At 50.9% G+C, this 115,343-nt stretch carries 100 protein-coding genes and 1 pseudogene (2 of these 101 cut by a window edge); 51 read left to right on the forward strand and 50 right to left on the reverse strand.

What is annotated here, in order from left to right:
- A protein-coding gene (locus ACN0YH_RS11960; protein ID WP_417379794.1) for a hypothetical protein crosses the window boundary here: on the reverse strand, window positions 1-3,812 show its 5' portion. The gene continues 13 nt to the left of window position 1, outside the view; the window shows 3,812 of its 3,825 coding nt (coding positions 1-3,812); its start codon is at window positions 3,810-3,812; its stop codon lies beyond the left edge, outside the window.
- A 297-nt stretch (window positions 3,813-4,109) separates the two neighbouring features.
- Between ACN0YH_RS11960 and ACN0YH_RS11965 the strand changes: the two genes are divergently transcribed.
- Window positions 4,110-4,715, forward strand: coding sequence for a nitroreductase family protein (locus ACN0YH_RS11965; RefSeq protein ID WP_417379795.1), 606 nt, complete (start codon window positions 4,110-4,112; stop codon window positions 4,713-4,715).
- Window positions 4,716-4,804: 89 nt separating this feature from the next.
- Window positions 4,805-6,076 carry an Nramp family divalent metal transporter gene (locus tag ACN0YH_RS11970; protein ID WP_417379796.1) on the forward strand — a complete coding sequence of 424 codons (1,272 nt, stop codon included), beginning with the start codon at window positions 4,805-4,807 and terminating at the stop codon, window positions 6,074-6,076.
- Window positions 6,077-6,106: 30 nt separating this feature from the next.
- On the opposite strand, the pseudogene ACN0YH_RS11975 reads toward ACN0YH_RS11970, so the two are convergent.
- From ACN0YH_RS11975 to ACN0YH_RS11990, 4 genes and pseudogenes are all read right to left on the reverse strand, one after another.
- Window positions 6,107-7,729: pseudogene (locus ACN0YH_RS11975) on the reverse strand (glycosyl hydrolase).
- A 164-nt stretch (window positions 7,730-7,893) separates the two neighbouring features.
- Entirely contained in the window at window positions 7,894-9,159 is a 1,266-nt protein-coding gene (locus tag ACN0YH_RS11980; protein WP_417379797.1) for a glycosyltransferase family 2 protein, read from the reverse strand.
- A gap of 321 nt (window positions 9,160-9,480) precedes the next feature.
- Complete coding sequence (locus ACN0YH_RS11985; RefSeq protein WP_417379798.1) at window positions 9,481-9,792, reverse strand: hypothetical protein; 312 nt, start codon at window positions 9,790-9,792, stop codon at window positions 9,481-9,483.
- Between the two features lie 521 nt (window positions 9,793-10,313).
- The gene (locus ACN0YH_RS11990; protein WP_417379799.1) at window positions 10,314-12,116 is read right to left on the reverse strand and encodes a PQQ-binding-like beta-propeller repeat protein; all 1,803 of its coding nucleotides are present in this window, start codon (window positions 12,114-12,116) and stop codon (window positions 10,314-10,316) included.
- A 351-nt stretch (window positions 12,117-12,467) separates the two neighbouring features.
- Between ACN0YH_RS11990 and ACN0YH_RS11995 the strand changes: the two genes are divergently transcribed.
- From ACN0YH_RS11995 to ACN0YH_RS12005, 3 genes are all read left to right on the forward strand, one after another.
- Window positions 12,468-12,881, forward strand: a complete 414-nt coding sequence (locus ACN0YH_RS11995; RefSeq protein WP_417379800.1) for a hypothetical protein — start codon at window positions 12,468-12,470, stop codon at window positions 12,879-12,881.
- A gap of 149 nt (window positions 12,882-13,030) precedes the next feature.
- Window positions 13,031-13,651: a hypothetical protein gene (locus ACN0YH_RS12000; RefSeq protein WP_417379801.1), complete on the forward strand. Its 621-nt coding sequence runs from the start codon at window positions 13,031-13,033 to the stop codon at window positions 13,649-13,651.
- Window positions 13,652-13,794: 143 nt separating this feature from the next.
- A complete protein-coding gene (locus ACN0YH_RS12005; protein WP_417379802.1) occupies window positions 13,795-14,562 on the forward strand; it encodes an HpcH/HpaI aldolase family protein in 768 nt (255 codons plus the stop codon).
- A gap of 146 nt (window positions 14,563-14,708) precedes the next feature.
- On the opposite strand, the gene ACN0YH_RS12010 is transcribed toward ACN0YH_RS12005, so the two are convergent.
- Both ACN0YH_RS12010 and ACN0YH_RS12015 read right to left on the reverse strand, forming a co-directional pair.
- Window positions 14,709-16,256, reverse strand: coding sequence for a neutral/alkaline non-lysosomal ceramidase N-terminal domain-containing protein (locus tag ACN0YH_RS12010; RefSeq protein WP_417379803.1), 1,548 nt, complete (start codon window positions 16,254-16,256; stop codon window positions 14,709-14,711).
- Between the two features lie 48 nt (window positions 16,257-16,304).
- Entirely contained in the window at window positions 16,305-17,141 is an 837-nt protein-coding gene (locus ACN0YH_RS12015; protein ID WP_417379804.1) for an SGNH/GDSL hydrolase family protein, read from the reverse strand.
- A gap of 626 nt (window positions 17,142-17,767) precedes the next feature.
- On the opposite strand from ACN0YH_RS12015, the gene ACN0YH_RS12020 reads away from it, so the two are divergent.
- A complete protein-coding gene (locus tag ACN0YH_RS12020) occupies window positions 17,768-18,238 on the forward strand; it encodes a hypothetical protein (RefSeq protein ID WP_417379805.1) in 471 nt (156 codons plus the stop codon).
- Window positions 18,239-18,839: 601 nt separating this feature from the next.
- Here the strand turns inward: ACN0YH_RS12020 and ACN0YH_RS12025 are convergent.
- The 3 genes from ACN0YH_RS12025 to ACN0YH_RS12035 form a co-directional block, all read right to left on the reverse strand.
- A complete protein-coding gene (locus tag ACN0YH_RS12025) occupies window positions 18,840-20,291 on the reverse strand; it encodes a HEAT repeat domain-containing protein (RefSeq protein WP_417379806.1) in 1,452 nt (483 codons plus the stop codon).
- Between the two features lie 129 nt (window positions 20,292-20,420).
- On the reverse strand, window positions 20,421-20,861 hold the full coding sequence (locus ACN0YH_RS12030; protein ID WP_417379807.1) for a DUF4275 family protein: 441 nt from the start codon (window positions 20,859-20,861) through the stop codon (window positions 20,421-20,423).
- Between the two features lie 50 nt (window positions 20,862-20,911).
- Complete coding sequence (locus ACN0YH_RS12035) at window positions 20,912-21,637, reverse strand: metallopeptidase (RefSeq protein WP_417379808.1); 726 nt, start codon at window positions 21,635-21,637, stop codon at window positions 20,912-20,914.
- A 156-nt stretch (window positions 21,638-21,793) separates the two neighbouring features.
- On the opposite strand from ACN0YH_RS12035, the gene ACN0YH_RS12040 reads away from it, so the two are divergent.
- Complete coding sequence (locus ACN0YH_RS12040) at window positions 21,794-22,807, forward strand: alpha/beta hydrolase (protein WP_417379809.1); 1,014 nt, start codon at window positions 21,794-21,796, stop codon at window positions 22,805-22,807.
- Between the two features lie 23 nt (window positions 22,808-22,830).
- On the opposite strand, the gene ACN0YH_RS12045 is transcribed toward ACN0YH_RS12040, so the two are convergent.
- Window positions 22,831-23,826 carry an AraC family transcriptional regulator gene (locus tag ACN0YH_RS12045; protein ID WP_417379810.1) on the reverse strand — a complete coding sequence of 332 codons (996 nt, stop codon included), beginning with the start codon at window positions 23,824-23,826 and terminating at the stop codon, window positions 22,831-22,833.
- Between the two features lie 530 nt (window positions 23,827-24,356).
- Between ACN0YH_RS12045 and ACN0YH_RS12050 the strand changes: the two genes are divergently transcribed.
- The 5 genes from ACN0YH_RS12050 (at window position 24,357) to ACN0YH_RS12070 (ending at window position 29,438) form a co-directional block, all read left to right on the forward strand.
- Window positions 24,357-25,337 (forward strand): DUF1559 domain-containing protein, encoded by a 981-nt coding sequence (locus ACN0YH_RS12050; RefSeq protein ID WP_417379811.1) that lies wholly within the window; start codon window positions 24,357-24,359, stop codon window positions 25,335-25,337.
- Window positions 25,338-25,456: 119 nt separating this feature from the next.
- Entirely contained in the window at window positions 25,457-25,900 is a 444-nt protein-coding gene (locus ACN0YH_RS12055) for a hypothetical protein (protein WP_417379812.1), read from the forward strand.
- A 172-nt stretch (window positions 25,901-26,072) separates the two neighbouring features.
- Window positions 26,073-27,620 (forward strand): hypothetical protein, encoded by a 1,548-nt coding sequence (locus ACN0YH_RS12060; protein ID WP_417379813.1) that lies wholly within the window; start codon window positions 26,073-26,075, stop codon window positions 27,618-27,620.
- Between the two features lie 361 nt (window positions 27,621-27,981).
- Complete coding sequence (locus ACN0YH_RS12065) at window positions 27,982-29,010, forward strand: hypothetical protein (RefSeq protein WP_417379814.1); 1,029 nt, start codon at window positions 27,982-27,984, stop codon at window positions 29,008-29,010.
- Window positions 29,010-29,438: a DUF1573 domain-containing protein gene (locus ACN0YH_RS12070; RefSeq protein ID WP_417379815.1), complete on the forward strand. Its 429-nt coding sequence runs from the start codon at window positions 29,010-29,012 to the stop codon at window positions 29,436-29,438. Before ACN0YH_RS12065 ends, ACN0YH_RS12070 begins: the two co-directional genes overlap by 1 nt.
- 260 nt (window positions 29,439-29,698) lie before the next feature.
- On the opposite strand, the gene ACN0YH_RS12075 is transcribed toward ACN0YH_RS12070, so the two are convergent.
- The 4 genes from ACN0YH_RS12075 to ACN0YH_RS12090 form a co-directional block, all read right to left on the reverse strand.
- Window positions 29,699-31,390, reverse strand: coding sequence for a PPC domain-containing protein (locus ACN0YH_RS12075; protein WP_417379816.1), 1,692 nt, complete (start codon window positions 31,388-31,390; stop codon window positions 29,699-29,701).
- A 34-nt stretch (window positions 31,391-31,424) separates the two neighbouring features.
- A complete protein-coding gene (locus ACN0YH_RS12080) occupies window positions 31,425-32,762 on the reverse strand; it encodes a DUF1501 domain-containing protein (RefSeq protein ID WP_417379817.1) in 1,338 nt (445 codons plus the stop codon).
- 54 nt (window positions 32,763-32,816) lie between these two features.
- Complete coding sequence (locus ACN0YH_RS12085; RefSeq protein WP_417379818.1) at window positions 32,817-35,273, reverse strand: DUF1549 domain-containing protein; 2,457 nt, start codon at window positions 35,271-35,273, stop codon at window positions 32,817-32,819.
- Between the two features lie 310 nt (window positions 35,274-35,583).
- On the reverse strand, window positions 35,584-36,126 hold the full coding sequence (locus tag ACN0YH_RS12090; protein ID WP_417379819.1) for a 5' nucleotidase, NT5C type: 543 nt from the start codon (window positions 36,124-36,126) through the stop codon (window positions 35,584-35,586).
- A 124-nt stretch (window positions 36,127-36,250) separates the two neighbouring features.
- Here ACN0YH_RS12090 and ACN0YH_RS12095 point away from each other — a divergent pair, with 124 nt between their 5' ends.
- Genes ACN0YH_RS12095 through ACN0YH_RS12105 form a run of 3 tightly spaced genes read left to right on the forward strand, consistent with a single transcriptional unit; the run spans window position 36,251 to window position 39,297 of the window.
- Window positions 36,251-37,087, forward strand: a complete 837-nt coding sequence (locus ACN0YH_RS12095; RefSeq protein WP_417379820.1) for a Rieske 2Fe-2S domain-containing protein — start codon at window positions 36,251-36,253, stop codon at window positions 37,085-37,087.
- Window positions 37,088-37,146: 59 nt separating this feature from the next.
- Window positions 37,147-38,484 (forward strand): dipeptidase, encoded by a 1,338-nt coding sequence (locus ACN0YH_RS12100; protein ID WP_417379821.1) that lies wholly within the window; start codon window positions 37,147-37,149, stop codon window positions 38,482-38,484.
- A gap of 39 nt (window positions 38,485-38,523) precedes the next feature.
- The gene (locus tag ACN0YH_RS12105; RefSeq protein ID WP_417379822.1) at window positions 38,524-39,297 is read left to right on the forward strand and encodes an NAD-dependent epimerase/dehydratase family protein; all 774 of its coding nucleotides are present in this window, start codon (window positions 38,524-38,526) and stop codon (window positions 39,295-39,297) included.
- Between the two features lie 115 nt (window positions 39,298-39,412).
- On the opposite strand, the gene ACN0YH_RS12110 is transcribed toward ACN0YH_RS12105, so the two are convergent.
- From ACN0YH_RS12110 to ACN0YH_RS12130, 5 genes are all read right to left on the reverse strand, one after another.
- On the reverse strand, window positions 39,413-40,342 hold the full coding sequence (locus tag ACN0YH_RS12110) for a leucine-rich repeat domain-containing protein (RefSeq protein WP_417379823.1): 930 nt from the start codon (window positions 40,340-40,342) through the stop codon (window positions 39,413-39,415).
- A gap of 294 nt (window positions 40,343-40,636) precedes the next feature.
- The gene (locus tag ACN0YH_RS12115) at window positions 40,637-41,371 is read right to left on the reverse strand and encodes a hypothetical protein (protein WP_417379824.1); all 735 of its coding nucleotides are present in this window, start codon (window positions 41,369-41,371) and stop codon (window positions 40,637-40,639) included.
- 218 nt (window positions 41,372-41,589) lie between these two features.
- Window positions 41,590-42,888 (reverse strand): hypothetical protein, encoded by a 1,299-nt coding sequence (locus tag ACN0YH_RS12120; protein ID WP_417379825.1) that lies wholly within the window; start codon window positions 42,886-42,888, stop codon window positions 41,590-41,592.
- Window positions 42,860-43,387, reverse strand: a complete 528-nt coding sequence (locus ACN0YH_RS12125; RefSeq protein WP_417379826.1) for an anti-sigma factor family protein — start codon at window positions 43,385-43,387, stop codon at window positions 42,860-42,862. Before ACN0YH_RS12125 ends, ACN0YH_RS12120 begins: the two co-directional genes overlap by 29 nt.
- 31 nt (window positions 43,388-43,418) lie before the next feature.
- Complete coding sequence (locus ACN0YH_RS12130; protein WP_417379827.1) at window positions 43,419-44,036, reverse strand: RNA polymerase sigma factor; 618 nt, start codon at window positions 44,034-44,036, stop codon at window positions 43,419-43,421.
- Between the two features lie 330 nt (window positions 44,037-44,366).
- Between ACN0YH_RS12130 and eboE the strand changes: the two genes are divergently transcribed.
- The gene (gene eboE / locus ACN0YH_RS12135; RefSeq protein WP_417379828.1) at window positions 44,367-45,533 is read left to right on the forward strand and encodes a metabolite traffic protein EboE; all 1,167 of its coding nucleotides are present in this window, start codon (window positions 44,367-44,369) and stop codon (window positions 45,531-45,533) included.
- A 16-nt stretch (window positions 45,534-45,549) separates the two neighbouring features.
- The gene (locus ACN0YH_RS12140) at window positions 45,550-46,650 is read left to right on the forward strand and encodes an XdhC family protein (protein ID WP_417379829.1); all 1,101 of its coding nucleotides are present in this window, start codon (window positions 45,550-45,552) and stop codon (window positions 46,648-46,650) included.
- A gap of 27 nt (window positions 46,651-46,677) precedes the next feature.
- Here the strand turns inward: ACN0YH_RS12140 and ACN0YH_RS12145 are convergent, their stop codons facing one another.
- Window positions 46,678-47,037, reverse strand: a complete 360-nt coding sequence (locus tag ACN0YH_RS12145) for a co-chaperone GroES (protein WP_197995601.1) — start codon at window positions 47,035-47,037, stop codon at window positions 46,678-46,680.
- A gap of 535 nt (window positions 47,038-47,572) precedes the next feature.
- On the opposite strand from ACN0YH_RS12145, the gene ACN0YH_RS12150 reads away from it, so the two are divergent.
- Window positions 47,573-47,998 (forward strand): ferritin-like domain-containing protein, encoded by a 426-nt coding sequence (locus ACN0YH_RS12150; protein WP_417379830.1) that lies wholly within the window; start codon window positions 47,573-47,575, stop codon window positions 47,996-47,998.
- A gap of 70 nt (window positions 47,999-48,068) precedes the next feature.
- Here ACN0YH_RS12150 and ACN0YH_RS12155 read toward each other — a convergent pair whose 3' ends face one another.
- The 3 genes from ACN0YH_RS12155 to ACN0YH_RS12165 all read right to left on the reverse strand — a co-directional run bounded on the left by ACN0YH_RS12155 (window position 48,069) and on the right by ACN0YH_RS12165 (window position 52,197).
- Window positions 48,069-49,280 carry a cofactor-independent phosphoglycerate mutase gene (locus ACN0YH_RS12155; RefSeq protein WP_417379831.1) on the reverse strand — a complete coding sequence of 404 codons (1,212 nt, stop codon included), beginning with the start codon at window positions 49,278-49,280 and terminating at the stop codon, window positions 48,069-48,071.
- A gap of 166 nt (window positions 49,281-49,446) precedes the next feature.
- The gene (locus tag ACN0YH_RS12160; RefSeq protein WP_417379832.1) at window positions 49,447-50,811 is read right to left on the reverse strand and encodes a hypothetical protein; all 1,365 of its coding nucleotides are present in this window, start codon (window positions 50,809-50,811) and stop codon (window positions 49,447-49,449) included.
- A 213-nt stretch (window positions 50,812-51,024) separates the two neighbouring features.
- A complete protein-coding gene (locus ACN0YH_RS12165) occupies window positions 51,025-52,197 on the reverse strand; it encodes an isocitrate/isopropylmalate dehydrogenase family protein (protein ID WP_417379833.1) in 1,173 nt (390 codons plus the stop codon).
- 311 nt (window positions 52,198-52,508) lie between these two features.
- Here ACN0YH_RS12165 and ACN0YH_RS12170 point away from each other — a divergent pair, with 311 nt between their 5' ends.
- The 6 genes from ACN0YH_RS12170 to ACN0YH_RS12195 all read left to right on the forward strand — a co-directional run bounded on the left by ACN0YH_RS12170 (window position 52,509) and on the right by ACN0YH_RS12195 (window position 59,634).
- Window positions 52,509-52,826, forward strand: coding sequence for a DUF962 domain-containing protein (locus ACN0YH_RS12170; protein WP_417379834.1), 318 nt, complete (start codon window positions 52,509-52,511; stop codon window positions 52,824-52,826).
- Between the two features lie 193 nt (window positions 52,827-53,019).
- Window positions 53,020-55,323, forward strand: a complete 2,304-nt coding sequence (locus ACN0YH_RS12175) for a TolC family protein (RefSeq protein WP_417379835.1) — start codon at window positions 53,020-53,022, stop codon at window positions 55,321-55,323.
- A gap of 348 nt (window positions 55,324-55,671) precedes the next feature.
- On the forward strand, window positions 55,672-56,661 hold the full coding sequence (locus ACN0YH_RS12180) for a helix-turn-helix transcriptional regulator (RefSeq protein WP_417379836.1): 990 nt from the start codon (window positions 55,672-55,674) through the stop codon (window positions 56,659-56,661).
- A 502-nt stretch (window positions 56,662-57,163) separates the two neighbouring features.
- The gene (gene hisI, locus ACN0YH_RS12185) at window positions 57,164-57,649 is read left to right on the forward strand and encodes a phosphoribosyl-AMP cyclohydrolase (RefSeq protein ID WP_417379837.1); all 486 of its coding nucleotides are present in this window, start codon (window positions 57,164-57,166) and stop codon (window positions 57,647-57,649) included.
- A gap of 26 nt (window positions 57,650-57,675) precedes the next feature.
- Complete coding sequence (locus ACN0YH_RS12190; protein ID WP_417379838.1) at window positions 57,676-59,079, forward strand: hypothetical protein; 1,404 nt, start codon at window positions 57,676-57,678, stop codon at window positions 59,077-59,079.
- 54 nt (window positions 59,080-59,133) lie between these two features.
- A complete protein-coding gene (locus tag ACN0YH_RS12195) occupies window positions 59,134-59,634 on the forward strand; it encodes a 6-pyruvoyl trahydropterin synthase family protein (protein WP_417379839.1) in 501 nt (166 codons plus the stop codon).
- A gap of 98 nt (window positions 59,635-59,732) precedes the next feature.
- Here ACN0YH_RS12195 and rpsR read toward each other — a convergent pair whose 3' ends face one another.
- The 3 genes from rpsR to ACN0YH_RS12210 form a co-directional block, all read right to left on the reverse strand.
- Complete coding sequence (gene rpsR / locus ACN0YH_RS12200; protein WP_044236819.1) at window positions 59,733-60,014, reverse strand: 30S ribosomal protein S18; 282 nt, start codon at window positions 60,012-60,014, stop codon at window positions 59,733-59,735.
- 119 nt (window positions 60,015-60,133) lie between these two features.
- Complete coding sequence (rpsN, locus tag ACN0YH_RS12205; RefSeq protein WP_417379840.1) at window positions 60,134-60,403, reverse strand: 30S ribosomal protein S14; 270 nt, start codon at window positions 60,401-60,403, stop codon at window positions 60,134-60,136.
- A 164-nt stretch (window positions 60,404-60,567) separates the two neighbouring features.
- Window positions 60,568-61,374, reverse strand: a complete 807-nt coding sequence (locus ACN0YH_RS12210; protein WP_417379841.1) for an SDR family NAD(P)-dependent oxidoreductase — start codon at window positions 61,372-61,374, stop codon at window positions 60,568-60,570.
- A gap of 209 nt (window positions 61,375-61,583) precedes the next feature.
- On the opposite strand from ACN0YH_RS12210, the gene ACN0YH_RS12215 reads away from it, so the two are divergent.
- Window positions 61,584-62,282: an NAD(P)H-hydrate epimerase gene (locus tag ACN0YH_RS12215; RefSeq protein WP_417379842.1), complete on the forward strand. Its 699-nt coding sequence runs from the start codon at window positions 61,584-61,586 to the stop codon at window positions 62,280-62,282.
- 70 nt (window positions 62,283-62,352) lie between these two features.
- On the opposite strand, the gene ACN0YH_RS12220 is transcribed toward ACN0YH_RS12215, so the two are convergent.
- Complete coding sequence (locus ACN0YH_RS12220; RefSeq protein WP_417379843.1) at window positions 62,353-62,478, reverse strand: hypothetical protein; 126 nt, start codon at window positions 62,476-62,478, stop codon at window positions 62,353-62,355.
- Here ACN0YH_RS12220 and ACN0YH_RS12225 point away from each other — a divergent pair.
- The 3 genes from ACN0YH_RS12225 to scpB all read left to right on the forward strand — a co-directional run bounded on the left by ACN0YH_RS12225 (window position 62,477) and on the right by scpB (window position 64,690).
- Window positions 62,477-63,232: a Crp/Fnr family transcriptional regulator gene (locus tag ACN0YH_RS12225; protein ID WP_417379844.1), complete on the forward strand. Its 756-nt coding sequence runs from the start codon at window positions 62,477-62,479 to the stop codon at window positions 63,230-63,232. The genes ACN0YH_RS12220 and ACN0YH_RS12225 overlap by 2 nt on opposite strands.
- 158 nt (window positions 63,233-63,390) lie before the next feature.
- Complete coding sequence (locus ACN0YH_RS12230) at window positions 63,391-63,858, forward strand: anti-sigma factor family protein (protein WP_417379845.1); 468 nt, start codon at window positions 63,391-63,393, stop codon at window positions 63,856-63,858.
- A 76-nt stretch (window positions 63,859-63,934) separates the two neighbouring features.
- On the forward strand, window positions 63,935-64,690 hold the full coding sequence (scpB, locus tag ACN0YH_RS12235) for an SMC-Scp complex subunit ScpB (protein WP_417379846.1): 756 nt from the start codon (window positions 63,935-63,937) through the stop codon (window positions 64,688-64,690).
- Between the two features lie 45 nt (window positions 64,691-64,735).
- On the opposite strand, the gene ACN0YH_RS12240 is transcribed toward scpB, so the two are convergent.
- From ACN0YH_RS12240 to aroE, 10 genes are all read right to left on the reverse strand, one after another.
- Window positions 64,736-65,617 (reverse strand): hypothetical protein, encoded by an 882-nt coding sequence (locus tag ACN0YH_RS12240; RefSeq protein WP_417379847.1) that lies wholly within the window; start codon window positions 65,615-65,617, stop codon window positions 64,736-64,738.
- Window positions 65,614-66,450, reverse strand: coding sequence for a hypothetical protein (locus ACN0YH_RS12245; RefSeq protein ID WP_417379848.1), 837 nt, complete (start codon window positions 66,448-66,450; stop codon window positions 65,614-65,616). Before ACN0YH_RS12245 ends, ACN0YH_RS12240 begins: the two co-directional genes overlap by 4 nt.
- 282 nt (window positions 66,451-66,732) lie before the next feature.
- Window positions 66,733-67,227: a GNAT family N-acetyltransferase gene (locus tag ACN0YH_RS12250; RefSeq protein ID WP_417379849.1), complete on the reverse strand. Its 495-nt coding sequence runs from the start codon at window positions 67,225-67,227 to the stop codon at window positions 66,733-66,735.
- 123 nt (window positions 67,228-67,350) lie between these two features.
- A complete protein-coding gene (locus ACN0YH_RS12255; protein ID WP_417379850.1) occupies window positions 67,351-67,599 on the reverse strand; it encodes a hypothetical protein in 249 nt (82 codons plus the stop codon).
- A 39-nt stretch (window positions 67,600-67,638) separates the two neighbouring features.
- Window positions 67,639-68,106, reverse strand: a complete 468-nt coding sequence (locus ACN0YH_RS12260) for a hypothetical protein (protein ID WP_417379851.1) — start codon at window positions 68,104-68,106, stop codon at window positions 67,639-67,641.
- 64 nt (window positions 68,107-68,170) lie between these two features.
- Entirely contained in the window at window positions 68,171-68,461 is a 291-nt protein-coding gene (locus tag ACN0YH_RS12265; RefSeq protein WP_417379852.1) for a hypothetical protein, read from the reverse strand.
- Window positions 68,462-68,523: 62 nt separating this feature from the next.
- Entirely contained in the window at window positions 68,524-68,964 is a 441-nt protein-coding gene (locus tag ACN0YH_RS12270; RefSeq protein WP_417379853.1) for an NUDIX hydrolase, read from the reverse strand.
- A gap of 211 nt (window positions 68,965-69,175) precedes the next feature.
- On the reverse strand, window positions 69,176-69,532 hold the full coding sequence (locus ACN0YH_RS12275) for a hypothetical protein (protein WP_417379854.1): 357 nt from the start codon (window positions 69,530-69,532) through the stop codon (window positions 69,176-69,178).
- A 1,020-nt stretch (window positions 69,533-70,552) separates the two neighbouring features.
- The gene (locus tag ACN0YH_RS12280) at window positions 70,553-70,990 is read right to left on the reverse strand and encodes an SMI1/KNR4 family protein (RefSeq protein WP_417379855.1); all 438 of its coding nucleotides are present in this window, start codon (window positions 70,988-70,990) and stop codon (window positions 70,553-70,555) included.
- 332 nt (window positions 70,991-71,322) lie between these two features.
- On the reverse strand, window positions 71,323-72,180 hold the full coding sequence (gene aroE / locus ACN0YH_RS12285) for a shikimate dehydrogenase (protein ID WP_417379856.1): 858 nt from the start codon (window positions 72,178-72,180) through the stop codon (window positions 71,323-71,325).
- Window positions 72,181-72,399: 219 nt separating this feature from the next.
- On the opposite strand from aroE, the gene ACN0YH_RS12290 reads away from it, so the two are divergent.
- Window positions 72,400-73,599 carry a tetratricopeptide repeat protein gene (locus ACN0YH_RS12290; RefSeq protein ID WP_417379857.1) on the forward strand — a complete coding sequence of 400 codons (1,200 nt, stop codon included), beginning with the start codon at window positions 72,400-72,402 and terminating at the stop codon, window positions 73,597-73,599.
- Between the two features lie 21 nt (window positions 73,600-73,620).
- Here ACN0YH_RS12290 and metF read toward each other — a convergent pair whose 3' ends face one another.
- Window positions 73,621-74,514, reverse strand: coding sequence for a methylenetetrahydrofolate reductase [NAD(P)H] (gene metF / locus ACN0YH_RS12295; protein WP_417379858.1), 894 nt, complete (start codon window positions 74,512-74,514; stop codon window positions 73,621-73,623).
- A 457-nt stretch (window positions 74,515-74,971) separates the two neighbouring features.
- Between metF and ahcY the strand changes: the two genes are divergently transcribed.
- Window positions 74,972-76,303 (forward strand): adenosylhomocysteinase, encoded by a 1,332-nt coding sequence (gene ahcY, locus ACN0YH_RS12300; RefSeq protein WP_417379859.1) that lies wholly within the window; start codon window positions 74,972-74,974, stop codon window positions 76,301-76,303.
- 197 nt (window positions 76,304-76,500) lie between these two features.
- Complete coding sequence (locus ACN0YH_RS12305; RefSeq protein ID WP_417379860.1) at window positions 76,501-77,532, forward strand: TIM barrel protein; 1,032 nt, start codon at window positions 76,501-76,503, stop codon at window positions 77,530-77,532.
- A 77-nt stretch (window positions 77,533-77,609) separates the two neighbouring features.
- Here ACN0YH_RS12305 and ACN0YH_RS12310 read toward each other — a convergent pair whose 3' ends face one another.
- From ACN0YH_RS12310 to ACN0YH_RS12320, 3 genes are all read right to left on the reverse strand, one after another.
- Window positions 77,610-78,656: a fatty acid desaturase family protein gene (locus ACN0YH_RS12310; protein WP_417379861.1), complete on the reverse strand. Its 1,047-nt coding sequence runs from the start codon at window positions 78,654-78,656 to the stop codon at window positions 77,610-77,612.
- A gap of 322 nt (window positions 78,657-78,978) precedes the next feature.
- Complete coding sequence (locus tag ACN0YH_RS12315) at window positions 78,979-80,463, reverse strand: sulfatase (protein WP_417379862.1); 1,485 nt, start codon at window positions 80,461-80,463, stop codon at window positions 78,979-78,981.
- 224 nt (window positions 80,464-80,687) lie between these two features.
- Window positions 80,688-80,921, reverse strand: coding sequence for a SlyX family protein (locus tag ACN0YH_RS12320; RefSeq protein WP_417379863.1), 234 nt, complete (start codon window positions 80,919-80,921; stop codon window positions 80,688-80,690).
- A 673-nt stretch (window positions 80,922-81,594) separates the two neighbouring features.
- Between ACN0YH_RS12320 and ACN0YH_RS12325 the strand changes: the two genes are divergently transcribed.
- Together ACN0YH_RS12325 and ACN0YH_RS12330 are read left to right on the forward strand one after the other, a co-directional pair.
- Complete coding sequence (locus tag ACN0YH_RS12325; protein ID WP_417379864.1) at window positions 81,595-83,061, forward strand: serine/threonine protein kinase; 1,467 nt, start codon at window positions 81,595-81,597, stop codon at window positions 83,059-83,061.
- Window positions 83,062-83,372: 311 nt separating this feature from the next.
- Window positions 83,373-84,896, forward strand: coding sequence for an alpha/beta hydrolase-fold protein (locus tag ACN0YH_RS12330; protein WP_417379865.1), 1,524 nt, complete (start codon window positions 83,373-83,375; stop codon window positions 84,894-84,896).
- 115 nt (window positions 84,897-85,011) lie between these two features.
- Here the strand turns inward: ACN0YH_RS12330 and ACN0YH_RS12335 are convergent, their stop codons facing one another.
- The 7 genes from ACN0YH_RS12335 to ACN0YH_RS12365 all read right to left on the reverse strand — a co-directional run bounded on the left by ACN0YH_RS12335 (window position 85,012) and on the right by ACN0YH_RS12365 (window position 94,050).
- Window positions 85,012-86,052, reverse strand: coding sequence for a ThiF family adenylyltransferase (locus ACN0YH_RS12335; protein ID WP_417379866.1), 1,041 nt, complete (start codon window positions 86,050-86,052; stop codon window positions 85,012-85,014).
- Window positions 86,053-86,226: 174 nt separating this feature from the next.
- Entirely contained in the window at window positions 86,227-87,396 is a 1,170-nt protein-coding gene (locus ACN0YH_RS12340) for a hypothetical protein (protein WP_417379867.1), read from the reverse strand.
- A gap of 276 nt (window positions 87,397-87,672) precedes the next feature.
- The gene (locus tag ACN0YH_RS12345) at window positions 87,673-88,389 is read right to left on the reverse strand and encodes an FKBP-type peptidyl-prolyl cis-trans isomerase (protein ID WP_417379868.1); all 717 of its coding nucleotides are present in this window, start codon (window positions 88,387-88,389) and stop codon (window positions 87,673-87,675) included.
- 258 nt (window positions 88,390-88,647) lie between these two features.
- Window positions 88,648-89,880, reverse strand: a complete 1,233-nt coding sequence (locus tag ACN0YH_RS12350) for an LL-diaminopimelate aminotransferase (RefSeq protein WP_417379869.1) — start codon at window positions 89,878-89,880, stop codon at window positions 88,648-88,650.
- Between the two features lie 155 nt (window positions 89,881-90,035).
- On the reverse strand, window positions 90,036-91,373 hold the full coding sequence (locus ACN0YH_RS12355) for a hypothetical protein (protein ID WP_417379870.1): 1,338 nt from the start codon (window positions 91,371-91,373) through the stop codon (window positions 90,036-90,038).
- A 98-nt stretch (window positions 91,374-91,471) separates the two neighbouring features.
- The gene (locus ACN0YH_RS12360; protein ID WP_417379871.1) at window positions 91,472-92,548 is read right to left on the reverse strand and encodes a YgfZ/GcvT domain-containing protein; all 1,077 of its coding nucleotides are present in this window, start codon (window positions 92,546-92,548) and stop codon (window positions 91,472-91,474) included.
- Between the two features lie 302 nt (window positions 92,549-92,850).
- Window positions 92,851-94,050: a protein-L-isoaspartate(D-aspartate) O-methyltransferase gene (locus ACN0YH_RS12365; RefSeq protein ID WP_417380084.1), complete on the reverse strand. Its 1,200-nt coding sequence runs from the start codon at window positions 94,048-94,050 to the stop codon at window positions 92,851-92,853.
- Window positions 94,051-94,249: 199 nt separating this feature from the next.
- Between ACN0YH_RS12365 and ACN0YH_RS12370 the strand changes: the two genes are divergently transcribed.
- The 18 genes from ACN0YH_RS12370 to ACN0YH_RS12455 all read left to right on the forward strand — a co-directional run bounded on the left by ACN0YH_RS12370 (window position 94,250) and on the right by ACN0YH_RS12455 (window position 114,632).
- Entirely contained in the window at window positions 94,250-95,110 is an 861-nt protein-coding gene (locus ACN0YH_RS12370) for a HEAT repeat domain-containing protein (RefSeq protein ID WP_417379872.1), read from the forward strand.
- Window positions 95,111-95,555: 445 nt separating this feature from the next.
- On the forward strand, window positions 95,556-96,158 hold the full coding sequence (locus tag ACN0YH_RS12375) for a type IV pilus modification PilV family protein (RefSeq protein WP_417379873.1): 603 nt from the start codon (window positions 95,556-95,558) through the stop codon (window positions 96,156-96,158).
- Window positions 96,139-97,068: a PulJ/GspJ family protein gene (locus ACN0YH_RS12380; protein WP_417379874.1), complete on the forward strand. Its 930-nt coding sequence runs from the start codon at window positions 96,139-96,141 to the stop codon at window positions 97,066-97,068. The genes ACN0YH_RS12375 and ACN0YH_RS12380 overlap by 20 nt, the downstream gene beginning before the upstream one ends.
- Window positions 97,052-99,019, forward strand: a complete 1,968-nt coding sequence (locus ACN0YH_RS12385; RefSeq protein ID WP_417379875.1) for a hypothetical protein — start codon at window positions 97,052-97,054, stop codon at window positions 99,017-99,019. Before ACN0YH_RS12380 ends, ACN0YH_RS12385 begins: the two co-directional genes overlap by 17 nt.
- Window positions 99,020-99,037: 18 nt before the next feature.
- Entirely contained in the window at window positions 99,038-99,664 is a 627-nt protein-coding gene (locus tag ACN0YH_RS12390) for a pilus assembly FimT family protein (RefSeq protein WP_417379876.1), read from the forward strand.
- Window positions 99,665-99,701: 37 nt separating this feature from the next.
- Complete coding sequence (gene pilM / locus ACN0YH_RS12395) at window positions 99,702-100,772, forward strand: pilus assembly protein PilM (RefSeq protein ID WP_417379877.1); 1,071 nt, start codon at window positions 99,702-99,704, stop codon at window positions 100,770-100,772.
- Window positions 100,773-100,870: 98 nt separating this feature from the next.
- The gene (locus tag ACN0YH_RS12400; protein ID WP_417379878.1) at window positions 100,871-101,614 is read left to right on the forward strand and encodes a PilN domain-containing protein; all 744 of its coding nucleotides are present in this window, start codon (window positions 100,871-100,873) and stop codon (window positions 101,612-101,614) included.
- Complete coding sequence (locus tag ACN0YH_RS12405) at window positions 101,607-102,215, forward strand: type 4a pilus biogenesis protein PilO (protein ID WP_417379879.1); 609 nt, start codon at window positions 101,607-101,609, stop codon at window positions 102,213-102,215. Before ACN0YH_RS12400 ends, ACN0YH_RS12405 begins: the two co-directional genes overlap by 8 nt.
- 168 nt (window positions 102,216-102,383) lie before the next feature.
- On the forward strand, window positions 102,384-102,980 hold the full coding sequence (locus ACN0YH_RS12410) for a hypothetical protein (protein ID WP_417379880.1): 597 nt from the start codon (window positions 102,384-102,386) through the stop codon (window positions 102,978-102,980).
- A 59-nt stretch (window positions 102,981-103,039) separates the two neighbouring features.
- Window positions 103,040-105,400, forward strand: coding sequence for a hypothetical protein (locus tag ACN0YH_RS12415; protein WP_417379881.1), 2,361 nt, complete (start codon window positions 103,040-103,042; stop codon window positions 105,398-105,400).
- A gap of 2 nt (window positions 105,401-105,402) precedes the next feature.
- A complete protein-coding gene (locus tag ACN0YH_RS12420) occupies window positions 105,403-106,482 on the forward strand; it encodes a tetratricopeptide repeat protein (RefSeq protein ID WP_417379882.1) in 1,080 nt (359 codons plus the stop codon).
- 161 nt (window positions 106,483-106,643) lie between these two features.
- On the forward strand, window positions 106,644-108,158 hold the full coding sequence (locus tag ACN0YH_RS12425) for a sensor histidine kinase (protein ID WP_417379883.1): 1,515 nt from the start codon (window positions 106,644-106,646) through the stop codon (window positions 108,156-108,158).
- A gap of 58 nt (window positions 108,159-108,216) precedes the next feature.
- Window positions 108,217-108,606, forward strand: coding sequence for a response regulator (locus ACN0YH_RS12430; RefSeq protein ID WP_417379884.1), 390 nt, complete (start codon window positions 108,217-108,219; stop codon window positions 108,604-108,606).
- A gap of 39 nt (window positions 108,607-108,645) precedes the next feature.
- Window positions 108,646-110,157: a GGDEF domain-containing protein gene (locus ACN0YH_RS12435; protein ID WP_417379885.1), complete on the forward strand. Its 1,512-nt coding sequence runs from the start codon at window positions 108,646-108,648 to the stop codon at window positions 110,155-110,157.
- A 10-nt stretch (window positions 110,158-110,167) separates the two neighbouring features.
- Window positions 110,168-110,503 (forward strand): STAS domain-containing protein, encoded by a 336-nt coding sequence (locus ACN0YH_RS12440; RefSeq protein ID WP_417379886.1) that lies wholly within the window; start codon window positions 110,168-110,170, stop codon window positions 110,501-110,503.
- An 18-nt stretch (window positions 110,504-110,521) separates the two neighbouring features.
- On the forward strand, window positions 110,522-112,270 hold the full coding sequence (locus ACN0YH_RS12445) for a GspE/PulE family protein (protein WP_417379887.1): 1,749 nt from the start codon (window positions 110,522-110,524) through the stop codon (window positions 112,268-112,270).
- Between the two features lie 58 nt (window positions 112,271-112,328).
- The gene (locus tag ACN0YH_RS12450) at window positions 112,329-113,399 is read left to right on the forward strand and encodes a type IV pilus twitching motility protein PilT (RefSeq protein ID WP_417379888.1); all 1,071 of its coding nucleotides are present in this window, start codon (window positions 112,329-112,331) and stop codon (window positions 113,397-113,399) included.
- 27 nt (window positions 113,400-113,426) lie between these two features.
- Window positions 113,427-114,632 (forward strand): type II secretion system F family protein, encoded by a 1,206-nt coding sequence (locus ACN0YH_RS12455; RefSeq protein ID WP_417379889.1) that lies wholly within the window; start codon window positions 113,427-113,429, stop codon window positions 114,630-114,632.
- Window positions 114,633-114,665: 33 nt separating this feature from the next.
- Here ACN0YH_RS12455 and ACN0YH_RS12460 read toward each other — a convergent pair whose 3' ends face one another.
- A protein-coding gene (locus ACN0YH_RS12460; protein ID WP_417379890.1) for an AI-2E family transporter crosses the window boundary here: on the reverse strand, window positions 114,666-115,343 show its 3' portion. Its footprint extends 654 nt past the window's final position; the window shows 678 of its 1,332 coding nt (coding positions 655-1,332); its start codon lies off the right edge, out of view; its stop codon occupies window positions 114,666-114,668.

The raw sequence follows: 115,343 nt of genomic DNA on the forward strand, positions 1-115,343 counted from the left end.
TTGCGTTTCAGTTTGTCCAGCCGTTTCTGTTCGCGACGTTCTTCACGTTCCTTGCGACGTGCATCGCGTTCTTTCTGGATTCGCTCCATTTCTTCCGGCGTTCGTTCAGGAAACAGACTTTGAATCTGTGATCCCACGCCACTGCCCAGCACAGCGTCGAGCGCGTTGACCCCCATCTGCTTGGCATAATTGCCTACCTGGCTCATGTCGACTTTGGGTTTCTTCAAGGTCCCTCTAATCGGCAGTCGTAGCGGCTTGCTGATGAGCGCCTTCACAAACGGCTTGTCGCTCTCTTCCGAAATGAGGTTGCTGAACCCGACTTCCGCAATCAGATCCAGCGATTCATCCAGGCCTACCGAACCTGTCGTGCGAATCGTTATTCCCTTCATCTGCACTTCGAATGGAGAATGAAAAACCCGACCATCAACCATATGATAATGCAACGCCTGGTTCTGCACCTGTAGAAAGACGGAGTCCTCACTGATCAACCTGCTGGTTCGATTAATATTCACAATAGAAAGTACCTGGTTGATTTTTTCCGATAACGCATCAAACAGCGGCCCCGGTTTGACCTTAGTGGATTTGACGAGCAGCGTCCCCTTTGCTTCGCCGAGTTCCGGTTGATCAATGGGAATGATCGCGTATTCCTGGCTCAGTGAAAACTGCCCCTGAATATTCGTGCTGTTCGCCAGCATTGGTGCGACGTATTTCAGCGAGTTACGTGTCATCTCGGGAGTGAATTGAAAATTATCAATCACATCCCCTTTCGCAAAGACCAGCGCCGCCGGCTTCACATCCAACCGCACGATCGGCGCGATCCGCAAACGTCCGCCACTCACCTGTAGATCGAGAGGTGTGATATGAATCTGGCCATCCTTAATGGTCGCCTCGATATTTGTCTTCCCACTGGTCAATCCACGGATATTCGCTTTTTCCCAGCCAAACCCGGCTTCACCAGTCAACTCATTATATTGATCAGTGGGCACGAACAGCGGTCGCGTATTGGGATATAAGGGACGCGGCTGCGCGTTCAGAACCATCTCGCGCGCCTGATCGTTCGCTGTACTGCCCAGCGGCCCGTTCAAAGTGAAGGGGCGTGTCTCCCGACCAACGATCTCGACATCCGGCCCCAGTTTGCTGCGGAGCAGGGGGGTCAGGCTTTCCCAGTCGTAGGTGACTTCTCCCGCCAGTCTGACCTGTTTACGGGTCGACAGCTCTTTGATTTCCCCTTTAGCAGTCAGGTCCAGCATCTCCGATTGAATCGACATCTGGTTCAACGTGAGCGAGTCTTCTTTCAAATCCTGCAGTGTATCCCCTTCCACGCGAATTTCGGGTTCCTGCCAGCTGATGGCCCAGCCGGTATTCCGCTGACTGGGGACGATTTTCTTTCCGGCAGCCACTGGCTCACGTACGGGAGCTTCAATCGCAAAATCTGAAATCGTCGCCCTCCAGTTCGCCAGTCGCGAAACTTCGGTTACGACTACGTTCGCCTGTCCTTGAATCGTCCCATAATATTTCTGCTCGGGTGGCTCTGCCGGATTCTGGAACCAGAGCGAAAGCGCATGCAGGTCGCCATTCAGCGACAGTGATCCGACAAAGGAAGGCGTGTGAACTTCAGCGTTAGGAAGTTGTATTTCCAGTTTTTCTCCGTTCACCGCAACCGCGGTTCCACGATAAGTCAGCTTGGATGCTTTGAGCGTCTTCTGCTTCCCGTCCCAGCTTCCCGACGTTTTCAATTCTGCCCGAGGTTCACTGACCCACAGGTCAGGTGTCTGAATCCGGACATTTGTCAGATCCAGCGTGGTATTATCGTGTACGAAATATTGATCGCCAATCGAAATCGAAGAAGCAAACTTGACATCTCCTGCCAGCTGCAGATCCTGCTTCGCCAGTGGCCTGACCCGGTCTCCCCAGGAAGCCAGTTTGCCCTGCAGTTGAATTTTGAAAGGCAACAGCTGCTGGCGGGCCTCTGCTTTCGGCTGACGATCAATGGTGGTCGGCGATTCCAGTTTTGCCTGAAATGTATCCTTACCGGCAATCAATGACACAATGAACCGCTCCACATGTATCTTTTGTTCGTCCGTTTTCCCGGCACCTTCCACGGTCAGTTCCAATTGCGGTTCCTGCCAGCCCCGTCGATCAGGCATTGCCAGTTGCAGCTGATCGAAATTCAAAAAGGACGTTGTCGCCCAGGACTCTCCGGTCACTTTAAAGTCGACCTCGCCCTTCATCCTGCCTTTTAAAGCCACCGCCTGCAGGTCGACAAACTGATCCAACCGTTGTGAAAGCCGATCCAGGTCGGCTTCCAGTTGAATTTTCAAATCGCGGGCATTGCCACTTCCTGTCAGTTTCAGAAAATCAGATTCACACTTCAGCGAGCGGATATCAAAGGAATCAGGCCGCCTGACAATCTGCATCAATAAAGAGACCGGCTGCTGCCAGCGAATTGCCTGCCCGTTGTTACGGCCTGTCAGATCAGATGTTTTCAAGTCGATGATCCATGTCGAGTCCCGGTTCTGTTCCGGCTGCTGCGGATCAAAGTTGGACACTTGGAAGTTGACCGTCCCCGAGGTAATCTGCATGCCCGGTTTCAAATGCATGGTTTCCGGCAACTGTTTCGCGGTCTCTGCCAAATCCAGATCGCCCGACAGTTTCAATTGAGAATTCAACAAACCCGCCAGTTTTTCCTGTTTGCTTTCATCCTTCAGATCGTCCCAGTTCAGCTTGCCTTGCAATGTGACTTTACCTAACTGTGACTCGGCCCCGGCTTCTTTGAAATACAATACGCCATCCGCGGCCATCAGGTCGATGTTGCCCCTGGCGTAATCGGTTGAGATTTCATCATTCCCCAGCAGTTCCGGTGCGCCAAATACGAGTGGTGCTGCTTCCCAGTTTCCTTTGACGGCGAACCGTGGGGCTTCTTTCGTTCCCGACCACTTGACTTCCATCTCGGAATTGGAAATCCCATCCAGGTACGCACCCGGGGAGACTGCGCTGACCAGGGGCATCAACTGTTTCAAATCGAAAAAACTGGTTTTGAATTTCAGTGATCCCGACCGTGAAGCGTCTGGCTCGCCCGACTTGACCGCGCTGACCAGAAATTCGATTTCCGCGGGATTCTTCACCTCTGCATTTTCCGCGACCGGCTCTTTCCAGCTGCCTGCAACCTTCACCGGATCAGTGCGCAGTTCGGGACGTGTCACGGTAATGTTCATGCCCGTCAGGTAGGGTGTGGACTCGTCCGTAGCATTCACGACATTCATGTTGAGATCAGATAGATGCAGGGTCAGTGACTGCTGCGATCCGGTTTTGGGTTCTTCCTTCGCGTCGGGATCACCCTGGGGATTTTCTTTGGTCCCTTTATTGATGATGGCGGTCAACAGATCCTGATTGGCGAGCCCCTGTTCGTTCACATAAGTCAGAGTCGTCACGTGGTTCACATTCACATCGCCGACACGCTTGCGGTCTTTCGCCAGTTCCCACAATGTTTTTTTCGTTTGAATCTGCGCGATGCGGACAACATCCCGACCTTCGAAATCTTCCAACGCGACATTCTGAAACGTCACCGGCGCTCCCCAGTGGAGCGTGACTTTGCCCGTGCGGATTTCACCGGGGTAGTCTTTAAGAATGCGGGGCAGAATCGAATCTTTCAGCGAGGTGCGCGAAACGATCTGCGGGGCAAACCAGAGCAGCACACAGAATCCGATGACCAGTACCAGAAAAATGCGACCCATTGAACCGCGCTGGTTTTTCTGATCTTTCGTCGAACTACTCTCTGTCGATTTCGATTTGACTGTTTCTGACTGGGACATGACTGATCCTGTATTTGAGTCCGTTGTGCAGGATGAACCCGATGCCGGGCATTCGTGATGATCATCCGTGTCTACTGTTCGGCTGCCCGCTGTGGTAACTATATGGGGATTTTCAGGCAGCGACAATGTTCGAACCGGAAAGATTCCCGCTTACCGTTTGGGATATTCGTTAAAAACAGGCGATTTCCTGATTTGGATTTCCGCGAAACAGTGTTATTCATCGGGGTGACTGCCTATGATAGAAACAGAAACTGTATAATATATTTCTGTGTGTTTATTTGATATAAGTGAATGAGAATGGAAACCTTAAAAGCAATTGAAGCAAGACGTTCTGTCAAATCATACGACCCCGATCATCAAATGACCGACGCGGAAGTCAATCAGCTGCTCTCCTACACACTGCTCTCCCCCACAGCCTTTAATATTCAACACTGGCGATTTGTCGTGGTCAAAGATCGGGAGCTGCGGCAGAAAATCCGCGAGGCCTCCTGGAATCAGGCCCAGGTGACCGATGCCTCACTGCTGGTCGTCATCTGTGCTGATCTCAAAGCCTGGGAAAAAGAGCCTGGACGCTACTGGCAGAATGCCCCCGAACCAGTCCAGCAGGCACTGGTCCCCATGATCCTGAACTATTATAAAGATAACCCGGAAGCCGAACGGGACGAAGCCCAACGCTCCTGTGGCATGGCCGCTCAAACCATGATGCTCGTCGCTAAAGACATGGGCTACGATACCTGCCCGATGGACGGTTTCGACTTCAAAAAAGTCGCCGAGCTGATCAATCTGCCCGAAAATTATCTGATCTCCCTGTTCGTCGTGGTCGGAAAACCAATTCGGCCCGCCAATGAACGGGGAGGACAGTTACCCCACGAAGAGGTTGTCATTTACGATCGTTTTGAATAAAAACCATCGCGGAACCCTCATTTTCCGGCCTCGTTTTGTTAAGATACTGCCATTACTAACTTATATTTAGAAAATACGGTATCTCATCCATGAACGATCAACCGCCAAGCAATTTCTTCAAGCGTATTCTCTCCAGCCTCGGTCCCGCCATCATTACCGCGTCAGTGGTACTGGGACCAGGCAGTATTCTGTCTGCTTCCAAAATTGGCCATACCTACGCCTACCAGATGAGCTGGGTCCTGGTGATTGCGGTCATCATGATGATCGCCATGACGGCACTGTCAGCCCGACTCGGTATTCAGCTTAAAGGGACAATCTGTGATGAACTGGCGGAACGCGCGGGGAGACCGGTTGCTGCTGCGACCGGGGTCATCCTGTTCTTAATCGCCGCCTGTTTTCAATTCAGTAACAACCTCGGCGTGCTGGCGGCAGTCGAACCATTCATGAAAGAAGGCAACGATTATTCTCTTGCCATCATCATCGGCATGAATGCCTTCATCATTCTGGCTCTCTACGGTTTCAAACACCTGTATGGACTGATTGAAAAATTGATGAAGCTGCTGGTCGCCATCATGATCATCGCTTTTGCCATCAACCTGTTTCAGGTCAAACCGGACTGGCTGAAAGCAATCGCAGGACTCATCCCGTCTCTGCCCGAGCAGGCTGCCAACGGCGCCGGTATGAAAGAAGTCATGACCCCCATTGTGGCGATGTATGCTACCACATTCTCCGTCGCGGGTGCTTTTTATCAGTCTTACCTGGTACGTCAAAAAGGCTGGACCCGGGAAAACCTGAAACAGGGCCTCATCGATTCCACACTTGGCATCAGTATGCTGGGACTGATTACGTTAATGGTACTGATCACCGCCGCCAAAGTACTATACCAGAATCCAGACGTTGAAACATTGACCTCCGTCTCGGATGTCGCCACCAGCCTTGAACCCGGTTTTGGTAAATCGGCAATGGTGATTTTCTCACTGGGAATTTTTGCCGGTGCCTTCAGTTCGTTCCTGGTCAATGCCATGATTGGCGGTTCGATCCTGGCCGATGGTTTCGGACTGGGTGGCTATATCGATCAGAAATGGCCCAAACTGTTTACCGTGTTCGCTCTCATGGTCGGGATGGCAGTGGCTATTTATACCAAAACCATGGGACAGAAACCGGTAGGGCTGATCATCTTCGCACAGTCTCTAACGGTACTGGGTATCCCGATGCTGGCAATTGCCATGCTCTGGCTGGCCACCCGCGCTGATATGAAAGGTGAGAACGCCATCCCCGCCTGGATGAAAATCCTTGGGTTCATTGGTTTGATCACCTCCGTTCTGCTGGCGATCCGCACGGCCGTTAATTTGCTCAGCTGATCAGAGAGAGTCGCTGGCCTGACTGTTCGCTCACGTTCCAGCTTCTTCCTCCGGGCTGTTTTTTCGCCAGCCGGTGGTCAGATGCTCGTCCGTTTGAGTCGGCGGCTTGAGTCGGTGCACTTCCAGTTGGTTAATCTGCAGTGTCGCGGTCTCGACATAGAAACCCAGCATCCCACTGGTAAAGGTGGAGTTCGCCAGCGAGAGCACGATACCCCCATTCACACTCAACTCGTGATAACTGCCGAATGATATCATTTGGATCTCGACGTCATCTGGATCTTTGACCCGCCAGGAACCATCCTGCAGCGACTCAAACTGCATCATGTTTTCGCCGGACTTCTCTTCGCCCGTCCTCCAGGAACGAAATTGGGCAATCCCTTTCAACAGATCCAGCGACAGGTAATACCCGTCATACGATTCCGCGTCGATGCGAATCAGGATGCCACACTTTCCGTCTCCCTGCATTGTAAAATGACACCGCAGACGAAAACAGCTCACTTCTTCATTGAAGACAAAGCCCTGGTAACCAGCCTAGCTCACTACCTTCAGTGACCCATCGTTGACACGAAAAAACGATTCTTCATGAGTCCCTTTTAACACGTGCAGACGGTGTGAGTCGAGTCGATCAATCACGCGTTCGTGAATCCCTTCGAACGTTCTAGTGCGTAACTGTCCGTTGGGAAGACGCTCCAGACGCTTGGGAGGAGGCAGCAGATTATTCGTAGTGCGGTCATGAGAGGAACTGGTATAAAAATTCCAGAGCAGCATCCCCTGGTCATCGCGGCAGATGCGACCCGCATAATTACCCTGCGCCAGCAGGACATTGTCATAATAGTTCCGCCACGGCTTTTCCAGACACTCTGTATGCCAGTAACGGATTTTCGCATCTTCCCGCAAGCTGCCGATCAGGTAATAGTCGCCGTCAATCCGAAACAGATTGGGAACTTCAATGTCGTCATAAATCATCGGCGCATGCAGCGGCGGTAAAGCCTGAAACTGATTGGGCGCGACCTCTTCCATCAACCCCACACAACCGCGTCGCACCAGCGGCCCTTCTTTAACACGGGCCGCCATCAACAGCCAGCTGTGATCCCCTTCATGAAAATAAAACGGATCACGAAAGCTCACCCAGTTCCGTTCGTTGTCCGGCGATGCTTCGTAATATTCTTCTGCCGGCTCCAGCGGAAAACAACTGTCCGGATTCTGCTTCGCTTTGATATTCGTGGCCACCATTGACTGGAGCTTCGCACGGATTTCCAGAATATGCTGCGGATCATGCATGCCACGCCGATCCTCCCAGTCCACATCCGCTTTTTCCCAGTAGTACAGGTCATCACTGAATGCCAGACCAATCCGCTGGACTTTACCCTGATCGCGACGCGAGATCCCCGTATAGAACATCCGCCAGCGACCCGACTCATGCGGGTCAGGTGTCACGTGCATTGTCCACAACATCAGATCGTCCCAGCCGCCGGGATCACCGATGAACAACGCATTATCAACCCGCCGCCAGTTCAATGCATTGTCACTGATCGCATGCGCGATGAAGTCATGGTTGGGGAGCACCAGGTGAAACAGGTGGTACAGCCCGTCATGGTACACCACATCCACATCACCAATACTTTTACGGCTCCAGGTCGATTCGGAAAACATATCTGAACTTTTTGAAATGCTGACGGGAAGGTGATTGAATGTTAAAATCGGTATTTCAACAGGGACTGGCGGTGATTTCCATGCGCTACGTAAAAACCAACCTCAGTCCATCTTACTGACTTCCCGCTGATGATCAACCCGTGTTGCGGGCCACCATGTTTGCCTCAAATCGAAACGTTTTCCAATTCGGCTCTGACACTCATCGGCGCCGGTTTCTGGTACGGCTCATAATGATTGATATAGACCTCGAACGGTGCAGGCACATAATAGATCACACCGCGCCAGTTAATCGTGCGCGTGCGGATCGCGGCAATCAGACAACCACAGAACAGGTAAGGCATCAGCCACAGATAACCCAGCGTCTTTAAAGGATGGCGACGGAACTGACCGCCCCGGGAGCGCACGAGTTGCTCAATGTGTGATCCCAGGCGATAAATCGAAAACGCCACCGCAGCGCCCGCAAAGACCATAACACCTGTGACCAGTCCGGCTGCCAGCTGCTGTCCCTGATGCAGAAACAGCAGCCCCAGCCCGACCAGTACTGTCTGGGCGAGCGCCGAAACAAATCCTAGTGTAGCAATGAACCAGAAATGGGAATGATAAAAACGTGCATTGACCATCTGGCGGGAAATGAATTGCAGACTGGAATCCAATGCAATGGATTCGGCATTGAGCATTGTCGCTGCTGGTGAGAAAACCAGTTTCTGATTCAACTGATCGGCAATCGATTTCAGACCCGTGTCATCCCACATCATTTTCGACAGAGTATTGGTTAACCGTGGATCTTGAAACATCGAACGGCTCAACGCAATTGAGCCACCCCAGGCAATGTCCATCGACAGCATCTGCAACACCGCAGCCGCATTCCAGGCGTGCCGTACCAGCGTTCCTGCATTGGTCGATTGGGGGGCATACCAGCGGATCCCCGATGCGATCCCGACCTCTGCATCATGCAAAGGCGCCACCAGATCACGCAACCAGCGACGATGGGGAAGCACGTCGGCATCCAGCCAGGCCACCACTTCCACGTCGGCGGAGACACTTTGAATCGCCTGAACCAGAGATGCATTTTTCAGACCACAGCCGACCAGCCGTTGATGGCGAATACTGACCTCACAATGGGGATGGGGATGGGGATGTCTGCGTAGATATTGTCTTACAAAACCCAGCGCCGGATCACTGACATGGTCGACAACGATCTTCACCCGATAATCCGGATAATCCTGATTCAACAGTCCATCCAGGCAGTGTATCAGAAAGGGATCATTCCCCCGTAAAGGCAGGATGACGGTCGCGACTGGCGTGTAGTCTTCGTCAGTGTTCTGATTCAACACACCGCGGTACAGGCGAGCTGCCCGAGAACCCCAGTAGAGGTAAAGCGTACCAAAAACGACCAAACAGAAAGAACAAAATGATGCCAGTAGATACATAGGACCACCTCAATTGATACAAGGATCACTTGGGATACAGCCCGTCGGGTCGTAAACATCCTGTCTCAATCAACGGTAACTCACTGTTCAGCCGTCATGTTAATCTGGGGTATATATGAGATCAATCAAAATCTCATAAAGTTTCCTATTCTGGCCATTTTGACATGTCTGCAGACAGAAAGCCGCAGTTTTCTTCTGGTTTGCAGTCTTACCACAAGTCCACTGGCTGAAGAATTTACCTGCGACTTTACACAGTTGAGTGGGAACCCCGGTCGCAGTCATTCTCGTCCTGCTCGGCTCATGCATCTGGTACCAGCAGCGTTAGTCGGTCACCGTTGCTTCCAATTCGCTTGTCTTTTTCTTTGACGTGACCTGATCCAACTTCTTTTGAATGCCGCCTCCCAACTGCTGATAGAGTAACACTCTGTTCTTGTTCTGCAGAGAATTGATCAGTCGTTGTATTTGCTTCCGAAGCTGTTTCGATTCGGCTGACCGCCCGGCCTCTTCAGCAGCCTGCATTGCTTCAATCTGCTGATAGGCGGCCCGTTTGACCAATGGCACCACCAGCAACATTTCTTCCTGTCCCTGGGTGCGTCCTGAACGGGACAGATTTGAGAATTGGGCCTCACTCATTTTGAGCGTCATGAGAGAGGAGTCATGGAGACATATTTCGATGTCTTCCGCCGCCAGCAAAGCGCTGGCTTGATCTAGAGCGCATCACATTTAACCATAGCGTCTCTCAATCTATTATACTCGGTCCAAATGGCCCTGGAGACGCTACAGTAAAACTAGACACAGTCTAGTTGACTTGACTTTTGCAGTGCAAACGCCGCATCAAAGGGACCGGGATCGCTTGCCTGCTGACAGCCCAGAGGTAGCAGGACCAGCAAACCCAACACAGCAATACTTGAACGCAGAGCAAGTTTAATAATAGGATCGTTTCCTCAAACTGAGATAGATCAGCATGGTAAGTCATCCTCAGGAATTCTTACATCAGGCTGTATTCTATCAGAAACGCATCCACTGGCCGAAAGGATCATTCTTTTTTTAGATGATTGGGTCACCTGAAACATGCTCGTAAATACAGCGTTTTAAAACTGGACTCGATTCTGGCTCCGTTTCCACTTGTCTGACCGGCAACTGCATCGTCAGTTTTACTCCACAACCGGCAACCGATAAGAGGCCGCCTCGACGGAATTTCGCACGTATAATCGATCACCGATCAGCACCGGATGATTCCAGGTTTTACCATCCAGCGCCTGGAAAGTCGCCAGTTCCTCATGGCCCGCCGGATCTGCTTTGAGCAGGACCACAGCCCCCTCTTCGCCGATCACCAGCAGATGTCCGGAATCTTTCACCAGCAGCACTTGCCCTTTTCCGTAACGGCCCCCCTTCCATTTACGCTTCCCGTCTTTGAGGTCGAAGCAGGTAAAGATCGCACCGTCAAAGCCGTAAGCATGCCCATCATAAATCACATAGTCATTAAAGTCTGGTTTCAAACCTGTGACTGTCCAGACCTCCTCCGCCGTCCAGTCCCCGTCTTTGTTCGTGACATGAATTTTCTGCATCCCTTTGCCCATGCCGGTCGCGATCAGAATTTCATCCTCTCCCGCCAGTTGAGGCTGGAGCACACGCTGTCCATCGATGGTGCAATCGTAACTCAGCAGAATTTTTCCATCCGCAGGATTCAGCAGATTCAGCTCCTTGTTTGTCAGCATCGCAATCACGGGTTGTCCGGCAATGGTCAACAAGGCGGGAGAGCTGTAAGAGTGATCGCCGGCGGGAGCCGACCATTTCAAATCGCCCGTTTCCGTACCGAAGGCCAGCAGTCCTTTGTCACCTTTTCCCCCCGCATGCACTATGACCGTGCCATCAACCACCAGCGGAGAAGAACTGAAACCCCAGATCGGCGGTTCCCGGTCCGCCACCTTGCGAATATCCTGCTGCCAGACGATCTCACCCGTCGCGGGGTCCAGTCGCAGCACATGTCCGCTGGCACCCATCACATACAGGCCGCCGTCCGCCAGTGTCGGAGTCGCCCGCGGTCCCGGTCCGCCCAGTGCATCATAAAAACGGGTCTTCACTTCCTGGGTCCAGAGTTCTGCGCCTGTCTCGGCATCGTAGCAGACAATCAGTTCCTCCTCGCCCCGCTGTTCCTGGGTGAACAGCAACTGCCCCGCTACCACAAACGAAGACCAGCCAGGCCCGACCGATTTCTTCCACAAAGGAGTTCCTACATCCGCGTTCCAGTCCGCATCCAGCGACACCCCGGTCAGCACACTGTCACGTAACGCACCTCGAAACCCGGGCCATTCAGGTTCCGCCAGCGCTGATTCCAACTCTGCCGCCGTCAGCGCACTCGGATCTGCAGGTGCCGCATCTGCTTTGGACAGCATCTGCTCTTCCACGGTCGGCGTCCACCGCCACGCCAGTGCCATATTATAGTCGCCCCACATCCCTTCCGCCCGGAGCAACAGCGAAAAGCAAAAACCGAGCACCGAACAGGCGACGATAAAGACGGTCCGCTTCGCAGAACGCACACGAGATACCAACAGCGCAGCAATCCCGAACAGCCCCATTCCCATCGGTCCGGTAATCAGCATCACGCCCGGCCCCTTCATTGTGGGGTCAATCAATGCCAGCGTAGCGCCTCCCGCCAGCAAAGTAGTGACCAGCCCGCTCAATTTCTCTTTCCACGTCGCCCGACTGGCCAGTACCCACCAGACCAGAATCAGCCCGCCACAGACCAGCGGCCCGAACACGGCGAGCATGATCGGCAACACCGAATCCGAGTCCATCCATTGAGGTGCCATCCGCGTCACCACCATACCAATCAGCAACAGAATCGGCGGCCAGATACGCAATGGCTTCAATTCGCTGACCGTCGAGGTTTCTTCACGGGCAGCAGGTTCTACGGGAGGATTCGATTCGGTTTCCGGTTGATTGGTATCAGTCATGACAAACCCTGATGGGAGAAAATTAAAGGGACGACTCACATTCCACATTGTCGGGCATCCCGTGCTGAGCAGAATATCTGTGTTCTGTAACTTTAACCAGTCGCACCGCGGTGTCAAATGCTCAAACCGTGATGTGAATCAGGTCTCCTGATTCGATTTACAGCTGCGCTGTATTCACTATCGCCTGCTGCCGCGCAATCAACGGGAAATCTTTCAGATTCATCTGTTCTTAACCTGACGAAGATATCAAATTGCATATGTGATCCACACAATGGTACAACAGACAGCAGAAACCTGCCTGAAAAAACTGCGCTCTCAGGCCATCTCAAATACCGTGAAAGCAAACTGACGATGGATGATTCGCACTTTCTCAACGCATTCGAGAATTGCACACTCCCGTTCGCCGACTGGACGCATCACGCTCACCTCCGCGTAGCTTACCTCTACGCTTCACAATTTGATCTACCAACAGCGACCGACAAAATGCGGGCCGGCATCAAAGCCTACAACAAAGCCACCAATACACCGGAAGAACTCGAACGCGGCTACCACGAAACCATCACCGTCGCCTTCATGCATCTGGTCACCGCCGCCCTGCAGCAGTCGGAACCATTTCCCAATTCAGAAGCTTTCTGCGAAGCCTGGGCAGCGACCCTCAATAAACCGGTACTCCTCAAGTATTTCAGCAAAGACCGCGTCATCTCCCTGGAAGCAAAACAGACGTTCGTGGAACCCGACCTGCAACCACTGCCTGTGATAAACTGAATGAAATTTATTTCACTCTTTCGAGTTCACTGGTTAGAATGATATCGGCTTCTTTTAATATACGACTCAATCGAAGTCAGTTTAGGTCACGCCACATGTGATTGTCAGAAGATCCGCAGACAACTCCTGGAAATAATTGGATTCACTCAATGTGCATGGACTCCGAATCGATACCTGATGTACTTTCCTTCTGGCTCTGGTTTGAAAACAATCTGTCGCGGCTGAACGATTTTGAAGATCATCAGGCAGAGCTGCTGGAAGAACTCAATGAGCGACTACAGGAAGTGGATGAGGGACTGGCATTTGAAATTTCCAGGCTGAATTCGGAGGGAATTCGTGACCTGGTCATCAGCGCCGATGGGATGAAAGAGACATTTCCTACAGTGCTGGCACTGATTGAAAGTTCCCCCGACCTGCCCGAATGGACGTTTACCCCGTTTCGCCAGCGGGTCGATGTCTCAGAGTTCGGCCTGCGGTTTGGTGACAGAGAACTGAGAGCCAGCGACTTCTATTTCTGGCTGCAGACCGAGGACGGAGCCATCGATCTGATTGTCTATGTCCCCGGCCTGACCGAAGAGAACCGTGAAGAATTGATGGGCGCAGGCTTCATCCTGCTGGACATGACACTGGGCGAATTCGACGTCACTTTGAATCTGCGCTACATCGATTTTCAGCCCCTCCCCGAAAATCCGGAAGCCGACGACCTGCTGCCACTCACCGCATTACCACCCGAGTTTGACGAGCTCTTGAATGCTTTGAATGAAGAATAAGCTGGAATTCCGACATTTGGGGCACACCCCACCATTTCTCCAAATCAGACGGTTTTTCTTTACTTCCAGCTCCCCACCCGGCATCATGGAATCAACGACTTTGGTGAAATCACTCCTGTCCCCCCGAATGAAGTGAGGCTGCTATGCTGGTGAAAAAGTTGAAAGACAAACTGATCAAAGGCGAAACCGTTTATGGTTCGCTGTTTCAGTATTCCGTCGTGCCAGCGATGGTGGAATCGATTCCCGAAAACTCGCTCGACTTTGTGATCGTCACTCCTGAACATACGACGCTCGATCTCGCGGAGTTCCTCCCCCTGCGATATGCATTGAATTCCAAAGGCATCGCCTGCCTGGCCCGTACCCACAGTCGCGACGCTGCGGACGTCGCCCGCGTCTGTGATACCTTTGATGGCGTGGTCGTTCCCTACGTCGAAGAATACGAACAGGCCCAGCAGCTCGCAGCCGCCGCCGTCTATCGACCACTCAAAGGCATCGTGCTCGATGAAGTCCTCAAGACCGGAAAATTCGTCAATCAGAAAACCGCCGACTACATTGAGAAACGTAACGAGAACACACTCTTCATTCCCATGATCGAATCCGTGCCCGGCATCCAGAACCTGGAAAAGATCTGTTCGATTCCCGGCGTACACGCGGTCTTCGTCGGCCCCGGCGATCTGACCACCAACATGGGAATCCCCGGCGAATACGACAACCCCGATCTGATCGCCGCCATCCAGAAAGTCATCGACATCGCCAATCAGCAGCATGTCGCCGCGGGCTGCTGGTTTGGCACTACAAAGCAAGCCGTCCGCACCATCAGACAGGGTGCTCGCCTGGTCGTCTACGCCAACGATGGACTCATGCTGAAACACGCCATGCAAACCGCCTATAGCGAACTCCGCAAAGGGTAAACGGACACAAGACAAAGCCAGTGAATGAGCCCGGAGCACGTTCGAGCTCACCCATTAGCTTAATCCCAAATTGTACATTTAAAAATGGGTGCTACCGAATGAAATTCAGTACGAGCGCAGCGAGCAGGAGGTCGCAGCTGACTCAATCAATCCTTCTGCTTAATCTTCCGCCCCCGATTCACCCGATTGTTATTATCCGCCTGCGCTTTCTCTATCGCAGTCCGCTGTTGTTTATTGTAAAAATCGTCTGCCAACGGTTTACGCTGCTGACCTGAGATATGCTCCAGCATGCCCAGCAGCGTTCCCACAATCTGAGGTTCTGCATAAACCTCCAGACCAGCGGTTCGGGCCGGCCACGTCGTATAACCTCCCAGGTAATGCTGTTCTGGCGGAGGAATATAGCCGGCAGCGCCGTTCGCCAGGCTCATATTGAACGTATAACGGAACGGACTCTGTGCTTTGAGCTTCAATCCGGTAATCCCGTAGACTTCATTGGGAATCGCCGTAATCGCCAGATCGCCGATACAGATCACCTGCAGAATCAACTCTTCCACCGGATGTGTCTCCATCCACAGCGCCTGCTCGGCGTAGACTTCCGGTCGGCTCTTGGGACGCCTGTCTCCCCGTTTCGCATTGATCGCCTCCGCCCAGGCCAGTCGCTCAGGAAACGGCAGACGGCGATTCAACACAATCGTTGCCTGCGCCATTTCCAACTGGGGAGTGCCGCTGCCATAGTTGATTTTCTGATAGGCGTTCAAAGCAATCTCCGCCAGCTCACCCGTATACTGGTCAATGTTATAATCGCTGCGTCGCGGTTTGGAATAATCCATCCACTGCAGATCACCCGACGTTCCCTGTGACATGGCCGCCACGAACGCCCTTTTAGAATCACCAGTTTTCCCGATCTTCTCTTCCATCAGCTGACAGAATTTCCCGTAGTAATCCGCAGAGAATCCGCCCCGCGCTCCGAAGTAATGCATCGAATAATTCGCCAGCAGACCCAACGGGCGTTTGCCATCGGCTGACTGAATACTCAACAGCGACAGCCCCGTATCAGCAGGTCCCGCAGGACCGATGTAATCGGGATTCTGATAACCGGGGTGCATCATCGCACGCACCGTTTTATCCCCGAAAGGATCTTCTCCCGGCTTATCAGGCTGTCTCAACCAGCGTCGGCAGTACGTGTGTTCGGGCGCATCGACGGACGTGTAACCGATCCGCGCCGGTTCCAGATTCGCATACGCGTTTGCAATTCCTTCGGCCAGTTTGGGAGGCAGAAAGCGTTCATAGGTCGGATCACTGTTCGTCCCCAGGCAGAGATTCATCACACTCGGCGCGGTATGCGTATGGGTCGAAGAGATCAGAATTCGGTCAACGGGAATACCCGTTTTACGACGGGCAAGAAGCTTCGCCCGATCACAGATATCACGAGGAATCATGCAGGAATCCACGACGACAATCGCGACGGTCGTCTCTCCCGACTGCAGCACAAAACAGCGGGCATACAGACGGTCCAGCACTTTGCTCTGATTGATTTCCAGAAATTGGCCATTCTGCAGAGCCGGTAACTTCTCTGGCGTGATATCAATCGCAGCCACACCCGCAGAGATGGCACAAAATCCGTCTGCAGGTAGAACACACAGAACCAATATCATGCTCAACACGAACGACAGCATCAGTGAAAAACATCGCATGGGCACACACTCTCCAGTCAGTTGATAGTAGCGAATTGTCGCAGTTCCTTACTGTTTCTGTTCGGTCTTCGCCTGTTTCGCCCGCAGTAACTTTGCCATATAAGCAGCCGTCTCATCAGCGATCACATTATATCCCGCCAGGTTCGGATGACGGTCACTATACCAGCCGGGCAGGTCGCCAAGAACCGGATCCAGCTCGTTTGCCATCACCACCACACTGCCACCGATCACAAATGGCTTCACCAGGGCATGATATTTTTCCGGAACCTTCGACAGCGGATAACGCCGATAGGTGAGCATGTTCTGCCCCTTTTTCAGCTCCTCTGCATAGCGGGGATAGATGTCGAAGACCTCCAGGTTCTCTTTCTTCGCAACGTCAAACACCAGATCATTGATGACTTTACTGTCCGCTTCATTCGCGAATGGAATCACCGTCATTGGAATCAGCACGGCATCAGGATGATCTTTTCGCAGCCGCGCCAGCAGTTGATGAAAGTCTTTGGGAAAATTCTCCGTGAAGTTCTCGCGTCGTGCCCGGTCGTTCAAACCGTATCGGATAAAAATGTAATCCAGGCCCGGCAGTTTGGCAGCGGCACGATCATAGCGTTTTGAATCAAACAGGCGCTTGATATATTCGCCGCTCAAACTCGAATTGATCACATGACAGGCCGGCAGATCACCTTCTGCTGCCAGCAGTTGTTCCAGCACCTGTTCCAGATGCGGACCTTTCGGCTTCAGCTTACGTGGAATACTGCCTTCCGTTGTGCTGTCGCCAAGTAACAGGATCTGTACCTTCCCCTCATGCTCCGCATTCACGGCTGCGGGAACAGACAGGATCAAAATCACAGTCATTAAAACAAATAGAGGAAGTCGTCGTAACATCATCAGAGAAGTCCTGTAGGTAAGTTGATGGAAGCAGGTGGGGTCGTAATCGGTAAGCAGCTGAACTGGGCAGCCTCGTCTTCATTATGGGGTACTCACGCAGCAAGTGCAATTTACAAACCGCTTGATTTGAGCAGCCTGTATTCACGTTTACTGCAATGTCGCTCGGGTGAATTGGATTGAGTCTAATTGATAATACGTCCGAAAACCAGCTGTCAGACGCGCACTGCTCAATCGATGTTCCTGCAAATATTGAACTTGACCGCTGCGCGCCGCCGGCGATAAACGCTGTTTTGTGTCGCGCGCGTGCCCAGTTTACAGTGCACTGAAACACGTGCCAGTTGTTCTTGATCTTCACTGCAAAACCGCCTGTTTTTTCCAGATCTTCACTGCCTGAAACAGCACCCGTTCCCGATGTATGCCTGCGGGTCGCCGCACATCGTAAAACTTCGTCTCGGAACCGCCCTGGCACCGCAACAGATCGGGCCCCTATCAGCACAGTTCGCCACCCCGTTTGCTTGTGAACCCTGTTGACAGCGTCGTGCCCTTCGCGAAGATCAGACGTACTCGGGATGCCAGACTTCATCCCTGTTATCAGAAACGAGTCATTACAGAAAGCATTTTGAAACATGACCGACTCTCCTCCCGAACCGCGTGTCCGCACCAGTCGCCAGAAATCAGAACAGATTGTACGACTGATTAAAAAAATGATTGGTCGTGGCTCCTATATATCCGAAATCAAAACCGTGATTGCTGAAGAATTCGCGCTCAGCCGCCGTTCTGTAGAACGTTACATTACCCGTGCCCGCCGCGAGATGCTGGATGAAGTAGAACAGAACCTGGAACAGCACCGCGCCGATTCTCTCTACTTTTATCGCTCGGTGATCGACAGCCCCAAATCCACCGAACGGGACCGCCTCCGCGCCCGCGAACGCATTGATCGCCTGCTGGGACTCGATACCAAAGCGACTCCCCGCAAAAAGGCCTGGCTCCGCAAACTCACCCCGGAAGTCATCCGCAACATGTCCAATGAAGAACTCGAAGCCACCCGCCAGCGCGTCATCATAGAACGCGAACAGGCACCCGACCAATATTATTGAAAGACACCAGCACCACCAGTTGAACATCCTGCACCACTGAAGATTAAACGCTGTTTTAATCATGTGTCACTGATTAACTGTAAAACATTCGAAATCAGCCGCAGCACGTTAGCCGCGGTTCGGGCAATTCAATTACTACCACGAAAAACACGAAACCGCACGAAAATCAAAAATAAGGGGTGGTACCGAATTTCATTCGGTACGAGCGCAGCGAGCAGGAAACTGTCAGAAAAAGCGAACTCTCCAGTAACAGGAAACCAACCCAAAAAGAATAGTGAAACAGTTCCGCACATGATCGTTACCAGAGTCAGACGTTTATCCTTCGTGCGCACACTTTCACTGACAGTTTCCTGTTGTCTCCGACAACCCCGGATTCCATCCGGGGTCACCCCAGGTTCTGACGACTCTCCTGTCAGACGCTTTCTATTGTTATACTATATGCCAGTCACCCAGAGCAATCGCCGCGATTTTTACGAATACAGCGACAGTTCGCGATCGATCTGCTGAATCAACGTCGCGGGTAGCTGCGACTGATATTGGGCCAGCATGATTGTTTTTAAAAAGTTCATTGCTCCATGGACACCTTCGCTGCATTCCAAGCTCACTCATTTTTGAAATCCGGCAGGACGACATTCCGCAGCGGCACGATTCGCTCGCGTAATTCATCCATCTCCCACTTCAGATAGATCGGAAGACTTTGAATATTTACTTCTTCAACGGTCATCCATTCGTTTGATTCCCGCTGAAATGGATGTCGAGCCTGCCACTCCAAAACAATCTGATGTGCTTGGCTGCATTGCGTTTCAAGCAGAGCGGCGCGGCACTCGGCTGTTTGATCGGACTCATCAGACTCACTGAAAGCATCCAGCAACTCCTGACGACTCCAGGGCTGATCTATCAAAGCCAGAACAGCTGCTGCTATCATCCGATTATTGGGAATTTTGGAGCGTAATGCAGCACGAAATAACTTCAACGCCTGCGAAGGCCGATACTTCAGAGCCAGAACCACCGCTTCCCCCAGGCAGTATTTATGAACGTTCGAAAACACCTCTGCCGCTTCGGGAAAAGGATATTGATGACGAAACAGAAATTCCAGACACTGCCCCCAGATTTCAGGTCTCGGAAATTCATCCGCAGATCCCGCTGGATTGAACTGTTGATAAAACTCATGAATGAGGGGGCACCACGTTTTGTCATTCCGTTTCAGCAGCATCTCCAGTGCCGTTTCCGCTGTAGACGTTCCCTGCTTCAAGATGGTCGTAATGTATTCATCCAGGAAAGGACTATCGATCTCCTGTAATCCTTTGAGCGCCACTTTCTGCTGATTTTCTTCCGCAAACAGGCTGATCAGTTTCTGCTCCCGTAATGCAATCACCTGCTGGGCCGCTTCAGTAACGTTGCCCTCAACATTTTCCGCTGACTGCAGATTACCAACCAGTGGCCAGTCCCCGATTACAGCTGCCAGACGTATCAAACGGTGTCTGTCTTCGGCAGCCGTTTCAAACCACGTCATCTGGTTCGACAGCGCCTGTTCGTCAAAAGCGAACTTGACGATAGATGTTCTTTCTGAATGAGCTTCCAGAAACCCCGCTTCCTGCAGTTCTGTGAATGCCAGTTCGACGGTCTCAAAAGGCGGTCCCTGATCACTGAACTGGGGATGTAGTTCAATCAGCCGTTTCTCCCAGAGTTCGGGGGTTTTCAATGTGCTTAAATAACACTGATAGAACCACGGCTCAAACCAGTCTGATGTATCATCAAAAAAATCAACATCAATCTCGACCCCACTCAACCGGTTCGTCACACAGCACCCGCGTCCGTGCAGGTTGTAATCCCAATCCGCCAGCCCCGGCACTACTCCACGACCTTTATCAGGTGGATGTGCGGCGTACCCTCTTTGCGCGAGATGTTCCAGGTTGACTCCCAGGCGATGCTGGACAATCTCTGCGACAAACGCCTGTCTCTGCCGATGCCGGATTAAGGAAAACAGCGTCCAGGTAGCCCAGGGTGAAAGTGTAAACGACTGAGGCAGCCAGCGCTCAATCAAATCATGCACGGGCACCGATTCATCACAGGCCACTGCGACACGCTGTAACAGGTTTTCATGTAGGGAATCGATGATTCTCTTCCTCGATCAGTTCTCTGAAAGCTCAATGTTTCTCCGCATTCATTCACACAGGATATTTTAAGAGTCCGTATACCAGGTTTGCCATTCTTTTCGCGAATAAAATGGGCCAAGACCTTCTTCATGCGTGTACGCCATCGTCCAGTCGAGACCACGATTGCACACAAACAGGTCATCCCGATATTCGCTGAAATCAGGCATTTTCTCTGCTTTGCAATAGTAGCAGGTGGAATCAGCGCTCGGACTGGGAAAGACGACAAACGCAACTGGCGACTCTTCATTAAATCGTTTTAACGCCTGTTTTCCAGTGATATATACCGCATGCTCATAGGTAAAAACATGCCAGAATAGCCCTCCAGTCGGAACCCGATATCCTAAGGCAAATGTATTCCGCCACTCTCTGCGTAATTCTCCTGTGGTCTTTGTGTCAAACTGTTCTACGATCTCAACAGATTGTGAAGCCAGGAATTCCTGAAACTTCTTGGATGTTTTTCTCATCATTTGCCAGATAGATTCTCATGGTCAACATGAAACATCAATGGACGCATCCCTTAAGGCACCGGTCCCCAGATTTTTGCCAGCAGTGCGAACATTGCGGGGTCGTGCTGTTTCAGTTCGGCCCGGACGAAGGGGTAGAAATCGTTGACACCAAAATACGCCTCGGTTGATTCGGCGAAATATTCTTTGTGATTGTTCAAGCCGTAATGCCTGACTTTGACCCCGGTATGACAGAGCACACTCTCATAGATGCCTGCCTGCTTCGCCGCATCAAAGGTGGCGACAATCTCCGCCTGGTCAAAGCTTAAGACCTGATCGTGATAGGCGTGCGCCAGCTCATGCAGAACCACATACGGATGCTGCGCCCACATGTTGCGATTGAGCAATTGCCGGGCGACGGGAATGTGTACGTGCTGCGCCAGCCGCGGATCATAGCCATGCGACTCCAGCCAGGCGCGACTGGGATGGTACTGCATTTTATCCAGTTCCGCATGCTGCAAATCGACCCAGATACGGAACTTCTGCAGCGCTGCCACCCGTTCCGGCGGGACAATATATTTCACCCGCTGTAGATGATTGGCCAGCGCATCCAGCGTGTTACGCCCCAGTGCGGCATGTTCTTTGGAAAACAATTGCGGGTCCACATCCACGGTCCAGCCTTCAATCTGCTTTTCCACTGGATCAGGAAACGAAGTTTTCTTTTCCGCTGCGAGCGAACTGCGCAGAGGAATCAATGAAGTACAGAGCAGAAAACAGACAATGGCCTGATGGGACGACATGAGATACCTCTGAGAGTACACGGATCTGATTGTATAAACACGAAAAGCCGCTCTCATCATATCAGACCGGATGACAGATCCCACTGGTTTTTAGCTTCAGAACAGATAGAATAACATAATGAAGCAGTTTCATTTCTCACTTTCAAGTGATGGCTCATGAACACGAAATCACAATCAGCCTGGAAGCGTTGGCTACCGTGGCTGGTCCCCTTACCACGCGGGATGTTTGATAAACCAAAAACCGGGAAACAAATGCTCGTTTATTACCTCTGGCGGGTATTGGCATTTTATGCAGTCCTGCTGATTCTGTTGATGCTTGCACAACGCTGGCTCATCTATCAACCCACGCGGGTTACCTCTTTATCCGTCGATCAGGCCAATGCGCCTTTCGGTGTCGTACACGAAATCAAAACAACCACAGAAGACGGTCTGGAACTCAAAGGCTGGCATGTTCTCGCCGGCCAGGTCGCCTGTTCTGATCAAGCCGCCTGTGATGCCGAGTTGGCCAAAGGGCAGCCTGTTGTGATTCTCCTGCACGGCAACGGCGGTCATCGAATGCACCGCATGGAAGATTACCGCCTGCTGGCCAGTCTGAATCTGCATGTCTTCGCTTTCGACTACCGGGGCTACGCGGAAAACCCGGGCAGCCCCAGCCAGACCGGCTTGCTTGAGGACGCCCGCACCTTCTGGAAATATGCCGTCCGCGATCGAAGAGTCGATCCCTCGCGCGTTATCCTGTTTGGCGAATCACTGGGCGGAGGCGTCGCGACGCTGCTGGCCAGCGAACTCTGCGAACAGAATACACCCCCCGCAGGACTGATTCTCCGCTCCACCTTCAGCTCCCTAGTCGATGCCGCCTCCAGCCATTTTCCCTGGATTCCCGTCAGCCTGTTATTGTGGGACCGGTACCCCAGCCAGCAGCTCATCGGAAATATTACCTGCCCTACCCTGATGATTCATGGGACGGCAGATCGCATCGTTCCCTGTGAACTGGGAGAAAAATTATTCGCAGCCGCTCCCGAAATTTCCGCATCAGGGATTCCCAAACGTTTCGTGAAAATCGAACGGGGCACTCATAACGGACTGCTGTACGAAGCCCGGGGAAAGCTGGTCGGCGCGTATCACGAGTTCACCAGCCAGCTATTTCCCCCCGAGTCGACCAAACAGTAAAGCCAACACACCCGCTGTTGCTCTCAACGCGATTCCGCTGCTCCGCGTTTACTGCGAAAGTCGCTCGGCGTTTCGCCCGTCAGTTTACGGAACGTGCGCGTGAAGTAGGCGGGTGATGAAAATCCCAGCGTCCGACTGATCTGGTCGATCGTCATCGCCGGGTTACCCAGCATCCGCTTGGACTGCCAGATTTTCAATTCGTTGAAGTACGCCATGATCCCGCAGCCATAAGTTTTTCGGAATACCGTTTTTGCCAGTGTGGGGCTCACGTGCAGTTCGCGGGCCACTTCTGGAATCGTCAGGCGATCATTGACCCGGTTCAACAGTAACCGCCGAATCCGCAATGCGACGTCGTCTTCTGAATTCAGTTCCACAGCAGGCGCCAGATGCTCCAGGACCAATGACAGAAAGACCAGCAGGCGGCTGGTCAGTTCAATCTTGCGATGTGCATGTTCGGCGATCAACTGATCGGCCATTCGCCAGAACGCATGCTGCAGATCGGGATTGCCGGCCGAGCTGATACGATGCACGCCGGTCACCAGCGTCTCTAATTCTCTGCACGCTTCTGCAATTCCTGAATTTTCGGGCCAGTCCCCCAGCCGCTCCAGATCAATCAGAAATGCCACGGTCGAAGCGGTATGCGGACCTTCATTCAACCAGTGATGATCCACGCCCGGACCAATCATACAAAAATCGCCCGCGTCGAGTTGATAGTCACCCGATGGCGTCTTCAACGTCAACGGCCCCTGCAGACTCCCATGCATGGCCATCACGGCATGATTGTGCTTCTGCGTGGTCGTTCCCGCTGGAAAATGTCCTGACGTGAATCGTGCAAAGGGACCGGGGGTCTCATGATAATATGCCAGGTAACTCCAGCTCTGCCTGAGTGAAGCCAACCGCTGAGGACGTGAGGATGGTAAATAATACGAAAGATCAGTCTTCTCGGAATCCAGACTGTTTTCACGCTGGAGAAACGGCTGAATTCGAGGGCTGTCACTGATGGAAGTTTTTGATTGCATAGGTAGGCCCGGCTGCAATTAATAGTTCATGTAGTGCGAACGCGTTTCGAAATCTGGCAGGATCTTGCACCAGCTGTGCATCTCGTTTCGTCACAGCCAGAGCAGGGGACCTGATTATAACGGACTCATAATACGACTCGACAGGCTAATTATACCAATAAAGCTTACAAAATCGTAAACGACTGCCATCAAATAGGATACACCAATCTCTTTTGGAAGATCAAACATGTCCGATAGTGAAGCCTTTCTGTCTGATAAGACATGTTCAATGCCAGATCTCAGTGTAAAGTGGAAAAACGACTGAGATTTTCACGTTTCCTGCAGGCGTCCTGCCGCCTTGATTTTGATTCTGGCTCGAAGTCAGCATCAATCCTCCTGCATGGGCCCCTGACAGGCCCGGTATTTCTCAACCCTATTAATACTCGGCTCTCCCCACGGGCCACTTTTAATTCTGCGCTCTACGAAAACCTGGTAGTCATTCTCTTTTAACACTGACTGGTTTAATCATCTTAGAAAAAGGACGCGGTCACGTGAGACGAAAAGCATTTACCCTGATCGAATTACTGGTGGTGATTGCCATCATTGCCATCCTCATTGCCTTATTACTGCCGGCAGTACAACAGGCACGCGAAGCAGCCCGCCGCAGTGCCTGCAAAAACAATATGAAACAAATCGGCCTGGCGTTTCATAATTACCATGATGCTTTCCGTACGTTTCCGATTGGCGCCCAGGTCCCCATTTATCAGGCCAACTGGCGCGTCTCGATCCTGCCTTACATGGATCAGGCCAACTTCTATAACAGTCTGACACAAACCCCCGCAAACGGACGAGGCTACAACACATACAATGGCTGGACCGGTGACGGCGGATACGGAACCGGTACCGGCTCAAATGAAGCATTGAATAACGTACTGGTTACCCCCTTCAAATGCCCCTCCAGTACAACCGACGCGTTTTTTGCCGGGACAGCCAACGGCATTTCTCCCGGTCAGGATCGAGGCGATCTGGGTATGACCATGGACTATGTGGGCATCGGAGGCGCCTACACTGCAGCGGCCCCCTTCAATACCAATGCCGTCGACAACACTTATTATGGAGCCATGGGTCAGAATGGAATGCTGCAAATCGGTAAATCCGTTCTGATGCGTGATTGCACGGACGGAACTTCCAACACCATCATGGTCGGTGAAGATTCCGGCGTCATCGCCGGCGTCGATTATCGTAAAAATCTGTCGGGGGGCTGGTCGGGTCACCGGGGTGTCTCCACCAGTGGTGGTTCTGGATACGGCGGGGGTGGCGTGGTCACCATTCGTTACTCACCCAACCCGAAAACCAAACCTGCTTACACCGGAGCGGGATTCAACAATGGTCCGCTCACGTCATTCCATGTCGGTGGCGTACACGCCCTGCTGGCCGACGGTGCCGTCCGCTTCCTTTCGGATAATATCGACTTCAACACACTGCTGGCACTGGGCGCCATTCAGGACGGTAAAGTACTTGGTGAATTTTAATTCCACATTTATCAATGAATCAAAACACACAGCCGGTAAACTGCCGACTGTGTGTCATACCTAACATTCTGCTTACGTTCACAGTGATATCACTGTCAAAAAAACCGGGAGACTTCTGCATGCTGGCTTTGATTCCTGCTCCTACTGGAACACATGCTCTACTTCGAAATGGTTCCCTCTGCTGTGCCGGGTTGCTGGCAATCACTCTCCTGACTGGCTGTGGCGGGACCTCCGTCGCTTCCAAACCGATGGGAACCGTCAGTGGGACTGTCAGCCTCAAAGGCCAGCCACTGACTGATTGCCGCGTGAATTATATTTCTGAACAACTGGGAGCCAGCGCCGGCGGTGATCTGACAGAAGACGGCTCTTTCACACTGGATGGCCCGATTCCAGCCGGCTCTTACAGTGTGTTTATCTCTCTCCCCAGCGAATTCACCCCCGCCCAGGCACAGAGTAATAAAGGATTGTCACAGGTTCCTAAAAAATATCTTGGTTCTTCCACAACGGACCTCAAAGCAGATGTCTCTGAAGGTGAAAGCAGCCACGACTTCGATTTAAAGTAGCCGACGCCCGCAGCCTGGAGATCAGAGATTTCTCTTTCTCCCTAATATTCTCAAAGAACGGGTCCCGCACTCTCAACATTCCAGTTAAACTGGAAGGAGCTGGAGTCGCTTTTCCCGTCTCTGACTGATCTGATTTAGATTGACTACTCCCCGTTTCAGAAAACAGGACACCATGCACCGCATTCAAGAAACTGCTCGCCCCCTTGTATCCCGTCACTTCCATAAACTGACCGCCATTCTGCTGCTGCTGGCTCTCATCAGCCTGCTGACACCAGCTCGCGCAACCGCCGGCGATCTGATGGCGGGCGCCGCCAAAGTAGACATTACCAATCGAAACGTCCCCGTCAATGACCCCCTGTTTGTGAAAGCACTGGTCATTAAAGACGGCGACAATACCGCCGCCATCGTCACAGTGGACGCTGTCGCCATTGGCGAGATCGGTTCCATCACCAACGAATATCTGGGTAACGTGCGGTCACAGATCGAACGCGATCTGAAAATCAAACCCGAAAACATCATGGTCAACGCCAGCCACTGTCACGGCATCGTCTGTGCGGATGTGGAAGAACGCACCATCAAAGCCATCAAAGAGGCTGCGAAAAACCTGGTTCCCGTCAACGTTGGTGTGGGCACCGGTCACGAAGACCGCGTGATGGAAAACCGGCGGCTGTTCCTCAAAAACGGTAAAGAAGCCGACGTCCGTCACGCGTACTCACTCCCCCCCGATGAAGAAGTCGCGAAAATCGGCCCCATCGATCCCGAGATTGGTATTCTGAAACTCGAAAAGAAAAATGGTGATACACTCGCCGTCGTGTATAACTTCGCCGTCCATCCCATTCAGGGCGTGCCCAGCAAAGGCAACACCGCCGACATGAGCGGCTTCGCGTCACAGGTGATTGAAGACAACCTCAGTGATGGCACCATCGCTTTGTTCGTGCAGGGTTGTGGCGGCGATATCAACCCCGCGCAATACAAAGACGTCGACAATCCCCGCGACGCCGAAACACTGGGCAACCAGTTGGGGCTCAGCACGCTTAAAGCGATCCGCAACATTAAATGCACTGACAACAGTGACCTGACCGTCTTAAACCAAACACTGACGCTCCCCCGCTCCAACAACGCCACACGGATTGAGTCACTCAAGAAGGAACAGGAACAACTGCTGAATTCACTGCAGGGGACCAGTCTCAATCTGAAAACATTCCTGCCGCTGATCGTCAAATACAAACTCTACGACGAACATCCTTCGTACTATTCACACCGCTATCTGCTGGAAAATAAACTGGGCCGCGACGGACTGGCCAAGCTCGACGCAGAGAATCGCGCGAACATGGAACGGTACATCAATAACGTTTACAAGATGGAAAAAATGACCCGCAACAAAGCCAACCTGGCGCTGCTCAACAAACACCAGACCCGCAATCAGGCCGCCGGCAAAACCCTGGATGCGGAAATCTTCGCCATCAAGGTCGGCGACTTCCGCATGATCACCTTCCCCGCAGAGCTGACCGTCAACATCGGCTTGAACATCAAACAGAAATCCCCGTTCGAAAACACGTTCGTCGCCGGTTACACCAACGGCTACAACTATTATGCCCCGACTGCCGAGCAACTGAAAAACGTCGGCGGCGCCCAGGAAGACAGCGACTGCATGCTGGCCCCCGAATGGCAGGCCCTCTTCGAAGCCAAAGCCCAGGAAATGATCCAAGAGCTGAAGTGATTGGTTTTGGCTTTCAATATGCACTTGGCAGTCGACCGGTGAGTGGAATAGAAAACGCAGACTGGTAAATTACCACGAAACACACCGGGTAGGCCCGGATGCACATCCGGGCCGAGCGCAGCGAGCAGGAAACGGTCAGAGAAAGCAGTCAATCCAGGTAGAGACGAACCATACCGCCCGACCTTAATCGCACAATTTACGATTGATTTTAATTGCTCTTTGTCAAAATAATTAGACAAAGAGTTAGCCACCTGATTTCTACCAGGCAGATTATCCAGTCGTCACTATTTGTGCGGAGCGTCAGGGCGTGCCTACTGAAAACAGATTTTTTATCGTTTTGACGTTCTGGTCTGTGGCTTTCATGCCGTCCCTGATTCTGTCTGCGCGCGAACATCCTTCACAAATCCTCGAAAAGTCTCCGTTGTCAGAAAGCGAATTCCGCTCCCAATATGCACAAGCGATGAAAAAATTCAAAGACGCGTATCAGAACATCGAATGCCGGGCAGAATGCCAGTCCCTGTTTGATGACCCGAACGATCCTTCCCGCCACAAACGATACGTCTATTCCGAACATGTGCTTGCGAAGGGAAATTCAATAGTCGCTGTACAGGATTACGCGACAGAGACTCCACTCGGGGGAATTTATTCTAATGAGCTTGTCTGTGCCACGCCCGACTATGCATTCGAGCTTGATAAAACCAGACCAGGCAATCCCTACCTGTTAACTTCGATGACCCATATCTCGACCGCACACCTCAGAACGAGATTGAGAATCATCATGGGGCATCACAAGGATTGGTATCTGTATGCCGCAGGTTCCCTGGACGGTTGCTTATTTGAAGAGATCATTGAGAAGCCATCTTTTAGCGTCACAAAGATTGAACGATTTCCCCCACGAAAGGAAGAGTCAGCAGAGTTGGTCGCGCTGGACTTTCAAGTGACCGACGATCCCTGGGCTATCTCCAGTGGCCATATCGTGTTTGCCCCTGATAGAAACTGGGCCGTGCTGGAATACGAATACCGCTGCGATTACTCGGCTACAGATTATTCAACTTACTCTGGTAAGAACTTTTTTTCTTCTGATCAAAAACACGAGATCCCTGTACCTGAAAAATGCGAACACGAAGAGATTCATTACCATGCAGATATGTTGCCGATCAGCGAAAAGTATTCTGCTAATCTAAGCGACTTTTTCCTGGGCACCGTGAATGATTCCGTGTTCCGTTTATCACACTACGGCTTACCCGACAGCCCCCTGGCGGCTCATCCCCCTGAGAAAAACAAACTTATGCAGTGGTTCCTGATCGGCAATGGCATTCTGCTGGCGCTGATCGTGTTATACGTTATTGTTCAGCGATTTCGCACTGTTCAAACTCAGGAGAATCTGTGATGAAGCGCCTGTCATTCAGACTGAAGTCATTCCTGACGGTCTACTTTGCTGTGGTCCTGGTCGTAGCGGTGATTTTTTATGGCACATCCCTGTTCGGGGCACCGCAGATTGTGGCACCGCTCTGTGAATTCAAAGATACCCCAGCCGGTGAGACAGCACGACAGAAGATCTCTCTCCAGAACACGACCAGTCAACCACTCCAGCTGATCGGTGCGATGGTTCCCTGCACGCTTTGTGGCTGCGCCTCTACGGAAGGCCTGCCTGTGACCATCCCGCCCGGTCAGAGTGAAAGTTTCTTCGTATTATTCAAAGCAACAACAGCAGGCCAGTTCAAAACAGAAATCGAACTGTATACCGATCACCCCGAACAGACCATCGTTCGACTACAGGTTCGCGGGACAGTGAAACCGGGCACCACTAATCAATAGGTGAAGTGCTGCGATTTCGATTTTCACTTCGTAGGGGTCGACACATGGGTAACACCAAATACAGGAAACGTTACCGTGTGCCACGGTCCGGCTCGTCCGGCGGTGCCCGGGAAAGTATTGGAAGCCTGATTGTGAGCACAACACGGTAGCCGCAACCTCCCACTCGCTGCGCTCGGCCCGAATGATATTCGAGCCCACCCATTTGTTACTTTCGTGTGGTTTCGTGTTTTTCGTGGTAGAAAAAACAGTCGCGACGAAACCTACTTCTTCTTAATCGTCAACCACAGGTAAGGCAGTTCGAGATCCGGTTTGGGTCGCGCGGTGTTGCGTTTGGGGCTGATGCCTTTGATCACGGCGGTCGGCGTGTGGACCTGCGTTTTGTCCTTCAGGCTGACCCCTTTGATTTCCAGCGGGCCCTGAAATACGACGTCCGCCTTGGCTTCCAGCTTCAGCTTCACCGATTTTTCGGTCTTCTCTTTCAGCTTGGAAACCACAGGCGCACACGTCACCCCTGCGGGTAACCCGGCCACGCTGATTTCAATCTCATCGTTGAACCGTGGACTCTGGCGATCGACTTTGACTTCAATTTCCAGTGGCTTGTCGCCGGCGGTCAGCGTGTATTGCTCTTCGGTGGTCTGCAGCGAGAAGTCGGCTTCGGTAGGCTGGATCGACAACAGGTACACAAAACGAAAGCCCCCATACTGAAAGCGGTCGGTCACTTCCAGTCGATACTCACCATCCGCGGGAATCCCATAATCAAGGTGCGCGTCATAATAATTGCGGCGGGCATCATCCACTTCTTTCAGCAGCTTGCCCTTCGCATCGAACAGCTTGATGTAAGCATCCAGGGGATAACCCAGCATATGTGTATCCACTTTGAACGTCAGCTTGTCCCCTTTTTTCGCTGCGAAACGGTAGGAATCGATCTCTTTTGGCTCTGCAATTTTACCGGTGAGCGTCGCCGGTAACGTCAGCAGTTGTCCCTGCTCGGACTGACTCTCTTTGGTCTCAAGCGTCACAGGAGTGGTACTCAACGGAATCGTCAACCAGTTTCCCAACTGGGGGTGACTCAGCAGCGCCTGTGCTTTCGACTCGGTGACGGCGGGTGACAGCGCCTTTAAATCAGCAGGCAGATTCCAGCCTTCCAACATCACGGGTGCCGCGGTAGACGGATGCCAGGCGAGTGGCAGACTATGGTCAACGAACGGCCCCGTCGTCAGCGTCAAACGATAAATGTAAGAAGCAGCGCCCGCAAAACGAATCGTGCTGTTGGGGTCCGCAGGAAATGCGAACGTGCGAACATAGTAAGTCCCGTCCTCCGGCGCAGTGAAGACTATCCGCGGATCAAACCAGAGGGTATCTTCCATCTGCTCCAGCACGGTGCCACGATGATTGAGAATCTGCAGCAGGCCATCCATAGGCGAACCCAGCTGTTCGTTCGCGGTCTGCGCTGCAATCAGGGTCTGACCCCTTTTCAGTTTTACCTGGAAGGTATCGACGTCGCCGCTTTTGGACAGCACGCCATTGATGGTCACGCTCGGCAGTTCACATTTCTGGGCGTGCTCCAGATCTTCATTGGGTTCCGCTTCTGCCTGCTCGGTGAGTGTGCCCACGACGAACGGACGGATCTCGGAAGCCCCTTCCGCGTTGTGAAAACGGAGCCAGTACAAACCGGGTTTCGCAGCCGCATCAATCTGAACGGTGAACTGCTTTTCCTTACCCTTCTCAGGTTTCTCCGGAATCGTAATGGTCAATCCGGGAGCCGACGTCCAGACGGAAACCGGTGCCGTCCCCAGAGTTTTATTTACGCTGACTTCCACCTTCTGCCCTACCTGCCCCCCGGCGGGGTTCAGGTAATTCACACTGGGTGGTGCAGTCTTCGCTTCTGAGAAGAAACCGAAAACCAATGTAATCGAGACAACAGCGGGCAGAATCCGAGCGGTAGAAAACATCGGTAATCTCATTCTCAGTCAGACGGTGGGCAGTTTATGCGAACAGTTCCGGAATCGGTGTCGGATCGCTGACCAGATGCGAGGGACGACCTTCCGGCGTGTAAAGTACTTTATCTGGATCGATGCCCATCTTGGTATAAATGGTCGAGACAAAGTTTTCCGGCGAGAGTACGCGTTCGACGGCTGAGTAACCGGCCTTGTCGGTGGCACCCAGAACCTGACCGCCAGGCGTTCCGCCACCGGCCATCAGCACGGACATCGCATTCGACCAGTGATCGCGACCGCCGCCCGGATTGATTTTCGGTGTACGACCGAATTCACCCAGCGCCAGTACCATCGTGGTTTCCAGCAGACCGCGTTCGTCGAGATCTTCGATCAGCGTCGCAATCGTATTTTCGAAAGCGGGCATCCGTGAATTGAAGGTCTTAAACAGGCTACCATGATGGTCCCAGCCTCCTTCGTACAACGTAATGAAAGGCACACCCGCTTCAGACAGACGTCGTGCCAGTAAAGCGCGCTGTCCAAAGGAAGTACGGCCATACTTATCTCGCAACTCATCGGATTCACAATCGATCTCAAACGCCTTCTGGGCTTCGGTCGAAGCGACCAGGCTATAACCCTGATCGTAATATTCGTCGAGGTTCAGCACGGGATCGCCGGCGACCTTGTCTTTAATCCGCTTGAGCTGATCGACCTGTTCGCGTAATTCGCGGCGTGTTTCATAACGACCATCGGTCAGCCCGCTGGGCAGCGCCAGGTCGCGAACGCGGAAGTTCTTGGAGTTCGGGTTATCGGAAACGACGAACGGGGCATACTTGGCTCCCAGGAAGTTCGGCCCGCCGGAACGTGACATGCTGGGCATGGAGAAGTAGGCCGGCAGATTATTCGTGGTCGGTTTTTCATGCGCGACGACCGACCCCATACTCGGATGGAAACTGACAAAAGCACCACAGCCAACAGGAATGCGCGGGGGAGCACCCGTCATCATGTAATGGTTGCCGGCCCCGTGGTTTCCCTGGTTATGGCGGATGGAACGGATGACCGTATATTTATCCGCAATCGAAGCCAGGCGTTTCATATGCTGTGAAAACTGGACGCCGGGAATTTTCGTGGCAATCGGATTGAATTCACCACGGATCTCAACCGGCGCTTCCGGTTTGGGGTCGAAGGTCTCGTAATGGGTCGGACCTCCGTCCATCCAGATCAGAATGACGCTCTTGGCTTTCGCTTTCGGCTGAGCAGCGCTGGTTCCCTTGGCGTGAGACTGAAGTCTCAACAGGTCGACCATGCCCAGGCCGGTCATTGCGCCCAGGCCGAGCTGCAGACAGTTCCGGCGGGTGATTCCATTACAGTTTTTTGAAACGTTTTTCATTGCTGATCCTGTGACTTTAATTGTAAAACCACGTTTGTTTCGAGGCAGGGGACTTCAATTTTTGAACAGGTACTCGGGTGTATTCAACAGAGCCCACATCAGGTCTTCAATTACCTGCTGTCGGCTGGCTCCTTCCTTTTCAAACAGGGAACGCCCCAGCCGTTTTTCTTCTAGACTCGGATATCTCGAATAAGCCGTCAGATAAATCTCTTCGACAATCTGATCCGGTTTCATTTCACTCTTGGCCCATTCGGCACTGTTACCGTTTTTGGACTGAATGCGGGCATACAGATCACGTGAGTTCATCATATGCAGGACCTGCACGACGGTGGTATCAGTGGTGCGTTCGCAGGGCGGATCCTGGTTCGGATCGGGACGCCCGAAGGAATCCAGGAAGTCTGAGCGCACGCGATGCGTCCAGATCTGCTTGGCGGTAGAATCGGCGGGCATGGCAGAGAATGTGTCTGGCACACCGATCAGTTCACTCACGCTGTCCAGCAGCACTTCGGCCCGCAGCCGCTGACGGTAATGTCGCGAGTAATTACGCGTATCACCGACATTGGTTTCGTTGGGCAGGGCACTCAGACTGTAAACGTGCGAACTGACGATTGTTTTAACGTATTGTTTGAGATCAAATTTCTGTTCCCGGAAATGCTGCCCCAGCGCTTTGATCAGCGGGGCATTGGTTGCGGGATTGCTTTCGCGGAAATCGTCAATCGGTTCGACAATCCCACGTCCCATCAGATCAGCCCAGACGCGGTTGGCATTCACTTCGGCGAAGAAATGATTCTGGGGCGAGATAATCCAGTCTGCCAGTATTTCGCGTGGATCCTGGTTTTCTTTAATCTCAGGCACTTCACCAAACAGGGGGCGTGGCGGAAGGACCTCATTGGTCAACGGATGACGCACGCTGCCGGAATTCGCAGTGAAAATCAGCTCTTCTGAACCCGAAATCGGTGCCGAGATCCCGCGGCCTTTGCGACCAATTTTCGCGAAGTAAGCAGCAAAACTGTAGAAATCATCCTGCCCCCAGATTTCGGAAGGATGATGATGACACTGGGCACAGCTCAAGCGAATTCCCAGAAAGAGCTGACTGACAATTGTAGTGAGCTCTTCAGGTTTGCGACGATCACGGAACATGGTGACCGCACCGTTGTGCCACGTTCCCCCTTTGGCGGTCAGCAATTCATGCGTGAACTGATCGAGGGGTTTGTTCTGATGAAATGATTGCCGAATCCAGGCATCATAATTCAACACGGTCTTGATACCCACATGATACGGATTGGGGCGCAGGAGATCGGCCCATTTGTTGGCCCAGTGGTCGCCGAACTCGGGCTGTTCCAGCAGATAATCGACCAGCCGCTCCCGTTTGTTGGGAGAAGGATCCTGCAGAAACGCCCGTGCTTCTTCAGCAGACGGTGTGCGTCCAATCAGATCAATGGCTACACGCCGGAGATATGTGGCATCATCAATAGGTTCAGAAGGTTTCAGTCCGTATTTCTTCAGTTTGTCCCAAACCAGGCCATCGATGAAATTTTTGCGAGGCAGCTTGGCATAGAAGCTGTCCGGGACTGTATTGTCTGAGGGAACCGTCACATTCAGCGATGCAAAATTTCCCATGTAGCGGGCCATGATCGAGGCTTCGCCCATCAGCGAACCTGCGGTGACCAGGCCGTGCTCATCGACAGAAACGTAAACGCTTTCGCTCGACATATACTCGGCAAGGTCCGTCACATCACGGGTGGAACCATCACTGTAATGTGCGGTGACCACCATCTGCTGTTTCGTTTCAGGCTGCATGATTCGCTCGGTAGGTTCGGCCGAGATCTTAATGAGCTTCGGTGCTTCTGCGACGGCACGCGATGCACCCTCCGCGATCCACTGTTCAATGACGTTATAATATCTGCTGTCTTCAGGCAGTTTTTTACCACCGCCATGCGGAACCTTGCCGGCACCTTTGAGCAGGACGAGGCTCTGATCGGGAGCCAGGGGTGAAGCACGGCGACCCCGTGATTCTTTCGTCAGGGCACCGTAATCAAATTCCGGATCAAAAGCGAACATCGACAATTGAAACCCACCCTGTCCGCGTTGCTTGCCATGACACGAACCACCATTACAGCTAAATCGTGATAAGAGCGGATGCACATCACGTTCAAAGTCAATCAATGTCTGCTTGTTGAAATCTTTCACTTCCACAGGCACTTTGATTTTGGCAGCACCATCGATGACGGTCACCGTTGCTGTCCCGTTGGAAACAGGTTCAATCACGCCGGCTGCATTCACTTGAACCACAGCGGGTTGATCAGACTGGTACTGTACTTCGCGAGTCCGGTCGATCGACTGTTTGTTGTTAAGACCGGAAACCAGTAACTGCTGCCGTGCGCGTTTACCTGTCAGTTCCACTTTTTCGGGATAGACCTTCACACTTTGCTGCGAAGTCTCAGCGGCCCGCACAGAAATGGCGGAACACAGCAGCAGGCAAACTAGACAATGATAGAGAAGAGATCTCATCTCGTTGTTCTATCCCAATTCAAAAGGAAGGAGACGCAATGCGGTTTGGCGGTAATCAGTGCTACGAGGAAAGTATAGGCAGGGATGCAGGCACATTCTAAAGCAACTCGTGAGCACTCGTCGTTGCGCTTCCTCGTGCCTGCAAATATATATTGTCTCTTATATTTCCTAATCGTCAACTATCATTTAACAACTTTATTTATGAAACACGTCTTAGGATAGCTTCTCTGAGTGGCAAAAACTACCCTATATCACAGAAAACGGAGCGTTCGTACATCTACCCCGGGCTAAAGAACACCGGTTCTCCGGCTTACGCCATTTTTTCCAGCTCTGATTTTACGTAACCGACGCGGTCCGTGATGGCATAATTTTCATTCCAGGGCTGCGGAAACAGAATTGCCTGGCCGCCATGTTCCCGGAACAGGTCGATATTCTTATGCTGATCGTCGATCAACACGACATCCGGTTTCGCCATCAGATATTTTTGTGTTCCGATCATGAAATCCATAAACAGCGGTTCCTGAAAATGCTGCCGAAGCCATTCGACTTTGGCCGAAGCACAGGCGGCACTGCGACTGGGGGAGGTACTGATCGTCATCGGGGCTGTCTGTTTTAACAAAATCAGCAGTTCATTCAGCCACGGGTAGGGAGGAAACTCCTGCCAGAAGCGACCACCCACAGAATCGACGGGTTTCCAGAATTCATCTTTGCTCATTCCCAGTACGCCCGCGTAGTTACGTTCCCCGGCGGGCCACTGTTCCAGCAGATGTCCCTGGTCGTGTAACTCCAGGATGGCGCCCATGAAATCGGAAATCACGCCATCCATGTCCAGTAAAATATGTCGCACAGCCATGTAGATTTTTCACTCCGGGAAGAAACTTTGATGATAAAACGGTATGATTACCCTTTGAGCATATAATAAACTGAAACTGACAACCATCGTCACACTGACTGATTTTAATAGTGGACTGAAGCAAATGACCAACTGGATTCCGCTGGGAAACGCCTATGATATTTCTCCCGGCACGCGCAAGGCCTACACTGTCAAAGGAACCGAGATTGCCGTGTTCCATGTGGCTGACGGAGATCAGCCGGGCACTTTTTACGCCATCGACAATGCCTGCCCGCATCAGGGCGCTTCCCTGATTGAGGGAGAAGGGTGTGGCACGGAAGTGACCTGTCCTTTGCATGACTGGAACTTCGATGTCGCCACGGGCGAGTGTCATGACTTTCCTGATTTCGCGTTGACCCGCTTTGACCTCAAAGTAGAGACGGGCGTGTTAATGGTCGACGGTGCAGCGTTCGGCGATCCAGGCCCGCCGGCGAATCTGTTTCTGGTTCGTTATGGCGCGATGGGCTGGGTCGATCACTTTTCTGCAGAACCCGAAGACGACTATCCCCACCGTACTGCCGTTCTGATTGAAACCAGCCGCGGAGAAGAAGTCGGCGAAATTCTTTCGGCAGCAGGTCAGATGGAAAAACCACCGACTGCCGCCGGCTCCATCATCCGTGAATTCCTGCCCGCCGATCAGGCAACCCTGACCAGCCAGGAAGATGTGACATTGCGCGTCTTCCAGGATTGCCAGACCCTGATTCAGGAACGGGGCATGCCGACCGAAATCATCGACTGTGAGCAACTGTTCGATCAGCAGACCGTCGTGCTCTATTACCTCGGAAGCCGCATGCCGGCACTGGAAATCCTGGCACAGGAACTCAATGCCAACTATGCCTGGCGAATTGTATTTCATCCGGTCGACGAAGCGCCTGCAGCCTCCGGCTGTTCCAGTGGCGGTTGTGGCTGCGATGAAAAATAACCAACCTGTCGAATGACCTCCCTCCACACATTGTTCCAACACAGAAAACGGAAGACACCATGAGCAACCCCATCAATCGCCGTTCTTTTCTGGGTACTTCACTGGCAGCGACCAGCCTGGGCCTGACTGCTGCTGACTCCGTGACCGCCGCTGATCAAAAATCAGCGAAGCCTGCAACAACACAGAAGCCGATTCAGAACGAAGTCATTTTGCATGCCCGCAAAGTAGCGCTCGACATCTTAAAACCGAGCAAGAAACAACTGGAACATGGGCTGGAACTGCATGCCGATTCACTGGTCTTCGATTCATACGGCTTTGCCCCCCGCGCTGCCGTGGATGGAGATCGCCTGGCGGAAGCGATTAACAATCACGCGTCGACCGCAGAAATTCAGGACCTGCGGGAAGACATGTCGATGACTCGCTGTGTGACTGACCCCGCCGAGCAGCGCGAATTCAAAGAAGCCTTCGATGCTTCTGGCGTGACCTGTATCTTTCAAAACGCTGGCGAAGAAGGACAGGACCCCATGCGGCTGATGAAGCGACTGGCCCGCTTCACCTTCACTACCGACATGCTCTCCGACTTTGTTTCCAAAGCGGTTACACCTGAAGATATCGTGCAGGCAAAACAGGAAGGACGCCATTGTCTGTACCTGACAGGAAACGGAGTCCCCTTAACACAACAATGGGAAACCACCACCGACGAAATGAAATACATGCGGATCTTTTTCCAACTGGGGATTCGCATGATGCATATGACTTATAACCGCCGCAACATGCTGGGAGATGGATGTGCTGAACCAGCGAACGCGGGACTCAGTGATTTTGGTCGCACTGTTGTGGCAGAAATGAATCGACTGGGCATCATTCCCGATGTTGCACACTCGGGCTGGCAGACCAGCCTGGAAACGGCACAAGTATCGAAAAAACCGGTTGTCGCCAGCCATTCCACCTGTGCTGCCATCCACAAACATATCCGCAGTAAACCCGATGAAGTCATCAAAGCCATTGTCGAAACGAATGGTCTGATCGGCATCTGTTGCATTCCCCGCTACCTGGGAGGCAAAGGAGATATCAGCGCCCTGCTGGATCATGTCGATTATGTGGTCAAGAACTTCGGGATCGACTATGTCGCCATTGGTACTGACGTATCTTACACCTCTCGCAATAATTCGCTGGAACGTAAAAAAGTGCCCCGCGCCCCGCGGTCGCGCACTGCCTGGCGCAGCCTGTGGCCTAAAGATCCTTTCGTTGAGACACCGGAAATGCGAACCAGCGTCTCCTGGACCAACTGGCCGCTGTTTACGGTTGGCCTCGTCCAGCGCGGCTACTCCGATGCGGACATTCAGAAAATTATTGGCGGCAATGTATTACGTGTCTGTCAGGAATCTCTGACCTGAACCGAATTCCATTTTTCTCCCTGCAAGGGATCTATGACGATGCGAGTTTTAATTACAGGTGCCGCCGGTTATGTCGGTCGCTACTTCGCCGCGCACTGGCAACCGAAGACAGACCTGGAACTGGTGCTGGCAGACATTCATCCCCTTGCCGATGATCCCCGGTTTATCAGCCTCGATCTCACAGATCCGGTGCAAACCCGCGCGGCGCTGGACAACATCGACGCCGTCATTCATCTGGCGAAGCAGGCTGACGAAGGTCCGCTGGAAGGGGATGAGTTGAATGGAAAACGTTTTGATGTGAATGTGAAAGGCACATTCAACCTGCTGGAAGCAGCCCGCGCTGCCGGCGTCAAACGCTTTATCTTCACCAGTACGGTGATGACGGTCCTGGGCTACACAGCACCGCAATGGGTGGAATCAGACGCGGCACCGTTGCCCGTGGGCTCGTATGCGCTCACAAAACAACTCTGCGAAGTCATGTGCCAGCATTATGCACGCGAATATGGCATGTCGATAGTCTGCCTCAGGATCCCCAAGCCAATCGACCTGGAACATCCACTCTGGAAAACCCACCCGCTACGGCCTCAATGGGTGCCATTCCCCGACCTGCTGCAGGCGTACCAGAAAGCATTAACCGCCGAGATTTCCGGCTGCGAAGTCATCACCATCGTAGGTGAAAGTTCCAAACGCCGCTGGGATCTCAGCAAAGCAGAAAAACGACTCGGTTACCAGCCGACACTCATTCCCGAAGAACTGGGCTACACCATGGGAACCGAAGATCAGCCCATTCCCACGGAAGACCATTATGCCTGAACCGGAATCTTCCGGTAGACTGTGTCCAGTTTTACTGTAGCGACTCCAGGACCTTCAGACCGAGTATATTCGATTGAGAGACGCTATGGTTATCTGTGACGCGCTCTAGCAGCGGTTATTGTTCCACGCGACAGTAAGGCAGGCTCTTTTCGAGCTTGGCAATTCCCTCTTCAGTGATTTCAGTACCATCGATATATAGGGTGCTCAGATTCTTCATCTTTTTGAGAGAAGTGATGCACTTGTCGCTGACGTCCGTATTGCGCAGATTCATATCCACGATATTTTCGAGGACTTTGATCTCAGAGATACCGGCATTGGTAATCTGAGTATCATTCAGTTCCAGCCACTCCATATCTTTCATCTTAGTCAGATACTTCATCCCATCGTCAGTGATTTGCGTATTACGCAGCCACAATCGCTGCAGGCGGGTCAACCCTTTAATCTGCTTGAGACCGTCATCTGTAATCTGAGTATCACGCAGAAGTAACACACGCAGTTTTTTAAGCGGCTTAAGATGCGCCAATGCTTCATCGGTGATCTGTGTCTCAGATAAGCCCAGAGTTTCCAGGCTCTTTAAACCAGAGAGGTGTGCCAGCCCGTCCGCTGTAATTTCCAGACCAGTCAAAAACAGTTCTTTCAGACTGTCCAGTCCTTTCAGATGTTTCAAACCTGCATCGGTGACTTTGGTGCGCGACAGGTTCAGGATTTCCAGGTTCGACAGTTTCTTAAATTCCCCCAAGCCTGAATCAGAAACAGGAATCCCATGCAGCGTGATCTCACGCAGGCTTTTCAAGGACTTCAGATGGACCATGCCCTCATCAGTCACTTTGGAGCCAGAGAGATCCAGCTTTCGCAACTTGGACAGGCGGGCCAGGTAAACCAGACCAGCATCGACCAGCTTGGAACCCGAAAACGAAACCTGCGAAATGTTGCCGTTGTAATCCATTTTCAAGTTCGCACTGATTTCTTTCAGCGACTTGATATCCGTTTCCAGCGTTGATTCCTGGGGAATTTCTTCCTCTGAACCGGTGGCAGCTTTACTCATATTGATTGCCTGTTTCGAATTGGTATTTCTGACTCAAATCAGGCTACTTTCACCCTGAACTACTATCCATTAGTGCAGTTTCTCCCGATTTTGTTTCTAACACTCGCCAATTCTAATATACACATAATCCCAAAACTTCGCATGTGAACGGACGATTTTTCTTCGGGAATACTGGTCTGAAATGCCTTGGGGAGCGTCACATTTCGATGTCAAACGTGTACAGGCATCTAAAAGCAGGCATCGAACCGCCCGGCCCTCTGCGAAATGCGGGCGGCTCTGGAAACGACCTGTCTGCTATTTGACCTGCTTGCCAAACAACAGAAGTTCATCAAAATTGCCGGTATCATCGAATGAGCCAATTCCGACGCGACCGGTCAGAAAGGTTTTGTCAGTCGCGGTCATCACCGGCTCCTGCATGTTGTCAAAATAAATTTTGATCGAACCGGATTCCGTGTCCCGTACAACGCGGGCATGATGCCATTCATCGTCCCAGTCGGTACCGGCTGTCGTTTTGGTGGAAATCTTCGTCCGGGGTTTGTTATTAACAATAAAAATCTGGTTGGCATGATCGTCCATTTTTTTGCCGAGATGTACATAGTAAAAATGGGCATCATCCTGGTACCCGAAAAACAGGCACAGGTCGCGATGTCCATAGTCGGGGATCGTGGACTGCAATTTCACGTCGAAGAGAAAGTCGCTGACATCAATGTTCTTCAGCAAAGCACGATTATAAGGCGAACGGACCGGGGGCTCGAATTTGCTTCTTTTTTTCGTCAGGCTGAAAACATGATTGTCTCCCTGGTGAATCATCTTCCAGGCTTTGTCATCGGTCAGTTCCCAGTGATCGGCTTTACCCGATTCAAAATTCTCATGAAACAACAGAGGCAGCCCCTGCATCATTTTGGGAACCTGATCGGGCTCATATGTTTTCAGCGGGGCAGGTTCTTTGGCTGACAAGGCAGGGGGGTTCGCAGAAGATATCAGCATCAGACCCGTAATCAGGCTGGCGATGGTCAGAAGACGTAACATGGATTGGCTCCCGTTCATGAAAAAGGCGCTGTCGCAGGATTTTGTGTATTGCCAGAGGTGCACTGCGAAAGAGGACTGCATTTCGATGGAACTTCAGCTTCTAGAGCGCATCTCATTTACCATTGCGTGTCCCGATCTATTTAACTCGGTCCAAATAGCCTTGGTGACGCTCTAGTAAAACTGGACACAGTCTATCAGACAGGATTGCCAGCGAATTTTCAAGCATCAGGAGACACCTGACCGGCAGGTCGCGGACCAGGCTCGCCATTTCGACCCCGTGGAGGCCGATTACCGGGGCGGCCACCGGGGCCATTAAAGCGGCGTTCTTTCATGTCCTGCATACGTTCCTTTACTCCTCCCCGGCGAGGGCCGTCAAACTGATTTTTCAGATCACTTTCAGGGATGAAATCAGAAATCAGCTGCTGCACCTCACGAGAACGCTGATGAATCGACTGCCGGACTTTTTCGGGCAACTGAGTCTGCAGGTATCTGTATTTAAGTTTTTCCTGCATCTCATCAGGCGGATAACGCATCAGGTGACCTTTCGAGTCGCGGTCCAGTGACTCGAAGAACTGCTGTAACTTACCTTCAGACGGCTGAATTGTATCCAGCTCCTGTTTGACTGACATCATCAGCTGATTCACAAGCCCCTTGGCTAAGAAGAATATGACGGTCATACGTTTCTGATCGCCTGGTCGTAGCTTGCCCCTGAAACCACGAAAGTCTTCATTCTCTCGCAACTGGTACTTCTGATCATCCAGCAGTTGAGAGATCTGATCGACGGTTTCCGGGGGAGGCCAGTCAGAGCCATTTCGATCTCCACTCTTTCTCTTAGCGCGAACCGCAGTCTGTAAAACTGCCAGTGACTGCGCAAACTTTGAGAATTCCGCTTTTGATTTCGGATATTTGACAGGTTCCGGCAGGCTTCGTTCAAGAATCCCGATCGCTTTGTTAAATGTTTCCGGAGCGGGATTCTGGACCCAGAAAATGAATCTCAGCGGAGGCTCCCTGAAATCCAGATTCATGATTTTCGCGAGTTCAAAATAATTCCGGCCACTTCTGCGGCGGTCCGGCGATTTCTGCTCTGCACGGAATTTACGAATCAGTTCCATCCGCTCACGCGTCGTTTCTGCTTTCCGCAAATCTTCCTGTTCCCAGGGAGAGAGTGTTTTGACCCACGCATCATAGGCGTGCATCACACGATTGAGTTCCGGCTGACTGCGTGTCGCTTCATGCAGCTTGCGCAAGCGCTGTTGTTCTTCCGGAGACAGTTTCTGGAATTTATCGTAGTTGCGTTTTAACTGCGCCCGTTCGGCGGGAGCCATCGCTTCGATCTTTTTGCGGTTCTCCTGTTCCGATTCATTTTCCGAATCGGCAGCTCCCACAAGCACCATCACACAGACCAGCAGTCCGCAAGCCAGACCGGCAGCGCGCAGCGCCAGCAACCACAGTTCAGATTGTCCGTCCGTCACCTGTGCAAAATTCCGTTTAGCGTTTTTGCTGTTGTGCGATTTCATCGAACGTTCCTGACTTTTTTAATTCTTCCAGAAACTCCAGGCTTTGTACTTCTGAATATGTATCCAGATTTTCGATAAACGAAAACTCTTCCAGCAGGGGATCGGATTCATCGGGGACCCACTGGTTGGTCAACAGGTAACCGATCGCCACCGAGCACGCCAGCCCCACCGTCCAGCCTGCTGCAATCAGAACTCTGCGAAGTTGCTGTTTTGATTTGTTGCTCAGGAAACCGGAGCGTTTCTGTTCTTCTTCCGCCAGCGCTTCGAGTTGCACGGTCTTGATCGTGGAAAGCGTTTTGTCGGTAAATTCCTGAGAGGCTTTCGCAATTGGTAATTTATCCAGTAATTCCCAGGTCCGTTCCAGGCCGTCAACGTGCGCGCGTGTTTCTTCATCTGTCGACAGTGACTGCTCGACTTCGATCGCTTCCTGCTCGGTTACCTCGCCATCGAGATAAGCGACCAGCTTTTCGAGTTCCTGATTCTTCAATTCTTTTTTCATCGTAGGACTCTATAACGCAGACCTGATTGCATTAACCGTTAATATGTTTTTCCAGCTGAACACGCAAATTTTCACGCGCACGCGATAATAATGATTTGACTGCTGCTTCCGAGAGTTTCATGGACGTGCCGATATCGGCATAGCTCATGCCCTCAAATTTATGTAACAATACCGCCATCTGCTGTCGTTCGTTGAGGGTTTCTAAAGCCTGGCGTACTACAGCCTGGGTCTCTTTCAATCCTGCCTGACGCGTCGGCATCATCCCCGATTTTTCCATCAATAACTGCTCTTCAGGACGGATTCCCAGGGGACCGGATTCCTGGGGACTGAGGGTGACTTCTTTGCGTCGGCCTTTGTTCCGCCGCGAATTGCTGGCCAGATTATTGGCAATCCGAAACAGCCATGTGGAAAACTTCGCCTTGGGTTCATACTTGGCACGTGACCGATAGATCCGTAAAAAGACTTCCTGGGCCAGATCTTCGGCTGCTTCCTGATTTCCCAGCAGATGACAGAAAATTCCAACAATCCGGTCCTGGTAATTGGCCACCAACTCGGTGAACGCACCTTCATCGCCATCTCTGGCGCGCAGCATCAACTGCACATCAGGGTCGCGTAAGTAGGGTGAGTTCACGATTTCCGTTGTAACCACGACTGACTGCTGACTCCCATCTTTCGGGGTAAATGACCCGCCTGTACTAAACACGCCGCATCACAAAAAGTTTCTCACAGAGTTTGGGAGAAACCCGCTTTTTGTCTGTTTTCATGCAAGATTGTAACCGTTATCGTCGCTAAACTGACAGGTTAACACAAGTAGCCGCCAATAGAAATTTCATTCCTGAATCGCATTCACTCCTGTTAATCTGGTTTAACAGGTAGTCCGCAGATTTGTCATGGGTAAGATAGAAGCAGCCTCTTTTTTTACTGTGCATCACCATTTATTCTGCTTCCTGCTGACAAAAGGGCCCTCTGAGGAAGTTTTATGACTCTAAACACACTGCCTGTGAGTTATTGCACCAACGTACATCCCGGGTTAACCATCGCAGAAATCCTGCACAAACTCGACGAATTCACGCTGCCGATTCAACAGCAGTTAGGTGCCCCGCTTGCCGCGGGCCTGTGGCTGGCCGAACCAGTGATCGAAGAAATTCTCTCGACGGCTGACGGAATCACACGCTTCGCCGAGGAAATTCAAAAACGCGATCTGACCTGCTACACCTTGAATGCGTTTCCCTATGGTAACTTCCACAGTGAGCGCGTTAAAGAAAATGTTTACCTCCCCGACTGGTCACAGCCGGAACGTCTGGAGTATACCAAAGGCTGCGCCCGCGTCCTGGCAGCGCTACTGCCGGAAGATGTGGAAGGCAGTATCTCCACAGTGCCCCTCGGGTTTAAAAAGTTTCAGCACGCTCCCGATTTCAGCAAAGTCTGTATTGAACAACTGATCGAACTGGCAACATTCCTCAAACAACTGAAAGAAGAGACCGGACGCACTATTCGCCTGGCGATTGAGCCCGAACCCTTCTGCGTGATCGAATTCACGCATGAACTGATTGTCTTCTTCGAGCGACTTTATGAACGGGCTGCGGAAAAGCAGTTGCTGGGAACCGTCCGCGAATATCTGGGAGCCTGCTACGATGTCTGTCACCAGGCGGTGGAATTTGAAGACATCCCCGGTTCGATTCGGCAGATCACCCATGCAGAAATCCGCATCAATAAAATTCATATTTCGAACGCCATCGAACTCGATCACCCCGGCGAGAATGAAGCAGGACGGGAATTGCTGGCAAAGTATGCAGAGCCCCGCTATCTGCATCAGACAATCGGCAGCCTGCAGAACGGCGACCTGTATCGTATTGTAGATCTCAGTCGGGAGTTTCTGCTCGATCCGGACCCCCGTCTGAAAGAAACCGAAAAACTGAGAGTACATTTTCATGTACCCGTCGATGCCCAGTCGCTCGGCCCGCTGGGGACAACATATCGCGAATTGCGGCAGGCGCTGGCAACCGTCAAAGAACTGGATTATGCACCGCATCTGGAAGTCGAAACCTATACCTGGGAAGTCTTGCCTGGAGATCAGAAACCCACGCTGGTCGAAGGATTAACGCGCGAACTGCAGGCGGCCCACACTCTTTTGAATACACTTTAAGTGATGTGATTCAACCATGCGAGAATTATTACTCGAACTTGAAAAAGCCGTCCGGGAACAGCGCCCCGTCTGTTATACCTGCCTGGTTGAAACCCGTGGTTCGACTCCTCAGAAACCAGGCGCGGCCATGCTCATTTTCGGTGATGGCGCGCAGGCAGGGACACTGGGAGGCGGCTGCGTGGAAGCGGAAGTCAAACACCGTGCGCTAAGACTGATTGACGCGGACTCCCCGGAAATCATGACGTTTCAACTCGATAATGACTACGGCTGGGATGACGGCCTGATCTGCGGCGGCCGCATGAAGGTACTCGTTGATTCCGTCAAAACCGCACAGGATCTGCAATATTATCAGCACATGTCGCAACTGCTGGAAAGTGACCAGGGTTGCACGGAAGCGATTGTTTTTCAGCCTGAATCTGCTGAAGGGGACACCGAACCTGCCCGATTTCTGATTGATGCGGAATCGAATATTGTCGCCACCCGCGGCAGCCAGGAACCGCCGTCTCGACTGTTTGACGGTTTGAAACCAATTAAAAACCGACCACGACCTTACGTTAATCAGGGCATTGCCTATCTGACTTTTCATCAGACCTGCCAGCTCGTCATTGTCGGCTGTGGTCATATCGGCCAGAAGGTCGCTGAGCTGGCCAGTGATGTCGACTTCGATATCATTGCCGTCGATGATCGTCAGGAATACTGCAACGCCGAGCGTTTCCCGACCGCAAAGCAGCTGATCGTAGGATCGTTTGATACCGCTCTCAGCAAGCTGTCTGTCACTCCGGACACTTTCATCATTATCGTCACCCGCGGACACAATCATGACGAAGAGGCGCTGGGTCATCTGGCAGTTACAGACGCGCGGTATATCGGAATGATCGGCAGTAAACGAAAAGTGAAGCTCATTTTCGAAGACCTGCTAAGACTGGGAACGCCACGCGAAGCACTCGCGCGGGTGCACGCCCCACTGGGATTTGATATCGGTTCACAGACGGTACCCGAAATCGCAATGAGCATCGTCGCCGAGCTGATCGCCTATCGTAACCTGGATGCACTTCCTGAGGGTTACCAGAGACCGAGCCTGGTGGAGGACATTAAAACGCCACACGCCGCCAATTAACTTCAGCAGGGAAGCGCGGAAGAAAACTTACTCTTCCCAATCCTCGGGATCTTCGTATTCCCGTTCCTCTGCGGAGCGGACTTCATTGGTCTTGGCATCGCCTCGGCGGAACACGGCAACCACATCCTCAATGGGAACGACAAACAGCACATTGTCCGGTTCGAAATCCACGGGAATCGCATCACTGGGGTTAAACAGCACTTTGTCGTATTTCTTGACCGGAAAATCGTCATCCCGTTCAATCTGCACGCTGATTTCTACAACGCGCCCCGTGATGTTCGGAATCTCGGCTTTATCGGGAAGTACAATCCCCCCCTTGGTCGTCTGACGACTTTCGTCTTTACGAATAAGAATTCGCATACCCAGAGGTTCAACCCAGTCAGACACTAAAAATCTCCCCGTTTCTTTTCCATTTCATGCGGATCAACCAACGATCCCGGACATTTTGACGGAGTGCATTCGATTCCGTCTGTGGTCAGGCCAGAGCACATCACATTTTAGCATGGCATCTCTGGTAGGATTATAGTCGGTCCAAACTCCCCTGAAGACGCTACGGAAAACCGAACACACTCTAAAACAACCTCGCTAAAATAACCTTGTGCAGGCCTGAAACACAATCATAGTCCATGCTCCCCCTGAAAAGAACCCCGAAAATGAAGACTGCTGTTCCGTTTACGTACAATTTGACGGGTCTCAAAGCCTCAAACCCTGCTCATTCCCTCATCAGAAATCTAATTGGCGAGTGCCCTACGTCGATTTTTTTTGACTTTCTAAAGCTTTAATCAGTGAGTTTTCAACTACTTCGCGTTCTTCTATAGTTGATTAAATAACTTGTACATCTATAAAGTGACTAAAGAGACCAGAAATTTTACCCCTCAGAGGATCTACTTTGATCCAGGTTTTATTACATCAGGAGACAGAAATGGACAAAGAGAAAATGATTGCCAACCTCAATGAGGACCTGGCAAGTGAGCTGGCTGCGATCATTCAATATACCACCTATGCGGCGAAAGCTACCGGCCCCTACCGACCACAGCTGACGCAGTTCTTCCTGGCGGAAGTCCCCGATGAACTGGGACATGCCCAATATCTGGCAAATAAGATCGTAGCGCTGGGCGGTGAGCCTGTCACTGTTGCCGGTAAAGTCACTGAAGCACACAGCAACCATGAAATGCTGGAAGCGATCCTGGCAGCCGAAAAAGAAGCCACAGCGGGTTATACCAAACGCGCCAAAGAAGCCGAAGAATTTGGCGATAAAGGCATGGCCGTTCAACTCGAAGATATGGTCCGCGACGAAAGCGGACATGCGGAAGAAGTCGAACGCATCCTGCGAGACTGGCCGCTATAAACACAAGCCGGCTTTTAGATCTCTATTCAGGTCAGTCAGTCTCTTTTACTGACTGACCTTTTTTCTGGTCTTAACCGGACGTCCTAAAGAAAAATGGCAGCAGCTGATGGCCTTTGGGGAGTAATAGATTACTGGCACCTGCTGTGATTTCATCATAACGACTGGCCTGATCCGGATGGACATTCGTGCCACAAATCCCAAACGGGACATAGCCGTGACTGTGTGTTTTCGTCCGCAGAAATGTCGGGTGGTCCGGGCAAACCAGGATCCGGTAGTTACCTTGAGATTTCAGGTAGTCGTGCACCGGGCCAACGATGTGCTGATCAATGTTCTCAAGCGCCTTGATCTTTTCTTCTACTTCCCCTTCATGCGAGGCTTCGTCGGTCGCTTCGACATGCACGACGACAAAGTCTGAGTTCTGCAGTGTCTCAATCGCAGCGCGCCCTTTGGCGGCATAATCTGTATCGATGTAACCAGTGGCTCCTTCGACTTCGATCACATCCCAGCCCAGCAGACGGCCCAACCCCCGCAATAAATCAACGGCGGTAATCACAGCACCCGTTTTGTCAAACTGCTCCAGAAACGGTTTCAGAGCCGGGCGACTCCCCTGTCCCCAGAGCCAGATCTGCGTTGCCGGCGGTTGCCCGTCTGTTCGCTTCTGATTCTTTGCAGATTTCGTAAACAGTTTTTTACTCCGCTCCATCAGATCCAGCAGTTGCTCGTTTCCTCTACCCGATGGCAGGTCTTGTTCAATTGGCTGGTCGGTTAAATCATGGGGGGGAGTCGTTGAAGTACCCGTATCAAACGGCTGGTCATCCGCATCTTTCGCACGGTAAATGAGCAGGTTCCGATAACTGACTCCCTGGTGAAATTCCCACTGAGGTTCCTCCGCTGTCGCTTCCTGCAGGAGCGCCACCAGCTCTTCACCCACATCATTGGGGAGCTGTGATGCTGTAAAGCTGGCCATGTTCCCTTCGGTAATCGTCACAAAATTACAACGGATCGCCCAGTCATGAGGTCCCAGTTCAATCCCCTGTGCGGCGGCCTCCAGCGGTGCACGCCCCGTATGGTACACCAGCGGATCATAACCAAACAGGCTCATCGTCCCCACATCACTGCCGGAAGGCATGGAAGCGGGAACCGTATCTGTTCGTCCCAGAATGCCTTCTGCTACCACAGCGTCCATCCGGGGGACCCTCGCTGCCTGCAGAGGAGTTTTACCCCCTAATGCATCCTGCGGTTCGTCTGCACAACCATCTGGAATCACGAGCACATATTTCATTTCAGGGTACTTACTGTCAGGCGAGATCTGAGGAATCGGAAAAAGAGAACCATTTTGTCCTCAATATCCTGAATTTTCGCCTTCCCTGCAAGTAATCTGAGTCAGGAAATGTCGAGACGATCCCCGATCATTGCCAATTTAGCAAATCCCAAAACCATTCTGCCCCTTATTGGGGAGCTGGATCCGCTGCAACGAAATCCTGTGGGGGTGTCATTTCTGCCGTGATGACTTTCCATGAATCACCCATTTCACGAAACTGATTGAAATCTTTCGGCTTGTAGGAAAACTCCAGTTCAGGCGTTTTCATCAAGGCCTGCCCCTTCTCAAAATAGGAGTGCATGGCTGCATCCAGCGCGCCGGTCATCAGCAGCGTGCGTTCGCACGGATAAGGCTCTTCCTTGTGAACAAACAGATGCTGAATGGCATGCGAAAATGCCCGGAACAGGTTCCGATTGCCCCAGGGCCCTGGAAAGAAAGTCGTTGCTTTTGGCTTCGCTTCACCTTTCACCTGGCAGGCAAAGTTCCAGCGGACGCCGTTCGAACCGATTTTCAGCATCGTGGCGCGAAATCCATCCTTGTACTCCAGTAGAATGCCATGTGGTTCTGTCGCCCCCTCACTGCCGATTGGATCGAACAGACCCCGTTTCGTATCACCCAGTTCCGCCTGCATGGCTGCCTCTGCCAGCTGCATGGACCAGCGTCCCTCGCGACCTGCTTTGATCAGATCATCGCCTTGCAAAAACTGAACGGTCGAAATCCCTGTCTCACCTCCCTTGCGGAATTCCACCATGGATTGCAGTACTTCAAGTCCGTGAATATCGTATTTCTCAATCGGTCCCCCATGAATCGAGACGGCGTCTTCCAGTTCCGTGCCATAAGGAATCTCCAGCGGAATCGTCCGTTGTGCCAGCGGAACCGAACTGCCGACCATCATCGGGAACTCGTATTTCCGCGAAGTATCGTACATCTCACGGGCCCAGTCCCAGCGATAAGAAAAATGTTTGTCACTGAAGACGGGAACAAAGCGATTTGATTTCTCCATCACCGCCACGATTTCGTCAAAGAACCGCTTGCGTGGGTACTTGGTCTGTCCGAATTTGGTATCGGGATAATCGCCATGCTCACCAATCGAAAGGACCGCATCGACCGCCAGTTCGTCACCCCCTAAAGTCAGTGCATCACCAATGGTTTTATAAAAAGGGATTTCATATTTTTTTGCAATACCCCGGGAGAGATCTCGGTCCGTAAACTGATCGCCATAGAAAGAAACGACATCGCACTGTGGATGTTGAATCTTACCGTTAAACAGGTAGGGGCCTAAAAAGGGATGCAGGATATGAAATGCATGCGACAGATAAAAACATTGGGTATAGATGGCAGCCACGGTCGGACGTTTATTTTCATTGGCGGCTTCCAGCGCCTGTTGCTGCCAGTTCAGACCAGCGGTACCTGCAAATGCTGCAGCACTCAGCTTTAGCATTTCACGTCGAGAAAGGGAGGACAGAGGCGGTTGAGAAAAACTATCCGTCATGGGGTTGACTCCTGTGGTGGGCAAAACGAGGCGAGAATCTACTCTTATCGTATCAAAACACTTTGATCTCTTCACCAGTTTTTTTGAAGAGCCCTGTCATTTCTTATAGATTTTTCCAGCGACTCTGAGTGATCGGAAATAAAAAAACTGCGATGCAAGGCACATAAGGGGCCTCGCATCGCAGTGAATTCTTAATCGTATGTCACTCAGGAATTATCGCATTTTCGCACAGATCGCTTCTGCCATCTCCTGGGTGCCGACGGCTGTCGGATCGTTCCGATCGTCTTTCAGGTCGTAGGTTACATCTTTACCTTCTTCAATCACATCGGCAACCGCCTGGTCCAGCTTCGCAGCCGCATCGTGTTCGCCGAGGTAATCCAGCATCATTTTTCCTGACAGAATCAGGGCAACCGGATTTACTTTATTCTGTCCTTTGTACTTGGGAGCAGAACCGTGGGTCGCTTCAAAGATGGCTGCTTCGGTTCCAATGTTTGAACCGGGAGCAACACCCAGACCACCCACCAGGCCGGCACACAGGTCACTTAAAATGTCACCGTACAGGTTGGAGGTCACGAGCACATCATACAGTTCCGGTTTTTGAACCAGCTGCATGCACATATTGTCAATCAGACGCTCGTTATATTCAATGCTGCCACCACAGTCGGTGGCAATCCCTGCCAGCTTTGCATCGGCTTCGACGCCTTCGGACAATTCATCCCATTCAAATTTCGCACCGTAGGCTTTAGCAACCGCACGGGTTTCATCGTACCACAGCCCGTCGGTGAACTTCATGATGTTCGCTTTGCAGATCGAAGTCACCGATTTGCGTTTGTTATCGACCGCATATTTGAATGCGTAGTTACAGATATCACGAGTCCCCTGGTACGACATCGGCTTAATACTGACGCCGGTTTCATCGAGGGGAGTATTGATCTTTTTCCCGGTCGCGAATTCATTGATGGTTTTAATCAACTCGGCTGTTTTTTCCTGACCAGCCTGGAACTCAACGCCAGCATACAGGTCTTCGGTATTTTCCCGGACCACGACCAGGTCGACATTGGAATCAGCAAAGTAGGTCCGCACACCTTTGTAAGTTTTACAGGGACGAATGCAGGCATACAGGCCCAGTTCCTGTCGCAGGAACACATTCACACTGCGGAACCCTTTTCCAATGGGGGTGGTGATCGGTGCTTTCAAGGCAATTTTGTTTGCCCGAACCGATTCCATCACGCGATCGGGTACGCTACCTTCGGCTTCAATGACCTCGATTCCACATTCCTGAACATCCCAGTCGATTTTCACGCCAGTGGCATCAACACATTTTCGGGTTGCCTCGGCGATTTCCGGACCAACTCCGTCGCCTGGAATTAATGTGACTTTATACATCGTTTCCTCTAATACTTCTGACAAAAAGGGAATGTGACCAGGTTCTCGAGTGTTATGAATACCATGCTACAAGCCTGCTGACTCTTGAAACCAAAGGCCTTATTGGTTGATATTGATTACTTAGACTGTATTCAGTTTTACTGTCGCGTCTCCAGGGCTGTTTGGCCCGAGTATATTAGATTGAGAGACGCTATACTTAAATGTGATGCGATCTAGTTCACAGACAAGCAGTGACCGTATCAAAACGGAAATCGCTTTTCAACTATACGCGATGGCTGACGCTTACATTTCACACCAATCAGGGATTCTCCATGATCCAGCGATTTTTCAGTAATTACCTGCTCCGACACCAGAATAGAGTCAATCAGATCCTGCACCTGATTGGCGTACCCCTCACTTTTGGAGGCCTCATCGGATTTGGGATCGCTGGACAATGGATTTCAGCGGGAATCTGCTTTTTCGCAGGGTACGCGCTACAGTTTCTGGGTCACTACATCGAACAAAATGACGCCGGCGAACTCATTTTGATCAAAAAACTAAGGGGTAAACCCTATACGGAATTCGGACCTGAGACTCAAATTCAACAGAATTTTGACCAATCGTCAAAAAAGTCAAGGTGTAACGATTAAACAGCCGATACCGAATGTAGTGATTTTACCAAGCAGGCTGTCTGCCCTGCGCTCATGCGACCATTTTCGCGATTAGGCTGCCTTGCTCCATTGGTAATCTCTCCTTGAAAGTACTATCGATTATGAACCTCAAGTGTTTGGTAACAAACACCTTGTGACCATAATTGTCGTTCATGTCTTGAAGGATAATTACATGAACCTTCGCCAGAAGTTACACCAGTTTTTCTGTGGATGCCTGATTACCAGCCAGCTTGTCGGCTGTCATGGTCTGGGTACCGATACCGATCTACATTATCTCGGAGATAAAGAACTCCAGTATTATGAAGATGTCGCCACAAAAATCGAATACCCGGCGGTCTATGATCAGACGCCTGAAGAAATCACATTTTCAGGAAAACCACGGACTCTGACTGACCGTTCGCAGGATGAAATCTGGAACTTACCCCTGATGGACGCGATTCATCTGGGTCTGGCTAACAGTGAAGTCATCCGTGTCTCTGGAACTCTGGGGACCAATGGCAACGCGCTATTAAATAATCCGGATGGCACGCCTTCGATTTACGACCCTTCTATCCAGGAAACCAACGTCCTGTTAGGCGGCTCTCGTGGTGTGGAAGCGGCGTTGTCTGCATTTGATACGACCTTTACCGCCAATATGCTCTGGGGCCGCTCCGAACAGGTGCAGAACAGCCCGTTCTTTGGTGGAATCCCCGGCGGTACACTCACACAGGAAACGGGACAATTCCAGTCTGGCCTGTCGAAAACATTTGCGAACGGCGGACAGTTTGCCCTGTCTCATAACTGGAACTACACGGGCAGTAATGCCTCCAGCCAGCTGTTTCCCTCGAACTATGCCGGGAACGCAGGCCTCTCTTACCGCCAGCCATTCCTGGCGGGAGCCGGCGTGGACTATACACGCATCGCCGGCCCGATCGGTTCCGGATTCACCGGGATTACCGGGGTCAGCCAGGGGGTCGTGATTGCCCGCATCAACAATGACCTGGTGCTGGCAGATTTCGAACGAAACGTTCGAAACCTCATTTCCGATATTGAAGAAAACTACTGGCAACTCTATCTGGCATATCGCCTGTATGACACTCAGGTGGTGGCCCGTAACTCAGCACTCCGCAGTTGGCGGGAAGCCCATGCGAAACTGGAAGCCGGCGGTACCAGAAACTTCAAACCGGCTGATGAGGCACAGGCTAAAGATCGGTTATTCGAAACACAATCACTGGTTCAGGCAACACGCAGCGATATTTATACGGCAGAAAGCCGTTTTCGCCGGCTGGTGGGACTGCCTGTTAACGACGGAAAAATCATTCGACCAATCGACGACCCGATCGCAGCAGAATTCACTCCCGACTGGAGTATGTGCCTGACGGAAGCTTTGGTACATCGCGTCGAATTGCGTAAACAGAAATGGAATATTAAGAGCCTGGAATTTCAGCGAATGGCTGCCACCAGCCTGACAAAACCACGGTTGGACCTCGTTTCCAGCTATCAGGTGAATGGCTTCGGTGATCGTCTGCTGAGCCAGAAAAATACGGATGGAATCACTTCACAAGGTTTGCATAGTGCCTATGGAACGCTGCTTGATAATGATCAGGACAGTTGGACCGTTGGCTGGGAATTCAGTATGCCCCTTGGTTTCCGATCGGCACATGCCCAGGTGGAAAATCTCGAATTCCGCCTCTCGAAAGCACGAGCCGTTCTCAAAGCACAGGAAATGGACGTCAGCCAGGAACTGGCCATTACATTTCAGGACCTGACCAAAAACTATGCGACGGCACAATCCAACTTCAACCGCTGGCGTGCCGCCCGCAGACGTGTGGAATTGTTTGATGCTGAAGTTCAGGCAGGAACCACGACCCTCGATACTCTATTACGTGCCCAGTCCTCACTGGCTGCAGCCGAAACCGAATACTATCGCTCACTGGTTGCCTACAACGTTGCGATCAAGAACCTCCACAAATGGAAAGGGACATTGCTGCAACATAACAATGTGCATCTGATGGAAGGGGAATGGTCTCCCGTTGCCTACCAGCAGGCTGTCAGACGTGCCTGGGCCAGAACACACGGAGTCGATGCTCACAAACTGCGAAGCAAACCGGAACCGTTTGTTGCGGACGGATATGTCGGCGAAGTGGGTGTTATGCCCGCAGCCGAGGGACAGTCGTTCTCTTCAGAACAGGGCGGGATGACACCCGAAATGCTACCGGTTCCCGAACCGGAAATGACACCGGAATATGCTCCACCGGCGCCTGCGACGCCAGGCGAACCTGAAGCACGCCTGCAACTTGATCAGGAGGCACTCCCTCGAAATCCGTTTGCTCAGACCGAGATCGAGAACGCAGTCAGAGTGGCCCTCGAATCAGGACCTCCTGAGCCTCAGGCTGGAATTAAACGGATTTCCGCAGTACAGGAAGAGCTGCCGATTGCTGATACTGAGAATAACTTTGATGTGGAACTACTGCCCGCCACCCGCTTTGTCGAGTGAACCCCCAATAACGAATGTTAGCAATATTCGGATCATGCAGCTTTCTCTGACTGTGAATTCGGCCATTCGACTATTTGTAAGGACGTTTACGAATTTCAGTATGCAGTGCCGTAAACACGTGCTAGTTTAAATCATAACTCTCGTTTGATTCATGGCCGACGCATGACTCATTCAAAGTAGATTGATATCGATGTCCATCTCCATCGATTGTTATTTCCTGATGTAGAGCTGTCTTTGTGCTGACGCAACCTCAATTTCGTCAACAGTACTCAGACAATTCATACCGACTTTTCGGGATTGAACACCCGCCACTGACCAGGCCTGTGGATAGCATACTAAAGATAATCAATGGTGGCTGGACGAATCCCTCGTCTTCTAAGACTGATTGCGCTATTACAGTCGGGACGTATTTACAACTCCGCACAACTTGCCAGCGAATGTGAAGTCAGTCGCAGGACCGTCTTCCGAGACCTGAAAACACTTCAGGAGTCGGGAATCTATGTTCTGTACGATGATGAGAAACAGGGGTATTCGCTTCCCTGGAGAACCATCTTCCCTTTCAAAGACCTCACCTTTGAAGAAGTCCTTGCGCTGTTTGTACTCAGCCAGGACCTCGACAAAACCATCGTAGGTTTGCCCCTGGATGGCATCGCCCACTCTGCTTCTGCCAAAATTCTTAGCAGTTTACCAGCTGCATTACGCGATCATGTAATCGAAGCGGCCCAGTCCATTTCCATCTGGCTGACTCCCTGCAACCCGTCGCTGCGGAACGAAATACACTACAAAACTCTGCTTAAAGCAGTCGCATCGAAACAAAATGTGCGTATTCATTATCACTGCCCGAGCGAACAAAAAACAGCCTCTACCATGCTGAGCCCTTATCACATGCTGTACTCGAACCGCGAGTGGTTTGTAGTAGGACGCTCTTCCGTTGATCGAGGCATTAAAGTCTATCCGATTCTGAAAATCACAAAATCAGAACTGCTCGACGAAACGTTCAAAAAACCATCCCGCTTTAAACTGGAGCGCTATCTCGGCAATTCCTGGGATCCTGTGAAGCTGTCAACCAGAACCGTGCCTGTGAAAATTCGCTTTCAAAGCAGCGCTGCTCAGATTGTCTCCCATATCAGCTGGGACCCGTCACAGGAAATCCGAACACTCAAAGGGGGGGCCATCGAATTCCGGGCACGCGTTGATAACCTGGAACAGATGACCGACTGGCTGTTGAGCTTTGGGACTCAGGCAGAAGTGATCTCGCCCCCCGCACTGCGAAAACTGGTTAAAACCCGGATCTCGGAGATGTCACAAATTTATAGTAAAAAATCGAGCAGAAACTGATTTCAAAAATCGTGGCGAACATCTTCGCCAGTCAGCTGTCCTACCTCTCACATCGACTATAAACTGGTCAGTCTGAAATTTTAGAGATCGCGCATGTATACTAATGCTGGCTTCACAGCCGAAAATTCTTTGAAACCTCTCAAAATCCCCCACCAAACTACTGACCTGCCTCACCATTAGGTTTACTATTTCAGGATAGGAAATCCGTACCTCAGAGCAGGAAATCTGCTAATTTCCGCTTGAACAGCGCCTGAGAACGTGTGTCTGACCGCAGCCTTTGCGTATGATGTAACCAGCCACACTGTTTCCACCCCCCGCAGGATTGAGATGCATCCGGTCCCGGGGATATCCCGTTAAGCAGACCAGAGCAACCACGGACATCAGAAGCAAATCCGAAGTGTGCTCTGCTAACAGTTAGAAATCCCTATTTCGGGTAGTAAGAAGTGGAGAATCTCTCCACAGTCAGACAAAAGATCGTATCGAAGTGAGGAAAGACAAAATCATGTCAGAAGGAATTCAATTCGCTGCACGCACAACCGTCGAGCAGGTGGAAGAAGGAAATGAACTGGCCCCTAAATTTGATCAGGACGGTTTGATTCCTGTAGTGACGACCGACTATACATCGGGTGAACTGCTCATGCATGCTTATATGAATGAGGAAGCGCTCAAGAAAACGATCGAACTGGGTGAAGCCGTCTACTGGAGCCGTAGCCGCCAGGTCCTCTGGCACAAAGGTGCCACCAGTGGTCTGGTTCAAAAAGTCAAAGCACTGCTGATTGACGACGACCAGGATACCATCTGGTTGCGCGTCGATGTGATGGGCGGTGGTGCCAGCTGTCACGTCGGATATCGTTCCTGTTTCTACCGCCGTGTACCCGTTGGTGAAGAAACGAAAGAAAAGGGTCTGGCACTTGAGTTCACCGAAACAGAAAAAGTATTCGACCCCAAAGATGTTTACGGAGACGCTCCCAACCCAACAAAACTGTAAATCGTGTAACGAACACAGGTGACTTAATGAGCCAATTCAGCCGACGCGACTTCCTTGCTGCCTCCCTGGCAGCAACTGGTACAGCGTTTTCCCTTGATGAGTGGGCCTTCGCAAATCAAGCTGATACAACCCGCAATCCGAATCTGCATATCGCAGCGTTCCGGTTTGACGTTTCACCTCCCAAAGGGCATTCTCTTTGCGGAGGCTGGATCAAACCGGTCGTCGGGTACGACGATTCACTGGAAGCCATCGGCTACGTCCTGCTTGGTGCCGGCAAACCGATTGTGGTCTGTGCAGTCGACTGGACCGGTCTGTTAAACGACGCACATATCGCCTGGCGAACTGCGCTGGCCGAAGCCGCTGGCACGACCATCGATCGGGTCGCTGTCCAGTGTGTGCATCAGCATAACGCACCGTTCGCCTGCCTGAATGCCGAACAGATTATCCTAGAACAAGGCGACCTGCCGCACATCGTCGAGCTCGACTTCTTCAATGAATGCCTCGATAAAGCCCGCAAAGCAGTCACCGCGGCCCTCCCCAAAGCAGAGCCCGTAACGCACGTGGCACACAGCCAGGGAAAAGTCGACAAGGTCGCTTCCAACCGCCGGATTGACCGCGACAAGGCTGGGAAAATTGTCCGCATGCGAGGCAGCAGTTGTAAAGATGAACGCCTGCGGAGCATGACCGAAGGGACCATCGATCCTTTCCTGAAAACGATCGCCTTTTACAACAAAGACAAGAAGCTGGTCTCCTGCCATTACTATTCGACACATCCCATGAGTTATTACGGTGATGGGCGTGTCAGCAGCGATTTCACCGGCATCGCCCGCAAACAGCGTCAGCAGGAAGAACCCGGCTGCACTCACATTTACTTCACCGGCTGTGCCGGTAATATCTCCGCCGGTAAATATAATGACGGCACCAAACCGATGCGAGGGATTCTGGCGAAGCGAATTTATGAAGGCATCATTGCTTCAGAAAAAGGGCTCAAACCGGAACCCGTTGGACAGTTGACCTGGAAAACGCATGACATTTTACCTCCTGTCCGCAGCACTTTGAGCGTAGAAGAATTGACGAAGACGATTTCCAACAAAGACAACAGTGTCGTGAATCGCAATCGGCCCTCCTACATGCTGGCCTGGTTACAGCGGGTCGAAAAGAAAATTCCGATCACACTCAGTTCTCTGCAGATGAATGACATCAAAACACTGCACCTGCCGGCAGAGAGCTTTATCGAATATCAGCTACGGGCCCAGAGCATTCAGCCCGATCAATTCATCGCGACAGCCGCTTATGGAGATGGCGGTCCCTGGTACATCCCGGTAGCGGAAGAATATCCTGCAGGTGGTTACGAAGTCAGCGTGGCTTTCTGTGACCCCGGTATCGACACTGTGATGACACAGGGTATGAAATCTCTGCTGGACAGTTAATAATATCAATCAACGTATTACGAATCACGGTTATGACGAGGTCGAAATAATATCATGGGTATGACAATCATGCGGCGGATCAAGTTTAATGCGGGTCACCGCTTATTCCGCCATGAAGGGAAATGCCAGTTTTTTCATGGTCACAACTATGTTGCCGACTTTTATGTCACCGGTCCCGATACGGACGCAGTTGGACGCATTATTGACTTTGCACATCTCAAAAGTCTGCTCAAAGGCTGGATCGATGAGAACTGGGATCATGGCTTCCTGCTTAACATCGAAGACGAGAACGGCTTAAACGCCATCCGCATGGTCGAGCCGACCAAATACTTCGTACTGCCCTACAATCCCACTGCAGAAAACATGGCCCGCTATTTACTGGATGAAGTCTGTCCGACCCTGCTCAATGATCTTGGCGTCCAGGCTGTCAAAGTCGTCATCTGGGAAACCGAAGAATCGTGTGCAGAAGCGACTGTCGACCAGAAAGACAAATCCGAACACAGCCTGCTCGACGCGTTTCAGACTGACTCATTTCCAACCGGATTGCACTGGTAAGTTTTTGCAGATTCAATTCCGCTTCTAAAAGCGCAATAAAAAAGCTCTGGACCAGATCAGTCCAGAGCTTTTTATTTGTCTCTCATTCGCTTCGCAGCTTAGTCTTCTGCAACATAAGGGAGCAGACCGATAAAGCGAGCCCGCAGCACGGCTTTACGGACAGCCCGTTGATACAGGGCTGAAGTGCCAGTGCGACGACGAGGCAGAATACGTCCTTCGCGATCCAGGAGAGAACGCAGCGTTCTCAAATCCTTGTAATCGACATACACGGGACGTGGAATGTTACCATCCGGGCAGAACCGACATTTGAGCTTCTTTTTCAGACGAGCTCGTTTTTTCCGCCGTTTGACAATCTCTTTACGTGATAAACCGACTGACATTCTGTTTTCCTTTTTCATGCGCCGTAAACTAGGGACACCCGAAAGCCGGGGCGACGCTGATTTCCTGTTGCTGGCTGGAATCGAAGATCACACTCTTCGACCTCGTGGAAACGATCAGCTTACCAGCTTGATTTCTTCATGCCGGGAATCAGGCCATCTAAAGCCATATCCCGCAGAGCGATACGCGAAATCTGAAACTTGCGATAGTTGCCACGGGGACGTCCGGTCAGCTGACACAGACGGCGGAGACGGGTTTTGCTGGAACTACGAGGCAGTTTAGCAAGCCCTTCGTAATCACCTTTGGCAACCAGTTCAGCCCGTAAATCGGCGTACTTTTCTACCAGTTTTGCGTTTCGTTTCTGTTTTTCAATCTTCGATTTGGAAGCCATTTATATACCTTCTGCGACAAATTCCAAAATAGGGAACGACAGTTATACTGCCTGCCACGCCAGATCGTCAACTTGGCGGGCCGATTTCAATGCAAAATCAACTAAAAAAACGTAAACTTCAACGCGAAACCCCACAGCCGGGCCGTGAAAAGTGTACAGGCGCGCTACTTTTTCTCTTTGGGGGGTTGTGGTCGAAAATACTTCATCGATTCCACCACCACCGTCCGCCGCGTCGCTATGCGTACGAGCAGCGACAGAAAATAGTTTCCCCAGCCTGAAACCGAATACTGGCGTTTCTTTTCCAACGCCTTAAGCCCGGTTTTCACCACTTGATCTACCGTCTGATAGCGATGCTTTTTCAACCAGCCTTCGACGCCGGCGATATCGAAAAATTCGGTCTGCGTAGTTCCCGGGCACAAAGCCGTTATCGTCACACCCTGATCCCGCGCCTCTGCCCAGAGGCCTTCTGTGAAATGCAGCACATAGCTTTTGCTGGCAGCATAGGCCGACATGTAGGCAACCGGCTGAAACGCAGCGACAGAGGCGATGTTGATAATCCCCCCGTGCCCCCGTTCCATCATTTCAGGCAGATAAAAATAGGTCAGGTCTGTCAGGGCACCAATATTAAGCCTGGCCATCTGCATCACCCGTTCCCGATCGGTAGCAGCAATATCGGAAACCACACTGAAGCCCGCATTGTTGATCAGCAACTCAACCTGGACTCCCCGCGATTTGACTTCTTCGTACAGTCTGGCAGGTGCCTCTTGCTCGGAAAGGTCCAGCACAATCACTTCTGTTTTCGTGCCATGACGGGTCAACAGTTCTGCAGCCAGTTCTTCCAGCTTCTCTTTACGGCGGGCTGTCAGCACCAGATGCATTCCACGAGCAGCCAGCCGGTGCGCAAACTCCAGGCCGATTCCGGATGAAGCACCCGTAATCAGAGCCCATCGATCAGAATATTCATCTATCACTGCTGACTCTCCAGAAGTATCCTGTTTGGAGACTGAGATTTTCCATTTCGAAAAGAGGTCGGGAAGAAGTGCTGCCCGCGTCCTCGGAGATCGTAATTCAATTTCCCTCTGTTGAAAACCCCGTAACCACTGATAATAAACTTACTTTGATCGATTTTTCACCCTTTTTTAATTGCACAATCGCTTCAGAATCAGAATTCGAGGAGAAAATGACCCCTGTCAACAGACTCAGCCGGGATGAAGTACGTAGTGTTGACCAGCGCACCATTGAGGAATTCGGGTTGCCCGGCATTGCCCTCATGGAGAATGCGGGACGCGGCGTGTTTGAACTACTCGTCTCACTGAAAGCAACAGGTCCCGTGAAGATCTGTGCTGGTAAAGGCAATAACGGCGGCGATGGCTTTGTCATCGCACGTCACCTCGATAATGCCGGGATCCCCGTCGAAATCTTCCTGCTGGCCGATCCCGCAGAACTCAAAGGGGACGCCGCTATCAATTTTCACGTGGCACAACGCATGGGTATCGCTATCCGGACCGACCCCGAGCTGAACCATCCGGAGGCGTTTCAGGATTTCCTCAATTCAGCAGACTGGATCGTCGACGCGCTGCTGGGGACCGGCGTGCAAGGCAATATTCGCGAACCCTACGCCACCGCTATTTCAATCATCAATCAGGCACCAGGCTTCAAGCTGGCGGTCGACTTGCCTTCAGGCCTCGACTGCGATACCGGACAACCACTGGGAGAATGTATTCACGCCCATCAGACCGCGACCTTCGTCGCCGAAAAACAGGGTTTCGCCAATCCTGATTCCCGTCAGTACACGGGAACCATCCATGTTCTGCAGATCGGTGCACCAGCCAAAATCGTGCAGGATCTCCTGCAAAAACAGGATTCCGGTGATAACTGATCCGTTTTTCACTCTCTGCTTGAATCAACGCAAACTTAAAAAATAGCCTGTTTCAGCAAAACGGGGGTTCTCAAAACAGCTTCTCAGCCTGTATATTGGGTAACAGACGGTGAACGCGATTTCCGGAATCTGCAGCCACGGTCGACTTTCTCATGTCATTCCCTGTGAACGGAAACAGGGCAAGGTTCGTCTCCATGGACAAAAATTTCTGGTATCTGAAGAACTGCGATCTCTTTGAGCGCTTGAGTCAGGATCAGATTGCGCATGTCGAACGTAATTCCTCGGTTCGGAATTTTGCACGCGGAAATATGGTTTACCTCCCCACAGAAAGCAGCGATTCGGTTTATCTGCTCCTGTCCGGCAGAATCAAGCTCTATCATCTGACAACCGAAGGAAAACAGGCGCTGCTGGCGTTGATCGAACCCGGCGAACTCTTCGGCGAGCTGGCCATTCTGGGTGGTGGTGAGCGCGAGGAATATGCAGAAGCCATGCTGAAATCCTCGATTCTCCGCATCCCAGGCCAGATCATTCAGGATCTTATGGAACATCACGCGACCGTCTCGCTGGGCGTGACTAAGCTGATGGGCTTAAGGCGGCAACGGATCGAACAGCGACTTAAATCGCTGCTGTTTCGCTCAAACCGGGATCGTCTCACTCATTTACTGCTCGAATTGGCAGAAAAATATGGACGCTTCACCAATGAAGGAGTGCTGATCAACATCAAGCTCTCGCATCAGGAACTGGCCAGTATCATCGGCAGCACACGGGAAACCGTGACCGTGCTGCTGGGGGAACTCCAGGACGAACGCAGCATCGATATCCAGAAGCGCCACATTATCTTACGGAAAGCCCGGTACCTGGCACATTCGATTGATTTTAAACTGACACCCGCCTTCCAGGCGAAACCAGATCAATCGGGTGAATTCATTCTGAGAGGAGCCGAGGCCTGAGATAAATCCCGCCATCCCCCCCAACGTGATCTGAAATGTAGGGAAACTGTATGCTATCTCACAGATCACACCAGCACTGACTACGATAATAAAAGTGAGGGGAAACGTCCCAAAAGAAAGAAAGCAGAATTCCTGCTGATGTAGCAGGAGGTTTGAACATGAACAAAAACAACCCAACTTCAACAGAAACCGAACCAGAATGGCAGGCCTGCGCTCCGGGAGACCTGTGTCAGTTTGTGTCTGTGATGAAAAAACGTAAGCAGATCAGCCACCTGATCACCGGGGCAGAGATCCTGACGGTCTGTCTGGTCGTAGGACTGATCGGTTTTGTCGGCATGAACCAGATGTCGGGCTCTGCCGGTTCATCCAGCGATCAGATGGCCGGTAAAAAAATGCCCGGGGGCATTAACTGTCATCAGGCCCTCGACTATGCGAGTGACTATATCGCGCATCGCCTCGATCAACACACAGAGCATCAGATGCAGGTCCACCTCGCTCATTGTCCCAAATGTCAGAAAAAGGTTGATGAAATCGAAGCAAATAGGCACAATGACCCCGCCCAGCTGAAAGCCGCCCGGCAGAAACAGGCTGACTGGGAAACGTATGTGCTGGCTTTGAATCACTGAACCTCTGCAAAGACTCTCTGATCGCTTGGCTGGCACTCTGAACTTTGATGTCTGATTCCCTGAAAGGATTGAGGGGATGTCTGTGGAAGAAGAACAACCAGCCAGCGACGATACCAGTTCCAACGAAGACGACTTTCTGGCCGCCTTCGCTGCGAGTAGTCAGGTCGATGAAGCTATCGACGCCGATTACGAGCGGACGCTGGAAGCCATCGAAGCGGTCGAACGGGATCTGGAACTGCCGGACGAAACTGCGGCCGAAGAAGCGGCCGAACTTCCCAAAAGCAGTAGTTCATCCGTCAAACGCGAAGCCCGCATTCCTCCGCGCCAGATTATTGAAGCCGCTCTATTTGTCGGCGGCAATCCACTGACGACCAAGAAACTCTGCTCGCTGCTCAACGATGAATATTCTTCTTCCTATGTCGACGATTTACTCGACGACATTAATCGTCAGTACATCGAAGAAGCACGCCCCTATGAGATCCGCATGGAAGAAGGGGGCTACCGCCTTATCCTCAGGCACGACTTTGAACGCATTCGCAATCGCGTGTATGGGTTCGGTCCGAAAGAAGTCAAACTCTCGCAGGATGCGCTGGAAGTCCTCGCACTCGTCGCCTACCAGCAGCCAATCAGCAAAGACCAGATCATCGAAGCCGGCAAAGACAAAGCCAACGGCATTCTTCGACAACTGCTAAGACGCGAACTGATTGCCATCGAACGCGCTGAAGCCAAAAAATCGGAAGTCAAATACATCACCACCGCCCGCTTCCTGCAGGTCTTCGGCTTAGGCAACATCGAAGAACTGCCTTACAGCGAATCGTTGAGTCACAAGTAGCTTTGCCATCGCTTTCCGGTGAGCGGTCTGCTGTCCGGCCTATGATTACTCTTCAGATGCAGTCGATTTTTGTGGTCGACGCGTTCGCAGAAACAGGTACATAAGCCCAATGCCAATCAGCGCCGAGGTATAGTAAATCTTGTGAAGATTTTCCTTCCAGACCTGTTGCCTCTCTATATCATCAATCTCGAGGAATCTTCCTGGAGGGGCTGCTGGGTTTGCTCTCAGAATTGCTTCTGACCAGGCCTGAGAGATAGAGCGCGTCCATACGAGCTCAGACTGTGATGCATCACAAATCATGAGCAGCATTTTTCCAGCCGGGTCGAGATCCGTCATCGTACAGGCATGAACCATTTTTCTGCGGCCTGTTTTATCAGAAAACCGGATGGTATACAGCATCGAATACGACAGGGTCTCCGGAGTCTCAGAATGTTCCTTTAGCAGCAGGAGCTGGGGCACCTCCAGATCCAGTTGCTGATCTGACTGTTGTTCTATCTGCTTTATGACAGAATCTAACAGTTGTGGATCCTGCGCACGAACCTTCTCCCTTGACTCTCGATTATCTTCCTTCGTCATTTTTTTCATTTCCTGAAATCCCTGCTTCCCCACAAATTTAAACTTCAGATTTTCGGGAACGTATAATGAACAGGTTCGCTGCGGGGAAAGCAGCTCTCCCTTCCGTAGTGACTGGACAGCCTCCCGGGGGAGATATTCTGCCAGAAGTTCACTCCGGGTACTTGTCAGTGGTGACTTCCGTCTGGCCTGAATCAGCGCTGTGATCTCCGGTGTCACGCGCACAAAACCTTTCGGTGCGGGGATCTCAAGCTCTGTCTTTCCCACCTGAAACTTCTCGGCCTGCGCACAGATCCCCGGCAGTAGAATCATCACGAAAAAACAAGGGGAGACAATAGACATGGGACGCTTCATTCAGAATGACTCCTGCGTTTTTTAATCAGGAACGCCAGCGCAACGACAACAGTCATGATGATCAAAATGACGATAACGGCCTGCTCTCCCAGAGCACTGTTCCCGCGGCGGTTTAATGCTGGCGGGAAAGGCGAAGCCTGGAAATTGGCTGCAAGAATGGCATCTGACCAGGCCCGCGCCGCGGTGCGCGTCCATTCCAGTTCGTCCTGTGTGGCATAGTCAGCCAGTACAAGCAGTTTCCCTCCTGCATTCAGATAGGTCAGAGTGCACGCATTCACTTCATTCACATCCTCTCCTTCCACCTGCAGGCCATAGGTAATATACATGGACCATGACAACATGTTGATCGATTCATCGTGTGGTTCCAACACAACCGTTCCGGAAACCTGAAGGGCTATGTCCAGATCCAGATCCTGGCTGATCCCCTGACTGAGGCTCTCCATGCTCTTTTTCACATTTTTCGCTATCAGTTCCCTGGTTTGCTGATTCTGCTTCTTAATCCCGATTTTAAAACCTGCAAAATCGGAAGCACTATACGACAGGTCTTTTACCTTTTGTGGAATCTGTAACAGAAAAAAATGTTCCGGCTCGGGCAGCTCTCCCTGGCGAAGTACCGCAGCCGACTTTTCCGGCAGGTAGAAAAATACCTTTGACCCCTGCTGTTCTGCTTCAGCCAGGATCTGGCTGTAAGGAGACACGTCTTTAATTTCCAACGTGACATTCACAGAACCTGCGGGAGCGGGAATTTCCAGTTCGGTCTTGCCGACCAGAATTTTCTCTGCCTGCACAGCAGTCCCCGGCAATAGAGCGAGGAACAATAAACAGGAAATCATTAACCTCATAGGATGCCTTCAATCAGAATGTATCCGATTCATTTTTACAAAGATCACCAGCGCCACCAGACAGGCCAGACCGATGAGTATGCATTTTGTGATGTCGTCGCCTTGTTCAACCCGAAGTTTTTCCAGTTCATTGTCCAAAGCCTGGTTGTCATGTCCCGCTGGTATCAACCGGTTATTCTCCCTACCCAGCGGGCAGATACTGTTTATAACAGAAATAGACTGATCAGAGTACACAGACAGAAGACGAGATCACCATCAGTACTTAAGAAATCATCAGACACGATACTGTCCCATAATCACAATATCCTGATATTCGCCGTCGATACATCTCGCGAATCGCTTCACACCTTCCACCTGAAAGCCGTGCTTACGATACAGATTCAGCGCGACTTCGTTATCTGCAAACACTTCCAGCTCCAGTCGTTTCAATCCCTGTCCCCAGGCATGCGACATCGCGTGTTCCAGCAGTTGGTTACCGATACCCTGGCCCCGATAATCTGCCAGAACCCCCATGCCCAGCCGACCCACGTGCCTGACGGTTTCGCGCACGTGAGGAATGAGGTCGGCCCAACCCACGATCTCCTGCTCGATCACTGCCACATATTGCGCATGGTTCTGTTCGACGTTATGACTGACATAGGCTTCCATATTTTCCAGGGAAGGAGGCTCCACGGTCAACAGATATTTCTTTTCCGCCGCCACGCGTGTCAGCGCTGCGCGAAATCCGGCGAGATCATCCAACTTGATTTGTCTGACTTTAAAATTCATCGTTCTGACTCAAACGGGACACAGTCCAGACTCCAACAGGGTCTACTGACCTGGTTCAACTTTGTCAGACACTCACTACTGATAACCGGTTCGGTGCATCAGGAATCGATCCAGATTCATCGATTATCGTGTTTCCAGGTCAGATGATTTTGTCGTCCAGAGCCGATAACCGGCCCAGACAGCAATCCCCAGCCAGGCAAGCGACCACAGCCCCAGCGAACGGTACATCGCCGTTCTGCCTGCCATCCCGCCAGGATTGCGAGGCAGATAAATTTCAGCAATCACCAGACTTGTCAAACCGAGCAGGGCACACAGGGAAAATACAATGCAGAAGACCCAATACTGTTTACGGGAAATGGAAAACGGTTTCATGCTGGTACCTCTAAACAATGATTCCTGTTAAACGTAACATCACTCCAGACGTAATTCCACTGCCTGAAGACCGCCGCAGCTGAGCCGTTTTGTTTTCCCTTTCTCCAGAAATGTCCGGATTTCGACTGCCTCGGTTTTGGTGAGCTGGGTGCCTGCCTCTTGTGTTTCTTTCAGCTGAGAAACGCGTTCGGTCCAGCGCAGTTTGAGCAGCGCCCGGTACTTTCCCTTCTCCGCCGGTTTGATTGTCCCCTTGACCCAGACGCCAAACTTCAGGTCCTCTTCCCCCTGAAATCCAGGCGCCAGGCCGCCGGAAAAAGAACGGATCTTTCCCTGGGGGTTCACTAGCACATCACATTCCACCAGCTGTTTCACCTTACCGGACTCAGCCTGCTCCAGCAATTTGATTGTAAAGAACTGTTTTTCTTTTGAGTCTTCTGCAGCCGGTGTATTTACAACGGCGAAACCGGTGATCAGCAGACACATCAGGAACGTTACTTTTTTCAACATCAGAGACTCCTTTCTGATTTCCCATCGAGGCGTTGAGGGTTGGAAAATTCTGGGGGTTTCCCGTTTACAAAAGCTCAGACACGTTCTGGCTGTTTTTTTTGTATGTTTCTTCATTAATCCCCCGCACCTGGTCGCGCCAGGGAATCCAGTGATAGGCCTTGTCTCTGGTAAAATAAGCACGGATGATCTCGGGGGTCACGTCATCAGCCAGCGCTTTGATTATTCTCCCTACACGGATCAATTCGTAACCAATCACCAGCAGAACGATCAGGACGCCGACACTGAATCCGACCAGGCAGCCCATAATCAGAAACGGCCTGTTAATTAACGCGGGATATAGATCGGTGTTTTTCATTCTGCTTCACTCAAATTAAAAGCGCTTACTCAAAGGAAACGACTATGAGCTGCTTGACTCCCTCAATCATCCTGTAACAGCACCCGACACAAATCATCATAGATCCTCGGCGGCACCAGTCCCTTCCGTATCGAAGACAGTTCTTCACCTGTAAACCAGGTTATCTTAAACGTCGCGCCATCCGACTCTATCCCTTCCGCCGGCAAGGCGGCTTTCACAGAATCGTCGATCCGGCACAGATAATGATACATGATTTCATGTTCGGGAACCCCATTAAATTCGAAAATCGACTCATGAAAATCGAGAAACTCAAGCGTCTGATCCTTCAGCCCCAGCTCTTCAAACAGCTCCCGCGCAGCGGCATCCTGCAGCCTTTCCCTGAATTCCACGCCTCCGCCCACAGGAATATAAAACTGGAATTTCCTGATGGGATCAAACCCCTCAGACAGCAACACCTGACCCCCATGGATCAGCGATACAATGACTTTCGTGCGAATCTGCATTATGAACAACGATTCTCAATTGTTAATGACTTCAAGAAATTCACCTGTCATTTCTTTCGTTTCATAGTTTACGGAAACTACTTTAAAGCGAATGGTATCCTTCCATTCTACTTGTGAATAATCAATGGGCGTCAAAGTATAATCTCCGGGAGTCGGTGGGACCAGCAACCGCAGACAGGCTCTCGGCGGTCAATCATCTCAGCTATCCACATCAGACCTGATCGTGAAACGGCATCCCTGTCTCTCCCTGATCATCCCTTTCAGACACAACTGCATCAACAGCACTGCTGAGAATCGGGTCACCGCGACTGCTCAAACTGAACTTGACCCCGTCGCGCCACTGGCGATAAGCGTTGATCTGGGTCGCGCGCGTGCCCAGTTTACAGTGCACCGAAACACGGGCCACATGTTTGTATTCTTCACTACAAATGGGCCTGTTTTTTCCAGATTTGCACTGCCTGAAATGACACCGGTTCGTGATGTGATCCTGCGGGTCGCCCCACATCGCAGGCTTTCGTCCCGGCACCACCTCAGCACCGCCAAACATCGGCCCCCTATCAACGCCCATCGCCACATTTTATTGTTCATTCCCGTTGACCTCCCCACGCCTTTCCACAAAATAATCACCATGCAACAAGCCACAAATTCACAGATCGAATACAAAAATCATTCCCACAACAACAGCAAATCTACATTGTCCTCTCACCCATGCAGGTGGCACAGTTGGCTTGACCCAACAGTACAAGAACAGCCAGCCCAACTGAGAAACAGGCTAAGCTCAAATAAAATCCGGGCCGAGCGCAGCGAACAGGAGGTTGCAGCTGGCACGTACAATCTGGAATCAACCTTTCCCACCCATTCGGCACGGCCGGACAAGCCGGTCCGTGGCACACGGAAACCTCTATACTGATTGCTATGTGTCCTAAAAATCAGACGTCCGGGTGCCACCTGTCTGCTCGTTCGAGTGGCACTGTTGGCTGGTATTAACATCCCCTTACCCGTTTCACAATAGATTATAAAAGAAGTGCCCCAAACTCCGCACATGAAAATCCCGAACCACTAAAAACAGATCGCGGGTAGCACCGAATGAAATTCGGTGTTGTCACAGACAACAGTAAACGGTCAGGGCAGAAACACAAATCAGAAATACAAAGCCAACCCGATAGCAGAAGGGGTGATCCCATGTGTCCGCCCGCCTGGTGAGGTTTGATCCTGTTTCATACCCCAATGGCCCAGGTAAAACTTGCGATCTTTATTTATCTATCCCGAAAAACTCGAAACCACACGAAAGAAAATAAGTGGCAGGCCCGAATACAATTCGGGCCAGTCAGTGAAAACGGTTCCTGGATCATCTTATCACCCAAATTGACTGACTCCGAACCTGTTTTTGGTTCCTGGAACCTTTATTTATTCGGAACAGATAAAACTGCGTCGACTTGGTCGGAAAGTGCTCGTAATACGAGCCGATGACATCTCCTGCGATTGCACCCCACATTAATTGTAACTCACTGATTCTGGTCGATAAAAAATGGTTTTATCTTGAAAGTGGAGCATGAAATTCCTCATTAGAATAAGAGTGATGCAGCATTCATAACAACAGCTCACCAGTGAGCCAGCGTTCCAGATAGGTCGACAGCGACGGAGCACAGCAGGTTCGACTGTCTTCTTCGTGGTTCCAGACAAACACATCGAGTCTGCGGATTTCTCCAGCCTGGATTGGCCAGGCGAACAGATCGCCATTGCCGGCGTCCGCAAAGAACAGCAGATGCTTGAACGGCATATACAGTTCGGGAAAATCCGGGTTCTCGCGAAACTCGATATTTTCCCTGACGATACGCTCCAGTGGCCAGATCAGCCCCAGACCATACTCGCCTTCGACCCCGTTCGATTCCTGCAACAGACTCGCCAGGTCCTCCGGCAGAGCGACTCCCAGTTCTGCTTCCGCCTGCTGAATTTCATGCGGCTTTGCACCGGGAAAGAATTCAGCATCGCTGCATAACTTCAGAATCTGATATTTCCAGGACATGATTTTGCATCCAAAAAAACTATGAGGTATCACCTGTTGATCGTTTCAGAATACCAGCAGTGTAAGCTGTGCTCAAGAAATATCTCAACACACCGAAGCTCATGGGTGACACCGAATCAAATTCGGTGTTGTCGGAGACAACAGGAGGTTGTAGTGTGAACGTTGTCTGTTGATCAGTTTAGCCTTACTCTGTCTGGAGCGGGTAGGAAACACGGCTCTGTTTTGAGCGAGTGAGCTGTGACCTCCTGCTCGCTGCGCTCGGCCCGAATTTTATTCGGGCTCACCCAGGACTTTTGAGCATTCATTCCAGACAAGCCGCTTGTGAGTTTGATTCAGACGCCAAATACTTCTTCCAATGCAGCCCGCATCACTTTGGGATCAGGGTCCACGCCGGTCCAGAGTTGAAAACCGATTACGCCCTGGTTGACCAGCATGCCCAGGCCGTCGAGCGTCGGACAGCCGATTTTGGCGGCTTCGCGGAGCAGATGGGTTTCGGGAGGATTGGGGATCACGTCGGAGACAATCATATTCGGTTTGAGTGAACTGAAATCGAGGGGGAAGACCGCGTCTACATCAGGATACAGGCCAATCGAGGTGGCATTGATCACGACATCCACATCATCAGCCAAAGTATAATCGCCGTCCCATAATTCGAAGCGGGTACGCACTTCGGTTTTATCATTCAGCAGCTTCACCAGCGCTTCGCCGCGCTCAGCACTGCGATTCACAATGGTGATTTCTGCTGCTCCCGCGAGCGCCGTCTCCACACCAATCGCCCGAGCCGCACCGCCGGCACCAAACATGACGATCTTCTTACCCTGCGGATCGGTCAATTCTTTTAATGACTGCACGAAACCTTTGCCATCGGTATTGTCACCCAGCAGGTGATCGCCTTGGCGAACAATACAGTTGACGGCCCCCATCATCGCCGCCGCATCACTGATGCCATCCAGGTACTGAATGACTTCGACTTTATGGGGAATCGTCAGATTCGCGCCGCGAAAGCCCATCGCCCGCAACCCTTCGACCGCCTGTTCCAGATTTTCAGGCGCGACCTCAATCGTCAGATACCGCCATTCCAGGCCACAGGCTTTATAAGCCGCCTCGATCATGCATTGAGTCGGGTTCTCTGCCACAGGCTGCCCGAAAACGCACGTCAGTTCCTGCTTGAAATTCAACGGCTTTGTCATGATGTCATCAGTTCCTGAATTGGGGTTGAGCAAAAACGCGTTCGCGTTGAATGGTCCGACATGGATGTTCCATCATACGCGGGTCTGTTTCAAGTCACAACTTTAGCCGATCCCCGGAATCCCTGATTGCAGCGGGTCGACTTCCCGCGTAAACTGAAAACCTGAAGCGCGACGCTCTGATCAGCAACACTTTGAAACTTTTCCGAAAGAACTTGACGTTTGAAAAAACGAATTCTCATCACGCTGGCAGTCATCCTGGTTGTGTTACCTGTCGGCATCTATTTTTTTGTCGGCTGGAACGTGAGATCCAATGCGCGCGTGACCCTGAGTCGTGCGCAGCGGTTTCTGGCAGAACGTAAACCGGATGCCGCCCTGAAAGAAATGGAGTGGCTTCGCTGGTTCGAACCCGATCAGCGCCGCGCCCAACTTCTGGCGGGGGAATGTTACTTCGTGAAACGGGACTACCCGGCAGCGATTAAGGTACTCTCTCAATTGAATGAAACGTCGCCCGATTACCGCCGGGCCTCGTTTGCACTGGCGCGCAGTTATGAGAATATCGCGAAGCTGACCGAGGCAGAACAGATGTTAAAAGCACATCTGGCTGCATTTCCCGATTCGCAGGAAGCGGTCACACAACTGCAGTGGATTTATTTCAATCAATTTCGCCTGCGAGAGTTGGAAAACCTGCTGGAGCGCAGCCTGGAGACCTGTCCGAACCAGTTCCTCCTGCTGTATCACCTGCTGAATACCGAACACAAAAATCCGATTGCGCAGGAATCCATTAAACTGCTGAACCGCATCAACGAAAAAGAACCAGGGCAGCCCTCCATCATGCGGGCCCTCAGTTACTGTCACTGGAAGATGGGAGAGATCGACCAGGCAAAATCCTATCTTGAAGCAGCCCGACAGGCGGAGCCGGAAAACACAGAAACGCTGCTGGTCGCCTTTGAATTTTATCTCGAACTGGGAGAACTCGAAGTGGTGCAGCAACTGCTGACTGAATTAGAGAGCCAACCTGATAATTTTCAGAAACAGCTCCAGCAGGATGATCGTTGGCTATGGTTGCTGAGTCGGCTGCAGCAACAGCAGGGGAAAACAACTACAGCGCTCGAATCGATCCAGGCAGCTTCCCGTCTGCATCCGGGAGAGACCAGATATCTGCAGCAGGAAGCCATGCTGCTGCAGGCGCTGGGCAAAAAAGCAGAGGCGGCGGAGAACTTTCAACGGGTGAAGCAGCTGGCTGCCAGTGATCGAGAGCTGTATAAAATCGTCTCCAGTGGTGCGCTGGAATCGCCGGACGTTCAGTTGGCGCAAGAGATTGCAAAACACCTGGAAATACTGGGGAAGCAGAAACAGGCGGCTGCCTGGCATAATCTGGTGAAACAGTTTCAAAGCCGACAGCCAATGCCGACGCGTTGATTCTTGCTGTTGCGAATTGAACTACGTCGCAATATTGTCTTGTGTTTCCGGAAAACCAAGTGCATCGAAAATCCGCTTACAGGCCTGTGAACGATTCAAGACATAAAAGTGAATCCCGGGCACGCCCTCTTGGAGCAGTTGTTCACACTGGCGAATGGCAAAATTCACACCAATCTCAAACTGGGCATCCAGATCATCCTGCGCCGCTTCCAGTTGGCCTACCAGATCGGCAGGGAACTCGGAGCTGCACATCGACATGATCCGTTGAATCCGCCGATACTCGGTGATCGGCATGATGCCGGGTATGATCGGTCTGTCGATTCCCGCTTGCTGACATCGCTCTCGAAATCGATAAAAGTGGTTATTGTTGAAGAACAATTGCGTATAGATCGCATCGGCACCCGCATCAACTTTGCGTTTCAGGTTCATCAGATCGGTGTCAGCGTCCGGTGCTTCGGGGTGACATTCCGGATAGCCGGCCACGCCAATGCCCATCTCCGGAAAGTGTTTACGAATCAGTGATACCAGCTCATTGGCATATTTCAGCCCCCCATCCGCAGGAACAAACGTTTCCTGACCGGCGGGAGGGTCACCCCTCAAAGCCATGATATTGGTGATGCCCGCGTCGACGGCGTTCTGCAGCCATTCTACCAGTTCCTCACGGGTCGAATTCACACAGGTAAAATGCGCCGTTGCCGTATGATGCAACTGATTCTGGATCAGCGCACATAATTCGATCGTCCTTTTACTGGTGGATCCCCCGGCACCATAAGTACAGGAAACAAAAGCGGGTTGATAACGGATCAGCTCTTCCAGCGTTTTGAACAGCTCTGCATCCCCATTTTCATTGCGGGGGGGGAAAATTTCCACAGAGAGGCCAAACGTTCCACCTTGGTATAATTCACTGATGCGCATTAGGTTTTCTTGTCTTCAGAGGGTTTCAATTCGTCAGCCGAGATCTACAATGTCTGAGATTCGGGTAAGCATAGTGTATAAATTATGTGTTTTGCAGGTCAACAAACCTGTAATTTCTATTGCCAGCCCGGTTCGTATTGCCTATCTTGCATTCAGGGTAGACAACAGTGATTTCAGGCTCGGACGAGGGCAGTTTAAGCTTCTCAAATTGTAAGAGGCAACAGTGAAAGTCGTCTTTCCCTGATTCAGAGGAGAATGTTTCAATTTGACGATTCTGTTCAGACAGAGAAGCAGCTCTACACCATTCATTTGAATCATAGTCAATTATGCTGTTTCTGGTCAGTGTGATTATTGCCCGCTCATGTAAATCAGCTATAAATTAAATGATTCAAGCCGGTTACCGCTTGAATTGAATTTAGATACTCCCCGTTTCCTATTGAACCAACAAGGATAGAGAATGTCGACCGAAACCAACTCACTGCCGTATAAAGTAAAGGACTACAGCGCAGAAGAATTCCAGAAACTCGCTGCCTGGGGTCGTAAGGAAATCGAACTGGCTGAAACAGAAATGCCGGGCTTGATGTCGTTCCGCGAAAAATACGGTAAAGAGCAGCCACTGAAAGGGGCCCGTATTGCAGGCTGCCTGCACATGACGATTCAGACGGCAGTCCTCATCGAAACACTGACCGCTCTGGGTGCAGAAGTCCGCTGGTCCAGCTGTAACATTTTCTCCACCCAGGATCACGCCGCTGCTGCCATCGCAGCCACAGGTGTCCCCGTCTTCGCCTGGAAAGGCATGAACGACGAAGAGTTTGACTGGTGTATCGAACAGACTCTGTTCTGGCCCGACGGAAAAGGCCTGAATATGATTCTCGACGATGGTGGCGACCTGACTGTCATGGTTCACGAGAAGTACCCTGAACTGCTGAAAGAAATCAAAGGTCTGACCGAAGAAACAACCACTGGCGTGCACCGTCTGCACCAGATGCACGAACAGGGAAAACTGGGTGTGCCTGCCATCAATGTGAACGATTCGGTCACTAAGAGTAAATTCGACAACCTGTATGGCTGCCGCGAATCACTGGCCGATGGCATCAAACGTGCCACCGATATCATGATCGCCGGTAAAGTCGTTGTTGTCTGTGGTTATGGTGACGTGGGTAAAGGTTGTGCCGACGCCATGAAAGGACTGGGAGCCCGAGTCCTGGTTACAGAAATCGATCCCATCTGTGCTCTGCAGGCCGCAATGGAAGGTTATGAAGTCACCACGATGGAAGACGCTGCCAGCCGCGGCGATATCTTCGTGACCGCCACCGGATGCTGCGATGTGATCTGTGGCGAACACCTTGATCAGATGAAGAACGAAGCCATCATCTGCAACATTGGCCACTTCGATTCCGAAATTCAGGTCGCGTACCTGAAAAACCGGAAAGACATCGAACAGATCGAAATCAAACCACAGGTTGACAAATTCGTTTTCCCCGATGGCAAAGCGTTGATCGTACTCGCCGAAGGGCGACTGGTTAATCTGGGATGTGCAACCGGACACCCTTCATTTGTGATGTCCAACAGCTTCAGTAACCAGGTCATTGGCCAGATTGAACTCTGGAACGAAACTGACAAATATGAAATCGGGGTCTACATGCTGCCTAAGCATCTGGATGAAGAAGTCGCACGACTCCACCTGGACAAACTGGGTGTGAAACTATCGAAACTCAGTGACAAGCAGGCCGAATACCTCGGCATTCCCGTCGCAGGTCCTTACAAACCGGAATACTATCGCTACTAAGAGCGATCGTCTGCTGAATTAAGAACTCTGCCAAACCCTCCGGATTATCGCTTATCGTGGTCCGGAGGGTTTATGATTTGTGCACAGAAAACTCTGATTGTCTCATCGCGAGTGAGTTTTTATAATCCCGGTATCTAACTGGTGTTAAACCATATCCTGCAAAAAGATTTCCACTCGAACAGAAGAAAGACCGCTTCATGACACGCATCACTTCACGCCGTGACTTTCTGAAACAAACATCGGCATTCACTGCCGGGCTCGCATTTGCCAGCTGGACCGGTTCTGCCCTGGCAACAGCTGCTCTCAATCAGCCTTTGTTTAAAATTTCACTGGCTCAATGGTCTCTGCATCGCGCGTTGCGTGGCGGGAAGCTGGATAACCTCGACTTTGCGAAAGTGACCAAAGAAGAATTTGGTATCGACGCAGTCGAATATGTGAACCAGTTTTTCAAAGATAAAGCCAACGATGAAAAATATCTGGCTGAGATGAACAAACGGGCCGCTGATGTCGGCGTGAAAAATGTGTTGATCATGATTGATGGAGAAGGAGCGCTCGGCGACCCCGATCCGAAAAAACGAACCCAGGCGATTGAAAATCACCACAAGTGGGTAACTGCCGCCAAAACACTCGGCTGTCATTCCATTCGTGTGAATGCCCGCAGCAATGGAAGTTTTGAAGAACAGCAGAAACTGGCCGCCGATGGCCTGCGTCGACTCACCGAGTATGCTATGCAGTACGGCATCAATGTACTGGTGGAAAATCATGGTGGCCTCTCCTCCAATGGTGCCTGGTTGGCGGGCGTGATGAAAATGGTCAACCTGCCCGAATGCGGAACATTGCCGGACTTCGGAAATTTCGTACTTGATCGCAAAACCGGCGAACAATATGACCGCTATAAAGGCGTTAAGGAATTAATGCCTTATGCGAAGGCCGTCAGCGCCAAAACCCATGATTTCAATAAAGACGGAGAGGAAATCAACACGGACTACGTGAAGATGATGCAGATCGTCCTCGACGCTGGTTACCACGGGTACGTGGGAATTGAATACGAGGGCAAGAAACTGGATGAATACGCGGGCATTAAAGCCAGCAAAAAACTCTTACTCAAAGTTCGTGAAGAACTGACTCCAGAACCCGAAGCAGCGCAAACCAGTCCGCAACCTGTTGATCCTGCCTGCTGTGGCCGTCAACGTCGTGGCTTGTTCCGCAACCGACGCTTCCGAAGATAAACGTTTGACAGATTCATGAAATGAAAAACGCCCCCTGGTCCAGTAGACCAGGGGGCGTTTTGTGTATCTCAATGATGTTACGAAGCCCGATGGACTTTGGAGACATCACGATCAGAGAGAATTTCGCGTGCGACATCCGTTACAAAGTTATCCGCTCCCAGCCATTTTTCTTTTTTCGGAGCAGGGGCCCCGACATTCATTCCCACACCCGGATTCCATAAAGCGGGCAGGGTATGTTTAATGGCTGACATATAGGTTGTGAAAACAGGATATTTCGTATCGGGATTATCTGCCTGGTAATTGTCCATCTTTTCCACAAGCTTGTTATGAGCAATCTTGGGATGGCGATGGTGAGGACCATGCACGAAAATATCAAAGTTAATATAAGTACAGACGCGGGTAATCAGGTTTGAACCAATCACTGTCCGTGTCCCCAGCAGGGGATCGTAACTTTGCATCCCCAGGTGTTCGGTATATTTACGGAAGGTCTGAATCACACTGGCAATCCAGTGAGGGATTACCCAGGCCATCAGGAAAGGAACCCAGACTGAAAACCAGGTAACGGCTCCCAGAATGGCTGCCCAGACGACGGCCATAACAGCGTATTCTATCCGCATGGTTTTGATCACCTTCGGATTTTTGACCGGCGTGTTCTTACTGAAGCAGAGGCGGCTGTAAACGAAGGGGGATGTAATAAAGCCCAGGGGGAGTTCCAGCCAGCAGAAAATGCGACGAAACGTCAGGGATGTCGTGGGGTCTGAGTAAGGCCACAATTCCCAATCACCCGGTTTATTCAAGTAGGCATGATGACGGATATGGGCTTCCCGGTAGGCAGTGTAAGATACAAACAGCATGGTGCCAATGGCACGGCCCAGCATGATACTTACCCAGGGTTTACCACAGATGCTCTGATGTGATGTTTCATGAAAACAACTCGACCAGCAGAACATGCTGTAGGCAGCAACAAGCGTGCAACCTACCACAAACGGCCAGGCGGTCGTCGGCCACTGTAAAGCCAGCGCCATAATGGCTGCGGAACCAAACAGGGAATGTAAAAAACGGGGAGTTGTCGACTTTGTTTCGAGATCAGTAATCTCTTTAGCGGTAAAATGAGTCACCGACATGGCACTTACCTCCTGGTTGTGCTCAAACTTTCAAAACGGCTCGTTAAAATACGTATCGGAAAGTTGAGTCCAAAGATCATCAAGTGAAATGGAACATTTGGCCCACTTCACATTGAGACTCGGCAGTGTCTGCCTAAACCACCCACTCTCTCCGACACAATAACCATAAGTCGAAAAAGTGGATGATGCATAATTGAAACATGCAACAGCACAGGCAATTCACACATTCTTGGCAAACTGTATAGAATACAACGATTATACACTGTGCGCAGACTAAGTGCGAGATAATTTTATTGTTCTGGACAAAATGATCGCAAAGAGATTATTTCTCTGCGGGAGGGAGATAGAGGTAGGATTCTGGAAACAGTTTTTGAGTCATCAAAATCGTCTTTGATTTCCCGCCATTCCAGAGATCCCATTGCGGATCCGCGTATTGGGAAAAGAACTGATCCATCCGCTGTTTGAGTTTATCCCGGGTCTGCTGGAATTCTGCCTGATCTACCAGATTCTTGTGCTCCTGGGGATCAGCGACCAGTTGGTACAACTCATTGGGTGATTCATGGAGACGTTCGATATACTTCCAGTCTTTTGTACGAATCGACCGTACGTTCTCAAATTCATAAAAAACAACCTCCGTCCAGGGAATCTGTTCTCCTTTGAGGACCGGCGCAAAATTACGTCCGGGGGTTGCTGGTTTCGTGGGAATTTTGTCCGCTAATCCCAGATAATTCAGCAGTGTGGGATACACATCGTAATTGGCCACCATCATGTCCTGGCGTGCTCCGGAGACGATTTTTCCCGGCTGAGAAAAGATCAGGGGAATCGTCATGGTCCAGTCGAACGCGGTCAGTGGTCGTGTATGATCCCCCATGCCCCAGTAACCACTGTGGCCACCTGATAATCCCTGGTCTGCAGTGAAAATCACCAGGGTATTCTCTCGTAGTCCCAAATCATCAAGGGTCTGCATAATCTGGCCGACCCCATCATCGACGCCTGAGACTTCTGCAGCATATTTGCGAATGATACCCAAGTCGCCAATCCAGTCTCCATAATTGAAGTTCCAGGGTTGCGCTTTTTCGCGAGGAAACGAAGGAAAAGTCATCTTTTCATAATCTGCTTTGAACCGGTTGCGAATCGGTTCTTTCATTGCCGAACCTAATCCGTACGGACCATTGTAAGCCAGGAATAGAAAAAAAGGCTTCTCCTGATTCTGCTTGATGAAATTGATTCCATGCTGAGTCCAGAGGTCAGTCAGGTAAGTCGGTTCCTTGCGAATTTTCTCATGTTCAATGACGTTCTGATCATAAAAGCCGGCACTGCCACCATGAGGTTTGGTAATCCAGTAGGAAAAGCCCTCCTGCGGATAAAGGTTATCTCCCAGGTGCCATTTCCCTGACAAACCACAGACATAACCGGCATCATGTAATACCTGTGGGATCGACTGGAATTCTTCCAGTGTGTTAAAGGAATCGGGTCCGGTTTGAATCCGGGTTCTGAGAAAACAGTGCACCCCGTGCTGACAGGGCATCAGACCGGTCAGAAAAGACGCCCTGGTTGGCGAACAAACGGCGTTATTCGCAAACGCGCGGGTAAACAGTGTCCCTTCTTTCGCCAGCTGATCGATGTGGGGCGTTCTGATATCTTTATTTCCGTAACAGCCCAGAGTCCACTCGCCATGATTATCTGTCATGATAATAATCACGTTGGGACGCTTCTGCTCTGCCGCCATGAGACGATCAACTGATCCACAGCTCAGCAGTAAAATCAGCACTAACGAGACGGCAACGGAAGATAACTGACGTGACATGACAATTCCTTTCGGATGTTGAAATCAAAACGCTGACATCCAGCATGAATTATCCGTACCCGGTTTTCAAGCGGCGCTTTTCATCACATCAGAGTTTTTCGCAAAAAACGGGATAACCGGAGTGAGGGAACTCTAGAGCGCATCACATTTAACCATAGCGTCTGTCAATCTAATATACTCGGCCCAAATGGACCTGGAGACGCGACAGTAAAACGGGACACAGTCTAATAATGCGGTGGCTTGTCCTGCACCGGATCAGGGCCATCGTCTTCAACTTCCAGCGCTCCCATTCGCGAATCCAGACGCTTCAGAGATTTGCCTAATGTATCCACGATGAGATTCTGCTGCAGCAACGCTTCATTCAACTGTTCCACATCGTGCTGGAGATGCATCAACACAGATTCTACCTGAGTCAAACGTGCGACCAGTTCTTCCAGGCGGGAAGTCTTCTCAGTCATGGTAAAAATCGCCTTTCGGGGAAGCTGCTTTTCTTATCCAGTTTACGGGTTAAAATACCGCTTGGATTTTATTGACTTGCATTCGACTTTGAAACAATCTGACAGGTCCGATTCCCCATGAATCCAAATCAAACAGCCACTTGCATAATTCCATAAGTAATTTTTTTATAATATGTTACAGACATAATCCAGATCTGCTCTTTTAACGAAACACGATCTAAACACCAATGTGACCGATTTCATGTCTGATTTTGGCTCTCTTTCGCTTATTTTTGGAACAGATCAGCCTGTTGCTTTTTGAGCCGGGCGGTATTCTTTTCCAGCTCTTTCAGGCCTTTAGCTTGATCCATTCGCAAGCCACCGTATTCCAGTCGACGCTTGTATTAACTCTACTGTTTAAAAGCAAGAAACGGTCCCTCTTCCAGGCGCAGCATATCTGCCAGGGAAAGTACCGATCGCGGGAAGTGATCCTGCCATAAGTATTGAACATGGTCAGAATGTGATTTTAAGGAGCATTTTCATAAATCGTACACTGGTTCATCCATTTCGATGTTGTGATTTCAACTTCCTGTTGGAAAACGAATAGATTGGCTGTGAACGCAGTGAAATTTCAGATTACCGTCATTCTGCGTATCATTGAGCATCAACGACCACAGGAAATCAGGCTGCGGGTATGAGTGACAAACCTTTGGATGCTGACGGTCAGAGTTTGAATATCGATCAGTTGATCGCTGATTTCAAAACTCGCACCGACGCTGGTGAACTGTTCCCCTTTGAGAAATTCATCGCGGCGCATCCTGAACATACCGATGAACTCACACGGTATTTCAAACAGTGGAATGAGTTAGAAGCTCCCCCGCATCCTGACAAAGCGGGAGCTGATAAGTCGTCAACGGGAACCAGCAAGGCTGGCATAATTTCAGAAGAAGATGCGACCGCTCATACTGTTGTCCAGGTGTCAGGTGATTCAGAATCGTCGCTCACCCAGGGTTATGATCAGTCAGAAACTGGCTCAGCAACCAGTATTGAGATCTCCGAAAACTTTGGTCGTTATGCGATTCAAAAGGTGCTCGGACAGGGAGCGATGGGAGCCGTTTATCTTGCTAAAGATACGCAGCTGGATCGTGATGTGGCTCTGAAAATTCCCAAGTTCGGTGATGGGAATGGTGTCGATGACGAAGAACTGCTCGCACGCTTCTATCGCGAGGCCCGGGCAGCAGCAACACTGCGCAGTCCGAATATCTGTCCGGTCTATGATGTCGGTGAAATCGATGGTCAGCACTATATTACCATGGCGTTCATTGAAGGCCGACCGCTGAAGGATTATACAAAGTCGAAGAAGACTCATTCCGAAAAGCAGATTATCACCACGATTCGCAAGCTCGCTTTAGGGTTGGCTGAAGCGCACGAGATAGGTGTGATTCACCGGGATTTGAATCCCGCCAATATCATGGTCGATCTGAAAGGCGAGCCGGTCGTCATGGACTTCGGTCTCGCCCGTCGCAGTTCCAGTGATGATGTGCAGGTGACACAAAGCGGAGCGATCATCGGGACACCGGCCTACATGGCGCCCGAGCAGGTGGCGGGTGACCAGTCAGCCATTGATCATCAGGCCGATATCTACGCCCTGGGCATCATCATGTATGAACTGATTACGGGCGAGATGCCGTTCAAGGGAAACCTGATGGCGCTGCTGCAACAGATTGCGCTCAACAATCCGACGAAGCCTTCCGAATTGCGCCCCGATATTGATCCACGTCTGGAGGCCATCTGTCTGAAAATGATGGCCGGTGACCAGGCGCAGCGTTACCAGTCAATGACGGAGGTCGCGACTGATTTGCAGGAAGTTCTCCGCAATCCGGACGAAAGGCACAAGCAGGCACAGACCAAAAAGAAGGGCCCCAAGCCGACATCACTTCCCACGGCGAAAGTCCGCCACCAGGGAGAAAACGTCAGCATCGATGTTACCCTGGACGGAGACCGCGTTGGTCTGTTCTCTGGACTTCGTTCGCGCATTTCGTTTCCCAAATGGGTCAAACCCGATCCAGTCCATGTCAAGTTCGCGGGAACCGGTAACTCCAGCATACTTCAACTGGAATTTCGCCGGGTTTTGGCCTCATCAGTTTCCGTACGACAATAAAGACTGACGTAACGGAGCAAAAGGCTGGACCGAGCTCTCGACGTAAATAGGGAAGCCGCCGACCTACTGTAAACAACCGATAGAAAACGTGGCGCTGCTGATACCCGCATCAGCCCCTCAGTAAGATGATCAATGACTTACACTCGCAACAGCAAGCACGTGAAAACCATTTTACTTCTACATAAATTGTTCGATGTCTGATGTATTTGATATTTACACTTTACGAACAAAATTTAACATACTGATATTCACACAAACCTTTCAATCAATTTGTATTACGACGAGCATTTATTTTGAAAACAGCCCACCCCATGAATCCACGATTTCGGTTTTATCCGCAGTTACTGGTATGCACTTTACTGATATGCTGCGGACACTCTGAGAATACGAAGGCAGCCGAACATCACTTTCAGGTGAGTTTTCTGAAATCGATTCATCCCGAACCGTTCACCGGTCGTGTTTATCTGATTTTTACCAAATCTAATCGTGAACCACGGTTCGGGCCTTCCTGGTTTCAACCGGAATCCTTCATTGCCCAGGATGTCACCAACTGGCAGCCAGGCGAACTCCTCGAGTTGGGACCTGAAACCAAAGGACTGCTCTCTTATCCCAAGCCATTAGCGGAAATGGATCTGGCCGGATATCACGCGCAGGCGGTCGCACGCTTTAATTCAACGGATCCCAAAATCGGTACTGCTCCCGGAAACGGGTTCAGCCCGGCTCGTCAATTGAGCGGCGGTCTGGTGGCAAACATCCCTTCCTTCACCATTGATCAACTGGTGCCGAAAAAAACGTTTACCGAAACTCAGTGGATCAAATATTTCAAACTGCGATCGCCTCTGTTATCGAAGTTTCATGAACAGGAAACCGGTTTTGAAGCCAGTGTCATCCTCCCACAAAGTTATTACCAACAGCCACAACGGAAGTACCCGGTCATCTATTCCATTCCCGGCTTTGGCGGCGATCATCAGCGCAATCTGCCACAGGCGCCAATTGCAGAACAGAATTCAGGCGGCGTTGAATTCATCCGCGTACTCCTCAACCCGCAATGTCGCTGGGGGCACCATGTCTTTGCTGATTCCGCTACCAATGGACCTGTCGGAAAAGCGTTTATCACCGAATTTTTACCGGAGCTGGAAAAAGCATTTCGAGCAATCCCCCATTCGCGCGCCCGGTTTTTAACGGGACATTCTTCCGGGGGATGGTCATCCCTCTGGCTGCAGGTCACTTACCCAACCGTTTTTGGGGGTACCTGGAGTACCGCTCCCGACCCGGTTGATTTTCGCGATTTTCAGCAGATCAATATCTATGAACCGGGCAGCAACGTCTATCGAGATGCGGGCAACCAGCTCCGCCCGATTGCCCGTAGAGGAAATCAACCTATTCTCTGGTTCGAACCGTTCGCAAAAATGGAACAGGTGCTCGGACCAGGCGGGCAACTCCGAAGCTTTGAAGCGGTTTTCAGTCCCCGCGGTGCCGATGGAGAACCACTCAAGCTATATGACTGGGAAACCGGTGCGATCAACAAAGAGGTGGCAGAAGCGTGGAAAGCGTACGATATTCGCCTGGTTCTGGAATCGAACTGGAAACAGCTGGCACCCGAACTCGCAGGAAAAATTCATGTCTTCATGGGTGATCAGGACACCTTCTACCTGAACGGTGCCACCCAGCTGCTCAAACAGACGCTGGAGCAACTGGACGCCGACGCCGTGGTGGAGATTCATCAGGGCAAAAATCATTCGAATTTGTTGACTCGTGAACTGATGCTGCGAATCCGCGCGGAAATGGTTCAGGCATTTCTGAATTATCAAGCTGAGATCCAGCCGGCAGATTAGACTGTGTCCCGTTTTACTGTCGCGTCTCCAGGGCTGTTTGGCCCGAGTCTATTAGATTGAGAGACGCGGTACTTTAATGTGATGCGCTGCATCTCTCAAACAATGGCAGCACGTATCAACTGCCGATATAGCGGGCATAGATGGTCTTGGCAACCGAGGGATCATCGGTCCCTTTGATAATCGCCCTGCCGTCACGAAACAGGCTGATCTCATAATCGGGATTTTTCAGATTCAGCCGCAGCAGATAAGGGTTCACGTCAACGCTGCCCGAGTTCTGTAATTTGACTGCCAGATCTTCAAAAGCAATTTTGCCTTTATCTGCGGGAGAAACCTGAACCGCGTTGCGACCACAGAGACGCGTCGTGCGGGAACCCTGTTCTCCGTTCAACCAGATCCGCTCTCCCTGGTGGCAGGCTTTGCAGCCTCCTTTCTCCCTCAGATCGGCGACGCTCATCTGCCGAAACGATCCCTCCCAGACATCGACTACCGTCAGTACCGGTTTGATCTGTTCGACCTGACCGGAAAGCAGCTTAATGGCATCAACGGCTTCCAGTGAGGCAATCACATTGACCGTCGGTCCCAGAATGCCCGCAGTATCACAGGTCTCTGTGCTGCCGGGTTCGGGCGCAGAATCAATCAGACACCGTAGACACGCCGACTTGCCCGGCAGGATGGTCATCGTCTGGCCGGTACTCCCGATGCAACCACAGTAAATCCAGGGGATGCCCAGTTCCAGTGAGACATCATTGATCAAATAGCGGACTTCAAAATTATCCGTCCCATCCAGAATCAGATCGACGTTTTCGGCCAACCCCAGAATGTTGGTGTGATCGATGTCTTCGACAACAGCTTCGATCTGTACTTCGCTGTTGATTTTTTTCAGTTTTTCGACGGCCGCGATTGCCTTGGGAAGTTTCGCGGCGACATCAGATTCATCAAACAGAACCTGACGTTGCAGGTTACTGAGTTCCACGAAATCCCGGTCTACAATTTTGATATGACCGACACCCGCTCTGACCAGTGTTTCTGCCAGCACGGTTCCCAACGCACCACAGCCGCACAACAGCACGCTACTCTGCATTAAACGCGTCTGACCTGCTTCACCCAGTTCTGAAAAAAGCACCTGTCGACTGTATCGTTCTAATTCCGGTTTCATTGCCTGTCTGTCCGCCTGGTTCCAGTGAAAATAGTTCGCTTTTATTTTAGCAGGCCAACAGCCGGTTAACAGGTATCCCGTCTCAGAACCGAAAAGAACACGTGCAGTACACAAAAAAAGGCCCCGCCGATCAATTCAGCGGGACCTTTTCCTGTTTATTTTTTTGGGTCCGGTTCAGTCCAGACTGATTTCCTGCAGGACTGAAACGAACTGTGGTTTAATCAGCCGATGTGTCGTATCTGTCCAACCTTCAGAACTCACTTTCAACGTGATCCTGGGCTTAATCCAGGTGGCAACCTGGCTGGTTTTAACAAAGGGTTTCTGCTGTTTCAGTTTGGGCAGGCGTTTCTGCCACTCCTGTCGGACCTCTTCGGGAAGTTCGCTGCCTCGAATATAACCTGCATACACCAGATGCTTGTTGTAGGATGATGCCAGCAACACCGCATCAATGGTTCCGTTTGGCAGCGCTGAATACCCAACGAGCAGACAATCATATTCCAGCAATGGTACCGTTTCCGGTTCTACTACCGGTTCCGGCTCTGGTTTAGGTTCTTCTTCAGGCGCTGATACCGCAGCCTGAGCAGCGGCAGCAGCAGCGGCGGCTTTTGCTTTCTCTGATGACGCGGCGCCTTCTTCTTCGGTACCGCCGGCAAAGTCATTTAATGCATCTTCCAGATTGTCAGCGCCACCTTCACCTTCTGCCGATTTGGCCTGATCAACGACAGAAGCCAGTAGATTTACATTGGCTGTTTTTTTGACACCCCAGTCTTTGAACAGGGAATTGAACTCAAAACCTCCGACAATCGCGAACGCACCCACCACCAGGGTCAGTCCCCAGACAGCCAGATCCAGTTTCCAGGCACCTTCAGGAAAACGACGTATCGCAGGTCGCCAGATTTTGAATGGTGTAACGATGATACTCAGAATGCCGAAGTCCGCTGAGCGGGAAACCGCATTTAAATAGGCGATAAAGTGGCCAATTAAAAACATCATCAGGCCTGCAGTTGCCTGGGTGATCGTCCACAAACAGAGTTGTCCGGGGTCTTCGCTGTAGAAGCGTCCCCATATGCTCACACCAATCGAGGCCAGCGTCCCGACTCCCAGCACCCATCCCCAGGCCGGGATCAATTCCCAGATTGTCTGAGGCTGTGGTTGTTCCAGCGGTTGGCCATCCACGTCGGAATGCCCGACGCATTTGCCCAGCTTGGGATAGAAACCACATTGAGGACACCAGGAAGAGAGTCCCCAGGGCTCGTACGTACCACATTCGGAGCAGGTCGGCTTGGCTTGTGACTGTTGGAACTGTTGCAGGAGCTGGTCTGTATCTTGTTTGGTATCTGGCATGGCTCAGTGACTTATTGAAGTTGGCGGAGTATGTAGATCAACACAATTGTTTGCGAAACTCCCTGAACCTTAGCTTACAAAAAGCCACATCGACGAACTTTGACTTCGATAAAAGACCATCGATGGATGAATTCCTATACACCACGCCCGGCACAATCACTGCAATCCACACAGCCGGTCCAATAAGACCAGGGGGAAATACAAAAAGCCGACGTATACTGAGATACGTCGGCTTAATATGCATTGTCGTTCGATCGAGCAATCGACCGAATTCCATTAGTTGACCTTAAGAAGTTCGATATCGAAGATCAGCACTTCGTTGGGTCCAATATCAGGTCCTGAACCACGCTCGCCGTAAGCCAGATCGCTGGGAATGAACAACTGCCATTTATCCCCTTCTTTCATCAGCTGCAGTGCTTCTGTCCAACCACTGATGACGCCACTGACAGGAAAAGTCGCTGGCTGATTTCGTTTGTAAGAACTGTCAAATTCTTTGCCATCAATGAGAGTACCACGATAATGTGTGGTGACACTGTCTTTGGGACCGGGAGTTTTTCCCTTACCCGATTTGATGACCTTGTATTGCAGACCACTTTTGGTGGTTTTCACACCTTCTTTTTTCGCATTGGTTTCCAGAAACTTTTTGCCTTTGGAAACATTTTCAGCCTGGGCCTTTTTCATCTTGGCTTCCTGCTGACTGCGAAGTTCCTGCTGGAAGGCAATCAGCGTGGCGCGAATTTCGTCCTCTGTCATCTGGGGCTTTTGCTTGGTCATGGCATCCACAATGCCTTTTGCCAGAATTTGCGGATCCAGATCCAGTTGATCCCGCATCAGATTCTGACCCAGATTAAAGCCAATTCCATAACTGACTTTCTGCTTCTGGTCTTTGAGATCTGATTTACCGGAAGCTGCTTTTTCGTTCTGTGCATTCGCCGAGGCGGAAAAACCGAAGAATGCGATACATAAACAGGCAGCGAGATGCCATTTCGACATAAGAAAAACCTTTCGGTGAACAATAAAAACGGGTTTGAACGGGAGAGACCATACGAGTCGGCGAGATTCGGCTGGCTGCGTTTGCCCCCGAATTAGCGGGTGATGTATTGCATGGCGTCCTCTTGCACAGAGGATCTTTGACAAAATCAAAGTATCGATTATATGAGAGTATCAAGGGAAGTGTCTACAATAAAGCACACTTCTCCTTAAAAACAGGGCTTTCTCCTGCTGCCAATCCCGGGAAACTCACCAGAAGGTTTAACTGACCACTTTTTGAAAACGGGTCACCGCTTCGTTGATATTATCCCTGGTATTGAATGCACTTAACCGGAAATAACCTTCACCGGAAGCACCAAAGCCACTCCCCGGAGTCCCGACCAGATGCGCTTTCTGCAACAGTTCGTCGAAAAATTCCCAGCTGGTGGACTCACCAGGGGTTTTCAGCCAGACATAAGGGGCATTCACTCCGCCATACACAGAGATTCCTACCGATTCGAGCCCTTCGCGTAACAGGCGTGCATTTTCCAGATAGAAGGATATCAGCCCCTGAATCTGCTGCTGACCCTGTTCAGAATAAACGGCTTCTGCCCCTTTCTGGATGATATATGAAACCCCATTGAACTTCGTGCAATGTCGGCGGTTCCAGAGCGGGTGGATCTCTGCCGACTCTCCGCTGGCAGTGGTCCCCTTCAGTTGTTTGGGAACAACGGTGAAAGCACAGCGGGTACCTGTGAAACCGGCATTCTTGCTGAAGCTGCGAAATTCAATTGCCACGTCTTTGGCACCTTCAATTTCATAGATGGAATGAGGAATCTCCGGATCGGTAATGAATGCTTCATAGGCAGCATCAAACAGAATGATCGAACCATTGGCTCGTGCATAATCAACCCACTGCTTTAATGTTTCTTTTGTCGCCACCGTACCCGTGGGATTATTGGGATAACAGAGGTAAATCAAATCGACGGGTGTTTCGGGCAGGGGAGCCACAAAATTATTTTCTGCCGTGACGGGAAGATAGGTCAGTCCTGCGTAGCGGCCATTTTCATCCGCAGCTCCGGTGCGACCAGTCATCACATTTGTATCAACATAAACGGGATAGACCGGATCTGTCACAGCGACTTTGTTATTTGCACCGAAGATGTCCAGAATATTACCGGTATCACACTTCGATCCATCCGAAACAAAGATTTCGTCCGCTGAGATATCCACACCACGCGATTGAAAATCATTCCTGGCAATTGCTTCCCGCAGAAATCCATAACCCTGCTCCGGGCCATAGCCACGAAAGCTGCCAGCATCCCCCATCTCGTCGATGGCAGCATGCATGGCTTCACGAATCGCAGCCGGCAGTGGCTCGGTAACGTCTCCAATTCCCAGTTTGATGACAGCCGCGTCCGGGTTCTCTTCGCAGAATTTATTGACGCGACGTCCTATTTCCGGAAACAGGTAACCCGCTTTAAGCTTGAGATAGTGATCGTTAATAAAAGCCATTTCACGCCTCGAATCTTGATAAATGCTGAACTTTAGTCGGTGGATGAGAGCCTGATATTCGTTTCCATTTCAGAAAAGCCGTTGTATTTTGAAACTCCTCGAATTGCAACCGACGCACACAAGTGAGACCGCTTTTCATAAAAAAGGTTCTCTGGCTACTCCATCTGGAACGGCCGGGGAGAAGCATTCAGCAGAAACTCCCTGGTCAATGGCTCAATCTGCGATAAGCCGTTATATTCCCTGATTTTACGCTTTCCTGACCAGCGATCAGCGGCACTTTCATACAGTAGTCTGATTCGTGGTTGAGACTCATCGGAGGCTTGGTTCTGTTCGACCGCCTTGCCGACAGCGAGCGCAACTCCCAATTGAAACCGGGCTTGCGGATAGAGGGGTGCCCCCAGATCTGCCAGGGACCAGCGTTCCACACGCAGGCGACACCAGCGACTTAAGGGTTGGGGAGAATCGATAAATGGTTGCACGTCGGGGGGAAGATCCCATTTTGCTTCTTCATCTACCAACAGAACCACGCGGTCATGATGGCTTGCATACAAACCCCAGCTGGGCCAGTGATCGAAATAGCCAGTGGGCTCAAGCAGAGGCGCCAGCAGCACAATCCAGATCAGAATCTGCACCGCCCTTTCTAAACTGGAATAAGCCGGTCGCGACAGTCGATCTTCAACCTGGCTGTCGGCAGGCGCAACAGACTTCTGATTCTGAAACCGTGAATGAAACAGAATCAGATCCTGTAGAATAAAGTAAACATTCCAGATCAGTACCCCCTGATAGTGGTTCAACCCGAATGGCCCGATGGCGAGTATCAGCGTCACATGCATCCCGACTGCTGCCCACAGCGCGATTTGCCGGGTGCGGCCGAAGAACAGCCCGAACGCTATCAGGAATTCTCCAAGAGGAAACGAAGCTGCAATCCAGCTTAAAGTCTGTTTTGACCAGTAAGCCGTGGAAATCCCTACTGCGGAAAACAGACCTTCTGCCAACTGGCGCCCCAAAGTCTGAACAAAACTGGCATCGCATTTGGAGAGTGCAGAATAAAAATAAATGCTGATGACAAACAATCGAAACAAGGCGATCGCACGAGGTGGTTTGAGCACGGTCAGAATCAGCAAGCCCAGTGCAAACTGATAGGCCCAGGGCTGCAGACGATGTTGATCAAAGATGACTTCCAGCAGGAACGCCAGCAGAAACAGACAGCCGCAAAGCATCTGCAACCGGGGGCAACAGTCCGCCCCTGATCGCTTTTTAAAAAATGAAGCCAACAACAGCACCAGCAGACAAATGAGGGTCAGCCCCATCATGGTAAACGACAACCAGTCGACAGCCGCCGGTATCTCAGAGACCCAGGAAAACAAGGGAACCTGAGGAAAGCGCGTTTGCGGCGTCCAGAGTCTCCAGGTTTGAACCAAAAGTACCAGCGCGAACAGCGCCATCGTCATTTTGAGAAATCGAAGTTGTAATCTCAGCGGCTCGTGGAACATGGATTGAATCACCGTTTTTGATTCAGATTATACCGCACGTCCAGACTTTTCACTGCGTTCTGATCATTCAACTGTCAAGAAATTGCGAATCTGTCAGATCAATCAAGTTCTGTAAATACCGTTCCCGTTGCTTGTTGATCGTCTGCAATCACATCTACCGATGTACCAGGCGCATAGGCATTTTTGCGAAGTACTGCCATCGCCACGATGGGATATTTTCCGAATGATCTGGCAGAGGAAGTGATTGTACCCGCTTCCTCAGTCCCAGCTTCTCCAGCGACCATTACCTTTGTACCTGCAGGCGGAACCCAGGATCCCTCCAGTCCGATCGATCGAATTTCCTTATTGACGTGCCCTAACGCGTCAATCCGTGCAATCGGTTCCTGGCCCAGATAACAGCCCTTTTTAAATGAAATAGACTGTGTAGTACGACTGGCTTCCTGAGCCAGATTCGCGTCAGTCAGATCCACACCATAAATCGGATACAGCGACTCAATTCGGAGTGCATCGAAGGTCTCCCGACCAGCGGGCACAACGCCTGCCTCGAGTAACTTGTTCCAGAAATCTGCGATTTTGACATACTGCAGACAGCAGAGATATCCCGGCTGACCAAACCAGTCAACGCGACGCACAGTCAGATTGGCATCACTGTTTGGCACTCTCAGTTGCTGGAATACTTCCAGCGAATCGACTTCAATATCGAGCTGCTTGAGAATATCTGTCGCGCGTGGCCCTGAAAGATACAGGCTGCCAAACTCCTGAGTCCGTACCAGCAGACGGACATCTTCCAGGATAATATAACGGTCCAGATGTTGAGTGATATTTTCGCTCTGACCGGGTGCCGTATCTATCCAGATCGCTTCCTCATGAGAAAACACATTGATCTGACCCAGAATACGGCTCTGAACGTTTGTCACAAAGGCTTCGCATCCCTGATCCGGCTGCAAACCTTTGATATCATTCGTACAAAAATTGTGCAGAAATTTCAGCCGGTCTGCACCTGATATTTCAATCTGATCCCGATTACTCACGTCAAAGACTGCTGCTGATTCCCGGGCAGCCTGATATTCTTTTTCAGGTGAGCCAAAATGTGAGGCAAGGGGGTAGTTTTCATCTGGATGCTCAAAAACTGCTCCAGAAGACTGTTGCTGAACTTGAAATTGACGTAAAGACATTGGTTTTCCAGATGGGCGCAATTTAGGTGTTTTTTTGAACTTTGATACAGGCGGGATGATTCACATCAGCATAAGAGGCAGACAATCTGTTTCGATCCCTGCGAAGGAAATACTTCCCCCAGCTTAAAGCATCTCATTCTCTGGCAACAACTTCTGTGAAGCGTGCAAAGAGCATTCTGGTGCAATCAAACACGTGAGAGATGTGAATCGCACTGCTATTCTAGGAAGTTATTCTCATTTTCCAAGGTCCCTGATCTGTCGTTTCAGCAGGAATTGAGGACTCATTATTTCCTGCTGAAGACTCAGTTGACCTTCTCAATCTTCAGGTCATCCACATTCAGAACCCCTGTTCCCCCATTCAAACCCAGCTGAATGACTGCTTCACGTGTTTGTGGAGGAATGGAAATGACCTTCTTATCCTGATGCCAGCCACGACTTCCGATCCAGGGCCCCAGGTAAGCCTGACCGATATTGCGGCGAACTGAATCATAAAAATGAATGATAAAACCCGGTTTCTGAAAGGACTGCTTTCCCTGAGCCGTGTTCAGATAACTCAACTTCAGGCTGATTTCGAGTGAATTCACATGAGACCCATCAATGGCCATCCCCTGCAGGATCTGTGAAAGCCGTTCGGGGGTTTCATTTTCGAATTTCAGATATGCGGCTCCGTCTGGTGCCTGCGAAGTCATTCGACTCACCCGTCGCTGATAATGCCAGTTATCTGCTTTCTGGTCATTGTTGGCATCCACTTCAAAACTACCGTTGATAATCTCCGGTCTGAGTGGATCCGGTTTGACTTCCCGCTTCTCTTCCGATCGGCCTGTCATGGGGACAAAGAGCGTGGGAATCAATCGTTTGTGTTTGAGTTTTCCCTGTTCTTTTTGAAACAGATGAAAGACCTGCTGATAACGTTCTCCCAGGGGGATCAACAGCATCCCGCCTTCTTTTAATTGATCGATTAAAGGCTGAGGAACTTTTTCCGGCGAACAGGTCACAATGATTTTGTCAAACGGTGCCTCTTCAGGCCAACCCAGGTACCCATCGCCAATTCGTGTATGCACATTATCATAATCCAGTTTTTTCAGACGCACAGCCGCCTTCTTACCGAGCCCCTCCACTATCTCGATCGTATAAACGTCTTTCACCAGGGCCGAGAGCACAGCCGCTTGAAATCCACTACCAGTACCAATCTCGAGTACTTTATCATCCGGTTGCGGATCAATCGTTTCCGTCATATAGGCGACGACATAGGGGGGAGAAATCGTCTGCTTATAACCAATGGGTAACGCCAGGTCCTGGTATGCCAGATGTTTCAGATTCGAACTGACAAATTCATGCCGGGGTACCTGCCGCATCGATGAGAGAACGCGAGGATTCTTGATCCCCTCCCCCTCGATATAGCGGGTCACCATCTCATTTCGCTGATTTCGAAAATAGGCACTGCTTTGTGAATAAACCGGTGAGGGACTCTCGAGGAATGAGAAACCGGCTATCATACACACGGTCAAGAATAAAACCTGCCTCATGAGAAACCTCGATTGCAGTCTGGGATCTAAAATAGTTTGATTTGTATAGGAATCTGTGGGAATTATAACACTTTGGGGGGACTTAAGTTAATGGCGATTTCCCGTTATCAGCACTGTTTCAGCAGATTGAAACAGGATTAGTTAATTTCTATCCACACAAATCGAGGAATTCGCTATGATGCGAATCTATGAGGATTTAAGACGATTTTTTAAGTGGATGGATTCCAGTCAGATGCAAGTGTTTCGAGTTGTATTCGCCGTGAGCCTGGTTTTGTGCACCTTCTCTCTAAAGGGCTGTGGTGGCTCTGCCACTTCTGAGAGTCAACAACCGGCGTCTGCAGAAAGTAAACAGACCCCTTCGGTTGCAGCAGAACCAGAGCAGTCAGAAGAGATGATCGCGGTGACCGCTGAACCCGTCGACCCCCAGGCAGAAGTGAAAGCAGCTTTTGAAACGCTGTTGTCTATTCGCAACGAACCAGATCCCGATGAATGGATGCAGGCTGATAAAAAACTGAGTGCCTTTGGCAAGTCGGCAGTCCCCACTTTAAAGGCGGCCATGTCACACTCCGATCCCGGTGCCAGAGAACTCGCCAGCATGTATCTGGCCAGCCTGGGTCCGGATGCGAAAGAGGCCGCCCCGGTTCTGGAGACAGCACTGAAGGATGCATCTCCGTTTACACAGGTCAATGCGGCCTCAACTCTTACGCATTTTCCTGAATATCGAGAGAAAGCCATTCCTGTCTTAATCAGTCTGGCAGAACACCCTGACCCTAATACGCGGCTCACATCCATCTATGCTTTGGGAAATCAGGAATCGCAGTCAGAAGAACAATTGAGCGTCATCAAAGCCGCACTCAACGATTCAGACCCGGATGTTCAATTGGCGGCCATCAAAGTGCTCGGCCAGATGGGAGATCCTGCCAAAGCAACGCTGACCGAATTGCAGACACTCATCGATAACACTGATACCAGTGAAGTCCTGCGCGAAGCGGCGCTCTCTTCTAAATCTCAGATCGAGCAGAGTCAGAAGAAATAATTCCATCGCGCCAGCATCAGCTGACTGACCTGCCAGCAATCAGGCAAGCTCTACTCCGATTCAGTCTGTAGTGATTTTAACGACTGAATGGCCGCACCGACTCCTTGAGCGTTCCGAATTATATCGGAGAACCTCCTTTTCCAAAGTTCTTGAGCAATTCTGTTTGACTAACAAATTGCGTGAACTACTTTTACTGGCAGAGAGGGGCAACGAACCCGCTCAACGAACACAAACAACCATTTCCTCCGCTTCTAATCGAGGCGAGGAACTACAGCGCGGCAAGGAAAGCTGGGAGCTTTGAGGGGACCTTGCCGCGCTCTTTTTTTGTCTTGGAACCATCTGACTTGATGGTGCTGGATACTCAGATCATGTGTGATGTTTCTGAATTCGTTGAAAGCATAACAGCAAATCAGCACCCTCAAGCGGTATTATATTGGAAGAGCTCATGGCAACCAGAAAACTGTGGTTGCAGCGATCCCGCCGCACCGGATTTACTCTGATCGAATCTCTGGTCTCTGTGACAATCACAGCGATTGCCGGAGCCGCTCTGTTCTCTGCGATTGGCGCTTCCCTTGGCACCTGTTACTCCGCATTAAATCACAACATCGGCGCAGGTCTCGCTGACCAGATGCTGGAAGAACTCGCAGCAGTCCGTTTTCCGGTCGCCAGTGATACCAGGCCCGGGTATCAAAGTTCCCGGGAATCTTTTGATGATCTGGATGACTACGATAGCTGGTCCTCATCACCACCGGAAAACAAACAGGGTTATTCTCTGGGCAATGAACCCACCACGATTCTGGAAAGATACCCGATTTCCCGTCCCAGTCTGCTGGTACCAGATGCGGGATTTTTAAACCGATTGACGCGCGAAGTTACAGTAGAACGCATTCAACCCGCCAGCGATGGCACGGGCTGGGTCGTGACTCAAACGAATACGAATTATCGCAGGGTAACCGTCACCATCAAACTGGCCATGAATGCAGACTCACAAAGCCAAGAGATTACGGAGGCAACGAGAATATTCAGTTATGTTCCACTTTCACCCTGATAACCTGAAGGCTGTTTTGCCTGTGTTTTCAGAGAGTCCGTTCCACTCAGAACGGACTTGCGTACGTTGCTGCGCAGTACGAAAAGAGGATCCCCACCGCGGTTTCACACTCGTGGAACTGTTGATGTCTATGGCGATCTCTTCCATTCTGATTGTCGCGCTGGCAGGCATTGTTACCGCCACGCAATCCGCCTGGCAGCATACGCGGGGAATAGAAGATTCCCAGGCACAGATCAATGCGGCCTTTGATCGAATCAAACTGATGATCTCACAGACAGGCGTCTATCATGTCAGTGGGCAAACTCCGCGGGCGGGACTGGCGGTTGTCACAAACTCGTGGAACAGTATTGATATTCCGAACACACTCGTGGTCTGGTCCGGCGGACGTAATGGAGGCCTCAGCGAACAGGGAACGCTCACACGCCTGCCTCAACTGAATGAAATTCTGATTTACACGGTTGATCCCGCTGATGCACACAACCTGATTGAAATCGCGTTTCCGGATGCCAATAGCACAATCGATTTTAACAGTTCGTCCTTCAACAGCACGATCCGCTCTGCCATTCAATCGAGTCAGGCAGAATCTACGCTGTTGAGCAATCGGATCAAATGCAGTCAGTATGTCCTCTCCGGAAATCCCTGGGGACCAGCAGCCGGAAATGTTTTTTTCAGTCTGGTCAAAACTCCCAGTGATTCCAGCTTGAGCAGTGTCTCCCCGGGAACGGCGGCCTGGATGAATCTTTCCTGGCCTCAGGGAACTGCCAGTTCCAGCAGTGGACTGCGTCAGGTAACCGTTAACTGCGAAATACAATTCGAAACAGCAGAACAGACAGCATTGAATGAAGTCAATTCCGCATCTGCCCTGCCATTTTTTGCATCCGGTTCGAGGTACTATGCATACGCACCATAAAGCAACGCATCTTCGAAGACTGAAAGCGGACGACGAAAGTCGAAAGCGGCGGTTGCTGAATCTGCGCACTTCGCGCGCAGGAATCTCGATGATCCTGGTGATGTTTGCTTTAAGTATGTCGCTTGTGTTGACCTACTCCTTTATCCAGACCCAGAGTGTACTCACTCAGATTACCGAAAATGGTTCGCGGCGTGACCTGGCTATGAATGCCGCCCGGGCAGGAATGACGGACGCAATGAATCGTTTGAATTCACTGGAGTGGACCGGCGTAAACGACCAGTATCAGCGCGAGTTTTTAGCAGACTCTGATGGAGACAGTACGTACGCGATCTCCTTTGAAACCACTGGAAATTCTATCGGTTCCGTGCTGGAACTCAATGTCCACTCACTGGGTGCCTGGACCTCGGCTACCAATAGCAATATGCGATCCGAGTATCTGATTACGGCAAAAATGAGACTGGTTCCTCGACTGACGGGCCGCTCGATCTTGCCGGGAGACTCAGCTGATGCTACCGATCAAGTCTCGAACTCGGGAAACTTCGATCAGATCCGGCAATACGCGCTGTTTGCCGAAACAGGTTCCAGTTCACTCATTCTGGATCCCTGTGACCGCATCGACGGTAACATCTGGCTCTATGATAATCTGGTACTATATGAGGACCCTGCCTGGAGTTCTTCTGTTCGGGAAGAGTTTCTGGAAGACCTGGGCACACGGTTTGTTACTTTCCCGGCAGGTTCCACCAGTCTTTCGGAGGCCACTGTTTCTTATCCCCATCCGATTGCGGGGTCAGTTACCTATTATGATTACCCTTCTTCTTCCACCCGAAGAGATTTGGCAGATCTCAAACTGAACTGGTCTACTACCAGTGACCGCCTGCGGATTCCCAGTTCAAATTATTCTGCATTCTCCAGCTATCGACTGTATGAGGGAGGTCCGCTCTATCAGGCGGTTTCGCTGAATTCCTCTTTATATAATGTGACACTGAAACCGTCGCCAGAAAACCCCTTGGGAATTTTTTATCGCAGTGGCAGTCTCAATGTTTATGACAATGTGGTGATTCAGGGAACACTGGTCGCGACCTCAAAAATAACGTTCCATGGCAAAAACATTCATGTCACCTCCTTCAACTGGAAGGGCGCTGATGGCGGATCAATGGTGCTCAACGCTGATCGCTGGCCGAGGCTGCCGACAGTCGTGGCAGACGATATTGAATTTGTCCGTGAAACACAAACCACGCTCGAAGGAGCCGTCGTGTGCCATGGTGACGTAGAAGGAGCCGGCGGCTCTGTCGATTATGCGAATGTCTCCAATATAACCTACACGGGCACGGCAACAGCGACTTCGATCGAACAGCCTTTTAGCACAGTGACTCTCCAGGAATACAGGCTTCTCGATGTGATTTCAACTGATGGGAAATACGCGATCTGGCTGGAAACGACGGGAACCGGCCAAACCGGAGCAACCGGTTCCTGGTATCCCATCACCGGGGTGGACAGTGCACATCAACAAGTGACCGTCCGTGGAGAGATTGATGTTCCCTCACCCACCGGCTATCAAATCAAACGTCACAAACAGAAATTGACGCAGATTCGTGGTCCCATTTGTGCTGAAACTTTTAATTTTAATCGTCTCAATGAATGGGTGCTTTCCAGTTCATCCTGGAATGACCGTAAGCATCAGTGGAACTATGAAAACGACCTGCGCCGTTATTATGGCTACTCCGAAATCGGATTCAGTGAGTGGCTGGAAAACCCTTACAACTATTTTGGCTGGAGTTCGTACTACCAGTCTTACGGACTCAGCCTGGAACCCACCCTGCATATTCAGCATTTGAAAGATCAGGCATATCGCTGGGAACCTCCGTTGTTTCAACCATTCGATGGAGCAGAGACTACTCCGGAACTCTCCGGCTATCGCTGGTCGCTGATTGACTGGAAAGAGACTCAATAATTTTGTTAGTGAGAACAGATGCAACACAATGATCGTCATCACAGGCACAGCGTGAGGTCTCTTCTGAAAAGAAGAGCATCCACAATAAGCCTGCGCGCCGACAGAAACGGTTTCACACTGGTGGAACTGATGATTGTCGTGCTGTTGCTCTCGATCCTGGCAACCGTGTCTCTGATTTCCACAGACAGCAGCGGTACCCTGGCTTTGGATGCCACGGCACGCATGCTGGTGGCTGATTTACACCTGGCCCGGAACCACGCCATCAAATTCAATTCAGAATACAAAGTCGACTTTGATCTCAATGCACAAACCTATGAAATACTGCATACCGGACCTGGTGATTTACCGGTTCCTGAAAATAAGCTCGCGGGATCAGCTGAGGATTCAGAGCGCTACCTCAAACAGATCCAGGTGGATTCACTGAATCTGCCCGGGCAGGCGGTACTCAGACAAATTAAATTGAAAACATCCGATTCCACAGTCAGCGATCTCACATTCGGCCCGATGGGTGGCACGGGTCCCGTACGCAACGAAGACACAGTCCTGATGTTAACAACTCAAAAAAATGGAAATACGTTTTACATCCTCATCACCGTCTCCTGGGTTACAGGCCAGGCATGGGTGGATGAGATTCAGACTTTATAACATCAGGCGTTTTTTCACTTAAGATGAAACTGAAAACATGATTTCAATCAAACGATCACAATATAGTCCCATCGGTTTACAGCTGGGCCCGAATTCCGTGACCCTCGTTCAGTTAACCGGGCCCCGTAATAATCGCGTGGTACATGCGATTGCACAGGAACAGTTTGACTTCGACAATAAACTGACGCTCGATGAACGGGATGCGAAAATCGCAGTGGAAATCCGTCGCATCCTTTCCGATCATCATTTTAAAGGTCGCCGCGTGACCAGTTGCCTGGGATCACAGGAACTGTTCATCCAGAATATTCGCTTACCACAGCTGCCTGCAGAAGAACTCACGAAAGTGGTTGCCTGGGAAGCAGAAGAAAGACTGCCTTATCCGGTGGCAGATGCAGAAATTCGTCATCTGCCTGCCGGCCAGGTGCGACAGGATGCCAATACCAAGCAGGAAGTCATTCTACTGGCCTGCCATAATGGAATTCTGGAACGCCATCTGAATCTCCTGGATCAAGCCGGCTTGAATGCGGTTGCCATTGATGTGGAACCTTCCGCGACACTGCGGTGTTTTCATGACGGCGCACGGGCAGCACATTCGAATTCTGCCAACTGTTATCTGAATTTTGGTGAAGCGGCCACGACTGTCATTTTTGCAGATCAGCAGAATGTGCTCTTTCTGAAGTATATCATGCAAGGCAGCAATCACCTCGATCGTGCGGTCGCAGAAAACCTGGATCTGCCTCTTTCCGAAGCGATTCGCATGCGAAATATTGTCACCAATTCCACTTCGCTGGATGCCAGTGACGAGCTGCATCGTTCCGTCATCGATTCGATTCGCTCACTGCTGGAATCGATCAGTACAGAAATTGAAAACTGTTTACGCTATTACAAAGTGACATTCCGAGGGAAAAAACTGAATCAACTGATCGTCACAGGGAATGAATGCAGTCCCTGGCTGATCGATTTTCTTTCAGAACGATTAAATACCGATTGCGAAATGGGAAACCCATTTGAAAGCCTGGAACGCTGGCCGACTTCCACATCTATTCTGGAACGTCCCGGCAGATGGACTACAGCCTTGGGCCTGGCCATGAAAGAGAACACCATCTAAAGCCTGAACCAGATCGGCACACATTTTTAGACACCTTGATTAAATAAAACGGATGAGAAATTGAATCCATCCGAGAAGAACCCGCTAAGGGCGAGAATATGATACCTGAAATCGATTTTTTACCAGCCAGTTATCGCGAAGTCAGGAGGCGGCATCGAAACCGCATCTGGCGAAGAACGATCGTGTTGATTTTTCTGACACTGGTCACCTTGAGTACGGTGCGCCAGCGGGAAATTCAACATCAGCTGCAGACGAAAAAAGAAGCGCTGGAAAAACGTGCGCAATTGATGAACGATCAACTGGAAGACCCCACACAATTAACTCTTCAGATTCAACAGACTGATATTCGAGCCGATCTGCTGGCAGGACTGCAACTGGACGAATCCCCGGCTCAGATACTGAATATGATCAGCCACGCCTTGCCGGAATATGTTTCCCTGAATGAATTTCAGTTCACATTTGAAAAAGTCTCAGTCAAAAAAGAAGACACTCACACTAAAAAAAGTCCCTCCAAAACACCAGAAAACGAATTGCCCGACCTGGTGGACCTGAAACATCTGCAACACTTGCACGCCAGGGAAAACCTGGTCGTCACTCTGGAGGGAATCTCACCAGACCACCTTTCCATCTCACATTACATGTCAAATCTGGATCAGATGGGTGTCTTCAGAGAAATCGACCTGATTCAATCGAATGAAACCAGATTCGAGGGGCAACCCGTGCGGGTGTTTCGTCTCAGAATGGTTGTGAATTCACCAGGCACGTATGTTCCTAAAATTGACACGCATTATACCGCCGGTCTGGATCTCTGGATCACGGCAGGAGGCTTGTTCCATGAATGATAAATTACGTCGCGACAGTTTGATTACGATTATTGGCCTGTCCATTGTTGTGGCTCTGTTTACTTTTGTCGTTTATTTACCCGGTCTGAAAAGCAAGCAGCAGTTGAACCAGGAAATCAATGCGTTTCATCAGAAAATTTCTGCCATTCCAACCAAGGTGAAACAGCTGGAAGAACTGCATCAGCAGCTTGATCAGCGTATTGCGTTCATCGATCGGCTCAGCCGGAGAATTCCAGTCAGCAAAGACTCACATCAAGTGCTGCAACGTGTCGCTTTGCTGGCGAGAACTGCCTCGCTTACGGTTTCAGAATTGAATCCGGGTGAAACGGAAGAACATGCCACCTATGTCAGAGAGCCCTTTAAATTGAGTATCACCGGTGAGTATGCAGGACTCCTGCAGTTTCTGAATGATCTGGATAAAGAAGAACGCCTGTTTACTATTAACCAGGTTTCGATCATCAAACAAGATGGAGATGCTGCGGGACTTATCAAAGGCAATATCGACCTGTCGGTTTACGCATTACGCGAGAAGCAGAGGGGTTATTCTGATTTTTCCGAAAATAAGGTTAGTAAGACGTTTATTTCAACCGATAAGAGATAAGGGTGCACTCTGATTCAAGTTGCTCTCAGGCTGTTCCTCGTGAAAAAACAGTTTAGACCAGTTGATGTAACCTCCGGTCTTTCATGGATTTAAAGTGGTGATTCACGCGTGAAATCTTTCAGTGAACAACTTATACACGATTTAAAAGTAAGCTGGCAGAAGACGCTTGTGTTGAGTCTTTTGCTGCTGGTTGGGATCTATTTCTGGATTCCTCCGCTCTATCGTGCCATTCGAGGAAGCTCAAGTGCGACTGTCATTCCAGCCAAGACAGCCGCCAAAGAGATCCCGCAACGTCCTCCCGTAAAAACCGAAATGAGTTTTGCCCAGAGTGAACCGGCGGATGAACCACGCCATTCCTGGGAAAAATTTGATTCGTTAATGCAGACTGATCCCCTCGTACAGTCCGTGCAGATGGGAGCAATGCAGAAGAATCCGTTTGAAGTCAACCGCGATCAATTCTCGCCACCCATTCTGTTCGCGGAAGAGCCTGCAGAACCAATTCAGAATCCAGAGAAAAACAAACCTGAGCCAGCGCCGGTACTCCCCGAGGATCTGGTATTAAAAACCACGATCATCGGAAAGACTCGTAAAGCCGCCATTATCAATAACAAATTGTACTACGAAGGCAAATCCTTTGAGCACAACGAGTCGACTTACGTTCTGGTGCAGGTCGCGGCACGGAATGTAATCCTGAGCCAGGGTACTCACAAGTTTGAATTAAAAATTCAAAATGACCCTTCCGCTTTTATTAAATATGAACAATAACAGTTCGCATCATTGGCTGATTTAGACTGATTCGAACGATCATGGATGATGGTCGAAACATGAACAGACAATTTTTTTTACCGGCTTTCTGGGCAACTCTCACAGGACTGTCACTGCTGCTGATTGCTGCCATGACAGACGTCAAAACGCCACAGTCTCTGTTTATTCCCCCGCAACACTCGGCGAACTCATCGCAGAATCTTCCTGAAAACCATGTTGCAGAAGTGGAGCCGAAGACCGTTTCCGTCCAGACTGAATCGCCCAAGACGGTAATCCCCCAAGCTCCGCCAGTATCAGATTTCACTCAAGCCTCCCAGGCACAGCCACACATCGAACCTGCTGGCCTGCCGACAAAAACAGAAACCAGAACCGTTTCTGTCAGAAAAGAACCTGTACGATCGCGTCTGCTGGTAGAACCAGGTATCGAAATTTCCACGATTCAAGACAGCAGCGCCCCGGCACGATCTATCAAATTCAACGTTGCCAATGACGACGACCTCGTAACGCCGCAACGGGTGTCATCAAAAATGGAACTCCGTCTGGCCAGTCTGACACAGCAGGTCGATCGGTTGACCAGTCTGCAGTTGCAGGCACAACAGCACTCCAACCTGGAACTCGCTCAAAATACCAACCGCCTGGAAGAAGCAACAAAACTGCTGCAACAGATGCAACAGATGAATCAACTGCGTGATCTGGAACGTAAACTGGACGGCATGCAGCCCAAAGACCCGGCCGCTCCCTCAGCTCCAGATAAAAACGCGGAGCCCCCCGTCACACAGGCACCTGCGGCAGAGGAAGCCGAAACGACAAAGAAAAAACCGGTGTTGAAAATCAGCCCGAACAATGATTCCAGCGAAACATTTTCGCTCCAGATTCAGGATGCCGAAATCATGCATGTCCTGGACATGCTCGGCGAACTATCCGGTTTGAATATCCTCACAGGGCAGGGCGTTACCGGTACGATCTCGGCAAATTTGAAAAATGTCACACCCGAACAGGCACTGGATGCCATATTACGTTCTCGCGATCTGACCTCCGAAAAAGAAGGCGAGTTCATCTATGTAATGACCCAGGCACAACTTGAACAGAAAAAGAAATCCAGCCGCAAAGTCATCACTAAGTTATATAGCCCGTTTTATATCAGTGCCAAAGAGTTACAGAACCTGATCACGCCCATTCTGACAGAGAACATCGGTATTGTTTCACTGACCACACCCAGTGAAGTTGGTATCTCACCGGATCCCACCAGTGCAGGTGGCGACTCCTTTGCCCAGTCAGACTCAATCCTGGTCCGCGATTATCCGGAAGTCCTGGAAGAAGTAGATCGTCTGCTGGAAAAAATGGATATCCCTCCGATGCAGGTTGTGATCGAAGCGATGATTCTCAGCATCTCCCTGAACGACGATATGAAATTCGGCGTGAATTTTGCCATGTTGAGTGGAAATAACAAAAATCTGATCGTCGATGGAAACGGACAGACTCTCAATAATTCCAGCGGGTTCCCGGGATCGGGCTCTACTTCCCTTGTGCCGCCCACAGGACAGTTTGTAGCTGATCTGGCAGGACTGAAATACGGCTTCCTGCACGGAGACATCAGTGGTTTTATTGAAGCACTGGAAGACGTGGCAGAGACCAATCTGATCGCTTCTCCACAATTACGTGCATTAAATAAACAGAAAGCCGAGTTGATTATTGGTGACCGTACCAGTTATTCGACAGTCACCCAAAATGGAAATACTTCCATTCAGAACGTGAACTTTCTGGACTCGGGGATTGTATTGAACCTGCGACCATTCATTACACCCGATGGTCAGATCCGCATGGAAGTGCATCCCGAACGCAGCTCTGCCTCCATCAACCCCAGTACCAATCTCCCCGACCTGCGCACGACCGAAGTGACCACCAACGTCATGGTCCAAGATGGTCATACCGTTGTCATCGGAGGTTTAATCGAAGAACGTACCACTGATACCCGGAATCAGGTTCCCTTCCTGGGAGCGATTCCTGTGATTGGCAATGCGTTTCGTCAGCAGCGCGAAATCACGAACCGTACAGAATTAATCGTACTGATCACTCCACGAATCGTTCGTGCCGAAGCCGCGCAGGCAGAAGGGGAAATGCTCAAATACGAAGGGGCTGAACGTCACGCTAACTTCAAGAAAAGCTTCCTGCCTATCAATCAGGTGCGCATCGTCCAGTCGCATATTGAAAGAGCAAAGAAATTCCTGCGAGTTGGAAATCTGCCTAAAGCCAAAGAACAGATCAGCATTGCCGCTCGTCTGGATAAAAACAATATCGAAGCGATTCAGCTGAAAAACTACATCGAACAGGCGTTGATCAATCGAAACCGGGGAATGATCGGGTTACCGCCTGTGTCTGGTCCGGCAGTTCAGGTTCCGACTCTGGAAGGAGCACCCTGAGCATGTTGCGACTGCACTGCAGGCCTTCTCGATATCTCGGAATGATGTTCTGTGCAGCGGGTCTTGTCTGTTGTGGTTGTCAGAGTATGCCCGTCTCCAGTCTGGCCTTATTGCCTGAAGTTGGTTCGATACAGAAAGTAGTTGAGGCACATTACGAGGAACCTGCGGAGAGCCAGTCCGCTTCACCTTACAATCAGCAGGCGAATCAACTTGTTCAGCAGGCACTCGAACATTATTCCAAGGGAGAATTAAAACGCGCCAAGGTGCTGTTGGCCTCGGCACGTGAAATTGATCCAGGTCATACTGGCACGTTTGAAATCGAGGCCCAGCTTTCGTATGACATGGGAGACCGTAACCAGTTTTTGCAGTCGCTACGTGCCATCCGCGCAGCCAGTCCGCATGATTCTGAAAAGCAGAGCGCCATCGGAACCCTGTTCTTTCAGGCAGGCCAGACACAGGAAGGGATTGCCTGCCTGAATCGCGCCATCGAGTTAAAACCACATGATGAAAACTATGCCCTCAAACTGGCAGCCTTTTATGAACAGGCAGGCAGGACGGATGAAGCCCAGAAGGTCCTGCTGAAAGCGTTACACACCACTCCGGGAAGTCGACGCTTGCCGATTGCCCTGGGCCGAATCTGTGAAGCCAGTCAGAAGTGGAGTCAGGCCAGCGTCTATTACGCAATGGTCGTCAACCATTTTCCCGAAAACTATCTGTGGCGAAAACAACGGGCACGTTGCCTGTATTATTCGGGCAATTTCTCCGCTGCATTCGAAGAGTTCTCCACCTGTCAGAAAAACGATCCTGAATCGTTGTCACTGGCAGAAATGATTGCCTTTGGGGACGCCGCATTACAGGTTGGGAACCTTGAAAAAGCACAATCCCTGTTTGATGACATTTCTGCAAAGCATCAGCACCAATTAATCCATGTAGAAATATTACGCGGATTGTGCGCAATAAACCGGGGCCAGAGCTCCAGCGCAAAAAACATTATCGCTACAGCCCGTAAAAAATGGCCCAACGATGAGACCCTGCTGGAAGTGGCCGCCTTGATTCCACCAGAACGGCCAACTGTTCAGTAACCTCTCTATCTGACCGTATTTACATATATTCATACGCCAACCACATTCTCTATTCCGAAATTGGACAATCGGCAGATTGTAACCTAGATTTTAGATGTGAGTTATCTTCCTGACGGCCCTGTTGCAGTCGGTGAAGTATCACTCGTCTCGGAATTTTTAATGTGAACAACGTTTTTCAGCGGATTTCATTCGCTGAGAAAGAACTGGCTATGAATCTTTCTGCCAAATACTGGTTTCTGATTCTGCTCCTGCTGACAGTGAGTTGTGTAGACAACCTGCTGGTCATGAGTCAGATGGTAAGTCCGGGCTACGCTCTGGCGATCGCTTTTATCTCTTCACTGGCAGGCTGGGCCTGGCTGATGAAAAGCATCAAAAACGATCAACAGCAGATCACGGCTTGCCTGAGAAACCCTGAATTAGCGCGTCCCGGACTCCAGCGCAAGAACTTCTATGGAAATATTTTCGCAGAAGCAATACACAAAATGGAAGAATCAGACTCGGAATTGACCACGACCAATCAGGTCAAAACCATGCTCAAAGCCCGTGTCAATTCCCTGTTGAAAAAAGAGGCGCTGGTCGAATCGGTCCTCGATAACCTGGAAACCGGAATCCTGGTCTTTGATGCCAAACAGGAACTGGATTTTTCTAACCAGGCTGCGAATTCGTTTCTGATCACAGAATCGGATCAGGATCTGTCGACGAGTGATTCCAGTCTCTCATTGGGAAAACCTGCCGTTGAGAAAACGGTCATTCCGGAACTGGCAAAACTGCTGGCTAAAACCATAGAGCGCAGGGAAGCGACGTTCCGCAGACGTACCGAATTTGAATTTACCTGCAACGGGGTCTCAAGCCAGTATCGGGCTATTGCCACGAATCTCAGTGATGAGAACCAGGCCGCGTTGGGAACCGTGGTCGTCGTAGAAAATATCGGCGAAGAAGCCGACGAGAAAACACAACACGCCGAGTTCGTCTCTTCTGTCGCACATGAACTGAAAACTCCCATGTCGGGAATTAAAGCATACATTGAAATGCTGCTCGACGGTGATTGTGAACCGGATGAAGCAGAGGAGCTTTATGGATTTATCAATGACCAGATTGATCGATTGACCCGCCTGGTCAACAGCATGTTGAACCTGGCACGCATTGAGAGTGGTGTCGTCGAAATTAAAAGACACGATCATGAACTGAATGACATCCTGAAAACAGCATCCGATGTCATTTCGCCTACAGCCGCCGAAAAGGAGATCACGTTTACAGCAGAATTAAGCGACATGTACCTGCCTGTATTTGTTGATAAAGACATGTTGGGACAGGCGATCATCAACCTGTTATCGAACGCAATTAAATATACGCCAAACGGTAGAGAAGTTCGGCTCCGCAGCCGGATGGAAGATACGTCCGCCATCATTGAAGTCCGCGACACCGGGATGGGAATTCCGGAAAATTCGCTGCCTCACATTTTTGATCGTTTCTACCGTGTTCCGGAAAACAACCGCTCCGCTGCGGGAACCGGCCTGGGACTGGCCCTGGTCCATTTTATTGTCACCAACGTACACAACGGTTCGATATCCGTTCAATCCCGAGTCGATGAAGGTACCTGTTTTACGGTCACGATTCCACTGGGACACAAAGAACAGAAACGCAAGAAACAACTGGCCCCGCCAGCAAATGCGTGAGTCGCATACACAGTTCAGTGTCCCCTATGTAAGAAGCTGTAAGAAAAGGAGTGAGAAAATGAATCACCTGATCTATATTTGTGATGATGACTCGCATATTGTTCGTGCCATCAGCATGAAGCTGAGAAAAGCCGGTTTCGAGGTAGAATGTTTTCTCGATGGTTTTGACTGCTGGGAAAAATCGCAGGAACAGCCGCCGCACATGATTATCACAGACCTGCAGATGCCACGCATGAACGGCCTGGAGCTTTGCGAGAAAATTCGGGCATTAGAATCAACCAAATCGATTCCGATTACGTTATTAACCGGGAAGGGTTTTGAATTCGATCACGATGAGTATATTCGGACATTGAAAATTACCAACGTGATGGTGAAACCATTCAGCCCCAGAAAACTGCTGAATCATGTTCAGGAATCACTCAACCTGACCAACGAAGTTATTGGTTAAGTCGCTCAACGAAATAAAAAATACTGAAACTATTTATCTATGCGAAATTATTATACAGCCATCCAGTTCTGGTCTTACGCGCTGCTGGTAGTCTGTCTTTGTCCGCTCGCCGTTTTTCTGGGTTCGTACATGGGTTGGCCACTGGGAGTAGCGCCATTGCTGCTGCTCGCACCGCCTACGGTCCTCGCTGCAGTCTCCTCTCCGCGGATCTGTTACTGGACCATCACGGCGCTCTCGGTCGGGTCCTGTTTTGCGGAAACTTACTTCCGGACAGACACTGTCAACGGGGAGAACAACTACACTTTGAGTATGCTGAGCGCTGCCGTTCTGATTGGCCTCGTGTTACTGATCGACCTGTATATTGGCAAACTAAAAAGAAATCTCTATCAGATTCATCAACAGAACGATGAACTGGTACGCCAATTATACGAATCTCAGAAAGAATCGTTTGCAAACCTGCAGAAGCCCCGCGACGCTGATGAAACAAAATCCAGACAGATTGCTGAAACGAAAGATACTCTTGCTGGAGAAGTCGGCGTAAACTATCCGCTGCTCCTGCTGACACTTCAGGATATCGGTCGACGTATCTCTACAAATCAATCGAATGAATCTCTGATTCCCACGGTGATCAGTACAGCGAAAGCATCGCTGCAGTGTGAATACTGTCAGGTTTATCTGTGGGACAGCAAATCACGATCTCTGAAAAATGCACTGCCAGCCCGCGCCCGGGATCAGTTGAATTATCGACCGGTTCCCCAAAGTGGCGTAGCTGCCTGGGTGATTGAACACCGTCAGATTGTCATGCGAAATGATGCTGAGCAGGACTACCGGCTCAAACGGATTCTGGACGAAGATCCGCACATGCCCGATGCGATCGCTCCCTTGACCGTCGGTTCTGATCTGATCGGTCTGCTGGTCATTGATAAAGTGGATGTGGAATCACCCACCATTGGTCGCCTCCTGTATATTCTCTCCAATATCTATGCTCTGGGTATTAAGAATTCCCAGTTGTTTAAGCGGATTGAAGAAATGGCCAGCCGTGATGGTCTGACTGGTTTATTCAACCATGCCACCTTCCAGGAAAAACTGCACGATCTGGTCAAACAGGCGGATGCCCAGTCCAGTCAGCTCAGTATTATCATGAGCGACATTGACCATTTTAAATCGTTCAACGACACCTACGGCCATCAGGCAGGTGACTTTGTTTTGAAGGAAGTGGCGCGGATCTGGCAAACCGTCATGCCCGATAAAGCAATTATTGCACGCTACGGTGGAGAAGAGTTCATCGGAGTTCTGCTGGATCATGAATATTCACAAGCCATGCAGATTGCCGAAGATCTGCGCGAAACGATGGAAAACTGCCCGATCCTGTTTGAAGGTCAACAGTTGCAGGTCACTGCCAGTTTCGGCGTCACCGAATTCAAACATCCGGCAACCACCACGAACGAACTGGTTCGTATCGCCGATGAAAACTTATACAAAGCCAAAGAGGGTGGTCGAAATCAGGTCATTGGACTCGATCCGAATTCCGCCCGTAAACCACGTATTTAGATATTAACTCATGCAGATCACAACCGAAATCTTTGGAAATGTCATGGTGGCGCACACACCTGACGAATTAACGGATGACACATCCACCGAATTCGTCAACGCCCTGTCTGCTGCCATCAACGACCAACACTACCAGGTTGTGCTGCAGATGGACCACAGTGAAATCCTGGATAGTGCAGGGCTCGAAGCTTTGCTGGATATTCAGGATCTGACCCGTGAACAGGGTGGAAACCTCAAGATCAGTGGCCTGGAAGACCCGGGTAAGAAAATTCTGGAAATCACACGCATCGATCAGAGAATCGATCTGTTCGACTCGGTGATCGACGCGGTCTCCAGTTTTCAATAGAAACTTCAATCGTTAAACATGAATACCAACTCTCTCCTGCAACCGAAAATGCGACTCGGTGATTTACTCATCTACAAAGAGTATATCACTCTGGAACAGTTAGAGTCCGCGCTGGAGGAACAGTCACAGGGAGATGGCAGTCAGCTGCTGGGCGAATTGCTGGTCAACCAGGAATATTGCACAGAAGATCAGGTTCTGGAATGCCTGGCACTGGAATATCGGATTCCCTATGTGCAGCTCGACAGCCGCATGTTCGATTCGAAAATATTCGATGTCCTGCCTCGCGATTTTGTCGAAAAACATACCGTCCTTCCGCTGTTCAAAGTCAGAAATGTCCTGACCGTTGCCGTCGCGGAACCGACGAACGTCTTCCTGGTCGATCAACTCAGAGACTTGACCAAAACCGAAATTCAGATCGTAGCGGCAAGTGCCCGTGAGATTCGGCGGATGGTGCAGACCTATATGCCGAATACGAATGTCTTTGTCATCGACGATATCATCGACGATGCGAATGGCACGAATGTCGAGCTGATCGAAGAGTCAATCGATGACATCGGTTTTGACGCCGAGTTTGCCGGCCAGAGCCCGATTATCAAACTGGTGAATTACATTGTCTATAACGCCGTTCGTGAAGGCGCCAGTGATATTCATATCGAACCGACCGAACAGCAGCTGCGGGTCCGTTACCGTGTGGATGGCGTCCTGCAGCAGGCTCTGGAACCACCAGTGCACCTGGCTCCCGCGGTTTCTTCCCGTATCAAAATTATGGCCAGCCTCGATATCAGTGAACGTCGCCTTCCCCAGGATGGAAGAATCCATGTGCTGATGGAAGGACGTCCGATTGACCTGCGCGTCAGTACTCTTCCCATGCCGACCGGCGAAAAAGTGGTGATCCGAATCCTGGATAACCGCAGTGTGAATATTTCACTCGAACAGCTCGGTTTCAGCTCTGAAGTTCTGGAACAATTTACCGAACAGCTCGACAAGCCCAACGGCATCATTCTGGTGACCGGGCCTACGGGTAGTGGTAAGAGTACCACACTTTATGCAGCATTAAATGCCGTCAGTTCGATTGAAAAAAATGTCTGTACGGTCGAAGATCCAATCGAGTATCAGTTGCCGATGATTAACCAGTTTCAGGTCAACGAAAAAATTGGACTCTCGTTTGCTTCGATTCTGAGAAGTCTGCTGCGACAGGACCCCGACGTCATTATGGTCGGTGAAATTCGTGACCAGGAAACAGGCAAAATCGCAATTCAAGCTGCCCTGACAGGTCACCTGGTCTTCAGTACGCTGCACACCAATGATGCCATTTCAGCCGTGACCCGACTGATTAATATGGGCGTTGATGATTACCTCATCGGAGCTGCTCTGAATATGGCTCTGGCCCAGCGACTGTGCCGCAAGTTATGCCCTAAATGTAAAACACCTTACGAACTGCCTAAAGCAATGCAGCTGGCTGTCGAACGCATCGGACTGGATGTCGATGAATTCTATCGCGGCAAAGGATGTAAGCGTTGTCGAAATACCGGCTTTTCCGGACGTATTGGCGTTCATGAAATCCTGACGATCGATGATCCACTGCGGGAAATCATCACCACTAATCCGACTGTGGCTGCGGTGAAAGACTATGCGCAGAACAATGGCATGATTCCGCTCAGATACGACGCGCTGAGAAAAGCAAAAGAAGGACTGACCACCATTGAGGAAGCCCTCAAAGTCAGTGATGAAGGCTGGATTCCCCGTAAGTCCGCACTCAAACATTAGTCACCGATATACAAACCCGGTGTGAAGATAGATCGAATTTCGAGAAAGCGATTCCTCCATGGAAATGAATGATTTATTACATGCTGCTGTAGACAGTAAAGCATCTGATATTTTACTCGCCATTGATGCGGCTCCCATGTTTCGCATTGATGGAGAGCTCAAAAAGACCGCGCTCGAACCCCTCGACCCGGTTACGATCAGTGACCTGTGTGATCAGGTTCTCAACCAGCAGCAGAAAAAAATACTCGACAAACATAAGGATGTCGACTTTGCCATTACCATCCCGCGGCTGGGACGTTTTCGTTTTAACATCCATGTGCAGCGAGGCACTTATGCTGCTGCGATCCGCCGTTTTTCAAACGAAATCTGCTCGTTGAGCAGCCTGGATTTGCCCCCGGTGGTGGAAGAGCTGACGCGTCTGAAAACGGGCCTGATCCTGGTAACCGGGCAGACCGGCTCCGGTAAATCGACGACGCTTGCCGCGATGGTCGAAGCCATTAATCAGCGGGATGCCAAGCATATTATTACACTGGAAGACCCGATTGAATATCAGTTTCAGCATGGAAGATCACTGATTGAACAGCGCGAAATCGGCGAAGACTGCCCGGGATTTGCCTCCGGACTGAAACATGTTCTCCGCCAGGATCCGGATGTTATTCTCATCGGCGAGCTGCGGGATCTGGATACCATCCGCGTCGCTTTGCAGGCAGCCGAAACGGGGCATCTGGTACTCTCATCTCTACATGTTTCCAGTGCAGCCGGCGTTGTGGATCGACTGGTGGAAGTTTTTCCGCCCGAAGAACAGTCCCAGGTTCGCAGTCACCTTGCCGAAACACTGCGCGGAGTCATCACTCAAAAACTGTTACCCGCGGCTGATAGTCAAGGGCGCGTCGCCGCTCTCGAAATCATGCTGATGAACCGGGCCGTGCAGACCAGTATCCGGGAATCGACTTCGCATTTGATCCCCGGGATCATTTCGACGAACCGCCGCATGGGTATGCAGACGATGGAACAGGCGTTGAAAGAACAATTACTGAATGGAAAAGTCGACCCGGACATCATTGATGAGCATCTGCAGGAGTTAAAAGGAGAGGCACCAAAAGAATATTCCCAGGGATTACTGGCATAATCAGCCCCCACTCATAAAGGCACTCTCATGCAGTTTACTTATACAGCACGCAACACAAGTGGCCAGAATCAGACCGGTGAACTGGTCGCTGATTCCCGGGACGAAGCCGTCGCAAAATTGCGGCAGGAAGGTTTGTATCTGCTGGCGCTGGATGAATCTGATACCAGTTCCGAAAACACGACCAGCATCGCAAGAAAAAAACGGGTGCCCCGTAAAGAAATCATCTATTTCACCAACCAGATGGCGATTATGGTCGACGCCGGTGTGCCGGTGGCAACCGCCCTGGAAGGCATTGCGAAACAGATTGAAAATCCGGTTCTTGCTGAGATTTTGGCGCATATTCAAAAAAGTGTCGAATCCGGAAGTGACCTGTCAGCTGCCCTGGCAGATTTTCCCAGACAGTTTGATCGCACGTATGTCAACCTGATTAAAGCCAGTGAAGCCAGTGGAACCATGCCACAAATGCTGAACCGGATTGCTGCTCAGGCTGAAGAAGAACAGGAAACCATTCAGCAGGTCAAAGGTGCTCTGATTTATCCTGCTATCATGCTGGTGATGTGTGTTGGCATCTGTATTTTTCTCCTGACGTACGTCTTTCCAAAATTGATGCCGATGTTTGCTTCAAAGGGAGCGGCGATACCGGCTCCGACGAAAGCCATGATTTTGGTCTCCACGGCGATGACCTCCTACTGGTATCTGATCTTACTGTTTCTGGCCGCCTTTGTGGGGGCCTTCTGTTATGTTCGAAAACAGGCCTGGGGCAAATCTGCCTTCGACTGGACTTTAATCCGCATGCCTGTCTTCGGTTCCATGCTCAAGAAACTGGCAATCAGCCGCAGTATACGTACGCTGGCAACCACAGTGAATGCCGGGGTTCCCATGCTGGAAGCACTCGAGCTCAGCTCCGGCGTGACCGATAATGTGCATTTCAAACAGAGCTGGATGGAAATCAGCGAACTGGTGATGACAGGGAAACAGATTCATGAAGCAATGGAAGGGAAAACACTGTTTCCCCCGACCATGCAGCAAATGATCGCTTCAGGTGAATCCACGGGTCGCCTGGGTATGGTGCTGAATAAATTAAGTGATTATTTCGACCGCGAAGTTAAAATCGCGATTAAATCTGCCACCACTCTGATTGAACCGATCATGGTGGTCTGTATGGGCTCGATCATCGGCTTTATTGCACTCTCGATGTTACTGCCAATCTTCACTTTGAGTACCAGTCACTAAATGCCTCTCAATGAAAAGAATGAGCCGGCCGGTTTACCGGCGGCGCTTCTTTTTCTTCCCGGGAGGTGATTTCGCTGGTTCTGAAGCCGGTTTACTCTCTGCTTTCTGAGAGGTCTGTACTTCTTCCGCAGCGGCTTCGCTGACGGATGACTCAGCTGGTTTTTCGTCGGTTTGGTCACTTTTCGCAACCGGCGGATCGTCTGTCATCGTTTCCAACAGGCCTTGCGCATGAAATTTTTCCTGTGAGAAAGCTTTCAATTCGGTATTAAAGATCTGTACCAGTGCGTGCAGACAGGAAGCCACGATTGGCCCGATGAAGACCCCCCAGAGGCCCATCATCTGCAGACCTCCCAATACACTGACAAAGGCCAGCAGTGGATGTAATTTGGCATCGCTCTGCAGTACATAAGTGCGAATAATATTGTCCATCGTGCCGACAACCAGGGTCCCAATCAGGATTAGAAAAACGGCCGATCCCCAGTGCCCCTGGTACATCAACCATCCAGCACAAGGCATCCAGATCAGCCAGGAACCCAACAGGGGAACCATGGATGTGATGGTTGCCAGAATCAGAAATACAATAAAATGATCAAAGCCGACTATCGATAAGGCAATCGCAGTCGTCAATCCCTGTCCAATGGCTGCCAGAAAAGTGGCCAGAACCACGGCTCGTACCACCTTTTGAAACTGATCAATGAGCCGTTTCTGATA

The organism is Gimesia sp., assembly GCF_048262075.1.
In the GTDB taxonomy this organism is placed as follows: Bacteria; Planctomycetota; Planctomycetia; order Planctomycetales; family Planctomycetaceae; genus Gimesia.

What these genes read in the sequence shown, in the direction of transcription:
- ACN0YH_RS11965 (WP_417379795.1), top strand. Translation starts at nt 4,110, where the DNA reads ATGGAAACCTTAAAAGCAATTGAAGCAAGACGTTCTGTCAAATCATAC.
- ACN0YH_RS11970 (WP_417379796.1), top strand. Translation starts at nt 4,805, where the DNA reads ATGAACGATCAACCGCCAAGCAATTTCTTCAAGCGTATTCTCTCCAGC.
- ACN0YH_RS11980 (WP_417379797.1), bottom strand. Translation starts at nt 9,159, where the DNA reads ATGTATCTACTGGCATCATTTTGTTCTTTCTGTTTGGTCGTTTTTGGT.
- ACN0YH_RS11985 (WP_417379798.1), bottom strand. Translation starts at nt 9,792, where the DNA reads ATGAGTGAGGCCCAATTCTCAAATCTGTCCCGTTCAGGACGCACCCAG.
- ACN0YH_RS11990 (WP_417379799.1), bottom strand. Translation starts at nt 12,116, where the DNA reads ATGACTGATACCAATCAACCGGAAACCGAATCGAATCCTCCCGTAGAA.
- ACN0YH_RS11995 (WP_417379800.1), top strand. Translation starts at nt 12,468, where the DNA reads ATGGATGATTCGCACTTTCTCAACGCATTCGAGAATTGCACACTCCCG.
- ACN0YH_RS12000 (WP_417379801.1), top strand. Translation starts at nt 13,031, where the DNA reads ATGTGCATGGACTCCGAATCGATACCTGATGTACTTTCCTTCTGGCTC.
- ACN0YH_RS12005 (WP_417379802.1), top strand. Translation starts at nt 13,795, where the DNA reads ATGCTGGTGAAAAAGTTGAAAGACAAACTGATCAAAGGCGAAACCGTT.
- ACN0YH_RS12010 (WP_417379803.1), bottom strand. Translation starts at nt 16,256, where the DNA reads ATGCGATGTTTTTCACTGATGCTGTCGTTCGTGTTGAGCATGATATTG.
- ACN0YH_RS12015 (WP_417379804.1), bottom strand. Translation starts at nt 17,141, where the DNA reads ATGATGTTACGACGACTTCCTCTATTTGTTTTAATGACTGTGATTTTG.
- ACN0YH_RS12020 (WP_417379805.1), top strand. Translation starts at nt 17,768, where the DNA reads ATGACCGACTCTCCTCCCGAACCGCGTGTCCGCACCAGTCGCCAGAAA.
- ACN0YH_RS12030 (WP_417379807.1), bottom strand. Translation starts at nt 20,861, where the DNA reads ATGATGAGAAAAACATCCAAGAAGTTTCAGGAATTCCTGGCTTCACAA.
- ACN0YH_RS12035 (WP_417379808.1), bottom strand. Translation starts at nt 21,637, where the DNA reads ATGTCGTCCCATCAGGCCATTGTCTGTTTTCTGCTCTGTACTTCATTG.
- ACN0YH_RS12040 (WP_417379809.1), top strand. Translation starts at nt 21,794, where the DNA reads ATGAACACGAAATCACAATCAGCCTGGAAGCGTTGGCTACCGTGGCTG.
- ACN0YH_RS12045 (WP_417379810.1), bottom strand. Translation starts at nt 23,826, where the DNA reads ATGCAATCAAAAACTTCCATCAGTGACAGCCCTCGAATTCAGCCGTTT.
- ACN0YH_RS12055 (WP_417379812.1), top strand. Translation starts at nt 25,457, where the DNA reads ATGCTGGCTTTGATTCCTGCTCCTACTGGAACACATGCTCTACTTCGA.
- ACN0YH_RS12060 (WP_417379813.1), top strand. Translation starts at nt 26,073, where the DNA reads ATGCACCGCATTCAAGAAACTGCTCGCCCCCTTGTATCCCGTCACTTC.
- ACN0YH_RS12065 (WP_417379814.1), top strand. Translation starts at nt 27,982, where the DNA reads ATGCCGTCCCTGATTCTGTCTGCGCGCGAACATCCTTCACAAATCCTC.
- ACN0YH_RS12070 (WP_417379815.1), top strand. Translation starts at nt 29,010, where the DNA reads ATGAAGCGCCTGTCATTCAGACTGAAGTCATTCCTGACGGTCTACTTT.
- ACN0YH_RS12075 (WP_417379816.1), bottom strand. Translation starts at nt 31,390, where the DNA reads ATGTTTTCTACCGCTCGGATTCTGCCCGCTGTTGTCTCGATTACATTG.
- ACN0YH_RS12080 (WP_417379817.1), bottom strand. Translation starts at nt 32,762, where the DNA reads ATGAAAAACGTTTCAAAAAACTGTAATGGAATCACCCGCCGGAACTGT.
- ACN0YH_RS12085 (WP_417379818.1), bottom strand. Translation starts at nt 35,273, where the DNA reads ATGAGATCTCTTCTCTATCATTGTCTAGTTTGCCTGCTGCTGTGTTCC.
- ACN0YH_RS12090 (WP_417379819.1), bottom strand. Translation starts at nt 36,126, where the DNA reads ATGGCTGTGCGACATATTTTACTGGACATGGATGGCGTGATTTCCGAT.
- ACN0YH_RS12095 (WP_417379820.1), top strand. Translation starts at nt 36,251, where the DNA reads ATGACCAACTGGATTCCGCTGGGAAACGCCTATGATATTTCTCCCGGC.
- ACN0YH_RS12100 (WP_417379821.1), top strand. Translation starts at nt 37,147, where the DNA reads ATGAGCAACCCCATCAATCGCCGTTCTTTTCTGGGTACTTCACTGGCA.
- ACN0YH_RS12105 (WP_417379822.1), top strand. Translation starts at nt 38,524, where the DNA reads ATGCGAGTTTTAATTACAGGTGCCGCCGGTTATGTCGGTCGCTACTTC.
- ACN0YH_RS12110 (WP_417379823.1), bottom strand. Translation starts at nt 40,342, where the DNA reads ATGAGTAAAGCTGCCACCGGTTCAGAGGAAGAAATTCCCCAGGAATCA.
- ACN0YH_RS12115 (WP_417379824.1), bottom strand. Translation starts at nt 41,371, where the DNA reads ATGTTACGTCTTCTGACCATCGCCAGCCTGATTACGGGTCTGATGCTG.
- ACN0YH_RS12120 (WP_417379825.1), bottom strand. Translation starts at nt 42,888, where the DNA reads ATGAAATCGCACAACAGCAAAAACGCTAAACGGAATTTTGCACAGGTG.
- ACN0YH_RS12125 (WP_417379826.1), bottom strand. Translation starts at nt 43,387, where the DNA reads ATGAAAAAAGAATTGAAGAATCAGGAACTCGAAAAGCTGGTCGCTTAT.
- eboE (WP_417379828.1), top strand. Translation starts at nt 44,367, where the DNA reads ATGACTCTAAACACACTGCCTGTGAGTTATTGCACCAACGTACATCCC.
- ACN0YH_RS12140 (WP_417379829.1), top strand. Translation starts at nt 45,550, where the DNA reads ATGCGAGAATTATTACTCGAACTTGAAAAAGCCGTCCGGGAACAGCGC.
- ACN0YH_RS12150 (WP_417379830.1), top strand. Translation starts at nt 47,573, where the DNA reads ATGGACAAAGAGAAAATGATTGCCAACCTCAATGAGGACCTGGCAAGT.
- ACN0YH_RS12155 (WP_417379831.1), bottom strand. Translation starts at nt 49,280, where the DNA reads ATGAAATATGTGCTCGTGATTCCAGATGGTTGTGCAGACGAACCGCAG.
- ACN0YH_RS12160 (WP_417379832.1), bottom strand. Translation starts at nt 50,811, where the DNA reads ATGACGGATAGTTTTTCTCAACCGCCTCTGTCCTCCCTTTCTCGACGT.
- ACN0YH_RS12165 (WP_417379833.1), bottom strand. Translation starts at nt 52,197, where the DNA reads ATGTATAAAGTCACATTAATTCCAGGCGACGGAGTTGGTCCGGAAATC.
- ACN0YH_RS12170 (WP_417379834.1), top strand. Translation starts at nt 52,509, where the DNA reads ATGATCCAGCGATTTTTCAGTAATTACCTGCTCCGACACCAGAATAGA.
- ACN0YH_RS12175 (WP_417379835.1), top strand. Translation starts at nt 53,020, where the DNA reads ATGAACCTTCGCCAGAAGTTACACCAGTTTTTCTGTGGATGCCTGATT.
- ACN0YH_RS12180 (WP_417379836.1), top strand. Translation starts at nt 55,672, where the DNA reads ATGGTGGCTGGACGAATCCCTCGTCTTCTAAGACTGATTGCGCTATTA.
- hisI (WP_417379837.1), top strand. Translation starts at nt 57,164, where the DNA reads ATGTCAGAAGGAATTCAATTCGCTGCACGCACAACCGTCGAGCAGGTG.
- ACN0YH_RS12190 (WP_417379838.1), top strand. Translation starts at nt 57,676, where the DNA reads ATGAGCCAATTCAGCCGACGCGACTTCCTTGCTGCCTCCCTGGCAGCA.
- ACN0YH_RS12195 (WP_417379839.1), top strand. Translation starts at nt 59,134, where the DNA reads ATGGGTATGACAATCATGCGGCGGATCAAGTTTAATGCGGGTCACCGC.
- rpsR (WP_044236819.1), bottom strand. Translation starts at nt 60,014, where the DNA reads ATGTCAGTCGGTTTATCACGTAAAGAGATTGTCAAACGGCGGAAAAAA.
- rpsN (WP_417379840.1), bottom strand. Translation starts at nt 60,403, where the DNA reads ATGGCTTCCAAATCGAAGATTGAAAAACAGAAACGAAACGCAAAACTG.
- ACN0YH_RS12215 (WP_417379842.1), top strand. Translation starts at nt 61,584, where the DNA reads ATGACCCCTGTCAACAGACTCAGCCGGGATGAAGTACGTAGTGTTGAC.
- ACN0YH_RS12225 (WP_417379844.1), top strand. Translation starts at nt 62,477, where the DNA reads ATGGACAAAAATTTCTGGTATCTGAAGAACTGCGATCTCTTTGAGCGC.
- ACN0YH_RS12220 (WP_417379843.1), bottom strand. Translation starts at nt 62,478, where the DNA reads ATGGAGACGAACCTTGCCCTGTTTCCGTTCACAGGGAATGACATGAGA.
- ACN0YH_RS12230 (WP_417379845.1), top strand. Translation starts at nt 63,391, where the DNA reads ATGAACAAAAACAACCCAACTTCAACAGAAACCGAACCAGAATGGCAG.
- scpB (WP_417379846.1), top strand. Translation starts at nt 63,935, where the DNA reads ATGTCTGTGGAAGAAGAACAACCAGCCAGCGACGATACCAGTTCCAAC.
- ACN0YH_RS12240 (WP_417379847.1), bottom strand. Translation starts at nt 65,617, where the DNA reads ATGAAGCGTCCCATGTCTATTGTCTCCCCTTGTTTTTTCGTGATGATT.
- ACN0YH_RS12245 (WP_417379848.1), bottom strand. Translation starts at nt 66,450, where the DNA reads ATGATTTCCTGTTTATTGTTCCTCGCTCTATTGCCGGGGACTGCTGTG.
- ACN0YH_RS12250 (WP_417379849.1), bottom strand. Translation starts at nt 67,227, where the DNA reads ATGAATTTTAAAGTCAGACAAATCAAGTTGGATGATCTCGCCGGATTT.
- ACN0YH_RS12255 (WP_417379850.1), bottom strand. Translation starts at nt 67,599, where the DNA reads ATGAAACCGTTTTCCATTTCCCGTAAACAGTATTGGGTCTTCTGCATT.
- ACN0YH_RS12260 (WP_417379851.1), bottom strand. Translation starts at nt 68,106, where the DNA reads ATGTTGAAAAAAGTAACGTTCCTGATGTGTCTGCTGATCACCGGTTTC.
- ACN0YH_RS12265 (WP_417379852.1), bottom strand. Translation starts at nt 68,461, where the DNA reads ATGAAAAACACCGATCTATATCCCGCGTTAATTAACAGGCCGTTTCTG.
- ACN0YH_RS12270 (WP_417379853.1), bottom strand. Translation starts at nt 68,964, where the DNA reads ATGCAGATTCGCACGAAAGTCATTGTATCGCTGATCCATGGGGGTCAG.
- ACN0YH_RS12275 (WP_417379854.1), bottom strand. Translation starts at nt 69,532, where the DNA reads ATGGGCGTTGATAGGGGGCCGATGTTTGGCGGTGCTGAGGTGGTGCCG.
- ACN0YH_RS12280 (WP_417379855.1), bottom strand. Translation starts at nt 70,990, where the DNA reads ATGTCCTGGAAATATCAGATTCTGAAGTTATGCAGCGATGCTGAATTC.
- aroE (WP_417379856.1), bottom strand. Translation starts at nt 72,180, where the DNA reads ATGACAAAGCCGTTGAATTTCAAGCAGGAACTGACGTGCGTTTTCGGG.
- metF (WP_417379858.1), bottom strand. Translation starts at nt 74,514, where the DNA reads ATGCGCATCAGTGAATTATACCAAGGTGGAACGTTTGGCCTCTCTGTG.
- ahcY (WP_417379859.1), top strand. Translation starts at nt 74,972, where the DNA reads ATGTCGACCGAAACCAACTCACTGCCGTATAAAGTAAAGGACTACAGC.
- ACN0YH_RS12305 (WP_417379860.1), top strand. Translation starts at nt 76,501, where the DNA reads ATGACACGCATCACTTCACGCCGTGACTTTCTGAAACAAACATCGGCA.
- ACN0YH_RS12310 (WP_417379861.1), bottom strand. Translation starts at nt 78,656, where the DNA reads ATGTCGGTGACTCATTTTACCGCTAAAGAGATTACTGATCTCGAAACA.
- ACN0YH_RS12315 (WP_417379862.1), bottom strand. Translation starts at nt 80,463, where the DNA reads ATGTCACGTCAGTTATCTTCCGTTGCCGTCTCGTTAGTGCTGATTTTA.
- ACN0YH_RS12320 (WP_417379863.1), bottom strand. Translation starts at nt 80,921, where the DNA reads ATGACTGAGAAGACTTCCCGCCTGGAAGAACTGGTCGCACGTTTGACT.
- ACN0YH_RS12325 (WP_417379864.1), top strand. Translation starts at nt 81,595, where the DNA reads ATGAGTGACAAACCTTTGGATGCTGACGGTCAGAGTTTGAATATCGAT.
- ACN0YH_RS12330 (WP_417379865.1), top strand. Translation starts at nt 83,373, where the DNA reads ATGAATCCACGATTTCGGTTTTATCCGCAGTTACTGGTATGCACTTTA.
- ACN0YH_RS12335 (WP_417379866.1), bottom strand. Translation starts at nt 86,052, where the DNA reads ATGAAACCGGAATTAGAACGATACAGTCGACAGGTGCTTTTTTCAGAA.
- ACN0YH_RS12340 (WP_417379867.1), bottom strand. Translation starts at nt 87,396, where the DNA reads ATGCCAGATACCAAACAAGATACAGACCAGCTCCTGCAACAGTTCCAA.
- ACN0YH_RS12345 (WP_417379868.1), bottom strand. Translation starts at nt 88,389, where the DNA reads ATGTCGAAATGGCATCTCGCTGCCTGTTTATGTATCGCATTCTTCGGT.
- ACN0YH_RS12350 (WP_417379869.1), bottom strand. Translation starts at nt 89,880, where the DNA reads ATGGCTTTTATTAACGATCACTATCTCAAGCTTAAAGCGGGTTACCTG.
- ACN0YH_RS12355 (WP_417379870.1), bottom strand. Translation starts at nt 91,373, where the DNA reads ATGTTCCACGAGCCGCTGAGATTACAACTTCGATTTCTCAAAATGACG.
- ACN0YH_RS12360 (WP_417379871.1), bottom strand. Translation starts at nt 92,548, where the DNA reads ATGTCTTTACGTCAATTTCAAGTTCAGCAACAGTCTTCTGGAGCAGTT.
- ACN0YH_RS12370 (WP_417379872.1), top strand. Translation starts at nt 94,250, where the DNA reads ATGATGCGAATCTATGAGGATTTAAGACGATTTTTTAAGTGGATGGAT.
- ACN0YH_RS12375 (WP_417379873.1), top strand. Translation starts at nt 95,556, where the DNA reads ATGGCAACCAGAAAACTGTGGTTGCAGCGATCCCGCCGCACCGGATTT.
- ACN0YH_RS12380 (WP_417379874.1), top strand. Translation starts at nt 96,139, where the DNA reads ATGTTCCACTTTCACCCTGATAACCTGAAGGCTGTTTTGCCTGTGTTT.
- ACN0YH_RS12385 (WP_417379875.1), top strand. Translation starts at nt 97,052, where the DNA reads ATGCATACGCACCATAAAGCAACGCATCTTCGAAGACTGAAAGCGGAC.
- ACN0YH_RS12390 (WP_417379876.1), top strand. Translation starts at nt 99,038, where the DNA reads ATGCAACACAATGATCGTCATCACAGGCACAGCGTGAGGTCTCTTCTG.
- pilM (WP_417379877.1), top strand. Translation starts at nt 99,702, where the DNA reads ATGATTTCAATCAAACGATCACAATATAGTCCCATCGGTTTACAGCTG.
- ACN0YH_RS12400 (WP_417379878.1), top strand. Translation starts at nt 100,871, where the DNA reads ATGATACCTGAAATCGATTTTTTACCAGCCAGTTATCGCGAAGTCAGG.
- ACN0YH_RS12405 (WP_417379879.1), top strand. Translation starts at nt 101,607, where the DNA reads ATGAATGATAAATTACGTCGCGACAGTTTGATTACGATTATTGGCCTG.
- ACN0YH_RS12415 (WP_417379881.1), top strand. Translation starts at nt 103,040, where the DNA reads ATGAACAGACAATTTTTTTTACCGGCTTTCTGGGCAACTCTCACAGGA.
- ACN0YH_RS12420 (WP_417379882.1), top strand. Translation starts at nt 105,403, where the DNA reads ATGTTGCGACTGCACTGCAGGCCTTCTCGATATCTCGGAATGATGTTC.
- ACN0YH_RS12430 (WP_417379884.1), top strand. Translation starts at nt 108,217, where the DNA reads ATGAATCACCTGATCTATATTTGTGATGATGACTCGCATATTGTTCGT.
- ACN0YH_RS12435 (WP_417379885.1), top strand. Translation starts at nt 108,646, where the DNA reads ATGCGAAATTATTATACAGCCATCCAGTTCTGGTCTTACGCGCTGCTG.
- ACN0YH_RS12440 (WP_417379886.1), top strand. Translation starts at nt 110,168, where the DNA reads ATGCAGATCACAACCGAAATCTTTGGAAATGTCATGGTGGCGCACACA.
- ACN0YH_RS12445 (WP_417379887.1), top strand. Translation starts at nt 110,522, where the DNA reads ATGAATACCAACTCTCTCCTGCAACCGAAAATGCGACTCGGTGATTTA.
- ACN0YH_RS12450 (WP_417379888.1), top strand. Translation starts at nt 112,329, where the DNA reads ATGGAAATGAATGATTTATTACATGCTGCTGTAGACAGTAAAGCATCT.
- ACN0YH_RS12455 (WP_417379889.1), top strand. Translation starts at nt 113,427, where the DNA reads ATGCAGTTTACTTATACAGCACGCAACACAAGTGGCCAGAATCAGACC.